Here is a 110,931-nt window from a genome sequence, read left to right on the forward strand (position 1 = left end):
GTCCCACGGCTGGTCGATACGGGTCGACCCCGACCACGACGGAGCCCGCTTCGTCGTCAGCGACGCGGTCACGAGCGTCGGGCCAGCAGAGGCTTCGGTGGCCTGGAATAAGCAGTGAACAACATTATTGGAGCCGGGCCGCCGTCTGTCATGAGCCTGCTCACCGTCCTCCCGCTGGCGGTCGTCATGGTCGCGGGTCCGCAGTTTCTCAGCGCCATCTTCCTCGCGACGAGCGACCAGTGGCGGCGCAACTCGGCGGCCTACGTCACTGGCGCGGCCCTCGCTATCAGCCTCGTCGTGGCGGCAGCGTACTTCCTCGCGACCGGGACGCGGTCGGCCGGGGCCTCGAACACGTCGCTTACCTGGGTGGTCCTCGTCGTGCTCCTCGTCGTGGCTGTCAACGTCTACCGTACCCGAGAGACCGCCGAACCACCCGCGTGGATGGGGAAGTTGACCGGGGCGAACCCACGGTTCTCCTTCCGGCTTGGCTTCCTGCTGTTGGGGTTCTTTCCCACGGACCTTCTCACGTCTATCGCCGTCGGCACGAGCCTCTCCAGTGAGGGCGCACCGCTGGTCGACGCGGCAGGCTTTCTGTTCGTGACACTCGGTCTACTCGCGCTCCCCTCACTGACGGTGCTGGCGCTGGGCGAGCGCGCCGAGCGGTTCCTCCCGAAAGCGCGAGACTGGATGACCGACAACGCGTGGGTGGTCAACGAGTTCGTCATCGGTATCTTCATCGTCCTCACGCTGACGTGACTACTGCGCGGTGTACCCCCCGTCGACGACGAGGTTGTGGCCGGTGACGTACGACGACTCGTCGCTGGCGAGGAAGAGTGCGGCGTCGGCCACGTCGCCGGGCTGGCCGTCCCGGCGAAGCGGTATCCCTTCCTCCATCGTCCCAGCAATCACCTCGTCTTCCGTCGTCATCGCCGTCTCGATTACCCCGGGGTTGATAGCGTTGACACGGATGCCGTCGGGCCCGAGTTCGAGCGCGAGTTCCCGTGTGAGGTTCGTGATACCGCCCTTCGAGGCGCAGTAGGTCGACGCGCCAGGGTAGCCCACGAGCCCCGCGACCGAGGAGAGGTTGACGATGCTGCCACCGCCATCGTCGCGCATTACGTCAGCAGCGAGTTTGCTCCCGAAGTACACCCCCTTCAGGTTGATATCCATGAGCCAGTCGTAGTCCGCCTCGTCGACCGTCTCGATTGGCGCACTGGCCGTGAACACGCCCGCGTTGTTGACCATCACGTCGAGCCCCCCGAACACGTCGGTCGCAGTCGCCACGGCAACTTCTATGTCCCCGACGACGGAGACGTCAGTCTCGACAAACGCGGCTCGCTGGTCGGTCTCTGTCTCGATACGCTCGTGGGTCGGGTCACCGCCCTCGCGGGGGTCCTCGCGGATGTCCGCGACGACGATGTCCGCGCCCGCCTCCGCGAACCGCAACGCGATTGCCCGGCCGATGCCGGACGACGCCCCCGTTATCAGTGCCGTTCGGTCGCCCAATCTGTCAGTCATGTGACTTCACGTCGGGCGGTACCAGTCGGGGTGGCAAAACAGTTAGCGATGGTGAGGCCTTGTAATTCAGGTACGTACCACCACGGAGCGTCCGTACCACACCGTAGAATCGCCAGGTTTCCGATTGAGAGTGGTTCACGCACCATTGGTTCCAGTATTTTGTTCGGCTAAATATCAATAATATAAAATGTCTTTGGTGGTACAACTCTCCGTCCACCCGCATGGTCGATTTGACTCGACGGAATCTGCTTGCATCGTCGGTGGCAGCGGCACTGGGGGCCAGCGCGGTCGGGCTGGCCAGCGGTGACGAAGTCCCTGAGAGCGACACGCCGGGCGCGCCCAGCGTCCAGGGGTCACTGAAACGGTTCCTGACGACCGCCTACGGGGCCGAGGTGACGGGCCCGTTCGTCTTCGAGGATGGCGGGCTGCTGTACAGCCTCCAGCACCCCAGCGAGGAGAACCCCGAGCCCTACGGTCGGGCGTCGGTCGGCTACTTCAGCGGCTTCCAGTTCGAGTTCGACGGGAGCAACGACGATTTCACCGAAGTGGGCATCCCGGACACAGAGGAGAAACAGCGGGAGGTTCGCTCCGAGAGCGGCGACTACGAGACACTGTTCCAGGGCCGCGAGCCCATCGGCGACGGGAGCGAGCGCCTCGGCGTCGTCCAGACGCCCGACGGAACCGATATCACCATGGACAACTTCGCCGGAACCCAGTACGGCGGCCCGGCCACCAACCCGGACTGCAACCAGTTCGTCCCGACGAACGACGCGGGGACGGAGGGGTACCTGTTCACCAACTGGGAGAACAGCCCCGGCAACGTCACGCGGGTGTTCATCAGCCAGGACGGGGCGGGCGAGTGGCACGCCGACCTCGACGACGCGATGAACCTCGCGAACACCGACTCCCTGCGGGAGCTGGGCGGGACCCGAATCAACTGCTACGGCGACCTGAGCCCGTGGGGGACGATGATATCCTCCGAGGAGAACTATGCCCACGCACGCGTCTCGCTGACGGCGACAGTCAGCGATATCGTGGAGGCAGAGAGCGGGAAGGGTCTCATCGGTGGCTGCCAGTTCTGGAACCGACCGAACCCGACCGAGATTCAGAGCGCCGCCGAGGAGTACTTCGACGACGCCGGGTTCATCCAGGGGTACTGGGCGCTCGACGGCGTCGAGTTCCTCGCCTACTACCTCGGCGCAGACCGGGTCGATCAGGCCGACGACAACGGGACCAACACGACGAACCCCATCGGCGACGTCTACCCGAACCCCTACCGGTACGGCTACCACGTCGACTTCCGCGACCCGGCGGCCGACGAGCCCGAAGCGGTCAAATACTACGTGATGGGGCGGGCCTCGTGGGAGGCGCCGGACATCCAGGGCGACGAGCAGACCGTCTACGGCTGTTCCGACGGCGACAGCAAGGGTATCTACAAGTTCGTCGCCGACGAGCCCATCCCGAGCTACGACGACACCGACGACATCGCGGGCACGCTGTACGCACCCAAGATAACGAACGATGCGGCCAACGCCTCGGAGGCCGGCGAGCGAAACTCCCCGGCCCAGACACCGCTGGAAGTCGAGTGGCTGGAACTCGGCCACGCCACGAACGGCGAGATAGAATCGTGGATTGCCGAGTACGACGATATCACCCAGGAAGACTATCTCGATACCCACGCCGAGACCGACTGGACCGAAGACCTCGCAACGGCCCTCGAAGAGGCCGACAGGGCGGTCATAGCGAACGGTAACCAGAACTACGTCACGAACGAGGAGATAGTCGAGTGGGCCCGGCAGTACGAGGCCGACGGCCCCGACAGCGTCGACGAGGAGCTCCGCCGCGTTCCCTTCATCGAGACCCGCGCCGCCGCGAAGGAGATCGGCGCCTCCGTCGAGTTCAACAAGGCCGAAGGCGTCGACTCTGTCGACGACTCCGAGCCCGGCGACTTCGTCTACTTCGGCATCTCTGAGTTCAACGACGACCTTGCGAACGACGAGGGCGACATCCAGCTGGACCGCGTCGACGGCGGCGTCGTCTACCGCGCGGAGCTCGAACGGGACTACAACGTCTCGACGCTCGAACCGGTCATCACCGGGCCGGACTTCACCGACAGCCCCGCCGACGCCGACGACGCCCTGCGCAACATCGACAACGTCTACACGATGCGTGACGGCCGCGTCATCTGCTGTGAGGACGGCTTTGGCGGCCCCGCCCGCTCGTACCCCAACGACGGGCTCTACGTCTTCCAGCCCGACGTGCTGGTCGACGTCGACGCCGTCGCAGTCGGCAACGGCGCGACGGGGACCGCGGCGCTCTCGGCCTCCGCGCTCCCGTCGGGCTTTTCGGGTGCCCGCATCACCGTCTCGGTGAGTGACCCCGACGTGGCAACGATAACCGGGGTGTCGTTCCCTGAGGCACTCGGGCTCACCGAAGCAACCGTCAGCGACGACGGCGACAGCGCGACCATCCGCGTCACGGACACCGAGGACGAAATTGGCGCAGGTGGCCTCGACGTCATCCTCGCGACACTGACAGTGCGTGGCGATGGCACCGGAACGACGGATATCACCGTCGAGGTCGACCAGATGGACGACGACGCCGGCTCGGCGATAGACGCCGAGGCCCGCGAGGGCGTGCTGGTCACCGGCCCGCCGCCGGTCGATGGCGACGCCACCCCCACTGACCCCGACGACGACGGGCGCTACGAGGACCTCAACGGCAACGGGCGACTGGACTACGCGGACATCCAGCTCCTGTTCGAGAACTTCGACCGCGACAGCGTCCGCCTGAACAAGACCGCCTACGACTTCAACGAGAACGGTCGGCTGGACTTCGACGACGTCGTCGACCTCTACGAGGACGTCAACTGAGAGGGCCACAGACAGTTGGACCGGCGTCTGAACATCACTATTTGTTCCAACCCCACATGACACATCGACAGCCGATACCGACCCTCACAGCCGTGCTCGTCGCCGTTGTGGTTCTCGCGGCAGTGTCGGGCGCCGGCGCTGCGGCACAGACCGACGACCCCGGAGTCAGAGTCACCGACGGGACGACGACTTCCGGCGGAAACACTACAGTCGGCGTGGTACTCACGTCGGCCCCGAACGGCCTCTCGGGCTACTATCTCGACCTCACGGTACAGTCGCCAGAGGGGGCTCGCGTGGTCAACGCCAGCTACCCCGACCAGTTCGGACTGACAACGGCACCGGCGTACAGCGAGGACGGCACCACCGTCACAGTCGAAGCGGCCGACGTGAACGACGTCGTCGAGCCCGGTGCGGCCGACATACAGCTCGCGACGGTCGAGATAGCCGGCGGGACCCCCGGCGACCTGGCGGTTGGCGTCGAGCCGCGGCAGTTCGACGACGACGATGGAGAGTCGTTCCAGCCCGCCCAGGTGAGCGACGAGACCCCGACGACCGAACCAGATACGCCGACCACCAGCACTGGTCCCGAGCCCACCGACGGACAGGGAGCCGCGAACGGCTCGGCGACGGCCTCCGGCGGAAGCGGCCCGCTCTCACCGGCGCTGGTCGTGGGCGCGGTCGCCCTGCTGGTCGGTGTCTGGTTTCGGCGGAGCGAGGCGTAGCACACAGACCGACCCACACGCAGACAATGTCACGAAGCCACCACCAGACTGACGGCACAGACGGCACCGAATCGATGTATCGAACGCACATCCTCGACGTGCGAATCGTCGAGGCGAGCGGCTCCGACGGCGAGACAGTCTACCGGTTCGAGGCTCCCCACCACCGGGGTATCGAGTTCGAGGACCCCGACAGCGCGTCGCTGTACGCCGACGTCTACTTCGACGTCAACGGGTTTCAGGAGGACGGTACTGGCCATCGGGGTGTCCCGCCGAAAATCATCCAGGCCGGCCGGGACACACTGGTCGCGTACTTCATGACCCAGCCCGACATCGACGAGAACTGGGTGGCGTCGTACTACGGGGAGAAACCGGAGAAGGTGACCCGGTACGTCACCCGGGTGCGCAAGCGCGCGAGGAGGATACGTGAGGGCGTCAGAGAACGGGGCCACGAGTAGCCGCTAACTCGACTCCACGAGCGCGGCAGCGACGGCTTCGAGTTGCGCTTTGCGGAAGGCGGTCTGTGTCTGCTCGGGGTCGTCGGTCTCCAGTTCGCCGATAGCCGAAAGGATGCCGGCCCGCATCTGGGGTTTCGACGGGAACCTGTCCGTGTGGATATCGTAGCCCACGGCCCCACAGATTGCGGCCAGGGACTCCTTGGTGAACGCCGTCGACTCGGGGCGCTCGAACCGGCCGACCGCGGTCCTGATTTCGTTTCGTAGTTCGTCGACAGTCGGTGACATGCGTTGACGACCGTCTGGGTCAGTGGTGTGGCTTGTGGTTTCCTCTCGCGGGGCGTCCCCTGGAGGTCAGGGCAGTATGGTCGCCCAACTGACCTGTAACGAGAGGTTTCACGCCGTCCCACGTGGTCGATAGGGGCAAATTCCGGGACACCTCTAGACTCACTAACCAGAAATATCTCATGTGAGAAGCGAGTGGTCACCGCAAGGCCCAAGACACTCCTAATCGCAGAGATACATATATGCATCACCCTGGACCGCCACGGTTCGTGGCCGCCGGTGACGAGATAGAACTCGCACCGCGTGACCCCGACCCATCGGCGACCTACAGGTGGCAGCTCGTACAGACTCCCGAGGACTCCGACGCGACCGTCGGCGACGAGCCCGTCGAGCAGCTGGTCCCGGACGTGCCGGGCACCTACGTCGCCGAGCTCACTGCGCCCGACGGCCGGCACCGCCTCACCGTGCGGGCGTTCCCCAGCGCGCTCTCCCCTGCCGGTGTTGGGGGGGCCTCGGGCTCCGGGTTCTCCGGTCGCCGGAGCGGACAGGTCAGTGGCGGCGTCTCCGGTGGCGTCAGCGGCGGCCGGAGCGGCTCGGGCAGCTACGGCGAACTCGCCACGCGCGAGAAAGGCGAGGGCGGCCGCCCACGCCTGACGCTGACGCCGGTCGTCGAGGGCGACGACGCCGTCGTCGAGGCCGACCCCCAGCCCCACCCGAACGCGACGGAGACGGCCGACGACCTGGCGGTCGAGTTCCTGGTAGACGACCGCGACGACGTCGACCCGAGCGCCGTGACAGTCGGCGACCGCGAACTGCGGGTACCACTTTCGGCCGTCGGCGACCGACTGCGCGTCCACGCGGTCGCAATCGGCGAGGACGGGTACAGTGTCGCAGATGCCGCGGAGTTCGAGCGAGACGAAGAAGAGCTCGCGACCGACGGCGGCACCGCCGTCCAGACGGGCCAGACCGTCACCACGAACCAGCCATACCACCCGCCCGAGTGGGCCGAGGAGTCGGTCATCTACGAGATTTACATCCGCACCTTCGGCGGCGAGGAGGGCGAGGCGTTCGACGCTATCGTCGACCGCCTCGACTACATCGACTCTCTCGGGGTGGACACCATCTGGCTCACGCCGGTGCTCCAGAACGACCACGCGCCCCACGGCTACAACATCGTGGACTTCCTCTCAATCGCGGACGACCTGGGCACGCGAGAGGACTACGAGCGGTTCATCGACGCGGCCCACGAGCGGGGCATCAACGTCCTGTTCGACCTGGTCTGTAACCACTCCGCGCGCACCCACCCGCACTTCCAGGCCGCCGTCAACGACAAGGAAAGCGAGTATCGGGAGTGGTACGAGTGGCGCGGCGACACCGAGCCCGAGACGTACTTCGAGTGGGAGCATATCGCGAACTTCAACTTCTCGCACCTGCCGGTGCGCCGATACCTGCTGGACGCCGTCGAGAAGTGGCAGCCACTGGTCGATGGCTTCCGCTGTGACATGGCGTGGGCGGTCCCGAACAACTTCTGGCGGGAGATCCACGACAGCTGCAACGACGCCGACGACGACTTCCTGCTGCTGGACGAGACCATCCCGTACATCGCGGACTTCCAGGCCGGCCTGTTCGACATGCACTTCGACTCGACGCTGTACTTCTCCTTGCGCCAGGTCGGGGGCGGCCAGGACGCCGAACTGGTCCTCGACGCCATCGACGAGCGTACCGAGGCCGGCTTCCCGGACCACGCCTCGTTCATGGTGTACGCCGAGAACCACGACGAGACGCGTTACATCGTGGACTACGGCAAGGAAGCGGCCGAGGCGGCCGCGGCCGCGACGTTCACGCTGCCCGGCGCACCGATGGTCTACGCCGGCCAGGAGTTCGGCCAGCGAGGCCGTCGCGACGACCTGGCGTGGGACCACGCCGACGACGAGATGCGCGAGTTCTTCAGTTCGCTCGCCGACGTGCGCAAACAGACCCCGGCGCTGTCGGCCGACGGGGAGCTCTACCGCGTCGACTACGCGGTCGAGGAGGGCTGGGACGACCGCGTCGTCGCCTACGCCCGTGCGACCGAGGAAGAAGCCGCCGTCGTCGTGCTGAACTTCGGCGAGGAGCCGGCGACGGTGGCGGTCCCCGAGGAGGCGTCCAACCACGACATCGTCGCCGACGAGGACGTCGGTGCCGATGGGGCGGCCGTCACGGTCGACAGTGCCGTCGTGCTGCCGGCAGACAGCCTCGTATAGTGACCGAATCGCGACGCGAGTAAGCGATTGGGACGGGGTGTTCAGACCCCTGCCCCCGCCAGCAGATCGGGCTGCAGCATTGTACGAAATCGCAGGGATTTATTGAGAGCGTTGTCTTGTGGTAGCTATGCGACTTACGACAGCGCTCAACGAGTACAAAAAAGCTCGTGGTGAGCGCTTCCCCGAGGAGAGCAAGACGGTCGGCGGCTCGTTCTCGGGGCATGGGGACCGCCTGGTACATATCGGGGAGCACGGTTCGTTGCGGGATTACTCCGATTCGCTATCCGGACTGTATGGTATCGACCGCTCGCAGCTGGGCATCCAGATCGGCGACGAGACACGCTGGTTCAGCGACCTGGACACTATCAGGCAACACTACTACCGAGACACCCGCCTGGTGGAGACCGAGTACGACGCTGGCAGTTTCACCGTCCACCAGTACGACCTGACACTCGGGCGCGCCCACGCGACACACGTTGAAGTGCGCGGGACCGTCCCGCAGGGCGCGAAACTCGTCGCCTTCGCGACGATGGCACCGGAGGGGAAAGACACCGGTGTCGGCGCGCTCATCCACGAGGACGGCGGCCCCGATAACTCGCGTGTGCTGGAGGTCTACCACCGCCAGGAACACGACTACATCACCGCTTCGACGGGACTGGACGAGGTCCACGGGCAGCGGCCCGAGCGACTGGGCGAGATACTCGACGACGACCCCATCTACTTCCCGCGCCGACGGGGGACCGAACGGCGTGACCAGACCCGCCTGACCGGTGACTTCGTCGTGACGGCCCCACTGGAAGCGGTCGGACGCTCCAACAGCACGACGCTTATCACACAGCTGTCGGACCACACGGAGGTCGACCGCCAGCAGGCGATGGCCGACGTGAGCATCTGTGCACAGTCACATTCGACGGCGTCGGACCTGCGGGAGTCGGCCCGCGAGCGGACCCGCATCGAGGTGCCCGACTCGCTGCCCCGCGCCGACAGCCTCCGGACGGACCTTCGGGTGATGGACCTGCTGTCGTCGCCGTCGGGCGGGCACATCGCCGCCCCCGAGTTCGACCCGTTCTACGAGAACTCCGGCGGGTACGGATTCGTCTGGTTCCGTGACGACGCCTCGGTCTCGCGACACCTGCTGGAGGCAAGCGACCGGCTCGATATCGAGACCGACGACATCCTCGAAGAGAGCGCGCAGTTCCTCTGTGAGCGCCAGCTCGCCGACGGCACCTGGCCCCACCGCGTGTGGGCCACTGACGGGTCGCTCGCGCCCGGATGGGCGAACGCGAACGTCGAGCACAACGACGAGTCGCCGGAGTATCAGGGGGACCAGACCGCGACGGTGACGGCGTTCCTCGCGAACCTGCTCAGCACCCGGCACGGTCGGCTGAGCGACTCGCTAACCGTCCAGATTCGGGACACCATCGTCGAAGCGGTCGACGCGCTCACTCGCGACGTGGCCGACAACGGGCTGCCCTCCGAGTGTCAGAACGTCTGGGAGGACTCCGTCGGGCAGTTCGCCCACACGGCAGCGGCCTACATCGAGGCCTTCGCGGCGGTCGCGCAGGCCCCCATGACCAACCAGATCAAAGAGCGCAGCCTCCACGGCGCCGACCGCGTCATGGACGGGCTGGAGGAGCTCTGGGACGAGGAGATGGGCGTGTACGTGATGCGCCTGACCGACGGCGACGTCGACCACCGAATCGACGCCGCGGCGCTGAAGCTCACGGACGCCTTCCGCGCGTACGACGCCGTCGAGGACACCGAACTGACTGACGAGCACGTCCAGCGGCTCGCCAACCACGTCAGCACGACGCTCGACACCCTGTTCCGGAACCCGCCCCATAGCCAGCTGGCGGGGCTCATCCGCTACGAGGGCGACCGCTGGCGGATGCAAGAGCAGGACGGCGAGAAGATATGGTCGGTGACGACCGGTATCGGAGCGGTTTCGGCCGCCCAGGTCGGCGTCATGCTGAACGAGCGCGGCGAGAACGGCGACGCCTACCTCAACCGGAGCAGCGACCTCTACGAACTCATCGCCGACGACGGTCCGATGGCGACCGACGCGGGCTATCTGGCCGAGCAGGCCTTCGACTCGGGCGAGCTCGACAGCGCGACGCCGCTTGGCTGGTCACACGCCATCCGGCTCCACGCGACCGCCCTGCTCGACGACCTCAACTCCCTGCCGACCACCTCCTCCACGACAGAGGCACCCGACGAGATGCCGACCTGGACGACCGGGGAGAAGTTCGGCATCGGCACCGTCGCCGACCACGCCGAACAGGACCCATCGCGCGTCTGGTTCACCCTCACCGAGGGCGCTCTGACCGAGGCTCGGTTCCCACAGGTCGACCTCCTGAACCTTCGGACGCTGGATTTCATCATCCGGTGTAACGACGAGTCCGACTACGCGGTCCGGACCCACAAGGAGGACCGGCGCAACACCGACACCATCGAGCGCCGCGTCGAACCCGCCGAGGACGACGCCTTGCTCTTCCGTCACATCTTCACGGAGACGGGGGACGGCCAGGGCCACGCCTGGGAGCTGACCGTCGACTACGCGACGGACCCCGAACACGACGCAATCCTCGCGAACGTCGAGTTCACCGCGGAGGACGACCACAGCTACGACGTCTTCTCGGCCGCAAACATCGCGCTGACGAGTACGAACAGCGTCGACCGCGGGCTCCGGTACGGGGAGGAAGGGAAGTTCCACCTCGTCGCCCGCAACCCGGAGGCCTACACGGCCGAGACCCACAACGAGTTGCTGGTCGACGAGAACGGCGACGCCCTCTCGGTCGCGATGGCGATGGCTGCCGAGGGCCGCTTCGACTGGGCGACGGTCGGCGCGGCCGGCAGCGAACGACTGGACGCCCTCTACACGCAGGGTGAACTGCCCGAGCCGACAGAGTCTGTCGACGGGGAGAACATCGTCCTCATCGGGCGTCTGGGCACCGGCGAGACTGCCGAGGAGACGGTCGCGCTCGGCTTCGCCCGGCAGGCCGACACCGCGGCCGCGCTCGGTGAGGCCGACGGGGCCCTCGACCGCGGCTTCGAGACGGTCAGAGGGGCCTACGCGGCCAGCTGGGGGGAGTACCTCGCGGACAAGGAGCTGCCCGACTCGGTCGAGGGCCATCCGAACCTTGCCAACCAGTACCGCACCGCCATCATGACGCTGATGGCGGTCGAGGACAAGACCTACCACGGCGCCTCCATCGCCTCGCCGTCGGTGCCGTGGGGCGACGCGGTGTACGCCGGCGAACCGAAGAACTACGGCTACAACTTCGTCTGGTCGCGTGACCTCTACCAGGTCTTTACCGCGTTCGACACCGTCGGGGCACTCGACATCGCGGCCCAGCAACTGGAGTACATCTACGAGTTCCAGCAGGACGAGGCCGGCTTCATCCCGCAGAACACCTACGTGAACGGGACCACCCGCTGGGGCGGCGAGCAGATGGACAACATCTCCTACCCACAGGTGATGGCCTACCACCTCGCCGAGGACGGCATCACCTTCGACGACGTCAGTTACAGCTACGAGAACCTCCGGCGGTCGGCCGACTACGTCGCGCGCAACGGGCCACAGACGGCCCAGGAGCGCTGGGAAGAGGAGGCCGGCTTCTCGCCGTCCTCTATCGCCGCCGAGATATCCGGGCTGGCCTGTGCGGCCAAGCTCGCGCTGGACGAGGGCAACGAAGCAGACGCCCTGGTATGGCTCGCGCTGGCCGACCACTGGGCGAACAACGTCGAGGACTGGACGGCCACGGAGACGGGGACCGACCAGCACCAGAACACGCCCTACTACACCCGCATCACGCGGGACGGCAACCCCGAGGCCGGCCACCTGCGGACGCTGGCCAACAACGGGCCGACGCTGGACGAGCGCAACATCATCGACCACGGCTTCCTCGACCTGGTCCGACTCGGTATCAAACCGGCGGACGACGAGGTAATGGCAAACAGCGTCGTCGAGGTCGACGACACCATCCGCGTCGACGTCGAGGACGCCCCGGGCTTTTACCGCTACAACGGCGACGGCTACGGTGAGCGAGGACGCGAGGACCCCGGCGCGCCGTGGTCCGTCGAGCACAAGGGGAAAGGCCGGCTGTGGCCCCTCCTGACCGGTGAACGCGGCGAGTACGAGCTCAGGCTCGACGAGCCGACCCTCGAGCCGACGGTCGCGCTGCGGGCGATGGAGCAGTTTGCCAACTCCGGCCGGATGATTCCCGAGCAGGTGTGGGACCGCGAGCACGAGACCGACTACAACTGGGAGTTCGGCCAGGGGACCGGCGGGGCGACCCCGCTGGCCTGGGCGATGGCCCAGTACATCCGACTCGCACACTGTGTCAGCGCGGGCACCCCAGTGGAGACCCCGGAGTTCGTCCACGAGCGCTACCGCGAACAGGCGCTCAACGAGCCCGACCGCAGTCCCGCGCTGCGCGTCGACACCCAGTTCCGCGGTAACGACATCGTCGTCTCCGGCGAGACGACCGGCGTGAAAGTCGTCATCAAGACGCCCGTCGAGCGGGTCATCGCCGACGTCGACGACGGGGAGTTCGAGGAGGCGCTCGGTGTCGAACCCGGCGAGAACCAGATAATCGTCGCCGCCGCCGACAAGGCCGACCTGGCCTCGGCCGGGACGACCGTCTGGCGGATGAGCCTCTAGACCGGCGACACCCTCGGTGTGGTTTTTTACACAGTCGACCCGCGGGGAGCAACTGCGCCGGAGAACGGCTGAACTGTGACAGGCGTCGGTGAGCTCCGGTCCGCGTCCCGGAACCGGCAGACCTGCTCTCCCAGTTACAGGTATTCGGTTCCGATGGTAAGGCGTTCCTACGGTCCAGTATTGACTATTTCCCCGGACATGTTACGTATATATCACTTATCGAAAATCGAAACAACCGGTACGTAACTGAAGAGTCATCTCCGGGTGGTGGAAAGGAGACGTGGCCAAACTGTATCGTTCCGGCGCCAAATGGTCAGAAATACTATTTGTATAGCTCTGTCCTACCGCGATATGGCACGAGATGATACCGGTGGCGACGCGGGTAAGGCACACCATACCAGTCGACGGGCGGTCCTTCGGGCGGCGGGTGCCGCGAGCCTGGCACTCGGTGCGGGTGGCGTGGCGTCGGCTCAGTCGAACACCGAGACGGTCGTCGACCTCGGTAACGAGGGATTAACCGACGGTGACTCCATCGACTCGTATCTGGAGACCCACCTCGCCGACGGCGTCGAGGTCCAGATTCCGGCGGGGACCTACAGCTACACCGGCGCCGGGCTGGGTGGGGAGTACGCGAACGCTGCGCTCGTCGGGTCGGCCGACGGCGTCGAGTTCCAGCGGCCCGAGGACGCCGAGACGACGGTCACGCCGACCATCACCGCGACTGGCGGCACCGTCCGAATCGAGAACATCACCGTCACGGGCGCAAGCGGGCAGGCCCAGTCACGCTGGGAAGTGGGCGCCGTCGCCGACGCGAGCGTCCACCTGCTGAACGTGAACTTCCCCGACGGCTCCGTCGAATCCTCGGAGTCGATGGGCGTGTACGCCCAGGAGAGTCACGCGGGGCTGCTGTGGGTCAAGAGCTGTCATTTCGCCGCCTTCGCGAACGTGGCGCTGGACGTCTCCGACCCAGCCGGGTCCGGTAACGGCCGCGCCGTCGTCGAGGACTGCAGTTTCGTCAACACCGGCACGGCCGCCGTCAGGGTCGGCCCGGACAACAGCGCGGTACAGGGCTCGTACTTCGAGGCGACCGCGGCTGCACCGGCCGGCACCGACGGGACCAGCCAGCACGGCGTGCAGGTCCCGGTCTCGGGCGGGAACCTGACCCTCTCGGACTGTGAGTTCAACTGGGCCGGCCCAGGGACGAGCGTCGTCGACTTCGCCGGCGGCGGCGAGGGGGGCTCCGGCACACTGCAGAATCTGCGCGTGGGTTACGGCGACCAGGAGACCCTCTTTACCACGGGCTGGGACATCGAAGCGGGCTGGACAGGCGAGTCGATCAACGTGAGCGAGGCCTAACACAATGCCATCTATTCCATCCGACCGACCCGGCAGCGAACTGGTAGAACTGGACGTCAGCAGCGGCGACGACCTCCCCAGCGCCATCCAGAGCGAGCTGGGCGACGGTGTGCAGGTGTACATCCCACCGGGCGAGTACACCGGCAGCCACTCCGACCTCGACTTTCAGGCCGACGACGCGACCATCTACGGCGACCCCGCCGGCGTCTCCATCGACTGTGATATGGACTCGAACGCCACGATGGACACGAGCGGGACGCTGCGCATCGAGAACATCGACGTCCTCGGCAAGAAACCCGAGGAACAGGTCAAGATAGACGTCGACCTCAGCGGTGGCCGCCTGGAGTGGGTGAACTTCAACTTCCCCGACGGGACGGCGAACCCGACCGACGCCTACGTCGCACGCTGTGACAGCGGGACTGGTGAGCAACTCGTAGAGAACTGTTACTACGGTCCCCACGGGAACTCCGCGTTCTACTACTCCGAGCGGGACACCGAGGAGATGCCGGTGACGTTCCGCGGCTGTGCGTTCCACAACTGTGCCGGCCCGATTCGTGCCGGCGGTGTTACCGTCGAGGACTGTATCTACCTCGCCGACGGCACCGTCCCGAACTTCAAGGAGGAGGGCAGCGGCTCCGAGGACCGCGGCACCCCGCGGATGTTCAAGTTCGAGGGTGGCGGCGAGACGGTCATCGAGAACTGCGACGCACTAGTCACCGAAGACGCCGGGCCGGCCGATGGTCCGTGTCTCGACTGGGGTGGCGACGCGACCGACTCGAACACCATCGAGGTGTCGAACTCGCGGTTCGGGAACTTCGCCGGCCGTGAAATCTTCGACACGGCGAGCGCCCCCGGCGGTGTGGCCGGTGACTCTTCGCTGTCGAACGTCAGCGTCGTCAGCGACCAGCTGTTCTCGGGCGAGGAGATACCCGGCGACATCACGGACGGCGACGAGCCGCGGACGGATATCGAATCCCGGCGCTGGAACCCCCTGGAGGGGAGCACCGGTGGGTCCGACGACGGCGGCGAGACGTTCGGTCTGCCCAGCTCCTTCGACGTCGTGACCGGCAGCGAGGCCACGGCGCCGAAGACCGACTACACGGTCTGGACGCCAGTCAAGAACCCAGAACCGCCCGAGCCGGTCACCGACGGCGGTGACACGGGAAACGGAAGCGGCGGTCCGAGTGAACTGGTCGTTCGCGCGAGCCCCGACAACCCCGACGCGAACTGTGACGTCTCGGTGACGGCCGACGGCGAAATCCAGTTCGGCGAAGAGGCCGAGGAAGGGACTGACACCATCGTCCAGAACGACGACGGCACCTTCACCGCCACTAGCGTCGAGATGAACCCCGACGCCGTCGACTCCTATCTGGTGGCCGGTGCCATCACCGCTGTCTCCATCACCGACGGCTACGACGCGACGCTGACGCTCGACGGCGAGGAACTGGCCCTCGACGAGTTCGATGAGGGCGACAGTGGTGGGGCCAGCGAGCTGGTGCTGCGGGCCAGCCCGGACAACCCGGACACGAACTGCGACGCGACGGTGACCGCCGACGGCCCAATCGAGTTCGGCGACGAGGCCGAACCCGGCACGGACACCATCGTCCAGAACGACGACGGCACCTTCACCGCCACCAGCGTCGAGATGAACCCCGACGCCGTCGACTCCTATCAGGTGTCGGGCACCATCACCGAGTTCGTCGTCACCGACGGCTACGAGGTCTCGGTGACACTCGACGGGGACGAAGTCTCCATCGCCGAGCTCGTCGGCGACGGCGAGGACACCTCGACCGCCGGGGGCGAGACCAGCGGCGGAAAGGACAGCGATAACGCAAACGGTGGCAATAGCGGCGGAAACAGCGGCAATGGCGGCGCCGGCGACGCAGACAGCGCGTCGCCGAAGGTGCTCGTCATCGACAGCAGCGCGACGCCGGAGGAGGCCATCGAGTACGAGTTCAGCGTCACCGGCAAGCTATCCCGGGACACGGAACGCTCGGTGGCGGCCAACGAGGCACTGACAGAGGGGCTGACGGCCGACAGCATCGACGGCGGCCGAGCCGTCGGGGCCGTCGCCGACGGTCGGGATGCATTCCGCTTTACCGGGAAGGTCCAGTCGCTCTCCCTGAGCGGGGCGGGTGTCGTCGAAGTGCACGACGAGTGAATCGATTCGGTCGGCAGTCCGACTAGGGCCGCCGTGGCCTCAGACGGCTCCGACCAGCTGTCGGACGCGGTTGCGATTATTTTTGAAGAGGTAGGCCATCACGGCACCACCCTGTGGAAGCGTCTGTAGCTTCCCGGTCTCCGCCGGTTCGGCCGGTGAAAAGGTCGGGTCGGTGAGCCGGTCGACGCTCTCGACCAGGAGTCCCCTGGCCCGCTCGACACAGCGTTTTCTGATACACTGCCAGGTGTCGGTGTCGGCGACGTCGACGTGTTCGAGCACGACGATACGGCCGCCGTCGAGGGTCTCCGAGAGCTGCTGGACGGTCACACCGACGTGGTCCTCGTCGGCGAGGAACTCCCAGAAGCCACCGGGCCGACCGCGGTACCGTCGGATGTCCCCGAAGTGGTAGCTCAGGACCCCGTGGGTCGGTGCCCCGAGGACGGCGCCCTTGAGGATACCGAAGCCAAAGCGGACGGCGACGTCCGCCTCGGCGGCGACGCGGTCGACCACGTCCTGGGGAAGCTCGTTACCGAGCCCGTCGGCCGGCACCGGCTGGCAGTGTATCCACTCTGCACTGGCGACGCCGGATATCGTCGTGATAGGGACCTGCCGCTTGTGGGTCGGGTCAGGAGTCACCGTGCGGGCGATGCCAACCAGCGACCAGAGCGGATACTCGCTGAACCGGTTCCTGGCGTCACGGAGGAAATCGGTGACCCCGTCCTCCCGGGACACCTGGTCGCGAAGGACGACTTGCGTTATCTCGGCGTCGGTCTCGGTCACCATCCGCTGGAGCGCGTCGCGTTGCCACCGGGGGAGCGTAGCGCTGTTGACAAGCAGTGTCGTGGTCAGCGTCGGTCTGTCAGTCATCGACGTGTGGCCTCCGCTGGGGTTCGGTCCCTCGCGAACCAACCAGCCGACGGCTCGGAGTGGGTGACCAAGTTGGCATCATCTGTACCTGGCCGGTCAGTCGAGCAAAGTAAAAACCCAGTTAGCGCCGTCACGTGGAGGTATGTCGCGGTTACCGACGCCCGTTCGAAACGATCCGGTGTCCGTCCTCGATAGGTGGCTACCGAATCGTCCGGTCGGTGACCAGCATTAGCTCCGTGGCGATGTCGGAGTCGAATCCCGCCGACGTGACCCGCCACCGCCAGTTCCCTGTCGCCGTGCCGGGCGTGTTGAACCGGGCGTCGCTGTCGAGGCCGAGCAGGTCCTGCATCGTCGTCATCGCGATGACGGCGTTGGAGTTCCAGACGGCCTCTATCATGTCCCACTCGATACCGTCGCCGTCAGTCCCGAGGTTGTGCTTGAGACAGTCACGCTGGCGGTCGCCGAGTTCGCGCCAGTAGCCCACGAGCGTGTCGGTGTCGTGCGTGCTCGTGTAGCCGACAGACTGCTCGGGGTAGTGCATCGGCTGGTACATGTGGCCCTGCTCACACCAGTCTGCGTACTGGGGCACCCGCATCCCGGGGAAGTCGTAGTGGTCCCGCAGGGACGCGATGCGCTCGTCGAGGAACCCGAGGTCCTCGACGAGGAAGGGGAGCTCGCCGAGGTGGTCCCGCATCCGGTCGAAGAACTCCCGACCGGGGCCCTCGCGCCACTGCCCGGCGGCCGGGGTATCGGCCTCCTCCGGGATGGCCCAGAACTCGTCGAACCCCTTGAAGTGGTCGATGCGAGCGATGTCGACCTGGTCGAACAGACGGTCGAAGCGCTGGCGCCACCACGCAAAGTCGTTCGCACGGCAGGTGTCCCAGTCGTAGACGGGGTTCCCCCAGCGCTGGCCGTCGTCGCCGGGGTTGGGCGGGACGCCGGCCACCTCGGTGGGCTGGTTGTGCTCGTCCAGCCGGAAGACCTCCGGCGCGGACCAGACGTCGGCCGAATCGAGGGCGACGTATATCGGCAGGTCACCGACCAGCTCGACGCCCTTCTCGGCCGCGTAGTCGGCCATCGCCTGCCACTGCTCGTCGAACACCCACTGGACGAACTTGTGGTACTGTATCTCGTCGGCGAGCTGCTCGCGCCGCTCGGCGAGGGCCTCCGGGTCCCGCGTGACTATCTCCTCGGGCCACTCGGTCCAGAGCTGGCCGTCGAACTCGGCTTTCAGCGAGATGAACAGCGCGTAGTCGTCCAGCCACTCGGATTCGGCCTCACAGAACGCCTCGAAAGCCGCTTTGTCGTCCCCGTTCGGGTCACGCTGGAACGACTCGAAGGCCGACTGGAGTTTCGACTGTTTGAACTCGGTGACGCGGTCGTAGCGGACCTCGTGGGGCGAGGCGGCCTCGGGTGGGTCGAGGTCGCCCTCCTCGAGGTAGCCCCGCTCGGCGAGGTCCCGGAGGTCGACCAGTATCGGGTTCCCGGCGAAAGCCGAGTACGCCTGGTACGGGGAGTTGCCGTGGGCGCCCGAGGTGGGCCCGAGCGGGCAGAACTGCCACAGCGACTGGTCGGCCTCTGCGAGGAAGTCGATGAACTCCCGTGCCCCGTCGCCGAGGTCGCCGACGCCGTGCGGGCCGGGGAGCGATGTGAGATGGAGAAATACGCCACTTTGTCGTTCGAAACGCATACAGTCGGCTTCCAAGCACAGCTATTTCAAGCTTTGTCCGGAGTGGAACCGTCGAGGCCGGTAACGCGGGCAGCGGTCGCTGTTTAGCTGTCGAGTTCCCGTTCGATCAATTTGTAGTTCCACTGGTTGGCCTTCCAGAGCGCGTCGAACACCGACCCGAGTATCGGGACCGAGCCGATGACGGCGTCGACGGCCACCAGCGAGACCATCCCCAGAAGCGTCAGATTGGGCACCCCGAGTCGATATGCCTCCACGATGGGATACAGCGAGAGAACCGCACCGACGGCGTCGCCTGCGACCGGGAGGATGCTCAGGATTGGGTCGAGCCCGATACGGAAGTCGGTGCCCGGTATCCGGACCGCCTCGTCGAGCAGCCGCGTAACTGTACGGACACGCTCCAGGGCGGCCGCTTCGTCCGTCGACAGTGACGACTGGGACACCGCCATGTTCTGTCTCATAGACAGGATACACGTGCCGAGGGGATAGGTGTGTTTCCCGTCGGTGTCGTTTCTGATTCCCGGCGGCATCGGTTTAACCAACAGGCCGTCGGTTCAGGTCGTAATGTTGGTTAGCACCGGGCGCTGGGTACCCCGTTCCGTCTGCCCGAGTGTGATGCCAAACCTCCAGCGCTTCCCGACCATCACAAACGTATTTACCGTATTGACTTGATTTACGAATACGGGTTACTGATATGCCACCGAAAGTTTTGATGCTCGGCTGGGGGTTCCCGCCGAACATCACCGGCGGACTCGACACAGTCGTGGGCGAACTGTACGAGCAACTCGAACCGCGCGACGACATCCAGTTCGAGCTGGTGTTGCCGGACGAGTACGCCCCGGAAGACAGGGAGGGCATCCACGGGGTACCGACCGGTCAGGGCGACATCATCACGCGAATCGGCCGACTCGCCGGTGATTTCGCCGACATCGCGTCCGAGTTCGACATCATCCACACGAACGACTGGTTCGGCTACAACCCCGGCACTCGGGCCGCCTCGACGGCCGACCTCGAATGGGTGACGTCGTTCCACTCGCTCTCCCAGGACCGGAACGTCAACCCACCGGAACGGGAGGTCCAGACAGAACAGCGTGTGGCGAACCGGTCGGACCACCTCGTCGCCGTCAGCGATTTCACCCGGCGCAGAATCAAGGAGTTCTACGACGCCGACGCACGGGTCATCCACAACGGCTTCTCTTCGGTCGAACCAACGGGCGAGGACATCAAGGCCAAGTACGATATCGACGGGAAGATGCTGTTTTTCGTCGGCCGACACACCGACCAGAAGGGCCTGTCCTATCTCCTGTACGGCCTCTCGAAGCTCCGCCGTGACGACCTGACACTGGTACTGGGCGGGACTGGCCACCTGACCGACCAGCTCAAGCGCTTTACCGAGTTGCTCGGTATCGAGGACCAGGTCATCTTCGCCGGCTTCCTCGCCCAGGAAGAACTCGGGGACTACTACGCGAGTGCGGACCTGTTTGTCTCCCCGTCGCTGGCCGAACCGTTCGGCATCACCATCGTCGAATCGCTGTCCGTCGGGACCCGCGTCGTCGCCTGCGAGAGCGGCGCCGCGGAACTACTCCCCGAGGACTGTGTCATCGAGGTCGAGCCGGATTCGGACTCCATCGCCGACGGCATCGAGCACGCGCTGTCCCTGGAGACGCCCATCGAGTACGAGGAGCGGACCTGGGAAGACGTGGCCAACGAACACGTGGAGTTCTACAACGAGATTCTGGAGTAGTCCGACGGCGAAATTTCGACCGTCAGTTCGATACCACGACGACAGGGAACGGGCCGCTATCTGAGAAAGCGGATGTCAGTTATCGGCTCCGGGTGGACGATGAAGTAGCCGCCGGCCGTCGGCTCCATTCCGGTGACCGACGAGGCGTCTGGATGGGTCGAGTACGGACTCTCCTGAGCTCCGCTCCGTGGTTCGTAGGGGCTGTCGTAGGCGCCACCGCCCGGTTGGGCCTCGCGATCGAAGTCCTCCGGCGGGAGGTATATCTTCTCGCCCGACTCCGACCGGACGATGACAGCCGTGTCACGGTCACCCGAGACACGGATTTCGGTCCGGCCGTTACCGATGTCCATGTCGAAACCGACCGATTCGAGCGGCGTGTCTTCGTTCCCCGAACTCTCGCTCATGGCGGGAGAATGGAGGGTCATTTACTTAGTCCTTCGCCACAGCCTCGCTGCCGACCGTCGTCACTCCGCCACGGTGACCCAGAGGTGCAGTTCCCTGTAGGCGTTCTCGGCCGTCGGATTCGACGGTGCCGACCCTCTGTACAGCAGAAACGCGACTCTGAGGTTCTCACCGCTCATCGTGGGCTGAATCTGATAGCTGTCCCGCCAGCTCTCGTTCGCACCGACACGGGTCCGGAGACGGTCGAGTTGCGCCCGTTCGACCACGTCGGTCTCCGTCTCGTTCGCTGTCGGCTGGACCCGTTGCAGCTGGACCACCACCGTGTACGCCGCCGATTCGCCTTCGTGGTTGTCGATGGCGAGAACAACTGACTGTTGCTCGCCCGCGGCGAACTCGGTGGGGTACCCGTCGGCGACGAGCTCGCCGTCGTCGGTCTCGGTGAGCGCGTAAAAACTGGTGAACTGCTCACCGCCCTGTGGCGCGAGAACCGCGAAACCGAGCGTACCGACCGCGAACAACACTGCGACGGCGAGGGCGACGTTCAGGACGGTGACGTTCCGGGAACCTGGGCCCGTTATGAACCCCGTCCCGTCCGCGACCCACTCCCGGACGGGCACGCTGAATCGACTGTGCTCGGGAACCTGCAAGCGACGTCTCGCCGCGACTGCAGTACCGGTGACCGTCGCGGCGCTGAGCAGAAGCGTCGTCGGGACGACAGCGTATGGAAGCGGCGTGAGTGCGGTCCCGATAACGAGCACGGCGACGACGGCGATACTGAGCGCAACGGAGAGCGCGAGCCGTTCGGGACCGTCTATTCGTCCGGCGATTCGCTCGCGACCAGAGCGGAGGAGGCCGGTGGGGGTCGGTTCCCCAGTGCTCTGGTCTAGCGAGCGGGGCCGTCCGGCTTCCGGAAACAGCGCCGAGACCAGCACGTACCCCGGAACGAAGAGGACGAACACGAGCCCCAGAACCGCCCGGACGAGTGACTCCTCGAAGATGGGCAGCAGTATCACGAGGTCGGTCAGCCCGACGAACGAGAGGACAGCCAGCAAATCGGCGGGTACCGAACGGACGATGCGTCTCCACGACAGCGGTGGCTTGCCCCGGTTCATACTCCGACATCCGAGCGACGCGGTGCGTTCGGGTGCGTATCCATTGCTCGTCACTCATCGGGACGGCAGTCCAACAGGTAAGTATATAATACATATCGTGGGCAATATGCCAGTAAGCGGTAGCTGAGCGGGTTTGCACTGCATACTTGACGTATGTGTCCCCGTCCCAGCGGGTGAGGACAGGTGGCGCTGATTCTGCAGGGACTCCCGAACTGGGACGTGTCTGGCTGTTTCGGATTAAGAGACGGATACTTATTCGAAATCGTATAGAGATAGCGTCCAGGCAGGTATGAACACAGTCAGACAGTCGCGTCCGGGCGAGTCGCGAGTATGAAACCGGCCATTCTGCTCAACGATTTCAACGGCGGCGGGGCTGAACGCCTGGTCAAGGACCTGTCGATAGCGCTGGACCGACGTGACGACGTCGACCCGGTCGTCGTCGCATCTGAGAGCCGGGGCGAACTGGAAGCTGCGTTCAGGTCGAGTCCTGTCGAACTCCGCGTCCTCGGGGCCGAGGTCACGATGGGAGGCGTGGCCGGGGGTGTCACCGAACTGGTTAGCTGTCTGCGAGAGCGGGAGGTCGACGTAGTCCACTCGCATCTCGCCTTCTCGGACCTCATCGGTCGGCTCGCCTGCGCTCGGCTCTCCTTGCCCCACGTCTCCACGTACCACAACGTAGAGGAGAAACGACCCGCCTTGAAACAGGTCGTGGAACACGCGACCCGACGGCTGTCCGACCGGATACTCTGTGTGTCGGAGGGGGTTCGTCAGTCGTACGGGAACCATCCGCGAATGTCGGTCGTCTACAACGCCATCGACGTGGCGGGGTTCGCCCGTCGCGTCGAACAGGCCAATCAGGACGCGGTGCCCCCAGCGGTTCGCGAAGCGGAGACGGTGTTTCTCAACGTCGGTCGGTGTGTCGAGGTGAAACGTCAGTGGGACCTCATCACCGCCGTCGAACAGCTGGATGCGAGCGACTGTCACCTCGTTATCGTCGGCGATGGGCCACAGCGACCGGAGCTCGAAGCGCTCGTCGCGGAGAGAGGTCTGTCAGAACAGGTGACAGTGACCGGGTTCGTCGAGTCTGTCGAACCGTACTACGCCGTCGCGGACGCGTTCGTTTCCGCCTCCGGCAAAGAAGGACTGCCGACGACACACATCGAGGCGATGGCAGCGGCGTTGCCCGTCGTCTCGACGGATATCCCCGGCGTCCGGGAGCTCGTCGCTGACGGGACGACTGGCTACCTCTCGCCCGTGGGCGAGCCAGGGACACTCGCCGACCTGCTAGAACGTGTCCACAGACGTGGCTGCCAGACGCTCGGGCGGCGAGGGTATCAGGCAGCCGAGTCGACGTTCGCCATCGAGCAGATAGCGGCCGAACACGCCTCGCTGTACCGCGAGGTCACCACGGAGTAGACAACCATCCGAGCATCGACTACCACAGCGACGAACAGCGGGCTGTGGACACATCACCAAATTCCGAGGAGCTGGTGAGCGAGTTGCCCGTAACGAATAGCCACGCCGGCATATGTGGTTGCCAGGCTGGGTCCACCGAGAAATAACTGCTTACCAGCATACACAGAGATTAACTAATCATCTCGATAGCCGAGTGGATAGCGTTGCATGTCTGAACTGCGTGTGCGGGCGTTACTGGTACTCGGGTACGCGCTGACGGGAATTGGGACCGCGAGCGCCTATCTCAACCCCGCGACCGGATACGAGCTATCTATCTACGCCGGCACCCCGGCGTTGTTCTGGGTCGGGAGCACGGTTGCGTTGCTCGTTTCGATACTTGTCGTCTTCTCCCCCTCGACTCGAGGTCCGCGGATGCTCGGTGCAGTACTGGGCGGTGTGGGGATGCTGTCCATAGTATCGCTCCCCATCATCCGTGGCTACTACTACGTCGGAGAGGCGGACGCGCTGTCCCACCTCGGCACGGCGATGGAGATGCACGCAGGGGTAAGGGGTTTCACAGAGAACCGGTATCCAGTCGTCCACACGGTCGGGGTCGTGCTACACGACGTGACCGGTCTCCCGCTGCGCCATACGATGTTGTTGCTCATCGTCGTCTTCATCGCCTGCTTTTTCGTCTTCGTCCCGCTGGTGGTCCGGGAACTCACGGACGACCTGACGGCGACCTACGTCGGGCTCTTCTCGGGCTTTCTCTTGTTGCCTATCAACCATCTCGCGCCGTCGTACCGTGTTCACCCCACGAGTCAGGCGATTCTGTTCGCACCGGTGTTCCTGTTCGCATTTTTGCTCCTATACAAGAACCGGACGTGGCCCCGCTCGGTCATGTTTCTCCTGCTCGCGCCGACGTTCGTGTTGTTACACCCTCAGCAGGCGGCGAGTCTCGTCGCGTTCTTCGGCGTGATAGCGGTGATACAGGTCCTCTACGACGTTCGGAGCGGGCGAGCGGGCGCGCAGATGCGTTCGTGGGTGTTGCCGGAAGTGGCGGCCTACGCCGTCACCTTCTGGCTCTGGGTCCAGCAACTCCCGGTGTTCCAGCAAAACACCGAGCAGGTGATCGAGGCGCTGGCCGGCGAAATACAGTTCGCCGAGAGCACGGCCAGACGAACCGGGTCGCTGGATTCTGTCGGTGGGAGCCTCCCCGAGGTCTTTATGAAGCTGTTTTTCGTCTCCACCGCCTACATTCTGCTGACTGGCGTCGTCCTCGCCGTCGTCGTCGCGAGCGTCAGGCCATATCGGTCCAACGCGCCGGTGGACAGCATCGCCTCGGACGGGGGGAAAGAACAGATACTACTGTTGTCTCTCTTCGGCGGGCTGGTGCCGGTGGGACTCCTGTTCGTAATCTATCTCGTCGGTGGCCTCTCCGACCAGTACTTCAGGCATCTCGGATTGCTCATGATGTTTGGGACCGTACTCGGTGCTATCGGCATCGGACTGGTGGTTCGGTACGTTCGACAACAGCGCTCGGCGACGACTGCCCGAGGACTCGTCGTGGTCGCACTCGTTGTCGTGACCGCGCTCTCGCTTCCAGTGGTGTTCAGCTCGCCCTATATATACGACTCGTCGCACCACGTCACGGAAGCGCAGGTGAACGGGTACGAGACGACGTTCGAATATCGAGCAGAATCGATAGTCTTCGACGATGTCCGCTCACCGGTGTTCAGATACGGACGAACGCTGGCTGACAGTTCCGCGTCCGAGACGGACTTCTACTACCAGGGCTGCCCGGATGGCATCCCGGACCACTTCAACAATCAGTCGTTGCGGGCCTACTACGAGGAGCCGGTGTATGTCCCCGTTACTGGCGCCGACAAGGTTCGTGACCCGGAGCTCTGGGATGGGTTCAGATTTAATCACAGCGACTTCGACTATCTCAGAACAGAACCGGGTATCGACAGAGTCCAAGCCAATGGAGAGTACGCCTTGTACCGTGTTGAGCCACGTAACAGCCAACAGACCAGCCAGGTTCGACAGTGCTTCCCAGGCTAAGCTTGCAGCGGGGGCTCGACACTCTTCGACTGGCTGGACAGCGACGAGAGACACGTTCCGAACGAAAGAGCAGGGAAATCAGGTCACGAACCCGACCAGCGACCTCGGTTGCAGGAGACCCGTTGCAACCGACATCACACCCCAGACGAGGACGCCGACGGTGACCACGAGCGCGAGGGTAAGCCAGCCGGATACATGGTCCATGAGCCCGAACACGACTGTCGACATCGCTATCGTACTGGCTGCTATCAATCCGAGCTTTCTGAGGAGAAACCCTGGTCGGAGGTCGAGTTCGCTCGTGATGATGACCAGGTTAGCCACAGTGTAGAGGCCCCGTGTAAACACGGTCGCGATTGCGGCCCCCACGACACCGATAGCTGGAATCAGCAGGATATTCAGCCCGACGTTCATCAGGGCTGTCGTGAGTCTGGCGATTGCCCGCTCGCGGGCGCGTCCGAGATAGTCGAGCCCGTTGTCGGAGATCTGGACGACTGCACTCAGCACAATGTAGAGCCCGAGTACCCGGACGACCGCCACTGCACCGCTGTAATCAGGTCCGAACACCAGATTGATCATCGGGTCAGCGACGAGGATGATGCCGGCACCGGCAGGGAAGTAGAGGAGCAGAGCGTTGACCAGCGTCTTCTCGTAGATTCTGGACACTCGGTCGACGTTCCCGGCGGCTTTCTGGGCACCGAAAGTCGGGGAGATAGTGAAGCTGAGGGCGGCGATTGGTGCGAGTGCGAGACTGACAATTTTCCCCCCGACGACGTAGTAGCTCACGGAGACTGGAGAGAGGAAGAATCCGACCAGCAGTGTATCGATGCGTTTGTCGAGCACCAGCGAGGCGTTCGTCGCCATGACGGGGAGCGCGTATTTCGCTATTCTGCGGCGCAGCCCGGATTCTACCTCGCTCGCGTCCGCACCGTACTCACGAACTGTGGTGTAGAGGTAGACCCCGCCGATGACCGTCGCGAGTAGCAAGCTGAGGACATACCCCCACAGCGCGCCGATCGCTCCGAAGCCGGCGATGACGAGTCCAAGCGCCAGAAAGAGCCTGCTGAGCCGGCCACAAGAGCGCAGGATTGCAGCGAAGGTGATCGCCTCGAAACCCTGGATGACGTGTTCTGTGTACTCGACCAACGCCCCGAAAACGACGAACAGGCACCCCAGAAGCAAGAAGGGGACCAGCGCAGGTTGATTGAGCCTGGCGGCGATGGAGCGGTGACTAGCGACGAACAGTATGACGACCGCGAGAATCGAACCAACGTTCAGTAGCAGTGACGTCCGTATTATGTAGGGAATCTGTGCGCCGTCTGTTTCCTTGTACTCGGCGACATACCGACCTGCAGACCGCGCGATTCCGAATCGGGCGGCGAACATGAAGATGCTAGATATAGCCAGCGCGAGAGAGAAGACGCCATAACCGTTGGGTTCGAGCAATCGGGCTAGCCCGACCGTGAGAGCGCCCCCGGTGACGGCAGTGACGAGTTTGCTCCCGAGTTGGGCTCTGAAGCGCGACGCGAGTTTGTCCCGCAAACTCATCGTCGTACGAGAGTAGTTACGGGGCCCTGACTGAGGTGGCCGTCGGGGACAGAACAGTACTTCCCGGGGAGGGAAGCCGTCCCCAGTGTTACACAGTGCACAGTGAATCAAACGAAACCATCAGCCTATTGCTATATACTACGTACTGTAATTGCTGCTTTTTTCGACGCCTCAACTGGCTGTCTTCTTCGGTTGTAGTTGCTTCTTGCCAGTTCATCGTGCGGTAAAGGGGCCCCAGATTGGGAGTCGGACGTCCTCTGTATCCGGCCGACTAGAATCGCATATCGCTACGCTCCCAGACTGAAAACAGTAGTGGCGCGAGATCTGTACCGAACAGTTTGAGGAGCGCTAATTTTCTGAGGTGTTCGGACCTAAACGGCTTATGCTTCCCCGAAGAGAACGCCTAAAACGAACGTTGGAACGCGGGCCAGGAGTGACAATAAATTGACCCGACTGCATATCACAACAGAGTTCCAGACATTATTATAAACAAGCCGATATAACAGAGTGGTAGCGATTTACGATTCGACTGACTGGTTCGACGTCTTCTGATTAAGTGGTAAATATATCGTCCCCTATTCTACCCTATCTAGCAGTAAAACTGTCATAATCTCTATATCAGTAAGCCCGAACTAACCAGACGTAGTCTACGATGACACTACAGCTGCACTGGGTACCGAATTCATATTGGTTCACGGGAGTGCATACGCGTGACTTCCGTGAGAATTCATTCAGTGTTTCTGTCGAGACCGGAGTCGAAGCTGACAGCGACCGAGGAACGAGCAGTGAATTAGTTGCTGATATCGGGGGCTGTCGACGTGTGACGCGAGCTGCCAACGAAAAGACCGAGACCGGTCGGAACGGCGGACCAACTGTCGAGACTCCCCTACAGTCCACCAGCGGTTACGCCACATCGGCGTGACCAGAGGTTGGTCGGACTTGGTTTAAAATATATGACACCTGACAAAACAGAGAACCGCGATTACAACCTTCCGCAAGAGAATAGTACAGACTGGCATATCCCCCTCAACGAGAACTGGGAGAAGATCGACGCAGACGTGCAGGCCGCTCTAGATATGGCACAGCAGGCCCTGGACGCGGCCACAGGGACGGACACTGAAGAACCGACCACCGGGGAAACGGGCTTCTCGTGGGACCAGACCCACGTCGATACCTCGTGGTTGACTGAAGCGGACTCGAACGACAATCTGAACGTCGAAACAGTTACATCCCTCGACCTGACCGGGCCGGGTTCGATAACGGAAGCCGTCGAGAACGGTGGTGACCAGCCAACTGTCGTCGTGTTCGAAGTGGGTGGTGTCATCGACATCGGCGGTGGACCGTACTGGCGAATCCAGAATCCAAACACCTATATTGCCGGTCAAACCGCTCCCTACCCCGGTATCTCGATGATCCGTGGTGGGCCGCGTGTCCAGGCTCTGAACGTCATTGTCGAACACGTCGGGTTCTACTGTGGCGACGACGTAAACGACCCGTACAAGGCCGGAGCTATCACGATGGACGAACCCGGGAACACGCTGTTCAATCACTGTACCGCAGCGTGGGCGCCGGATACGAATATCCGTGTCCCGCAAGGTGGCGGACCCGGCGCCTTCATCAACGGTATCAACGCCGAGGCCCTGAACAACTCCAGTCACCCGGAGGCACCACACGGATACGCGTTCAACGCCCGGTTCGAAGGGTCCTGGGACCTGCTGGGTAACCTCTGGTCCCAGAACTGGAAGCGGAACCCACGCGGTCCGCACGACGAAATCAACCTCGTGTTCGCGAACAACTACGTCTGGAACTGGGGTCGCCGGCTCTACCACGGGTCGAAGGACGGCGGCCCGGAGTTCGACTGGATATCCTGTGTCGCAGAAGCGGGCCCGGACACCGTTATAGAACAGGGCGACAGGGGTGGACTCTTCGACAACCGCACCGTCGACTGCTTCTTCGACGACGTCACGTTCCCGTCGGGAATGGACAGAGAGGACGCGAACACGACGTACGTGGACGCACCCCAGAACCTCCCTTCGGGGCTATCACTGTCGGACCTGAAGTCGGCCTCGGAACTGGAGAGTTTCCTCTCTCCGATGGTCGGCCCCCGTCCAGCACACCGTGCGCCCCACGAACAGCGCATGATAAACGACTTCGTCAACCGTAGCGGTCGGATAATCGACGACCACACCGACGTCGGTGGATACCCCGACTACGATTCGAACACTCGGAGTCTCTCGCTGCCGACGACGGACGTGCTGAACTGGGTTCAGCAGTATACAGACGAAGTAGAGCAGGGCTCATAACCCGGCTACACAGGGCCGTACTTCGGCGCAGTTCCTGGCCTTCACGGCCACTTCTGCTGGTGCATCCACGACCGATGGACTGGAGCAGTTGAGAACCCGACTAACCGCGTCGGGACAGATGGTAGTACTCCCCGCTGGCGGTACCAGTAACGAGCGTAGTGTGCTACCGTCCTACGCTCTCAGTGTAGCCGACGGCTAGTGAATTGAACGCACGCCGGCATATAACTGGGATGCCAGATGCCGTGAGCGGTACTTATGCCGGGTTCAGCACGGATAGCGGTAGATAAGTTGTGAATATCTATACAGGTATAAGCGTTTGCTACGGCCATGCGAGTGCTCGAAGCAGGGTCGAAGAAATACCGTTCAGTATCAGCGACGTCATGAGTGACGAGCAGCGGTCCGACAGAGGGGGGAAATTGGCAGACCTGGCCACGGGCAACCGTCGGCAATTTCTGAAATACGCCGGGGCAGGAACGCTGGGCTGTGTGACGATTCTCGGGCTTGATACCATCCTCGACGATACTCGACAATCGGACGGGACGCTGCCCGAACAACTGATCGGCAGTACAGAAACTGCCGACGTTGTCGTCCAGGAACGGGAACAGGGATACGAAGGAATCGAGACAAACGGCGATACCATCGACTCCGGAGCGGACGGCTGGACCGTACTGGAAAACAGTATCGATGCCGTCCCAGACGGTGGGTCGATAGTCGTCAGTGGGAGATACCAGAGTGAATCGGTAATAGATGTCTCGAAGTCGATCAATATGTACGGTCCCGAGGCACTCATCGAACAACAACAGCCCGGGGATTTTGCACTCCGGTTTCACGGCGCAGAGCGCCATCAAACAGCTCTCACGGAGGCGGCCTCCAGCGGTGATACGGTCCTACCACTGGCCGACATCTCAGGGGTCCAGCAGGGAGATATTGTCCTTCTCAAAGACGTGGGAGCGGAGCCGATACTCGGTCGGGGACACGTCCCGAGTGAGCCACACAGCGTCATCGGAGTCGACGGGGACACTGTCACCCTGGCGGATTCAATCGTCTGGCGAGATGGGTACGACCAGGACACGCTCGTGTACGTCCTCGATCCAGTGGAGATACACGTCTCCGGACTCGAAATGAGAGCGCCTGCAAAGGACGAAAGTTACTACGGAGTAGCGGCGCAGATATGTCGAGATTCGTCCATCGAGAACTTGCACATGGAAAAGTTCGGCAGCCGAGCCATACGGTTAGGTCCCAGTGCTAATTCTCGCGTTCGGGACTGTACCGTGCTGCAAAGCGCTGATATCGAAGCGGCGGACGGATACGGGATTCAGGTGTGGTCGGGCTCGCATGATATCGTCGTGGAGGGGTGCACAGCGAAAGAATGTCGGCATCCACTGTCCGTTACAGCAGGCGGTGATCTGCAGGTCGCCTCGAGAGCAATCACGTTCCGTGATTGTTTCGTCACCGGCAACGGTGCTGGCGCGCTAAACTGTCACGGCGGGTCGGCACACGATGTCCGATTCGAGGACTGTACCGTCCACACGGTGGGCGACCCAGGGCTGACGACTGGAGCCCAAGAGACGAACGTGGCGGGGTGTGAGTTCAGGATGGACGGCCACAACGCCGTCGACACACGTGACGATACACAGGAAGCTGTCATCACCGTCACTGATACAGACGTATACGGGGCGAAAAACGGTGTCAAACTCAGCCGGGAAGAGAATTTGAATTTTGCTCCGTTGTGGAAGTTCGTCCACATCGAAAATGTGCGCGCGTACGGATGCACCCATCTATTCACACTCGGTGGGGGCAGAGTGGACCGTGTTCGGGACTTAGTCATCAAAGGGTGTTACTGTGATAGCGCCGGTGAGGAGGGGATTCGACTGTTAAATCGACTTGAAAGCGGTCGTATCCAGGGGAACGAGTTTGGCGGAACTGCGGGGTCCCGCCATCTGCTCGCCCGTAGTCGCTCGGATGGGACGATTACCAACGTTCAGATCGTCGGCAATCAGTTTTCCCAACAGGATACAGCCGATGAATTCGTCAGACTCGTAGACGCCGAGGAATGTGTGGTCTCTGAAAACACGTTCACGGCCCAGTCATCTGTGAACCTGTACGTCGATGGCCCAAACTCAACGAGTAACCGAATCACAGACAACACGTATTATTCGCCCAAACCACCGGCCGATTTGATTATCGAGGATAGTGGTTCTATCGCAACCGGAAACACAGTGTACGATACTTCTCCCGGGAGTTAGCAGTAGGAGAAATCCTACTGGGTCGGCAGGTCCAATCGGTAATTGAATACTTACTGTGTGAGAGACGTCTGGAGCCAGCGGAGAGCGATGCGGTACGGTAGTCGAAGTTGGGTCGGGAATGAGAAGAAGAAACACGAAAGCACTGTAGCCGGTCGCTTCGCTAAGTACTTCTGTCTTAACAATAACGAGGTAGAGTCTACCCATAGGACGTGACTGACCGAGATAGCATCGTCTGGATAACTCTAGAAAGCATCAGGTACGACCATACATCTCTCAGTGGATACGAACGAGACACGACCCCCTCGTTGAGGAGTATCGGGAGTACACCGTCGGGCAACACGTTTCACCAGTGTATCAGCCACGGCAACTGGACTGGTACATCGTCCGCCTCCATCCTGACCGGGACGACCCCGCCAACACACGGCATCTACGGGGAGAGCGAGCTTGTTATCGCGGACGATATAGCGACAGTACCGGAACTATTGCCGGATAGCTATGAGTCGCTCAGCCTCGTTTCGAATCCGAACGCTGGCCCTGCAAGAGGGCTGGACCGTGGATTCGACGATGTGAAATATATCGTTCCCTCGAGACTACGCGAGGACGTTGGTCTTCAGACGATGGTCAAATCCGTTCCCAAGCTCTGGAAACATGGGGGCGGGTTGACGTTCGATATCGAGCGACACAAGGGACTTAGTTCGTTCATGACTGTCGACCTCGCCCGGGAGTTCGTTGCGTCGCAGGACGACCCATACTTCATGTATATACATCTGGGTAGTAGCCACCATCCGTATCTGCCACCCTCGGCCTTCGTCGACCAGTTCGTCGATGAACTGTCGGTGACTACGGACCAGGCCCTAGATATCGCCCAATCGAAGTACGAGGACATCCACGAGTTGATTGCAAGCGGTGGTCTCTCGGCCACGGAACTGGAGATAGTCGAAGCCATGTACGACGCAACCTTGGCCCACGTGGATTACTGTGTCGAACAGATTTACGACGCAGTTAGACAGCGCGACGACGAACCGACACTGGTTATTACCGCAGATCACGGCGACCTGCTCGGCGAACGTGACCTCGCCGGACACAAGTTCCTGCTAGACGACGCGCTAACTCATGTCCCGCTGGTCACGTACAACCTGGATGGAGTGGACGCTCGCACCGACGAAGTAGTTCAACACGGAGACGTTATAAAAACCGCGTTGGCCCAAGCTGGAGTGACGAGCGAACAATTAGAAGGGGTCGACCTCCGGAGCGATTCCCGAGAGTTCGCAGTAACACAGCGGTCTGGCAGCAATGCACAGCAGAATATCGAGCAGATACACAGTCACGACCCAGCGTTCGAACCGCCGGTCCGACATCCGAAGATGCTCACCGCGTTCCGGTCGATCGAACACAAACTACTGTACAGCGAAGATGAAGTCGAACTGTTCGTACTTCCCGATGAGACGACTGACATGAAAGAACAACATCCCGAAGTATGCGAGCGGATGGTGTCTCAGGCCAGAGAGTGGCTCGATGAACATGAGACGAGACCTGCCGCCGAGCGAGACCATGAACTGGATTCGAGTATCAAGCAGCACCTCTCGGATATGGGGTACATCGTTTAGTCCAGCAATGAGTGGGGCCGTATCTCTCACCGAACCGAGCGAGCGCAAGCTGAAACAGCGTCACTGTGAACCGTCCGACTCAAAGAGGAGGCAGAAAGACACCGCAGGGACCGATAAAATGGGCGAATATGTACTCAATTAACCAACTCTGGACCGGCGTGAAAAATCCGGAGCTGGCACTCTCGAAACTCAACGGCACAATCAATCACTGGCGAGTCGGGTCGGAGTACTACCCCAGGGGGGTCGACGTGTTCGAGGAGGACTGGGACAATCTAGTTATTCTGGATGCTTGCCGGTACGATTTCTTCGACGAGCAGGTGTGGTTCGAGGGAACGACGGAAAAGCGACTCTCGCGAGGGTCGACGAGCCGGGAATTCATTCGCGGAAATTTCACCGACAGAACCGCCAAAGATACGGTCTACGTCTCCGCCAATCCGTGGTATCTGAGATTACACGACACCATCGGCGGTGAAGTTCACGACTACATGAACCTCCATAGCGACGAGAAACGCGATGCTGTTGGCGGGCTTACGACGAGACCGGAGACGGTGACGAAACATGCCCTGGAAGCCAACGAGGCGTATCCGAACAAACGGATTATTTTCCACTATCTCCAACCGCACCAGCCGTATCTGACCGACTTCGGTCGCGAGATTGTTGATTATCAGCGGGATATGATGTTGTCGATAAAGCAGAGCGATGCCGACAGGGCAGAAATCGTCAAAGCGTATCGCGAGAACCTCGACCTCGTCCTCGACGAAGTTGATACGCTCATCGAGTCACTCACCGGGAAGACAGTCATCACAGCCGATCACGGCGAGCTGTTGGGTGAGCGTGAACGGCCAATTCCCGTTCGGCGGTTCGGACATCCGGGAGGAGTCTACGTCGACGAGCTGCTCGAGGTCCCGTGGCACGTGATTGACACCGGTGAACGAAAAGAGATAGTCGCAGAAGAGCCTGTCGAGCGGTCAGTGAGCGAGAGCGATCAAGAAGCGGTCGAACAGCAGTTGGCTGACCTTGGATACCGCGTGTAGTTTACAATCCAGCAGTCCACGCCGTCCGACTGTCACCTCCAGTCAGCCGAGGACATCGGGAAGCATCGGTCGTCTTCACGTTCACTGGACCGGTGACAGTGTGGCACCACCGTCGGGAGCTGCAGTGACGAACTGGGGAGCGTATCGCTATGGTCGGTATGAAGCCCTCGAGTGGATGATACGTATCTGAAGAGCGATGGAGGAAAATCTGAAACGACTAAGAATATCACCCAGACACGAGCAGGTTCGAGCGAAAGCGTGGTAGTTTCAGTCCAATGATTGATACGACACAGATACAGATAGCTGCCGTCGTGTTCCCGATTATCGTTCTTATTACGAACTTCGCTATCAACTCCGTAACGGACGAGGACGACAGACGCTATCGGATTTTCGTCGGTGGTATGGGAATACTGGGGCTGCTCACAGCGATGATCGCAGCCATGCTCCTGTTTATCGGCGGGTTTCTCGAACTGCAGTTCGTAGTCGCCTACCGCTTTCTGGTGGTATCGGTGGTAGTGATATTCTTCCTCTCACTGGGAATCATGGTCCACGAGCTGTCGCGAGGTCTCGACGCAGACGCCGACAGGGTGTACGTCTTCGTCGGAATCGGCGTGTTCGTCAGCCTCTCGGTCGTTCTCCTTCGCGTGCTGTAATAGCTGACGAGAGTGACTAGTGTGAAGGAGGGAACGCTGGCCCGGATGAAACTATTAACCAACAAGGCCCGGTCTTACGAGGCAATTGTTGGTTAAGAGTGTGTCCGCCCAGCATTCCGATCTGCTGGGACGAGACTGGTCCTCGAAATATCAGGGAATAGAGAAGAGGCATGATTTGTGAGGGGACACACCCACCCCACTGGTTCCGCTGTTAGCGGAGAGAAGACGGCACCACCCCCATGGGAGGGGGTGGTTTGTCATCCAGTGAAGAACGGTATACGGATTTGGTTAGCAAGCCATATACTTAAACTTATTTGCTAGCGCTATAACTTAACTTTTCAGTATCCTTAGAACAGTGTAACAGCGTACAGATACCGCTTACAGCTACTACTCTCCGCGAACAGCTACTATACACTGCTAGCAGCGTTTAGACAGCATACTAGACGAGGACTCAGCTGTTATGAAGCTACAGCACGGGTGGTGGTTACAGCTCACTAGTTCCCCATCGAGTCAGTCCGGAATTTAGAGTCCCCCCTTCTCCCTCATCGCTAACAGCGGAACCAGTGGGGTGGGTGTCTTCCGCAACTACATCCAGATTTGACGTATCTGACGCTAACAGCGGAACCGGTGGAGTGGAGAGTATATAAATAATCGGGAACAGCGGAAGCAGCGGAAGCAAAGGAACCAAAGGTTAAGTCCCTCCCGCTCCCACACCGACTCGAATGAGTGACCTCTCGTTTACGCCGACGTCGTCGATATTCGAGAAGCGTGAGGCGCTGCTGGAGGAGTGGACGCCCGAGGAACTCGTGGGACGTGACAACGAACTCCAGCGGTATCACGCCGCATTGCAACCGGTGATCAACAACGAGAGTCCTTCCAACATCTTCCTCTATGGCAAGAGCGGCGTCGGAAAGACAGCCGCGACCCGGTATCTCCTCAACGCGCTCAAACGAGACGCCGCGGACGTTCCGGAACTCGACCTCCACACCATCGAGATAAACTGTGACGGGCTCAACTCGAGCTACCAGGCTGCAGTTGCGCTGGTCAACGAACTTCGTGACCCAGCAAAACAGATCTCGAACACCGGCTATCCCCAGGCGTCGGTGTACCAGTTTCTCTTCGAGGAACTCAACGACGCTGGCGGCACAGTGCTCATCGTCCTAGACGAAGTCGACCACATCCAGGATGACTCGCTCCTGTACAAGCTCCCACGGGCCCGTTCGAACGGCGACGTGACAGAGGCGAAACTCGGCGTCATCGGCATCTCTAATGACCTCGATTTCCGGAACCAACTCTCCTCGAAAGTCCGCTCCAGCCTCTGTGAGAAAGAGGTCTCCTTCTCTGCCTACGACGCTCAGGAACTCCAGCTCGTCCTCCAGCAGCGTGATTCGGTGGCGTTCAAAGATGGGGTCCTCGACGACGGTGTCGTCCAGATGTGTGCTGCATACGGCGCCAAGGACTCGGGGGACGCCCGGCAAGCCCTCGACCTCCTGCTCGAAGCAGGTGACCTCGCGCGGGAGTACAACGACGACCTCGTCACCGAGGCCCACGTTCGCGAGGCTCGGCAGCGCCTCCAGACTGATCAGGTCGTCGAAGGCATCAGGAACTACTCCGACCACGGCCAGCTCGTCCTGTACGCGTTGACGTTGCTGGCCGAGCGTGACGAAACGCCGGCCCGGACGAAGGACATCCTGGCGGCCTACCAGCAGGTGGCAAACGAGAACGGGATGGATCCGGTCTCTCTGCGTTCTGTTCGGGACTATCTCGGCGAACTGGACCAGCTGGGTATCATCTCCTCGACGGAGTTCAACCGCGGCAAAGGCGGCGGCAAGTACAAAGAACACGAGTTAGAGCAGTCGGTTTCGTCCGTGAAGACAGGACTGTCCGAGATTCTCGACGCGACGCCCTGACCCCACCGCTTCCGCTGTTACTCGTGCTGGTTGTCGCCTGCCAGTCCCAGATGGCCAGGTACCACTCAAACACCATTGGTTCCGCTGTTAGCGACGCCCGTGTAACTGTTTTCACTCCAGGGGGTCTGTGAGCAACGTACAAAAGAAACGCTGGCAGCCCCCGGGACAACGAACGGTACACGTGCTAACTATCTACAAGAGTAATACTCGCTTTCGCGAGCGTTGTGGCCGGTAAGCTATTTCATCCGATGGCACCACACCACCAGTTCCGCTGTTAGCGCTCCTGTCGGAACGTACCCCACCGCTTCCGCTGTTAGCGCTGTGCAGGCCAGTCACAACTACTCGCCCAGTTCCGAACCTCAGCTTCCGCTGTTACGACCTGTCTACCCCACCGCTTCCGCTGTTAGCACTGGTGGATACCCCCACTGCTTCCGCTGTTAGAGGAACGTTCGAAACTCCAACGCCGTCGCCGTTTGGTCTGTCTCGTCTCCCTCCCGATACCAATCGCGCTGGGACACCATCAGTTCCGCTGTTAGTCGATTGGGGGTCAGGGTACCCCACCGGTTCCGCTGTTAGCGGGCCAGCAGGTCCCTTCGCCGCAGTTGGATGGTCTCAGTGAACAATCTTACACTGGTGATTCCCGGCCTGGTTCGTCGCCCGTACGGGCCCGGTCGGTGAGGACCTCGATAAGCAGTGTTAACCAACATTCCGGAGACTGTGGAGGAACGTTGGTTAAAGAACGAGCCAACTGAATCCAGGAGGGGCTCTTTTCCACGCGGAGTGTCAACGTGGTGTATGGAAATCCGCGAGGCGACGCCGGCAGACAGCGACCGCATCGGGCGTATCGCCGAGAGTTCGTTCAACTCGTCGTTCGCGCTCAGCCCGGAGGAGATTGCAACGCTCGTCGAGGAGCAGTTCTCAGAATCGGCCCTGGAGGAGCGACTGTCGGATTCGGACGGCTGGTTCCTGGCAGCGCAAGCGGAGCTCGATGGCGAGACTATTCTGGGCGGGTTTCTGGACGGGACAGCAGCTGGACGCATCCGCTGGCTCCACGTCGACCCGGAGGCTCGCGGGCAAGGCATCGCGACGGCGCTGGTCGAACACCTCCGAGCGGAGCACGGGGACCGCCCACTCGCCTGGGAGGTCCTCGACGACGCCGTCGAGGGCGTCGGCTTTTGCGAGCAGTTCGGACTCACCGAACAGGGGCGGGATTCACTCGAAATCGGCGGACACGAGTACGGTGTGACCCTCTATGCCGAGGACGAACGGGCCGAGGAATCAAACGAGCCAGCGGTCCCGATTCCGGCGTCGGTAAGCGTCGAGGGCGAGGACCGCCCGCTCGACCGCGACGACCCGATTCCCGGCCGGGAGGCCCCGTTCTTTCGGACCTTCGTGTCGGGAGACCGCGAGTCGGCGTACGGCTACGTCTGTTCGCAGTGTGGAAGCACCAACGTGACTGCTGATGGGCTCGACCGGCTGGAGTGTGGCGACTGTGGCAACGTCCACCTGGCCGACGAGTGGGACGGTGCGTACCTCTGATGCGGTGAGTCCCACAACTGCCGTCCAGAAGTCCAATGCCTGGGGCTTTCGAGCGCCGCCGGCTCGGTGCGCTACAGGCGCGGCGACTGAGACTGGACGGTGTCGGAGACCTCGCTGACGACGCCGCCAAGTAGGACCAGCGCGTCGTCGAGGGTGACGATACCACGGAGCGCGCCGTTGTCGTCGACGATCGGGAGCCGCCGGATTCCCTCGTCGCTCATGACCTGGATAGCATCGAAGATGTTCATCGATGGGTCGGCCGTGAACACGTCGCCGTGGAGCAGCTCCTCGGCCGTCCGCTGGGCGATGTCGGGCGTCTCCTCCAGCGCGAGGGCGACCTTCCGGTCGGTGATGATACCAATCGGGCGGTCATCTTCGACGACGACGACAGAGCCGACGTCGTTCTCGGCCATCTTTGCAACGACCGTTCGAACTGGCGTGTCTCGCTCCGCGGTGACGACGTCGTCGGTGATGATTTCGTTGACTCGGATGGGTTTCAGCAGCGGTCGCTGGGGGCCGCGCCCCTGGGGCTGACGTTGTGGCTGGGCCCCGGACGGCTGTCCGACCTGTGGCTGCCCGCCGGCGGCCCCCTGTGTGGGCTGTGCAGCCTGCATCTGCTGCTGTCCCATCGCCTGGGGCGGCTGTTGCTGGGACTGCTGGGGCGGCTGTGGTTGCTGGGCGAACTGTTGTGGCGGGGAGGCCCGCCCCTGCTGCATCGACTGTGGTTGGGGCTGTCCCTGTTGTGATGTCTGTCCTTGCTGGGCCCTCTGTGGTGTGGGTTGGCCCTGTCCCGTCGACGATGGTTGGGCCTGTTGCATCGACTGCGGTTGGCCCCGTCCTTGCTGGGCTGTCTGACCTTGCTGCGGTGTTGCTTGACCCTGTTGCATCGACTGGGGTGTTCCCTGTCCCTGTGCCGGCTGCTGGTATTGCTGTAGCGGCTGCTGGCCGGTCGGCTGGTACGGTGTCGACTGTTCTCTCTCACGGTCATCTGCCGGTGTGTAATCGTGGTTTGGTGTCATAGTGATGTCTGCGCCCCGCTGCTAACTGCCAGCTGAACAGTTCACTCCAGTGTCAAATAAACCTTGTCGAGAGTCGGCTTCCGACGTCGCTCTTACCGAGAGCCAGTCCATATCAGTCCGATAACCCTTCGACCATACTTTACCGTCAGCGGCCCGTACTAGCTCGAAAAGGCAGTCCTACTCCCGGTAGCCGGGTGAAAACAGACGAATCGTCGAGCGATTTTATGTAATTCCGCCGGAAGCTACGACCACAGGACCGGCGGGAGGACAGTATGACATCTGACGACACTGACACAGGAGAGGGGAACGACGCTAACGCTGAGCGGACGGGGTCCAGTGAGCAAGAGTCGAGCGGCCCGCTGCGAGACCCGGAAACTGGAGAGTTCCTCTCGAAAGACGAACGACCGGACGAGGAATCGGAACCGACGACTGAAATGCGAGAAACGGAACCCGAATCAATGGACGACGAGCACGACCAGGAGTCCGAATCGATGGACGAAGCACACGGATCGGACAGCGAACCACGCACAGGGGAAGTGGAAGACGAGGAAGTGGAAGACGAACCACAGATTGAGAGCACGGACGAGGCCGAACCGACAGATGCGTCAGAGAGCGAGCGGGAGACAGCGGATTCTGAAGCCACACCGGGTATGCAAGCGACTGGGGCGTCGGCGAAGACGTCGGCAGCCGGCCCAGAGCAAGATCACGAACTGTCGACAGCCGGTAGTGCCGCCACCGCTCAGCAGTCGTCGCCAGGGACCGTCTTCGTCCCGAACCCGAACGGGTATCCGCGACTGCCAGCGACGTACCTGCCGACACTTCCGTGGCTCCGGCTCCCGTCCCGGGCCCCAGCATACGAAACGGTCTCGGTGTAACGGTCACGTCCTGCCGCCGGATTTTGGCCAGGGTGACACTGACAGCGACTCCCGGCACCGCAGCGCGGCCGAACGTAACAGGTAACCCACTGTGAAATAACGCTATCGAGGACGGAAATCCGACGGTCAGGGAGATGTCACTCGCCGAACCTATGTGACAATACACTAACCTTTTACAGGGGTGCGCTCGTACTCCGGAACGAAGAGCCAGTATGAGCCAGTCCCAACAGTCCATCCAGCAACAGCCGTCGACAGCGTCCAGGCCCACCGGCGCCGGGCAGTCACAGCCACCCAGCACGATGGGCGGCCAGCAGTTCCCAGTCCGGAGTAACCTCCCGGACGAGGTCCGGGCGACCAGCATCGACCTCCTGAATCAGACGCTGGCCGACCTCTCGGCGGTAACCATGCAGCTGAAACACGCCCACTGGAACGTGAAGGGAATCGAGTTCTACCAGCTCCACGAGCTGTTCGAGGACCTCTACGAGGACTTCGAGCCACATATCGACGCTGTCGCAGAGCGGGCCAGCGCCCTGGGGGGTCGGCCGATTGGTACTGCCGGCGCCGTCGCCCAGCAGACGACTATTCCCCCGTTGTCACACGACCGCGTCGACGGCCAATCGATGCTCCGGGAGGTCGCCGACAGACTGGCAGTCCTCGATGCCAACCTCTACCAGCATATCGAGACCGCCAATCAGCAGGGGGACCTCGACACTGCCGACCTCCTCAACGAGGTGTCCCGTGACGTGACCAAAGCCCAGTGGTTCGTCGAATCACATCTCCAGGTGCCACAGTCACAGGGTGGCCAACAGCGGGGTGCGCCACAGCAGGGTGCTCCCGCCCAGCAGCGGTAACAACTACTCGTGGGTGGCTGCCGGCGGTCGCCACCCAGCCTTCTGACCGACTCGTCCCCGAACCAAAATTGTCAAACAAACAGAGTTTTGGCGGCCCGGCCCGAATCAGGGGTATGACTGGACGAGGCGAGCAACCCGAGCACGAAGCGGATGCGAAAGCGACCGAGAAGGCGACGGCGCTGTCGTTCGGCCAGGTCCTGTACGACGATGCGGGCCAGCCCGTCGGGAGCGTCCGAGGAATGGAGGCCGGCGGCATCTTTCTGACGACCCGGGACGGCGTCGAGTCGTTCAGTGTCGAGCACGTTCGCTCGGGCCACTCCTTCGGTCAGGCGGAGCTCATGTGGCGCTGTCTCGACTGCGGCGAGATGGGCGATATCGGCGATAGCCTCCCGGAGGCGTGCCCGAACTGCGGCGTCGAGCGGGAACAACTGATGTACTGGACGGAGGACTGAACGGCCAGCTTCGCTGTTTTTGTCGAACTAGAGAGTCCGAGTAATCGATTACCGGTGGCCGAGGATAGAGACCTTCACCACCCAATAGTCGACAACACCACACCGCCGTCCCGCTGGTCGCTGGACGGCGGAGCAAACGAGCGCCAGTCAGTCGAGTCCGGTTCAGCGGCCGTGCTGACCGGGGCCGCGGGGTGGTTGTTGCATCTGCTGTTGCTGTGCGAGTCCGCCTCCCTGCTGTGGCGGCGCTCCCTGTGGCGGCCCGCCGGCGCGACCCTGCTCTGGGGCGCCGGTGGGCTGGGGGGCCTGCTGGACCATCTCGTCGGGGAGGACGAAGTGAAGTTCTGTGATGGGAACGAAGCCGTCGGCCTTTCGCTCCTCCTCTTCTTCTTCCTCTTCTTCCTCGCCGCCTTCAGCCGCTTGCTCCATTGCCCCCTGGAAGAACAGGACGCCGGAGTCGGTGGCCTGGAAGTCCTCACACTGTATCGTGGTTCCGTCTTTACAGATGATTTGCACGGTGAAACACCATCTACATTTTCATATGGCTGACAGATAAGTACTACCGAGCTAGTCCCGGTATCACCCGATTACTTCCGGACGGGACGGCGATACCGGGGAACGGGACCGTCCTCAGGCCTCGTCGACGGGGGCCTCTTCGCTGTCCGGCTCCTCCTCCTCGGAAACGTCACTCTTGATCGCTATCTGGCGTCGGGACTGCTGGGGCTCGTGATACGGAGCCGGCTGGGCCTGCTGTGCCGGCGGCTGCTGAATCTGCTGACCCGGGGGCTGCTGAGACTGTTGCGTCGGTGGCTCCTGCATTTGCTGACCTGGGGGCTGCTGAGACTGTTGCGTCGGTGGCTCCTGCATCTGCTGACCCGGGGGCTGCTGAGACTGTTGCGTCGGTGGCTCCTGCATCTGCTGACCCGGGGGCTGCTGAGACTGTTGCGTCGGTGGCTCCTGCATCTGCTGACCCGGGGGCTGCTGGGGCGGCTGTCCCGGCGGCTGCTGGGACTGTTGCGTCGGTGGCTGCTGGGGCGGCTGTCCCGGCGGCTGCTGGGACTGCTGTGTCGGTGGCTGCTGTGGCGGCTGTCCCGGCGGCTGCTGGGATTGTTGCGTCGGAGGCTGCTGGGGCGGCTGTCCCGGCGGCTGCTGGGACTGCTGTGTTGGTGGCTGCTGGGGCGGCTGCTGGGACTGCTGTGTCGGTGGCTGTTGGGGCGGCTGTCCCGGCGGTTGCTGGCCCTGCTGTGTCGGCGGTTGCTGGCCCTGCTGTGTCGGTGGCTGCTGGCCCTGCTGTGTCGGAGGCTGCTGGGGCGGTTGCTGGCCCTGCTGTGTCGGAGGCTGCTGGGACTGCTGTCCCGGTGGCTGTTGTATCGGCGCCTGCGACTGCGGGCCAGCGGGTGGCTGCTGGCCGGCCGCTCCCTGCTGGCCCTGGACGCTGTTTCCGGGCGGGAACTGCTGTTGCCCCACCTGGAGCTGTTGTTGCCCGATGTCGCCGGCCTGCTGGAGTCCCTGCTCAGTCATCTGGGTGGCCTGCTCGATGCCCTGCTCGGTCATCTGGGCAGCGTTTTCGGCGGCACTGTCGACCGTCTGGAAATACGTGTCCAGGGCCTCCCGTGTGAGCTCGGTGCTGCGGTTACCGAGCCAGCTGCTCATCTCCAGCCCGTTGAGGAATAGCTTCCCGGCGCTCTTCTGGAACTCGATGGACTGTTTCAGCGGGATTTCGACGGCCTGGTCCATGGCCTCCTGGCCGATCTCGAGGGCGTTTTGCTGCATCTCGATTGCGTTGCTCATCAGCTGATTTGTCTGTTGCATATCGGATTGACTCATAGTGTATTGTGAGGCGTAGTCGACGCTCGCTGTGCACACAGGTCGGGCCGCGCCCGAGGGCGGATCGAGACCGTGGCCGTCCGTGGTTCACCGGCCAGTACCCGGCGACGCGCTACACCTCGGTAGTGTGCATCGGGGAGGATGGCGGTGGCAGTAATAAACCGAAGACACTGTTCAGGCAGTAAGCGTCAATCCCCACCACGATGGCAGCGCAGATACTGAGGTTCGGGCCATATACTTCTGACATTGCTATCGCTGACGGTCACCAGGTGAGTTGACGGAAGAATCCCCTTACGGCCGTCTCACCGGGTCGGTCGGGTGGGCTGCTGTGGCGGCACGATAGCTATCTGCCCGTCGCTGTAGACGGTCACCGTGTGATTCCAGACAGTGAACGTGAGGTTTCCGTTGAAACGCCGCTCGGCGTCCGCTGCGGGTTTGAATAGGGCATCGAGCGCGTCGGGGTCGATGTAGTCATACAGTGTAAAGCCCGTATCGGTGACGTCGACGCCGCTGATGTCCGATAGCGCGTGAGCGAGCGTCGTCGTGAGTTCCGCAGGTCCGTCGAAATCGTGTTTGATGTAGTACGTCCCTGAATTTTGGACCGTGTGCTGCTGGGGAGTTTGTTTCGCGTGTGCCTCGTTACGATACATTGGTTGTGACACTCTCACATTGCCTTCGGGGTAATAAAAGCTTTCCCCTCAGCTTACCCCTTTGTTCCGGGCAAAAAACGCAAGACAACGGCCGAACCGATTCGGCCAAGACGGCGTCACTACGACCGCTCCGTCACGGGTAATACAGACCTATGCCGATTTGAACCGGTAAACGCCGGGGTCCACCTGGCTCACAGTCGCATCCTTACTCGGACTCGGGGCCCATTCGTAGGACGACCTGGTCGTCTTCGACGCGTTCGATGTGGTCGGTGTCCAGCAGGTAGCTGTCCTCGTCGTCGTGGTCGCTCCATCCCAGCACCGTCCTGATGCGGTCGGTTATCGACGGGTGTGGGTTGACGTGCATCTGCCCGTTATCGACGTCGACGACCATCCCGACCTCCTCGCCGTCGGGATTGACGACCGTCTTCCCCTCGTCTTCCTCCTGTGGCGTGACCCTGACAGCTTCGTCAGCTGCCGTCGGTTCGGCCATCTCGTCGTCCTCGGTCACCGAACCGCCAGCTGCCGGTTCCCCGGCAGCTGGTTCTGTGTCGGTCTCTGCCGCGGCGACGGTCGCCGCGAGGTCGACGTCGTACTCGTCCTGTTCGACGATTTCGCTACCGACGACGGTGTGGGAGATGGCGTCGGTGCTGACTGTCTCGGCATCGGAGACCTCTCCGAGTATCCGCTTGTCGACCCGCATCTCCTCGTCGATGGTCTGGCGCCGCAGCAGGTTCGTCTCGATGACGTCGTCCTCACGGAACTGGCTCTCGACGCGGCCGTGTTCGACTGCCTGGGCTGCCGTCTCCGGTGACTCGACGAGTTCACCTTTCAGTACAGTTTCCGTGACGCCATCGATGTCGACCGTGTCACGCATCGTATCGCTCTCGACGGTCTCTGTCTCCTCGACGTCGGTCTCGACAACCTGGCTCTCGATGGTGATGCGCTCGACGACGTCCCGGGTGACCTCCCACAGCTCGTCGACGTCTATCTCCACCTCGTATGGGTCGGACAGATTCGTCCCCGGCTGGAACCACGACAGGTCTGTGGTCGACTCGTCCGGCGGCTCGGCCCGTGTCACAGAGCACTGTTCCACGTCTGTCGACAGCAGGGCCACGTCGACGATGTCGCTCTGGATAATCTCGCGACCCGCAATTTCGCTCTGGACGGTCGCCTCCTCGACGACGACGTGCTCGACGACGCGCCGTTCGGTTATCTCGCTCTCGACGGTCTCGCCCTCCATCAGCGCCTCCTCGACGGCCTCGCTCTCGACAGTGGCGCGGCCGATGACCTCCGAGCGGTCGACCACGTCGATGTCTGTCGTCGAGTCACCGCCCCGAACAACGATCAATCCCTGGTCTCGGAGCTCGCGTTCGAACTCCGTCCAGTCCATCTCCTCGTGGTCCGTGTGCATCTCGTCCTCGGGCACGACATCCAGCCGGGGGTCTTCCCCGCCTTCCCGACGGACCGGCACCAGTTTCTGTGTCCCAGCCCACGATTGAATCGTCTCCGCGTCTGCGGATACCTGACTCTCAGAGTGTGTGTTGCTATCTCGTGACATCGAAACACTCTTCGGTCTTCTGACGTTTAAGCCCCCGGACACATTCTCTCGGTAATAGGCGTATTAACGACGTTGGAGCCCGATATGGACGGTCTTACTGAGAGTCGGACTCCCAGTCGAGTGTCGGAACTGGTCGATGTTGTCTCGCGCGACCGAGAGCTTCCGCTGGACGACACTGTCGGCGTGGTCGCCGAGTTTCACGAGCTGGTGTTCCAGCTGTTTGAGGCGGTCGCCCTCCCGAATATCATCGTCGAGGGTCTCCTCGCCGCGAGTCCGGAACGCGCATGGACGATGAACTGGCACTGCTCGTGGACGGTCGGGTCGTCGGGCCGCTCGCTGGCTGTCTGGACCGCATCGCGGGCGATAGCGAGCCGTGATGCCATCCGAACTGTAGGCGGTCCGGACGGAAACAGATGAGGGTCCACCCCCGGACTGGAGGTATGTGGGTGGAGCCCTGCCCGGGAGAATCCTGATTCGGGAAATTAACACCAACATTATTGTGAAGCGCAGCGAGCTTCCGATTCACTCGGTGGGTCGGAGGAACGTCTCGCGTGTGTCCGGAGAGCGACGACACGGGGGCCAGCGCAGAGTGGTGGGCCCTGCCTCTCAGTCGTCGTCCGCTGTCGCCCCATCCCCGGTCTCGTCGTCCGGCACTTCCCGCATCTCGTCGAGCGTGTTCACCACCAGTGCGGCGGAGATACCGTGCACCAGGAGTGAGGCGAGGACGATAAAACCCAGGAGCGCCCACAGTTCCTCCGCGGCCACGATGAGTTCGTACTCCCTGAGCGACGCCGAATTGAGCGCGTAAGCGAGGTAAAAAAACGACCCGATACCCCTGATCCCGAACGCTGCGATGACGGCTCGCTCGGCGAACAACTGGTCGGTCCCGACACTCGCGAGCAGGCCCGCGATAGGCCTGACAACGAGGAGTATCACGAGCCCGACGGCCACGTAGGCCGGCGTCAGCGGCGCGAGCAACCCCTGTACCAGCACGCCGCCGAATAACACGAGCACGGTCGCCATCAGCAATCGCTCCACCAGCACTGCGAAGTCGTGGAGCTTCTCGTAGTAGGCGTGCTCCCACTCGTAATGTCGCAGTGTCAGGGCGGCGACGAACACCGCGATGAACCCGTAGCCGGCGACCAGTTCCGTGGCCGCGTACGCGAACAGGGTCGCGGCCAGCGCCTCCGCGCCCTCCATCACGCGGGAGAGCTGGCTGCTCGATGGCCGACCGAAGATGAACCGCGCGATGAGGTAGCCGACCACGGCCCCGCCGATGATACCGACGCCGATCTTGTAGATGACGTAGAACCCGATCCACTCGACCAGCCACCCGCTCCGCGAGAGGTCCAGACTCTCGCCGGCCATCAGGATAGCAAGGTACGTAAAGGGGAAGGCGAGTCCGTCGTTCAACCCCGCTTCGGAGGTGAGCGCGAACCGAATCTCACCCTCCTGGTCTGTGGGGTCTATCTCTTCGTCGACGCTGGAGGCTGGCGGCGTGGCTTCGACCGAGGACGCAAGCACCGGGTCAGTGGGTGAGACCACGGCCCCCAGCAGGACCGCGACCGGGAGGCTGAGGCCGAGGACGCCCCACCCGAGCACGCTGACGGCGAGGATAGTCAGCGGCATGGTGAGGGCGAGCAACCGCCAGGTCGGCGACCAGCCCTGCCAGTCGAAGGGTCGGTCGAGCTTCAGCCCGGCTCCCATCAGCGAGATGATGATGACGAACTCCGTCAGCCGCCTTGTCGCGTTCGGCTGCGAGACCGGGTCTGGGACTGTGACGCCGGTCGGCAGCGCGAAGACGAGCGCTCCGAGACCGACGTAGAGCAGGGGGAACGACATCGGTTTGTCCGCCAGCACTCGCGGTAACACGACGGCACCCAGTATCGCGATACTCGTCACCAAGAGCGCGATCTCGTAGGCCGCCATGGCTAGAGTACCGCGCCCCGTCGGAAGGTAGTTGTGCCGCTGTGAGGCGATTGTGGGTTACGATTCAGGTTCAACCCCACCGTGGCGCAACTGGCCCTCCTCGCTTCCGGAGTCCGACCCGGGCTCTGCCTCCCAGCTCTCCGGGTCGATGTCCAGGTCTGTCTCCACGACGCCCCGGTCGGTCCCGGAGCCGATGGTGAAGGGCCCGGCGGCGAGTGTTCGCAGCGTGCTGGGCGCCGCCCACCCGAACTCGCCCGCCTCGCTCGTCTGTGTCACTAGCAGGTCGCTCATCGTGTCCCGCCATTCGTCGAGTGGGCGTGAGAACCCACTGCCAGCAGTTGCAAGGGCCGCTGCGGGCAGAGCTGCCGAGACAGCCAGCGCCCCTGCCGTTGCCAGCAGCAGCTTGAATCCACGCCGGCGCGTCTACTCGCTGCTTCTCACACCATGGACGACTCCCTCTCGCCTCCCGACCTACCCGAAGGGAGGCACGAATCCGTCTGGTTCCCGACGTCGGACCGGACCGACTACGACCCGCTCGACGGCGACCGTTCTGTCGATACCGCCGTCGTTGGCGGCGGTATCGCGGGTATCACGACCGCCGCCAAACTCGATGCGGCCGGCCAGACCGTCGCCATCCTGGAGCGGGACCGCATCCTCGACGGCACGACCGGACACACGACGGCGAAGGTCACGTCCCTCCACGGCCTCGTCTACGACACACTCATCGAGAATTTCGGCGCCGAGAACGCCCGGCAGTACGCCGCGGCCAACCAGGCGGCCGTCGACGACATCGCCGCAACGGTCGACCGCCGGGATATCGACTGTGGCTTCGGTCGGGCACCGGCCTACACCTACGCGAAAAGCGACGAGGATCGCTCCAAGGTACGGTCGGAGGTCAACGCCGCCCGGCGACTCGGCCTCCCGGCGTCGTACGTCGAGGAGACCGAGCTGCCCTACGAGGTCGACTCGGCGGTGCGGTTCGACGAGCAGGCGTATTTCCATCCGCGCCAGTACCTGCTGGAACTCGCCAGCGACGTCGCGGCGGGTGACGGCGCCGTCTTCGAGGAGACGACCGTCGAAGGCGTCGAGGACGGCACGCCCTGTCGCGTCGAGACCGACCGCGGGACCGTCAGGGCCGACGACGTCGTCGTCGCCTCCCACTTTCCCGTCGCGGACGACGCGCTGTACTTCTCGCGGCTCCGCCCGAAACGCTCGTACGTGGTCGCGGCCCGCCTCGATGGGGAGCCTCCCGACGGCCTCTACTACCACGCCGGCGAGCCCTACTTCTCGGTGCGGCCCCACGCCACGAACGACGCACTGGTCCTGCTGGGCGGACAGAACCACCGCACCGGACACGGGGACAGCACCGAAGAGCGCTACCGGCGTCTCGAACAGCAGGTCCGCGAGCGCTTCGACGTGGCGTCCATCGCGTACCGCTGGGCGACCCAGGACTACGTCTCGGTGGACCAGGTTCCGTTCGTCGGGAAAGCGGCGCCACAGGTCTCGAACGTCTACGTGGCCACCGGGTTCGGCGGCTGGGGGATGACAAACGGGACGGCCGCAGGGCGGCTGCTGGCCGACGAGATTCTGGGCCGACCGTCGGCCACACGCGACGTTTTCGACCCCAACCGGTTCAAGCCCCTCGCCTCGAAGTCCGAGCTTCTCTCCCACAACACCGAGACGGTGAGACACTACATCGAGGACTATCTGGGGAGCCAGCCGTCCCTCGATACCGTCGACCTCGACCCTGGCGATGCCGGCGTCTACGAGGTCGACGACGACCCGCTCGCGGTGTATCGCGACGACGACGGCGAGATTCACGCCCGCTCGGCCGTCTGTCCACACAAGGGCTGTCTCGTTGCCTGGAACGACGGCGAGCGGTCCTGGGACTGCCCGTGTCACGGGTCCCGCTTCGGGGTCGACGGCGAGGTACTCGATACACCGGCCGTTCACGGCCTCGACGACGTCTCGCTCCAGGACGGCCCCGATTCCTGACTGCGGCAGCCGGAGTCGCAGTGTATCCCTGACCGATAGCACGCAAAAAGTGCGGGCACGTCACCCGCCCCTCGCAGGCTCCGCGTGGAATCGAGGCGGCCCTCGCTGTCGGCTACGTCCCGTCCGCCCACCGGTACCCACATGGCGAGGGCGGCCGGGTCGATGGGTCGAAAGTGAACCGCTCAGTACTGCTCGGACTGCTCAGACTGCTGCTCCTGAGGTCGCTGCTGGAGCTGGAGTGCGCCCTGCTGCTGCTGGGGCTGCTGGGTCGGTGACTGCTGTTGGCCGAACTGCTGTCCTGGCTGCTGGCTTTGCTGCTGGGGCTGCTGCTGGTACTGCTGACTCTGTGGCTGCTGCTGGAACTGCTGGGAGGGGAGCTGACTCTGTGGCTGCTGTTGGCGTCCCTGCTGGGGCTGTTGCTGGAGCTGCTGGGATGGCTGTTGTTGTCCGAACTGCTGGGAGGGTTGTTGGCCAGTCTGTTGCTGGGGCTGCTGGCCCTGGGGTTGCCTTGAGGACTGCTGGCCCATCTGCTGGGACGGCTGTCGGCTCTGTGACTGCTGCTGCCCTGGCTGCTGGCTCGGTGACTGCTGTTGCCCGAACTGCTGTCTCTGCTGCTGGGGCTGCTGTTGGTGCTGGCTCTGGGGCTGCTGGCTCTGTGGTTGCTGTTGACTCTGCTGTTGCTGGGGCTGCTGCTGCTGGAACTGCTGTGTGGGGAGCTGACTCTGTGGCTGCTGTTGACGACCCTGCTGGGGCTGGCGCTGCTGTTGTCCCAGCTGCTGGGAGGGCTGCTGACTCTGTTGTTGCTGGGGCTGACGCTGTGGCTGTTGGGACTTCTGACCGAACTGTCCGCTCTGCCCGCCAAAGAGGGAGCTCTCTCCGAAACTGTGCTCCCCTGTGAGACCGTGACTCTGCTGACCGTACTGCGGTGTGTTCTGCTGACCCTGCTGTTGCTGCCCTTGCTGCTGATTTTCTTGATATGTCATGGTTCAATGGGTGGGTGCGGCGTTGACGACCCGACGGGGCCGTCCCGAGTAACCCGATTGCCTCGCCGGATTGTGCGACGCTGTGAGAGGGGCCGGTCCCGTCGACGTCTCGCCGCTGCTCCCGTCAGAGGGATTGACCGGCCCTGATAAACCCGTTGCGACAGTTCAGGTGCGTATACGGCCACTACCGGCTGCAAGAAGGCGCTACTCGGCGGTTTTCGGTTTTACAGATTTCGTCTCTCTGCTCGGCGTTTGCCCATCCCTCGGCACCGGCCGTTCTGGGTCCGTTCTCGACCACGGTGACGACCAGCGGCCGACTGCGTGGGCGTGGCCTTCTGGAAAAAAATCGGACGTTCCCGGAGTAGTGTTGGCGGTGTCTGGACACTCCGCGACCGTACGGGAGCTTACTGCGAGAACTGTTGGGTCTGCCCGCCGCCGAACTGCTGGCCCTGGCTACCCTGCCCGGAGAGCTGACGGGCGAACTGGGCCGACTGTGGCAACACGGCGGCACACTCCTGACAGTGTGAGTGCTGGTGCTTTCCACACTCCTGTGCACAGGCCTGTGCGGCACGCTCGAAAGTCTGGACGAGCTCCGATGTGAACCGAGAGGAGCGGGGTCCGAGTGCGAGGACAGTCTCGCCGATCTCTACGACGTCCTCACACAGCTTGATGCACTCTGTCATGTTCGGGTCCGCCTCCTCGATGCACTTGTCGGCACACCAGCCACACACCTCGACGGCCTGTGCGACCGCGCCGAGGCTCTGTCTGTACTGCTGTGGGAGCCGTCCGGCGTCCTGTTGCTGGGCGCCGCCCTGCTGTTGCTGGTGGTGCTGTGGCTGCTGGGCTGTCTGACCGCTGGGGTACTGTGATTCCTGAGACATCGCAGACGCCAGTTGACTGAAGGACTGAATATAAACAGCCGATTGTTCATGGTTCTACCGTGGTGTTACCGTCGATAGCCCCAGAGTGTCGGGTTACAGGGGCACTATAGTAATACACAGGTTCGATGACGGCCGACCCGTCCCGTCGCTTGCTTGTGAATCTGACTCTCCAGTAATCAGCACCGCTCCGGTTACAGGAGGGCGGGGACCAGTGCGTCGAAAACGTGTTTCTCCGCCTTGCGGAGATGCTGATGGAAGGTGGGGGGAGCGATGTCCAGCGAGTCGGCCACGTCCTCGCCGGAGACCGTCCGGGGCCACTCGAAGAACCCCGCGCGGTAGGCCGCCCGGAGGACTGCCGACTGACGGTCGGTTAGCTCGTCACTGATATCGAGGGCGGACGACGGCGCCTGTACCGCTTCCCGAGTGGTCTGGCGCCGGGTCAGCATCTCCGCGGTGGGGTACACCGCCTGGACTGTGTCGATGACGCTGCGGACCCCCCCGCCGGGTGGGAGTTGCAGCGTCATGTGGTAGTTCCCCTCGTCGATACCGGCTTCGACGACCCCGCCGCCCGCGTTCGCGAGGGCAGAGAGCACTGGCGGGTCCCGGAGCCGCGCCTCGAAACTCGTCACGTCGTCGCTCTCCCAGTCGTGTATCTCGACGCCCTCCCAGTACTCCATCCGGTCGACGATGGTCTCCAGCAGGTCGGCGCCGTCCCTGGTCACCGACCCATAGACCAGATATTTGCCGTCGCTCACCGGAATCGTCTCGTCGAACGTCACCGTGCCACTGACGTCGTCGATGTCGAGCATGGCGCCCATATCCCCGACGTGAAAACCCAGTTCGGTCACCGAGTCGGACATCAGCGCGCGCTTGCGCTCGACGGCCGCGATGGCGTGGCCGACGATTTCGCCCAGCTGCGTAATGACGGTGCGTTCACGGCCGCTGATTCCCTCTGGTCGGTCGGCGTAGACGTTCAGAACACCGTAGACGGTCCCTTCGTGGGAGATGGGGATTGCGGCCGAGGACTGGTAGCCATAGGCCCGGGCGCGGTCACGCCACGGTTCGTACGTCGGGTCAGCCCGGATGTTGTGGCAGGTCTGTGTCTCGCCCGTCCGAAGCGCCCGGCCCGTCGGCCCGTCACTGGATCGGTCGTTCGGGTCGACAGAGATGGTGATATCGTCGAGGTAGTTCTCGACGCTGGCTTCGGCCCGCATCCGGACCGTCTGTGACCGGTGGTCGACGTCGCCGATCCAGGCGAACTCGTAGGAGTCGGTCGCGGCCAGGTGCTCACAGACGACCGACTCGATCTCGCTCCGGGTGGACTGGTCGATGACCGCGTCAGTCGTCACGCGGACGACCTCCTGGAGATTGGTCAGCGCGACGAGTCGCGCTCGCTGGCTGACCAGTCGCTCCTCGTCGGCTCGCCGGGTTATCGCCGAAGCGAGGATGTTCGCCACTGACTGGACGAATTTCACGTCGTGTGTGTCGAACACTTTCGGGCCGGTGTCGTGCGTGCCGAGGATACCCCACGGCTCGTCGGTGGTGCCGATGATGACGCTGATGCCGCTGCGTACGTCGTGGTTGGTCAGCAGATCGGGACCGCTGAACCGCCGCTCGGTTTGCAGGTCCTCGACGACGATGGGCTCGTCCGTGGCCAGGGTGTGGGCCGCCTGCGAGTCGTCGTCTGTCGCCGACACCGTGGCCGTGCCGACGATGCCGTCCCGCCAGCCCACGCCGGCGCGCAACAGCAGTTCCTCGCCGTCCTCGTCCAGGTCCAGGACCTTGCAGTAGTCCGTATCGAGCGTCTCGGCGACGCCGTCACAGGCCAGCTCCAGGACCGACTCGATGTCGCGGTCCGCCAGCGCGTACTGGCCCAGTTCCGTTACGATTTCCTGCTGCCGGACGCGCCGTTCGAGGTCGCCCGTCGTCCCGCTGTCACGCCACCAGATACGTGCTTTTGCCCCCACCTTCTTGGTCTGGAGGAGCCCCTGGTCGGACAGCTGACTGAGCCGCTCGTAGGTCGTACGCCGGGATACCGAGAGCTCGCCTGCGACTTCGCTCGTCGTCAGCGGCGCACCCGTGCGGGCCCGGTCGAACACTGTCAGCGTTTCCTGTAGCTGGGGGGACACCCCCTGGAAATTCATACCGGTTGTCACGTACGCCAGGGTGATGAACGTTCCGTTGTCGGGGACTGTCCAGCACGGCTGCAGCGGTTCGGATTTCGGCATTTGGCCCCGACTGCTAGACGGGACCGCGACCGACGACGACGCCGTGGGCCGCGACCGGACCTATCCGATTAGGCCGAGTACATTACTCCATACTGCCACTTGAGAGAGGTATCGGACGGCCCGAGAGCGAACCCATGAACCTAGAAACTGTCCCAGACATCGACGAAACGACTCAGCACCGACTGCTCGCCGACGAGCAGCGACGATTCGTCATCACGTCGCTCCAGACGGCCCGTAGTGGTGTTGATATGACGCTCGACGAAATCACAGCCCATCTGGAACGGGCGGCCGAGCGGACCAGGAGCGAGCACATCGGTAGCCGCCGGGACCTCCGCTGCCGTCTCCATCACGTGCATCTGCCGATGCTGGCAGATGCCGGGCTCCTCGACTACGACGCCGAAAAGAAGCGCGTCCGCCTCGGAGCGCCGTGGGCGGTCACCGCGTCCGCCGAGGCGCCCTGAGGTTCGCCCCTGTCCGTCTGGCACTGCCGACGGAACTGAGAGGGTGACCCCGATGGTTCTCAGTCGTCGACGTCGGTGCCGCCGTCGGACTGGACGTCCGAGGTACCGTGTCGCTCACTCGACGAGCGACCGCCGTCAGCCTCTTGTCGCTGCGGATTCGGGGTCGCCTCCGAGACGTTGCCCATCCACTGGTTGATGTTGTTCGAGACGTAGGTGTGGGCGCCCCAGCCGAAGGCGATGCCCGCGCCGAGTGCGATGGCCGCGGCCAGTCCCCAGGCCAGCGCCCTGGCGAACAGGTAGAGGATGCCGACGTCTATCCCCATGGTGTCCAGACCGATGACGATGGCCGTGAAGTACAGGAACATCCGGGTCCCCGTCGCGAACCACGACGTGTACTCCGTCTGTGTTGCCGCGCGGGTTCGCGTGATAGCGTCGCCGATGAAGTCGGCGACCACGAACCCACCGATGATGACCGCCAGGCCGGCGATGAAGGCCGGGATGTACGAGACGACGGTCTGTATCCAGGCCGAGAGTGTCGCGATGGCGAGGACGTTCGCGGCCGCGAGGATGGCGATTGCGTAGACGAACCACTTGGTGATAGCGCCAAACGTTTTCGAGACAGCGTCCTCGGAGCCGCCCATCAGGCGGCCAAGCGGTGTCTCTAACACCATGCGGTCGAGTTCGATGCGGTCAGTGAGTCCCTTCACGGCCTTGGCTGCCGCGATGCCGACGACCCAGCCGATGAGCAGGACGACGATCGCCGCTGCCAACCGCGGTAAGAAGGCGACTATCTGTGCGACGGTCTGTTCCAGGAACTCGGGTATCTGCAACTGAAGCGATTGTATCAGTGACATTATTTGCTACACTCCGTATTGTAGCGCAGGCGGCTAAAGGGGCGAGATTGCGACTGCAAGCAGCTGCCCGCATCCAGGAGTTTCAGCCGGTCAGCTTCCCTGTTCAGCGCTCGCGATAGCTCGCGCGGAGACGTACGTCAGCAGGGCCAGCAGGACAAAGGGGAACACGGTCAGGAAGTGCATGAGTACGAACATCCCTGGGTCCCACTCCCAGGGTCGGAACAGGGTAAACAGCACGACGAAAAACAGCAAAATTCCCATCGGGATGAGGTTCACCGTCACGTCGAGGAGGGTATCGAGGTTGGCCCAGTCCTGCTGGTCGCCGGCCGCTGTCCGGACGGGTTCGTCAGCCATACTCGAGCTACGCACCGGCCACCGAAAAGCATTGTCTATACAACATATCACTGGCAAATGCTTTTCGGGCGGCCGGTCGATTCCTCAGTATGGAGGTCCCCCCACTGGCGAGCACCGAAGGCGCATACTGGTATCTCATCGCACTAATTCTCCTGTTGGCGCTCGCCTCGACGCTCTACATCGTGGGCGTTATGGTCGGCTCGCTCCCGGACCCATCGGGCCTCTTCTAGCTGGTTCCCGGCGGCCTCTCGTGGGTCACAGCGACTGGTCGCTCTCTGACTCCCCCTCCTCTGTCTCGTCCTGTAGAGACTCGCCGCGGTCGCTGTAATCCGTCCGACCGACGGCCCGGTCCCCGACCATGTTGAGGACGGCCTGCTGGATCTCGTCGGGAGATTCGTACTCGATGGTGTCTTGCTCGTCGGCCACTTCACGCTCGGCGAGGACGCTCGAAAGCGTCTCCTCGCCCTCGGCCAGGTCGAGTTCCTCGTCGCCGTACTCCGCTATGAGTTGCTCCTGTGTCGTCGGATAGTCGTGGTTCTCGAGGGCCGTCATCAGCCCACCGAACTCGACGCCCTGTTGGCGCGATTCGCTCCCGGATTCCTCGTCAGAACTGTCGTTCGACATACACCACCTTCCGCCACCAGCCACAAGGATGTTGCGCTGTTGACACGACTGACAGGAAAATGTAACACTGATACTGCTGTTATTCTGCTGGTTGCACTCGGTTCCTGGCTTCTCACACTGGGAGGCCGTCCGACACCCCTGGAGTACCATTTCACGCCCCTCAGTTCGGGTAAGACGTTCCTACCGGCGATAAGCCCCGATATCTCGACCATCTGGGGTCGGCACAACCCTTAAATAGGCATTACTGACAATCTATTGGTGTGAAACGCAGTCGAATCGCACACGACCAGGCCACCGCTGTCACCCGGTATGACTGACGGCAATCGGATGGCTGTCACCGGGGAGGCGAGCTGTGCGTGCAAGATCGGTCGAACGGCCGAGACGTACGGGATTGACGATATCGACGGACTGCTTCGCGACCGGCGGGCAGAGGGCGCGAGTCTCCGCCGTCTGGAGACCGTCGTGAACGAGGCCGTCCTTCGGGCGGCCCTCGAAGAAACTGGCACCCACGTGCCAGGGGATGTCACAGATATCTACCGGACCCTGACCGACGGGGAGACGAGCGCGGGCGTGCGGACGGAGACACGGGCGTGGTTATCACGGGTCGGTGTCGACCCAGACGACCTCGAGGGCGACTTCGTCTCCTATCAGACCGTTCGCACCCATCTCCGGGAGTGTCTCGACGTCGACACCACCCGTGAGAGCACACTGTCAGTCGACGACGCAGTGGGGACCATCGAGTGGGCACGCTCCCGGAGCGAAGGTATCGTTCGCCGGACCGTCGAACGACTCGACGAAACTGATGGGTTCCACACCGGCACCGTGGACGTGACACACGTCGTCCGGGTCTCCTGTGGGGACTGTGGGGCCAGCTATCCAGTCGAGCGGTTTCTCGACCGGGGCGGGTGCGACTGTGGCGGCGCTGACCAGTGAGGCGACCAACAACGAGTTATGTGCTCGGTTTGAGGAGCTAAATAATGGCTGACAGACACGAACCACCGCGGGTAGTCGTCGAGAATATCGGCGGCATCGACGCCGCGCAGGTCGGGCTGTCCGACGGCGTCTCCGTACTGACTGGCAGGAACGCGACGAACCGGACCTCGCTGCTGCGGGCGCTCGGTGCCGCGCTGGGCGGGGGGACGGGCGCCCTGAAAGCTGACGCCGACCGTGGGTCGGTGACGCTGTCTTTCGACGGGACCGACTACACCAGGACCTTCGAGCGCGACGGCGACTCGGTCACTGTCGGTGGTGACCCGTACACCACGGATACGACGCTCGTCGACCAGTACTGCAGTTTGCTGGCCGATAACCCCGCCCGTCAGGCAGTGGCCCGGGGGGACGCCGATGCGCTTCGGTCGTTCATCATGGCCCCCGTGGACACGGACGCCCTGGAGGCGAAGATTCGACGGACACGGCAGGCTATCGACTCGCTCGAGACGGACCGCGAGGAGACGAAACAGACGATAGCGAGGCGGGAGTCACTGGAGCGACAGCTGGCCGACCACCGCGAGGAACTGGCCGAGGTCATCGAGGAACTCGACGCTGTCCGGGCGGCCGTCGACGAGTTCGAGACAGACCTCGAGGCCGTCGAGCGCGCCGAAGACGTGGTCGCGGAACTCACAGAGGCCCGAGAGGAATACGAGCGGGTCCGGAACCGACTGGAGACCCAGCGGGCGGCCGTCGCGTCGCTCCGTGAGGAACGAGCGGACGTCCGTACCGAGCTGTCGGAGCTATCGGTCCCGGACGTGGACAGAGACCAGCTCGAAGCCGAGATAGAGCGGCTCCAGCGACGCAAGCGTGACCTCGAAACCACGATATCCAGCCTCCTCTCTGTCGTGGAGTTCAACGAGCAGTTGACCGGTGATGGGGACGGCCCAGTGCTGGGTGACGCCGTCGCGGACCCCACGACGGGGACAGTCGAGTGCTGGACCTGCGGGACCTCCGTTGAACGGGCGGCTATCGACGACCATCTCGAGGACCTCCGTACGGTCATCGACGAGAAGCGGGCCGAACGAAACGAGATTCGCTCCACACTGGAAGAGCGGCGTGGCGACCTGTCCGACCACCGCGAGGTGGCCGACAGACGCGGGTCGCTGGAGGCCGAAATCGCCGACATCGAAGCGGAGATAGCGGACCGCGAGGCGGCCATCGAGGAGCTGGCAGACCAGACAGCACAACTCAACAGTCGCATCGAGGAGCTGGAGTCGGCCGCCGAGAACTCCGAGGAACTCGGAGAGAGCGCCATCCTTGAGCAGTATCGCCGCCGTTCGGAGCTCGCGTACGAACGAGACCAGCTCGAAGAGCAGATCGCATCCGTGGAAGCCGAGCTCGCGACAGTCAGCGACGCGGAGTCCCGGCTCGAGGATATCGAGGACCGCCTCGAGGACCGCGAGGCGGAACTCGAACGCGCGCGGACCCGTATCGAGGAACTGGAGCGGTCGGCCGTCGAGACGTTCAACGACCACATGGAGACCGTCCGTTCGCAACTGGGCTACGAGAACATCGAACGGGTGTGGATCGAACGTATCGTGGCCGAGGACGCCGAAACCGACTTTGCCCTCCACGTGGTCCGGTCGAGGGCCGACGGCGCCGTATACGAGGACACGGTTTCCCATCTCTCGGAGTCCGAACGGGAGGTCATCGGGCTGGTCGTCGCGCTGGCGGGCTATCTCGTCCACGACGTCTACGAGACGGTCCCGGTGTTGCTGCTCGACTCGCTCGAGGCCATCGACGCCGACCGCATCGCCGCGCTGGTCGAGTACTTCGCCGACTACGCCGACCACCTCGTCGTCGCATTGTTGCACGAGGACGCACAGGCGCTCCCTGACGAATACGAGCGCATCGAGATGGGTGAGGCGCCGGCCTGACTCGCAAGCGACTGGTCTGGTGCCCGTGGCTGGTCTGCCGACCGTGGCTACCTATCGCAACAGACTACGGCGTGCTGGTTAGTGCCTCTAAATATAAACAAAACCGGTATAATAAAAATCTGACACTAAAACACTCTTCTCCCGCCCCATCGACTGTGCCAGCCAGACGAGATGACCGGTTTTGCAGAACCGACCCTGGCTGTGCCGATACGCGCACCTACCGAGACCGACGTCGTCCTGGCGCTCTCGTCGGCTTCGTCAGCGCCAGTACCACAGTTTCAAATGCGTGGCTGTGAAACTGTGTGTGTGAATACCGAGCAGATTACTGCCGACGACATCATCGACTGGAACTCGCTCGGCGATATCGTGGCGTCCTTCGAAAAACGCGGGCTGGAACCGCGACAGCGGATGGGCGCCCAGAACGAGCGGTTGCTCGGTATCGGCAACGACGAGTATATCGTCGTCATCGAGGCGTACCCGGACGAATCAGCGGACGATTACGTTCCCGAGAGCACGTCCCGACACACGAACATCGTCGCCTCGAACGATTTCGAGCGGTTCACGTTCATCTCACGCATCCGGAGCTGGCAGGAACAAAAGCGTGGGAACGTCCAGTACCAGAAATTCGCCTTCGAGAAAGAGGCGTTTCGCCAGGGGCTGGACAACGAGGCCCAGATCCTCCAGAACATCAATGCAATCCAGTACCAGTCCTCGACGCCGCCTATCGAACGGTTCCGGCAGGGGTCGAAACGGGCACTCACGTACGTCCGGAATCTAATCTAATCGTATTAGCGAACGTACTACTGGGCGAACGTACTAGTTTCCAATCAAGAAATCTCCCCCCGCTCACCCGACCCGCTATCACCGCCCGACCCGACAGCGTGCTCGTCCGCGTAGACGGTCACGTCGCCGTCCTCCGTCAGGCCGACGGTAACCTCCGCTGTCAGCTGGTTCGCGTCCGTGACGTCCGCGAGCAGCCCGTACAGGTGGGCGTACAGCTCCGGCCGGCAGTAGGCTATCTTCACGCCGGCCTCGTCGCCGTGGTCGTAGACGGCGGTGACGAGGTCGTCGAACGACGCCCCCGCCGCGACCGTGAACTGGACCGGGGCACGGAGCGCCCGAACGAGTTCGAGCGTCCGGCGTGCCTTCTCGACGTTCGCCTCGGCCGCCCGCTCGATAGCGCTGACGTTGGACGCTGTCGTCCCCAGTTCCTCGGCGACTGCCCGCTGTGTCGCGCCACTCTCGCGCCGTTCGAGCACCTCCAGTTGCCGCTCGGTGAGAATCGTCCCGTCTGTCTCCACCATAGCGATTCAAACAGAACTGTTTGGGATAAGCTTATTGGAGGAACAGAGTAAATTGAACACATGCGTGATGAGTCGGGGGTCAGCCGACGCGCGGTCCTGGCAGCGCTGCCTGCCGTCGGGCTCGCGGGCTGTTCGGGCGTGGTGGGCGGGGGCGAGGCGGTGTCGATGCTCGTCGCCGGCAGTCTCAGCAACGCCGTCGAGAACGGCCTCCGGCCGGCAGTCGATGCCCGGCTCCAGCCGGAGGCACACGGCTCTGCGGCGGCGGCGAGGCTGGTCGCCGACGGCGGGAAAGACCCCGATATCGTCTCCCTGGCGGACGTGACCCTGTTCGACGCTTTGCTCTCGGTCGACTGGCTCGCCGAGTTCGCCACGAACGCGCTGGTCGTCGCTTACGACCCCGACACTGGGGCCGGTCGACGGCTCTCCGGGGGCCGTGACCCCTGGTACGAGGTGCTGCTTGCCGAGGACACCTCGCTGGGCCGGACCGACCCGGACCTGGACCCGCTTGGCTACCGGACGCTGTTCTGCCTGGAACTGGCGACTGGCTACTACGGGACCGACCGGGACCTCCGCAAAGCGGTCCCGGAGCCCGACCAACGGTACCCCGAGACCCAGCTCCTCAGCCAGTTCGAGACCGGCGCCATCGACGCCGCCGTCGTCTATCGCAACATGGCCGAACAACGGGACTACGACTACGTCGACCTCCCGGCCGAAATCGACCTGAGCGACCCCGCTCTCGCCGAGCGCTACGGGACGACAAGCTACGAACTCGCCGACGAGACCGTCGTCTCGGGCGACGTTATCAGCTACGGCTCGACGCTCCGTAACGAGTCCGAGCGGACCCGCGACGTCTTCGAGACCCACATCACGGGCGAGTACCTGACCGACTTCGGGTTCACTGTCCCCGACGACTATCCACGCTACACAGGCAATGTCCCGGAATCGCTCACGGACTGAGTCCGTCGTCGGCCGGCTCGACTGGCTCTCGGCGGCGTTCGTCCTCGGTGGCTTGCTTCTGTGTTACTACCTCGTGCCGCTGGTATCGCTGGTGCTCAGCCAGCCACCGGGTGCAGTCCTCCGTAGCCTGCAGTCGCCTATCGTCGTCTCGGCCACGGCGACGTCGCTGACGGCAGCGCTGCTCAGCACAGCGATTGCCACAGTGTTCGGGCTCGGACTGGCGTACTGGCTGGCTCACGCGGAGGGTCCGCTGGCGACGCTTGTCACCTCGCTTGTCGTCCTTCCGCTAGTCTTGCCACCTGTGGTCAGTGGCTTGTTGTTGCTGACGGTGGTCGGTCGGGGCACGCTGGTGGGGCAGCTGGCGGCCGCGAACGGACTGGCGCTGACCCGCTCGTTTGTCGGCGTCGTCCTCGCACAGACGTTCGTCGCCTCGCCGTTCGTCGTCATCACCGCCAAAGCCGCCTTCGAGAGCGTCGACCGGAGTCTGGAAGACGCTGCACGCACCCTCGGTCAGGGTCGCTTTGGGACCTTCCGTCGGGTGACGCTCCCGCTGGCCTGGCCCGGAGTTCTTGCGGGTATCACGCTCGCGTTCGCCCGCGCCATCGGGGAGTTCGGGGCGACGGTCATGCTCGCGTACTACCCACGGACGATGCCGGTCCAGATATGGGTCTCGTTCAGGAACCAGGGCCTGGAAACCGCCTTTCCGGTCGCGCTCATCCTCGTCGGCGTCGCCGTGGCGACGATACTCGTGCTCAACGTCCTCGGAACGAACCCGCTGGAGTGAGTTAGCAGACCTGTGGCTGGTCGACCACACAGTTGCCACAGCGGGGACACAGCAGGCGGCGTCGGTCGACCCGGTCGTCGCCGATCCAGTCCCCGCCGAGCGGGCTCTCGTGGTCGCAGGTCGAACAGAACAGTCGGGTCTTGGCGGGCCGAAGCTTGCGTCTGTGTTCGAGGCTCATCTGGCGGGGGTGTAGGTGTGACCGATGGCGGCACAGCAGGCGTTCAGGACGACGAGACCGACGAACACCATCGGCGTGGCCGTCGCGGTGCCTGACAGCAACACGGCGACGATGACGAGGGGCAGCGGGATACTCGCCCAGAAGGCCGCGCCGCTGACGGCTCTCCGGAGCGTGCCGACGAGGGCGCCGACGTCGGGGGTTCGAGCGGGCAGTCCTGGGGTGGAGGGGTCGAGCGTGGACATTGGGCGTCGTCTATCTCCACCATCGACCCATACCTGCATATAAACACCAGACCCCTAGCGTGGATTCAGGATTCTTTACCGTATTACCCTTTTTTCAGCCCATTTTACTACGTAACTGCTGACGATAAAACGCCGCCAAAGGGGGCCAGATATTTTATACGACGATCTGCGTCCGTTATACCGCTCTTCGCTGAGGTCGACCCTGGCGGTGGGCCAGGTCGACGCTTCCCACCCGGTCACAGACGGTGCCGTGTGTCCCGGGGCCGACCGTCCCAGCGTCTACGAGCCGCCTCGATGTGGCTGTCGATTCAGTCTTCTCCGCTGGTTGTGCACCACGTTACGAACCACCTTACGCCCGTTTCGCAAATTTTGAGAGTTATTAACTAACAGGTGGGCAGCTATTTTAACGGTAACTACTACCCATATGACGTCCGCTTTTGTCCCGACCAATCACTACCCAGTGACACCACCACAGGTCCGCGATGATTGAGACGCTGCGGTCGCTTTTCTCGCGGGGACAGACCGTCGTCCACGAGTGTCGCCAGTGTGGCCACACCGTCGATGGAGACACCGGCCGCTGTCCGGTCTGTGGGACCGAAAGCATCGCGCGATACCCGGTCGAGTGACTGCGCCGGGAGTCCGCCGTCGGCGTCGTTCCTGCGACGTATCGGATGGATTTATTTCGGGTGACCCGGAACAGGACCCCATGTCAGGGCGACAGACGCGGCGACGGTACCTCGCGACACTGGGGGTGGCTGGGGCGGCCGCGTTGGCTGGCTGTTCCAACGACTCCGACGACCGAACTCCGACCGGTGGCCCCTCTATCCCCGAAAGCGTCGGTCGCTGGCCCTCGTTCGGCTACGACACCGCCAACACGGGGGCGGCGGCCGACGAGACCGGGCCGACGGCGAACGTCATCGTCCAGTGGGGGTATCCCACTGGAAAGCAGGTGTTCAGCTCGCCCGCTGTCGTCGACGGCAGTCTCTACGTCGGGAGCAACGACGGCCACGTCTACTGTCTCTCGGCCGTCAACGGCGCCCGGCAGTGGCGACTTCCCACAGAGGGGCTGGTCCGTTCGTCGCCGGCCGTCTCGGACGGGACCGTCTTCGTCGGCAGTTACGACGGGTACCTCTACGCCCTCGCGGCCGGTACTGGGGAGGTTACGTGGCGCTACGAGGCGGGTGCCTCGGACAACCCGCTGGTAGACCGTGCCCCCGTCCGGGCATCGCCGACGGTCGCGGACGGGACGGTGTACGTCGGTAGCGATAGCGACCGAGTCAGCGCCGTCTCGACGTCGGACGGGAGCGAACAGTGGACCGCCGGAACCGATGGGTCGGTCCAGACAACACCCGCAGTGACCGGCGGTAGCGTTTACGTCGGGGACAACGGCGGCGCTGTTACCGCGCTGTCGGCCGCGGACGGCAGCCAACAGTGGAAATCCGACGTCGTCGACGGCGTCACGGGTTCGCCGGCTGTCGCGGACGGGCGCGTCTACGTCGGCACTGACGGCGGCGACGTCGTGGCGCTGTCGACGTCGGACGGCAGCGAGCAGTGGCGATATGGGACGGACGGGCCGGTCCACTCCTCGCCGGCCGTCTCCGAGGGGACCGTCTACGTCGGGAGCGACGACAGCAGTGTCACCGCACTCTCGGCCTCGGGCGGTGAAAAGCAGTGGTCCTTCGAGACCAACGACGCGGTTCGGTCGGCGCCGTCGGTCGTGGGCGGCAACGTCTACGTCGGCAGCGACGACAGCCAGCTGTACATCCTCTCGGCGGGTGACGGGACCGTCCAGTGGGAGCTATCGACCGGCGGTCCGGTGTCGTCCTCACCGGCAGTGGTGGACAACGTCGTCTTCGTCGGCAGCGGCAACGGCAACGTCTACGCCATGACGGCGCCCTAGCTGTTCGAGACCGGCTGGACGCCGCTTTCATCGGCTTCGGGCAGCGGCGGCACGTCGGTCCCCGGCGTCGAGACCGCTGCGGTGGCGGCGACGACGCCGGTGTGCAGGGCGACAGCGTCGTCGGCGCCGGCGTCCCTTGCCGCAAGCACGCCCGAAAGCAAGGCGTCGCCAGCGCCGACCGTATCGACGACCTCGCAGTCGATGGCGGGCTCGTGGACGACGTCGTCCGCTGTGACGAGAACGGCACCGTCTGCGCCAAGCGAGGCGATGACACAGTCAAAGCCCGTCTCTCGGAGGGAGCTGGCGGCCGCGACGGCCGATTCGCGGTCGTCGACGGACCTGTCCGTCGCCGCTTCGAGCTCCGGGGCGTTGGGTTTGCAGATGGCGTAGTGCGCGTCGAGCTCTCGCAGTAGCGCGCCTTCGACGTCGACAGCGGTCTCCCAGGGGCCGGCCCGGGCGAGGCGGTCGATTGCGCCGGTATCGAGGCCCGATGGGAGGCTGCCCGCGACGACCACGATATCGGGCGACAGCGACGTGAGCCGCTCGACGATGGCCCCAACCTCGGCGTCGGAGACTACCGGGCCGCGCTGGTTGAGCTTGTACTCGCCGTCGGTGGCGAGGACGGTCGAGTTCAGCCGCGTCGTCCCGTCGATATCGACGAACCGGGACTCGATACCCTGGGCCGCCAGCCGTTCGGTGACGAACCGGCCGAGAAACCCACCGACGACACCGGTAGCCACCGTCTCGGTCCCCATCTCGCTGAGGTACTTCGAGACGTTGATACCCTTCCCGCCGGCGTCAAACTGGGCGTCGTCGACCCGGATGACCTCACCGGGCGAGAGCGGCTGCTCGGTGGTGACCGTCTGGTCCACCGCCGGATTGAGCGTGACGGTGGCTATCATCACTGGAGCACTCGCTTGGTTCGGGTCAGCCGCGTCAGGGCCTCGTGCACTCGCCGGCCGTCGAGACTGCCCAGACGGTCCTCGGGCACATCGCCGCCCCCGTGGACGCTGATGCTACCCGCGTCCACGGCCTCCGCCACGTCCATCGCCAGGCTGTGGCGGGCGGTGAACACGCTCACGGACTGTGACGGGCGCCCGGCCGCTGCCAGGTCCAGGGCGTCCGCGTCGGATGTAAACGGTGTCACCGGGACGATGGGTGTGGACTGGCGGTCTTCAAGGAGCGCCGCGTCGGCCGGTACGTCCGAGAGGACGGTCGGCCGGAACTGGCGGCCGTCGGCACTGCCGCCGCGGACCAGCGTCGCCCCCTTCGTCGTCGCGTCGTCGACGAAGTACGCCAGGCGGTCGGCCCCGGCGGCGTCTCGCTGTGGCGCGACCGTCGTGGTCTCGTCGAACAGGTCGCCGCCGGTCCAGTCGGCGATGTGGCCGTCGAGGCGCTCGACCAGCTCGTCCTGTATCGACGCGTGGACGAGGACGTGACAGGTCCCCGCGAGGCGGCGCTCGACGGCACTGGGCCCCCCGTCGGCGATGGCGGCGGCTGCCGCGTCGAGGTCGGCGTCCGGGAAGACCAGCGTCGTCGTCCCGCCGCCGAGGCGCTGCTGGAACCGCGTCACACCGGCGCGCCCGGCCGCAACCGCGGCGTCGAGGACCGCGTCGGGCCCCCCACGACCGGTCAGTGCGTGTTCGGCGTCGGCCGCGAGCGGGACGAATCCGACCGCGGCTTCGGGGACGTGTTCGCGGACGAGCTCGGTCAGTATGGACACGGCGACCGGTGTCGCTGCCGGGGCCGTCACCACGACGCCATTGCCGGCGCCGAGGGACGGGGCGAGCTGCAGGGCCGCCGTCGCCAGCGGCGCTCGAACGGACGGGCGACACTGCACGACCCCGAGTGGGACCGCGGCGACGAGTGAGTTGTCGCCGGCTTCTGTGGCCGTCGTCCAGGTGCGATACGGTCCGGTGAGCGAACGGAGCACGTCGGCGACGCTGTCGAACTGCGCCGCGGCCGTCGCCGCTTCCTCGCGCGCGCTTGCTATCGGGACGCCGGCCTCGCGGACTAGAGCGTCCGTGAGTTCGTCGCTCCGGTTCCTGATGCCAGCCGTGATTGCTTCACACCAGGTCGCACGCTGGATGACGGCCGTCTCCAGAGCCGTCGGGACCGCCCCGCTCGCGGCGGACACCGCGTCGGCGACCGTCGTCTGGTCGCCGGTGGCGACAGTCGCGAACACCTCGTCGGTCGTCTGGTCGGGGACGTCGGCCGACCCGCTCCCGTCGACTTCTTCGCCGGCGACGACCGGTCGAACCCGCCGTTCGGTCTGTGCAACGTCCATCGATTACCCCTCCAGCACGTCGTCGGCCGTCGCCTCCTCGAAGACGACAGATTCGAGCTTGTCGAGGATAGCCTGGGGGTCTTCGCGCTGCCAGACGTTGCGGCCGACGGCCAGCCCGGAGACGCCGACGTCCATGCAGCCGGCGACGAGTTCGAGGAAGTCGCGGTCGGAGGTCTTCGACCCGCCAGACAGCAGGACGCGATTGTCCGCGGCGGCGCGGACCGCGTGGGCCATCGCGTCCTTGCTTCGGGGGTACTTCACCTTCGTGAAGTCCGCGCCCAGTTCCAGCCCGAGCCGTGCGGCGTAGGCGATGATGGACTCGCTACGATGTGACTTGACGGCCTGCCCGCGCGGGTACGACCACATCGCGATTGGGAGGTCGTGGTCGCGGGCGGCCTCCTGGACCGGGCGGAAGTCCTCGAACATATCGGGCTCGCGGTTGACGCCGGGGTAGATGGTGTAGCCGATGGCGTCGGCGCCCAGCTCGGCGGCGTAGTCGACGGTCCAGTTCTTCGGCGAGTAGGGGTCGCCCATCCAGAGGTCGGAGCTGCCGTTGAGTTTGGCCAGGAGATTGACGTCGTCCTCGTAGCTGGGATAGTAGGTCTCGGCCAGTCCCTTCCCTACTGCCAGTGCCGTGACGGCGTCGTGGGTCGCCATCTCGAACACTTCTCTGGGGTCGAGGCGCTCCTCGACGCCGCTGAACTGTTTGGGGCCGTGTTCCAGGCCGTGGTCGTGAGCGAGTACCAGTGTCTTGTCGTTGCGAACGAGTGGTGAGTCGGTGAAATCGTACATGTGTCTCTGTTGGGGTGTCTGCGTGCGTTCTGCGGTCGGGTGTCGGTGCGTGGCCGCGGGTCGGCGCGTCGACGACGACTCGTCGTCGGGCGACTGTCGGCGACGATATCAGCTCAGCAGGCGCTTGAGCCGGGCGACGAGGCTCTTCGAGCGGTCGCCGCCGCGGCGAACGTCCGGCGAGCCGCTGTCGTGGTCGGTATCGTCGGCCTCGTCGGTGGCGACTTCGCGTTCGGTGTCGGGGTCGCCCTCGGCGGCCTCCTCGGCTTCGTCCATGAGGGCCTCGACGTCGTTGACAGCGGCCTTGATGGTTCCTGTGACCAGCGGGACGTCCTCGAAACGGTCACGATTGACCGAGGTGTCTGCGGCGATGATAGCGGCGTCGGCGGTTTCGATGTCCTCGGCCGAGAGCTCGTTCTCGGCGCCCATCGCGCCCTGTATCTCGACTTCGATGTCGTGACCGCGTCTTTCGGCTTCCTGTTCTAGGTTCTCGGCGCCCATCTGACTGTGTGCGATGCCGGTCGGACAGGCGGTGACTGCGACGAATTTCATTGGATTGTCTCGTGGAGTTCGCTGCGTGTTGCGACACGACGAGCGCTGTCGGCACGCTCGCGTGCGGCGCTGTACTCGGTCTCGCTGACGGCGACTTTCACGTCGGGGACGGTGACGGCGCTCATGCTGAGCTCGTCCAGTCCCAGCCCGACCAGGAGTTCGGTGACGTCGGGGTTGCCGGCCATCTCGCCGCACATCCCGACCCAGGCGTCGTTGGCATGGGCCTGCTCGACCGTGCGGCCGATGGCCCGGACCACGCCCGGATGCGTCGGGTCGTGGAGGTCACCGACGCGCTCGTTCTCCCGATCGGCCGCCATCACGTACTGCGTGAGGTCGTTCGTCCCGATAGAGAGGAAGTCAACCCGCCGGGCGAACTCGTCGGCCATGAAGACGGCGCTCGGTGTCTCGACCATCACGCCCAGCGACGGGCGCTCGTGGTCGACGCCACGGTCCGCGAGGTCGGCGGCGGCGTCGTCGACAGCCTCGATGGCCGCTTCGAGCTCCTCGACGGTCGCCACGAGGGGGAACATCACGTTCAGCTCCCCCGCGCCGTCGGCGGCCGCCCGAAGCAGCGCTCGCAGCTGCGTGCGGAACAGCTCGGCGTCGGGGTCCAGCGAGCGCCGGATGCCCCGCTCGCCCAGGAACGGGTTCTCCTCTTCGGGGAGGTCGAGATACGGAATCTGCTTGTCCCCGCCGATGTCCAGCGTCCTGACGACCACGCGGCCGTCGGGGAAGGTATCCAGCGCGTCCCGGACGGTCTCGTACTGCTCGTCCTCGTCGGGCGGGGACTGGCGGTCGAGGAAGAGGAACTCCGTGCGGTAGAGCCCCACGCCGTCGGCGCCGCGGGCCGCCGCCGGCTCCAGTTCCGCAGGGCGGCCGACGTTGGCGGCGACCTCTATCTCGCGGCCGTCGCTCGTCTCGACCGACTCCTCGACGACGTCTGCACCCTCCTCGGCACGCGCGGCCTCGCGCTCGGCTTCGTCGGGCCCGACGAGTAGCTCGCCGGCGTCACCGTCGACGACGACCTCGGTGCCTTCGGACACGTCGTTCAGCGCTTCGCCGAGGCCGACGACGGCCGGCAGCGCCAGCGACCGGGCGAAGATGGCGGCGTGTGAGGTCCGGCCTCCCGTTACCGTGGCAAAGCCCGCCACCGTCTCCGGGTCGAGCTGGGCCGTGTCGCTCGGGGTGAGCCGCTCGGCGAGGACGACGCTGCCCTCGGGCAGGTCGGCCAGGTTCACCCGGTCGCCCCCGGTGAGCAGGCGCAGCAGGCGGTCCCGTACGTCACGGAGGTCGTCGGCGCGCTCGGCCATGCGGCCCTCCATCCCCTCGAACTGCTCGATGTGCACGCCGAAGGCGTCGTCGACGGCGTGGGCCGCCGGGCGACCCTCCTCGATGCTCGCCACTACTGCCTCCTCGATGGTCGGGTCCTCGAGGAACTGGATGTGAGCGTCGAAGATGGCGGCTTCGTCCTCGCCGACGCGCTCTGCGGTGGCGTCGCGCTCGCGCTCCAGTTCGGCGCGGGCGGTGTCGACGGCGTCGGCAAAGCGGTCGCGCTCGGCCTCGACGTCGACCGACTCGTCCGCGTCCGGGAGCGTGATTTCGGGGTCGTACCAGACGACGGTACCGAGTCCCGAGCGGGGCGTCGCGCCGGTGCCGGTGAGTGTGCTGGCTGCCATGACTATGCCTCTAGTTCGTCCTCGGGGGTCGTCAGTATTCGCTCCAGTTCGTCGAGCACTGCCTCGGCCTCGGGCCCGTCGGCGACGAGGCGGAGTTCGTCACCCTCGCCCACGCCGAGGCTGGTGACGGCAATCATGCTCTGGGCGGGCACGAGATCGCCCTCGGGCGGGCCGGCCTCGACTTCGGCCTCGTGGTCGTTGACGGCCTCGACGAACAGCGCCGCCGGGCGGGCGTGCAGCCCCGCCTCCGGGACGATTTCGACGGTACGCTCTTCGCTCATGCAATCGCCTCCCGGAGCGTCGCCTGCACCTCGCTCTCGTCTGTGGCCCCGTGCAGGCGCTCGCGGACGTCGTCGTGCATCAGGGCCCGCGACAGCGAACTCAGTATCTGCAGGTGGTCTTCGCCGCCCTCCTCGGGGACGAGTATCAGGAAGATGAGCGTCGCCGGCTCGTCGTCCATGCTCCCGAAGTCGACGCCCGCCTCCGAGCGGACAAAGGCCAGCGAGGGCCGGTTGACGGCCTCGGTCTTCGCGTGGGGAATGCCGATACCCATTCCGACGCCGGTGGTCGTCTCTTCCTCGCGAGCGAGCAAGGCGTCGAGGGCCGCCTGCCGGTCCTCGATGCGGCCCGACTCGACGACGAGGTCGAGCAGATACTCGATGGTCGCCTCCTTCCCTTCGGGTGGTTCGGACAGCGAGATGTGGCTCGCCGGAATCAGTTCGTCGATGTCGTCTGTAATCTGGTCTGTCATTGTGGGTTAGTCGTCGCTCGGCTGTGCCGTGCCTGCGCTCGACTCGGTGCCGGCCTCGACGCGGTCCTCGAAGTCGGGCTTGAGGAGGAGCGCCACGGCCGCAGTGACGAACGAGCCCAGGACGATACAGCCCAGGAAGATGAACGGTTTGTTCGACAGCGGAATGACGAAGATACCGCCGTGGGGCGCGGGCATCGTGACGTTCAGCGCCATAGATGCGGCGCCGCCGGCGGCGCTGCCGGCGACGACGGCGGGGATGACCCGCAGGGGGTCGGCCGCGGCGTAGGGAATCGCGCCCTCCGTGATGAACGAAAGGCCAAGCACGACGCCGCTCTTTGCGTTCTCGTACATCTCGGCCGCGTACTTATGTGGGGAGATGAAGTTCGAGATGGCCAGCCCGATAGGCGGGACCATCCCGCCGATCATCACGGCCGCCATGGGGGCGTAGATGCCCTCGGTGATGAGCCCCGTCGAGAAGACGTAGGCCACCTTGTTCACCGGACCGCCCATGTCGAAGGCCATCATCCCGCCGAGGATGAGCCCGACGAACATCGCCTGCCCGCCCTGCATCCCTTCCAGAAACCCGGTCAGACTCGCGTTAGCGAGCGCGACCGGAACGCCCAGCACGAACAGCATGATAGGCGTGAGGACCGCCATCGTCGCGACGGGAATGATGAGGACGGGCATCATCGGGACGAGGAACTCCGGGACGTCCAGGCCTTTGAACCAGCGCGCGACGTAGCCGGCCAGCAGCCCGGCGACGATGGCGCCGAGGTAGCCGGCGCCGGCCTCGCCGCCGGAGACGCCGATGACGGCGGCGGCTTCGGAGACGACGACTCCATCCTGGATGATGAACGACAGCAGGAATCCGGGTGCAAGTCCTGGACGGTCCGCGATGGCGTAGGCGATGTAGGCCCCGAGGATGGGGACCATGATGGTGAGGCCGGCCGTGCCGACCTGGGCGAGGAACCAGCCCGGTGAGCCGGTGTTATCGAAGACTGCCTGGGTATCCCCCACAGCGTACGCGAGTGCGAGGAAGATACCGCCAATCGTGACGAACGGAATCATGAACGACACGCCGGTCATCAGGTCCTCCTTGACGGAGGTCACGTGCGACCGGAGCAGTCGTTCGAATTTGGGGCTCTCTGACATTGGTGCGACACCTGCGGCTACGTCCACTATCTACCATAAACGTTAGCGTTTTTGAACGAATTCGATTGATATTGTGCATTATGGGGATTCGGGTGACTGTATCTGTTTGGAATGAGGGGTGGGTCACAACTGACCTAACAGCCATATGCTTGTTATTCTGTCCTACTGAAACCGACCAATTTCGGCACCCCGGTCACCGCGCGCGCCCCAGAATTTAAGAGCGCGACCGGCAGACGTAGGGGTATGCACCCGGCGACGACCGCCGATGCGGACGCGACCGTTACGGTCGAGAACATCGGTGGCATCGACTCGGCGGCGGTGGAGCTGTCGCCGGGCGTCACCGTCCTCGCCGGCCGGAACGCGACCAACCGGACATCGTTCCTGAAGGCGATGATGGCCGCGCTGGGTAGCGACTGGACCGCGGTGAAAGGGGACGCAAAGCAGGGCGAGGTCTCGCTCACGCTGGGCGAGCAAACGTACGAACGCCAGCTCACGCGGGCCGAGGACGGCATCGTCAGCTCCGGCGACGGACTGCTCGCGGACCCGACGCTCGCTAACCTCTTTGCGTTCCTGCTGGAGGACAACGAGGCGCGCCAGGCGGTCGTCCGGGGGGAGGACCCCAGGGACATCATCATGCGGCCGGTTGACACCTCGGAGCTGCGACGGGAGATTCACGAGGCCGAACGGCGCAAGGCCGATATCGACGACGAACTTGACGACATCGCCGACCTCAAACAGCGGCTCCCAGACCTGGAACAGCGCCGCGCACAGAAGGAAGCTGAGATAGCCGACGTCCGCGAGGAGCTGGCCGCGGTCGAGGACCGCCTCGACGAGCGGGACCTCACGGTCGACCTGACCCAGACCAACACGGAGGTACTGGAGACCAAACTCGACGAACTGCGTGCGACCCGGGAGGAGCTGCGGCGTGTCCGGGGCGACATCACGACCGAACAGGAGAGCCTCTCGGCGCTGCGGGACGAACGCGGCCGGCTCGCCGCCGAACTGGCCGGCCTCCCCGACGCGCCGGCCGACCGGCTGGCGGAGCTGGAGGCCCGGCTCTCGGCCCGCCGCGAGCGCAAGCGCGAGCTATCGACCTACACCTCCCGTCTCCAGACCATCATCGGGTTCAACGAGGAGTTCGTCGACGGCGAGCACGACCGCATCGCGGAGGCCCTCGGCCGGAAACCCGAGAGTGTCGGGGACATCACCGACCAGCTCTATCGGGGCTCGAAGACGACCTGCTGGACCTGTGGCTCGACTGTCAAGCCAGTGCGTTTCGAGCGCACTCTCGATAGTCTTCGCGAGCACCGAACGGAGACATTCGCGGAGATAGACGACCTGGAAGCTGAAATCGACGACCTGTCCGAAGAAGTCACCCGGATAACGGAGACGGTAGACCGTCGCGACGAGCTCACCGACACTATCGAGGAGGTGGACACGGAGATTACGCGGCGCCAGGGGACGCTGTCGGACCTGCGAGAGCGTCGTGATAACCTCTCGGCCAGGGTCGGCGACCTCGAGAGCGAGGTGACGGAGCTGCGCTCGGCCGAGGTCGACGAGGTACTGGACCTCCACAGCGAGGCCAACGAACTGGAGTTCGAACTCGAATCCCTGGAGTCGACGCTCGAAGAGATCGAATCGGAGATAGCGACGGCCGAGGCGGAGATTCGGCGGGACGAGGCACTCGTCGAGCGCCGTGAGTCCGTGGTCGAGGAGCTCATCGACCTGCGGACCCGCATCGACACGCTGGAGACGGAGGCGACGACGGCGTTCAACGAGCGGATGGCCGACCTGCTGGACATCCTTGATTACGAGAACGTCGAGCGCATCTGGCTCGAACGGCTCGGCGGCCCCGCCGACTCCGTGGCCACCGTCGACGCCGAGTCGGTCATCGAGGGCTCGGAGTTCGAACTCCACGTGGTTCGCAGCTCCGACGGCGGGACCGTCTACGAGGACACGGTTTCTCACCTCTCGGAATCCGAACGAGCCGTCACCGGGCTCGTGTTCGCGCTGGCGGGCTATCTCGTCCACGACGTGGCCGAGCAGGTGCCGTTCATGCTGCTTGACTCGCTCGAGGCCATCGACGCCGAGCGCATCGCCGCGCTGGTCGAGTACTTCGCCAGCGAGGTGCCGTATCTGGTCGTCGCCCTGCTGCCGGAGGATGCCGCGGCCCTGCCCGACAGCTACGAGCGGGTCCGGCAGATTGGTCAGGGCGACTCGCAGTCGCAGTGACCGCGGTCCAGCAGCTCCCCGACGGTGTACTGGCCACCACAGTCCTCACAGAGCACGTCGACGCTGACGAGGATGCGGTACTCGCCCACCGAGAGCCGACCGGCCGTGCGCAGTCGGTCGATTGTGTCCCGGACCACCCGCTCGACCCGGCTCTGGAGCCGGTCGATGACGGACCGTTCGCGCTCGACCCCTGATGACGCCTCGTCGCGTTCGTAGCTGGCGTCGCGGACCTCGGTCAGATAGTGGCGTATCGACTGGTAGCTGACGAAGTTCTCCCGCAGCGCGTCGACGTCGACGCCTGCGGCGTCGAGCCGGTTCTCCGCCTCCACTCGGCGACCGGCGCTCACCGAATCCTCGGTGAGGAGCCGGTAGTAGTTCTGTGCCTCCCCGTCGACGACGTCCATGCCGGCGTCCCGGACCGCCGCCAGCAACAGCGCCCGGTTGAACCGGTCGGCGAGGTCGCGCAGGCTCTGTCGCTCGCCCGCCTCGCCCAGCCAGGCGGCTTCCAGGTCCGCCCCGAGCGGGGCCAGATCGTACGCCTCGATGAGCCGCGCGACTTTCGAGCGCGGCTCGGATCTGTCCGGACTCATTGGCCTATCGACGGGAGCGCTGGCCAAAGGCGTTCTGTCACGGCAGTCATACGGCTTCGGTCCGGAACCGTTCGATATCGACCGCCACCGGCAGCGAATCGAAGTCGTCGTCGGCGCCCACGATGAGCGTCGCGTCGCGTTCCGCCGCGAGGGCGACGGCAGCGGCGTCGGCCAGCGAGATATCCCCGTCGGCTTTTATCTCACCGATTTGTCGCCAGTCGGCCCGGGCGAGTGTCAGTCCGTTCCGCGTGAGCGTCCGGAGATCCCGGTCCGCGGTCCGGAGCGAGGCCGCTGTCGGTTCCTCGTCGGCTGTGCCCTCGAAGCGAGCGACGAGATAGTACACTTCGCTGGCATTGGCTTCGGAGAGATATCCCTCCCTGTCAGTTGCCGCCAGTTCTTCGAGCAGTGCCCCGACCCGTTCGTGGCCAGGCTCGTTGTACAGAAAGGCGATGATAGCTTCCGTATCGAAGACGTAGGCGTCACTCATCTGTCGCTCGGCCGCAGGTCGTCAGCGCGGTCTGCCTCGCGTCGCTTCTCGGCCTCCTTCTCGGCGCGAACCTTGGCCAGAACCTCGCCCGGTTCGCCCTCGCTCGCGTGAATGCCGTGTAGCTCGGTGAGTCCCGGGACCGGCTCGATGACGATTCGGCCCTCCTCCTCGTAAATAAACACCTCTCCGGGGCTCTCGATACCGAACTTCTCCCGCAGCGGCTTCGGAATCGTCGCCTGTCCCTTCTGTGAGACGCGGACTACCTCCGGCTCACTCGTACTACTCGCCATAGCTAGTTGTACCATCGTTGCTACGTATTACTAAAGCTGTCGCCGGACGCGGTAGCGTTCTGACTGTCTGAACCCTCCGCCGTACCAACTGTTTTGTTCACCCGCCGGGACGCCAACCTGTGACCCACGACGACGCCGACGCTATGCTCGCCGCTACCCCACCGATGGGCTGGAACTCCTGGAACGCCCACAGCTGTACAGTCACGGAGAAGGACATCCGTGCGGCGGCGGACGCGCTGGTCGAGACTGGACTGCGCGACGCCGGCTACGAGTACGTCGTCGTCGACGACTGCTGGATGGCCGACGAGACCGACGACGCGGGTCGACTGGTGGCCGACGCAGAGGACTTCCCGAGTGGCATGGCCGCACTCGCCGAGTACGTCCACGAGCGGGGGCTCAAGTTCGGCATCTATTCGTCTGCGGGCAGCCACACCTGCCAGGGGTATCCCGCAACCCTGGGACTGGAGCGACTGCACGCCGAACAGTTCGCCGACTGGGGCGTCGACTACCTGAAGTACGACAACTGCGGGGACCACCGCGGGCGCGACGCCGTGGACCGGTACGGAGCGATGGGCGAGGCGCTAGGGGCGGTCGACCGCGATATCGTCTACAGTATCTGTGAGTGGGGGCAATCGAACCCCTGGGAGTGGGGTCGGAACGTGGGCGGGCACTGCTGGCGGGTGACCGACGACGCCGTCGCGAAGTGGCAGACACACGAGGGTGAGTTCGGCCTCGGTATCGCCGACATAGTCGACCGCGTGGCGGCCCTGGACATCGCGGCGGCTCAAGGTCCCGGGGGGTACAACGACCCCGACATGCTTCAGGTCGGCAACGGGCCCGACTCGGCCCAGTCACAGCACGAACCGACCGATATCGAGCGCCGGCTCTCGGCCGTGGAGAACCGGACCCACTTCGCCTTCTGGTGTCTGCTCGGCGCGCCGCTGTTCGTCGGGACGGACCTCACAGCCGCCTCGCCGGACCTGCTCGACCTGCTCACCAACGAATACCTGCTCGCCATCGACCAGGACCCGCTGGGCATGCAGGGGACCCCCGACCGCCGCGACCCGACCTGCGAGGTCTGGAGCAAGCGCCTCTCCGACGGCGCTGCGGTGGCGCTGTGGAACCGCGGTGAGGAGCGGACGGAGATACGGACCCACGTCGACGAGACGTCGGTCCCGACGGCCGGGAGACGCTACGCCGTCCTCGATTGCTGGACCGGGGAGGGGTGGGAGACACTGGGCGAGCTGTCGGCGACTGTCGAGTCACGCGAGGCGGCCGTGTTCCGGGTGACACCGGCCTGACGGGCTTACTCGGCGGCGTCGAGCACTTCGTAGCCGATGTTCGCACCGGCCAGCGCGTCGGTGTGGGTCGAGAGCTGGTCGGCACTGGCGAGCAGGAGTACGTCCTGGCCCTTCGTGGCGGCCTCCTCGACGGCGGCAACGCTGCCATAGCGGATGTCGACCGCGACGTCGGCGGCCCGTGCGGCGGCCAGGGCCTCGACGCCCGCGACGGCGACGAGGTCGTGGTCCGTCGCCAGGCCGGCGATGCGGTCGGCGTCGGCGGCCCCGCTCCCGTCGTTTTGCACCCTGGGAATCGACACTGCGGTCACGTCGCCGAGGTCGTACTCGACGACGCCCTCGACGTTGGTGATGCCCAGGTCCGTCCCGGCGGCGGCGTCGGTCACCGCAACTGCGGTTGCGTTACCGGTGTCGCCCGCGACGGCGCGCAACACGCCCTCGCGCATCGTCACGGAGACGGTCTCGCCTTCCGCTATGTCACTCGTCGCGAGCACCGTCTCGATGTCGACCTGGCCGATGATATCCTCGGAGACGTGGCCGACGAAGCTCCGGAGGGCGTCGGTCTGTGAGATGAGCCAGTCGACGCCTTCCTTGGTGACCTCGTAGCGCCCGCGGCCGTGCTTTGTGACGTGCCCTTCCTCCGAGAGCCCCTGGAGGTAGTCGCTGACGGCCTGTGAGGTGATGCCGATGGCGTCGGCTATCTCCTGCTGGCTGACCGCCGGCTGGCGCTCCGCGATTTCGACCATGATCTGGTATCGAGTGGCGGTCCGCTTGCTCCGGAGGACGCCGAACTCCTCGCTCCCGTCCGAACGCTGTGCCATTACCGTATCTCCGGCCTACGGGATAAAGTAGCTTTTCGTTACCGAAGGCCTGATTGGTCCCAGTGGGCCAAAATCGGCGATAAGACAATATAGATTGGAGTAGTACAAGCACAATTGTTTTATGCGTCACACGAGATTGTACTTGCCATGGCACACGTCTCGTTGCCCCACGACGCGAAGGCCGGGCCGACGAAGCCGGAGGTTCGGGCCGTCCTCGCGAGCAAACTCGACCTCGGGCCGACCGACCACTTCGTCGAAGTCGGCTCCTGTACCGGCGCGGTCACCATCGACGCGGCCCGGCGCGCCGGTGCGGTCACTGCGCTCGAACGCAAACCGGAGCGACTGGAAGTGACGGAGCAGAACCTCGCCGCGAACGACACCGACGCCGAGGTACGGCTTCGCGAGGCCGAAGCGCCCGAGGGGCTGCCCGACGACGCCGACGCGCTGTTCCTGGGCGGGAGCCGCAACTACGAGGCCGTTCTCGACCACGCCGTCGAGACCGGTATCGACCGCGTAGTGATGAACGTCTCCCGACTGGAGGTCGCCGGCGCGGCCACCGAGGCGTTCCGCGAGCGAGACCTGCTGGCGGAGGTCATCCAGTTCCAGGTAAGCCACGGCTACGAGCTGGCCGGGGCGACGAGCTTCGATTCGGAGAACCCCGTCTACATGCTCGTCGGCAGTGCGAGCGACGACGTGGCGGCCGACGGTGGCAGTGTCGCTGGGGCTACTGACAGTGGCGCCGCGGACGACGGAGGCGACCGATGACCCTCTACGGCGTCGGCCTCGGCCCCGGACAGGCCGACCTCGTGACGGTGCGGGGCAAGCGCGCACTGGAGAACGCCGACGTGGTCTACTCGCCCGGCCGGCTCTCCCGGACGGTGGCGACGAAACACGTCCCACAAGAGCGTATCGGCGACCTCGACTTCCCGATGACCCGCGACGAGGAGAAGCTCCGTTCGGCCTGGAAGACTGCGGCGGCCGAAATCGCCCCGCAGGCCCGCGACGGCGACGCTGCCTTCGTCACGCTGGGTGACCCGAACGTCTACTCAACCTTCGGCCATCTCCGGCGAACACTTGCTGCGTTCCACCCCGAGGTAGACCTCGAAGTGGTGCCCGGCGTCAGCGCGGTCACCGCCTTCGCGACGGCGCTGGGCGTCGAGATTACCGCGGGGTCGAGTCTGGCGCTTCGGGAGGCCGACGGCGGGGTCTCGCCGACCGGCCCCGACCGGATGATATTGTTCAAAGTGACTGATGCCCCGGCGACCCACGAGGGGCTCGTCGAGGCGGGCTACGACGTGACCTACGGCCGCCGACTGTTCATGCAGCAGGGCGAGACGCTCGTGACCGACGACCCCCACGATATCGACGAACGGGACTACTACACGCTCGCCTACGCCGAACGGCCCGACGCTCGGGTCGAGCAGGCTACCGACGCCTTCCTCGAAGGGGTCGACGAAGCGGGCGTGGTCTCTGACGGCGGGGAGGCCAGCATCGCCCGCCAGGAACGCTCTGAGGGAGAACTCGGCGGCGACGAGGTGGCCGAATGACTGACGACAGCGACGCCGAGACCGACCCACAGGACGCCATCGACGCCGTCGCGACCGACCGCGACGACCGCGTCTACGACCACAGCGCGGGTGACGAGCAGAAGGGCATTCCCTTCGTCGGTGCCGGCCCGGGCGACCCGAAGCTGTTGACCGTCGCCGGCCGGGACCTGCTGGCCGACGCCGACCTCGTGGTCCACGCCGGTTCGCTGGTCAACAGCGAACTGCTGGACGAGTACTGTGCGGACGCCGAGACCGTCTCCTCCATCGGGAAGGACCTGGAGGAGCTGATTCCGCTGATGCGGGACGCGTACGAGGCCGGCGACACGGTGGTCCGGCTCCACAGCGGCGACCCGGCGATCTACGGCGCGGCACTGGAGCAGATGGACGCCCTGGAACACGAGGGCGTTCCCACGTACATCGTCCCGGGCGTCACGTCGGCCTTCGCCGCGAGTGCGACGATGCGGACCCAGCTCACGCTGAACGAGGTCGCGAACCACGTCGCCTTCACCCGCCCGCAGGGCAAGACGCTGACCGAGGAGGAAGACCACATCTCGGAGTTCGTCGGTATGGGCGACGTGACGACGTGTATCTATCTGGGGACGCATGCTGTGGCTGAGACGATGGAGCGGCTGCTCGAGGACGGCCACGACCCCGAGACGCCGGTGGCGGCCGTCTATCACGCGTCCTGGCCCGACGAGGACGTCATCGAGGGCACCATTGGGACCATCGGTGAGAAGGTAGAGGAGGCGGGCTATCGGGCCTCGGCGATGGTCATCATCGGCGATGCGGTGGGGGGCGAGGACTACGAACGCTCGTTCCTCTACGGCGAGTGGGCCTCAGGTGGGTCTTCGGACGGTTCGCAGGAGGCCGACGACTAGGATGGTTCGCCGCCTTCGAGTACAGCCAGAAAGCCCCAGGCCGCTCGCGGCCGCTCGACGGCATCCCGCTACGCGGGAGCCCTGCCGCCGAGCGACCGCGACCGACCTGCCCCTTTCAGTCCACCCCGGTGCGATACACCGCAAGCCACAGTCCTCCCCAGCCGATTCGCTCGCTACGCTCGCTCATCCCTCGCACAGTTCCGGCGCGCCACGGGGGCGCGCCAGCGCGCGCCGACCGCACCGTATTACAGCCGAGTACACTGAACACGCGCGACCGTTCGGCCGGCAGTCGCGTGCGGACCGTTCGCCGGCCACCAGTTTCCAATGAGTACTGACAGCGATTCAGATTCGAGCTCGAACAGTTGCAAAGCGCCCGACTCCGACGGGGAAGTCGCGGAAGAGATAGCCATCGTCGCCTTCGAGCGCAAGATGGACACCGCCCAGGACATCGTCGACGGCATCGGCGACCGCTACGAATCCATCGACATCCTCGAATATCACGGCGACATCTTCGAGGAGCACTGGGGCGAGTACGACTGCTTTATCGGGCTGATGGCAAGCGGCATCGCGATGCGGAAGACGGCCCACCTGCTCGACGACAAGTGGGACGACCCCGCAATCTGTGTGGTCGACGAGGAGCTGACCTGGGCAATCCCCATCACCGGCGGCCACCACGGCGCGAACCAGGTGGCCGACGACCTGGCGAGCATGGGCGCGGTGCCGGCGATGACGACTGCCAGCGAGGCCGCGGGCAAGCAGGGTGTCGAGAAGCAGGCCAAGGCCCTGGACGCCCACGTCGTCAACGGGGATTCGACGGTCGCGACGAACCTCGCGGTCCTGGACGACGAACTCGGCCCTATCGAACGGCTCGACGGGCCGAAAGCCGTCCTCGTCGACGACGACGTGAGCGTGCTCAAGCGCAACAGCGACGACGGCGTCGTGCTGGGCTGTGGCAGCGTCGCTGGCGCCGACCTAGAGCAGTTCCACGCGGCGTGGGACGCAGCTCTGGAGGAGGCCGGCCTCGACCGGTCGGACGTGGAATTCGTCGCCACCGGCACGCGGAAAGCCGACGAGGAGGGGATGCTCGAAGCCGCCGAGGAGTGGGGGCTGGGCGTCGTCGCCTTCGAGAAGGAAACTCTCGAAGGGTTCGAGGGCCCGACGCCGTCCCGCTCGAAGGAGCTCATCGGCTGGCCGGGTATCGCCGAGGCGAGCGCTATCGCCGCCGGTCGGGACCACGACCTGCTGGCCGAGAAGACCCGCTACGACGAGGCCGTGACGGTCGCTATCGGTCAGTAAACCAGAGGCACTCGATTCTCACGCCGCCGGCGCTCAGTTCGTTTTGTCGCGCCCGCATACTCGGCTACCAGTACCGGGACGGTCCGGAATCAGCGTCCGGCGTCGCGTCGGCCACCTCGGATGTCGGGCTGTCGTCTCTCGGTGACTGTGGCCGCTCTTCCGTCGCTTCGTCGTCTCCGTCTTGTCCGTCCGACTTCGGAGCGTTCGCCACCCTCGTCACGACCGTCCGTGCGAGCAAATCGCCCATCGTCTGGCCGCGGCTGGTGGAGTTGACGACGAGGGCGCTGCCGAGATACAGCGTGGCCATCCCCAGTGGACGGAGGGCGTTCCGGACGAGCGCGGTCCGCGCGTCGAGTTCCGAACCGTCGGTGCCTGAGACGACGAGTCCGGCGAAGCGCTTGCCGATTGTCTGCCCCCAGACCGTTTCCAGTACCACGTGATAGCCGACGGCAAGGAGGCAGAAGCTACCGACAGCTGTCCACAAGGCGACCGACGTGGTGGCGTCTGTAACCACCACGAGGGGCAGCAACGCCACGAAATTGCAGATGACCCAGACGATGCCCACGGCGACGTAGTCGATGCCGGCTGCGAGGGCCCGGTGAAGCCGTGTTTCAGTATCGTTCCGCATGCCAGTTGTTTCGAGGCCGTTGCTGCCAGCACCAAACTCGATTTCTGGGAGGGCTGCGGGTTCGATATCGGTCACCGTCTCACCGTCGTCGCGCCAGAACGAGACGAGGATTCGGGGGACCGTCAGTCCGCGGTCGGCAGCCTTCCGGGCGAGCCCGCCGAGATGTCCCTTCCCCGTAACGAGGACCGCCTCGTCGTACCCCTCCTCGCCTGCGATACCCGCTACACGGTCGAGCATCACCTCGTTTCGGTGGTCGATGCCGTAGACCATGTAGACGAGTATCGACAGCGCTCCGATAACTGGGAGAAGCAGGGAGAACGGTCCAGTGACGGCGATGGCGACGATGCCCACCAGCCCCAGCGCGAACAGCGTCGGGCCGAGGCGTCGGTAGCCCTGTCCTCTGAGGAAGAACGGGGCCAGTATACCGGCCACCGCGGCGGCGACCGTCACGGCCGCGGCGACCGGTTCGAAGACGAGCACGGGCAGGAGTATCGCCCAGTTCAGCGCAGCGAGTTTCGGCCCTGCGGTCGCGGCCGCCTCGACCGGATTCTCGTCGACCCCGTGAATCGGGAGGTCCCGGTCCGCGGCGACTCGACGGACCGCGACGAGTTCTGAGGGTAACAGATCGCGAGACACCAGGAGCAACACCAGACCCTGGAAAATGGACATAAAGTAGAGCAAGCCGACGAAGATAGCCGGCGTCCGGAGCGCGGCAGACAGCCACACCCAGGGAGATACCCCTCCATCGGGGAACTCGATGAACAGCGCCTCCGCGTCGCCGGCGAACTCGTGCAGTTCTGCCGTCACCTTCGTCGGGTCGTCCATGTGGATGACGCCGAACAGCCCCAGCCGTTGTAACCCCACCATCGGTTGATATTTCTGGCGTCATATCGGAAAAAACCGGCGGGGCCGTGTGAACGCTTCACCTGTTATTGGACGGCACAGCACTCACGGGCCGACCCCGCTGAGCTGTTCCGTGGAGTGGCCCACGCACGCGCTCGGACCCAGAATATTAAGTCTGGGTCAGTCTCACTACGGGTAGATGAAGGGGAACTCGGCCTTTTCGTTCGTGCTGTCGTCGTCAGTTCGGGTCGACATCGTCGGCATCCTCGCCACGGAACCGATGACGACCGACGAGTTGCTCGACCGACTCGACGCGAGCCAGTCGGCTGTCTACACTGCGGTCTCGGACCTGGAGCAGCGACAGGTCCTGTTCGAGGGCGAGGCGGGGTGGGAGCTGACCGGTCGCGGGCGGCTGATACTGGACATCGTCGAGCAGTGGGAATCGGTCGAGTCGTTCGTCGACGCGGACGCCGGAACAGCCCGAACCCAAGGAGCCGGCGTCGCCGACGGCAGTTACCAGGTCGTTCTACACCACTCTGTACGGCGAGGACGACATCGAGGGGACGAACGCCCTCTACCACCCGGAGAGTCCGGCCCCCGAGATTACGTCCTCGAACTTCGAGGACTTCGGTGGTCTCGAGACCATCCATACCAGTATTCAATCGGTGACACTCGCCTCGAAGAGCGATGGACGGGCGACCGTCCACGCGACCGTCGAGTACACGTTCCCGAACAGGACACCGACGAATACGGACTACATGTACCTCCGTCAGTCGGGCGAAGAGTGGCGCATCAACCGCTGGTTCCCCGAGGCCCTCCGTCGACGGTTCGCCAGCAAGACGGTACGGGAGTTCTTCGACACGCTCTACAACGATAACGACATCGGGGCCGCCAATGCGATGTACTACTCCGACGACGGCGGCCCGCTCGAAGCCTCCAGCTTCGACTCGTACGGTGGCCTCGAGAACATCACGACGATGGTCAAATCGACGGAGGTGGTCTCCGAAGGCGACGGGCAGGCTGAGGTCCACGCAGACGTCGAGTACGATACGCCCAACGGGACGAACACGAGGACCGACTACGTCTACCTCAAACTGCATCAGGGGAGCTGGACAATCGATAGCTGGCTGCCCGAAGCCATACGGGAGTCCGAGACAGAGACGGGGTAGCCGCCCGCCTCGTTCGGGCGGTCCCCCCCAGGCGGGGCGCTACGCCCCGAGCATGTGGACCACGAGCGGCGCGGCGTAGACAGCGATGAGCAGGAGGAACAGCGACGTGAGCATCGTGTGGCCGACGACGTAGTAGACGCCGTCGGGCCAGTCCTCGTGGTCGTAGTAGAAGAAGTCGACCAGGACACGAACCGTCCAGAACAGCACGATGAGTCCGGCGAGCCCGAGTGCCACCGGGGTCCCCGCCGCGAGCTGCTCGTGAAACAGCGCTGTCATGACGCCGAAGGAGACTATCATCATCACGATGTAGCCGCCGTAGGTCCACATCACCTTCCTGTTCAGCGGCTTCAGCTGTGCGAGGTCGGTCTCCCAGTCGAGCTCTTCAGGGACCTGGAAGCTCGCGCCGAGTATCATGAAGTGTCCCACGGCGCCGACCCACAGCCCGGCGCTGACGTACGCCTCCAGCGGGTAAGCCAGGAGGAGCGCCCGTCCGGTCTCTAGCAGCGGCGCGATGAACGTCATCCGGAAGGGGCCGTGGAACAACAGCGGGACCGGGCCGACGACGGCGATGGCAGTCCAGGCCCGACGGAGCATGGAGTTGCTGTCCGCCGGCGCCGGGAAGAACTCCTGCTCGACGGTGTAGAGCACGGCCTGGACCACGAAGTAGAGGAACGGTAACCCCCACCCGGCGCCCGCGGGGAAGCTGATGGCGAGTTCGTGGATGAGCCCGGAGACGAGGAAGGCCAGCCCGGCGGCGACCTTGATGCCGACGCGGCTCGCAAGCGGTCCGGTGAGGAACAGTCTGTTCATCCCGATGAACGGTTTGTTCCAGCGGTCGCTCCAGAAGTCCGCGACGCCCTGGCTCTGCATCGGCGAGTTAAACAGCGGCTCGACGGGGTAGCCGAGCCATCGCAGTCCGAAGGGAAGGATACGGCCCAGTCCCTGGTGGACGGCCGCCAGGAAGCCGGCGACGAGCAGCCACGTGCTCCCGGCGAGCCCGATATAGGGCACCGCGAGCAGCGACGCCAGCCCGAGGAGGCCACCGGCGAGCAGGTACGCGTAGCCCACGACGAACATCGCGCTGTCGGGCTCGCTGTACTCCTCGGGCTGGAGGAACTTATCGGGCCGGACGCCCGGCCAGACGGTCCAGTACAGCAGCGTCTCCCGGCGGGACAGCGAGAGCGCCCTGGAGCCGCCGAGGAGCACCCAGCTCCCCACTTTGATGGTCACCAGGAGGACGACCGTCCCGCCGAACAGCCGGGCCCACGACGAGAGCACGGGGGCCGCGGCCAGTAACACCGCGACACACGCTAGCGGGAGTCCGTAGCCGATGGCCGTCCGAGCGGTGGTGTTTCCGGCGTCGATACCCGTCCGAGTGTTGGAATTGGTCATACCGTATTCAGCGGTGACGCGTGCAGTCGCTACGCTGTGCCCGGCCGGAGGTGGAGTAGCCTGACCTAATTAAATATAATTACTGGGAGGATATATTAATTTTGGACAGTATTTACAATTATAAATATCGCTCGGGAACGATTTCCCGGTGATGCAGGCGGCCGACTGCGGCAGGACCTCACCGGGCGGAGCCAATCGGATTTCGACCGCGTCGATTGCCCTGCTCCCGCGGACTGCGCTCGAGGCTGTCGCTACTGGTCGCTGGTATCCTCGGCCGCGCCCTCGATGTAGACGATTCGCTCTCTGGGTATCCGTCGTTCGACCTCGTCGCCCTCGCCCAGGCGGAGCGACCACAGTTCCGTCGCCTCGTCGTACTCGTACTCCGCCGGATGATATGTCGTGATGCCACCGGTCCGCTGTGGGTCCTCGACGACGAATTCCATATCTACACGAGCAGATGCGGGACAAAATCAGTTCCCCCAGCTACCGGCGGTGCCAACGGCTGGGTCGATCGAGTGGCTCCTGCTGGACCACGTCCGGACCGACGGCTCGCGACAGCGGGCCGAAGCAAAGCAGGCTTGCAGTAGAACAAGCAAAATTGTTTTATGCGAAAGCGCCGTTGTACTCGTCATGCCACCGAGCACTGTTTCCGCACCGTTCGCCGACCCCGACGGTGCGCGATGAGCAGCGAGAATCGCGGGAGGGCGGGGATGAAATCCGACGTCACGACGGCCCCGCCCGACGACTACGGCACGCTCTACGTCGTCGGCATCGGGCCCGGGTTGCCACACGACATGACCCAGCGGGCCAGCGACGTCATCCGGTCGGCCGACACCGTCATCGCGTCGAACCTCTACCAAGAGTTCCTCCGGAAGGACGGGACCTTGCCGCCGAAATCGGCCGCCCTCGAGGATGTCTCGGACGACAGCGACGTGGCCGACGAAGCGGGAACCGTCCTGGAGCGACCCGACGGCTCCCGGCAGACCCTGATTCGCTCGTCGATGGGCAAGCAGGTCGAACTGGCGCGGGCCGCGTTCGAGCGGGTCCGGGACGGCGAGGACGTGGCGCACGTCTCCGGAGGCGACCCGAACGTCTACGGGAAATCCGACCTCATGTTCACGATGGCCGAGGCCGACGACGCCGACGACGTCCCCATCGAGATCGTCCCCGGCGTGACGGCCGCCCTCTCGGGAGCCGCGAATCTCGGCGCGCCGCTGTCGAACGACTTCTGTACGATTTCGCTGTCGGACAAGTGGCGCGGCTGGGACGAGATCGAAGAGAAGCTCCGTGCAGCGGCCATCTCGGGGTTCGTCGTCGTCCTGTACAACTGCTGGCGGGATTACGAGCGGGCCGTCGAGGTCCTCCGCGAGGAACGGGCCGACGACGTGCCCGCCGCCATCGTCAACGATGCTGGCCGGGGTGCAGCCGGCCGGAATCTCGACGACGAGACGGAGACAATCACGACGCTGGGCGAGCTGCCCGCACACAGCGAGGAGGTCGGCGGGATGGGGTCGTCCATCGTCGTCGGCACACACGAGACCGAGGTCTGGGGCAACGACTATCGCGACTATCTGGTCACCCCGCGAGGCGGGCGTGACGTGGAGGATTTCTGAATCATGAGTACCGACAACACCACAGAGGCGAGTACGGACACCGAATCGAAGTGCGGAGCATCGACCGAGGACGCCGAGGCAGAAAGGAGTACAGAGACGTCTTCGAAGTGTGGCGCTTCATCGTCGTCCGCATCATCATCCAGTAGTAGCTCCTGTGGCGCGTCCAGCGACGACAGCGACGAGGAAGAGGAGGTCGGTGCCACCGTCGACGACTTCGACGCGGACCCGGGACAACTCATTGCAGTGGGGCTCGGTCCCGGCCAGCCCGATGGGATGACCGCCAAGGCCCGGTCGGCGCTCCTCGACGCGGAACACATCGTCGGCTATACAACCTACGTTGAACTGCTCCCCGACGAGGTCGTCGAGGGGGCCGACGACATCTACAACACGCCGATGTGTGGCGAGGTGTCCCGCACAGAGGAGGCTATCGACCGGGCCCTTGCCGGCAACGACGTCGCCATCATCGGCAGCGGCGACCCGAACGTCTATGCCCTGGCCGGGCTCGCACTCGAAATCATCGAGTCGAAGGGTGCGACGGCGTCGATGCTGGAGTTCGACGTGGTGCCGGGCGTCCCGGCGGCCCAGTCCTGTGCCGCACGTGTCGGCGCGCCGCTGGTCAACGACACCGTCTCCATCTCGCTGTCGGACCACCTCACCGATATGCCGACCATCGAGTCGCGGCTCCACGCCGCCGCCAAGGAGGGCTTTACCATCTCCATCTACAATCCGTGGAGCCGCAAGCGCCGCGAGAACTACGCGAAGTGCTGTGAGATACTCCTGGAGCACCGCGACCCCGAGACGCCCGTCGGTGTCGTCCACGCCGCCGGCCGCGAGGACGAACAGGTCGAAATCGTCGAGTTGCAGGAGCTCCCGGAGCTGGGCGAGACGGACCTCGTGGACATGACGACCACACTACTCGTGGGCAACGAGGACACCTACGTCTGGGACGACCGCATGGTCACGCCCCGCGGGTACGAGACGAAATACGATTACTGACAATGTATACGATAACAATCGACCGAGAGGCCTGCGACGGTATCTTCGCCTGTCTGGTCCGAGACGACCGGTTCGCGGAGAGCGCGGACGGACTCGCAGCTATCGAGGTGGACGACGAGCACGCCATCGCGGCTACGTTCGACGACGACCGGCGCGAGTCGGCCGAGCAGGCCGCCGCGGCCTGTCCGCTGGACGCCATCACCGTCGAGGACGCCGAGACCGACGCGCCGCCCCAGACGCTCGAACCGACGGAGGCCGGACGATGAGCATCGAGACCGGCCCGCCCGGCGACATGCTGGCGGCCCACCCCGAGACGGCCTACTTCTGGGGCCGTGTCGCCGGCGACGGCGAGTGTGGCGAGAACTGTGTCACGGTCCGGACCACTGACGAGACGGCCGCCCGCCGGCTCGGGAGTATCGCCGGCGCCGAACGGACAGACCAGCGCATCGTCGAGCGCCCGTACGCCCACGATACGTCGATTACCCGCCAGGAAGAGCAGTATACGGTTCAGGTCGTCGGACCGCTGGCAGAGCGGGCCAGCGGGGCGCTGGGGCTGCCCTTCGAGGGCGAGTCCGGCGGCTACCGGCTGGACCCGCTTTCCGACTACGACCGGCAGCTCCTCCGCGGGCTCGTCGAGGGCTGTGGGACCGTCTGTTTCAAATCGGGTGACGCCGGGGCGAACGACGCCGTCGGGCTCTCCTTTGTCCACGAGAGCCGGGGTCTCCTCCGGACGATCCAGTCGCTGCTGGACGACGTTCCGGTCGCGGCTCCCTACGACGACTGCAGCGACGCCTCCTCGGGCTACTGGTTCGGGGTCGACGACGACGCCGTCCCCGCCGTCGGCGAGTGGCTCTACGAGGGTAGCGAAGCGAGCGGGCTGTTCGCGCCGACCCGTCGGCGCAAGCTCCGTCAGAGCATCGAGCGAGTCCGATGAGCGAAGCAGTAAGTAAAGGGCTGGACGACGAGGCCATACTGCTTGCCGGCCACGGCTCCCGGCGGGAGAAATCCAACGAGCAGGTCCGCGAGCTGGCCGCCGATCTGGAGGGGCGACTGGGGATTCCCGTCGACGCTGCGTTCCTCGAACTCGCCGAGCCGGCCATCGACGACGCTATCGCCGGGCTCGCAGCGACCGTCTCGCAGGTGACGGTCGTCCACCTCTCCCTGTTCGCGGCCAGCCACGTCAAAAACGACGTCCCTCTGGCGGTGACACAGGCCCGCGAGCGCCACCCGGAGCTGACCATCAACAACGGGGCGCATCTGGGCGTCCACCCCGCCTTGCTCTCGCTGCTGGACGACCGGGCGGCGGCCGTCGAGGCCGAACTCGGCGTCGACCGCGAGGACGACGATGTCGCCGTGGTCCTCTGTGCGCGGGGCTCCTCGGACCCCGACGCGAACGCCGACGTCCATAAGCTAGCCCGGCTGCTGTACGAAGGACGGGCCTTCGATCGCTGTGCGGCCTCCTTCATCGGCGTCACCGAACCGCTGTTAGAGGAGACGCTCCACGACGTGGCCAAGACCCGCCCCGACGCTGTCGTCGTCCTGCCGTACATGCTGGGCGACGGCGTCCTGACGGGTCGCATCAAGGAGGGTGCCCGGGAGTTCGACGAGGAGTACCCATACGTCGACGCCGGCTTCGGCGAACCGCTGGGGACAGACCACAGGCTGCTTGACGTGCTGGGCGACCGCTGGCAGGAAGCCAGGACGGGCAGCGTCGAGATGTCCTGTGACACCTGCAAGTACAAGGTCGAACTCGACGGCTACGAGGACGACACCGGCGGTGCCCGGGCGATGTTGCGGGCGCTGACCCACCAGGCCGAACACGACGACCGAGAGGACGTCGACGACGACCCGCACGTCCACGACGCGCCCGAGAAACACGTCGCCGTCTGCACGAACCAGACCTGTGCCGCCGACGGCGCGCCGGCAGTTCTAGAGCGGCTGCGCCAGGCCGCCCGCGACAGCGACCACTGCGACGCCCGTATCACTCGGTCGTCCTGTCTGGGTCGCTGTGGCGAGGGGCCGATGGTCGCGGTCTACCCAGACGGGGTCTGGTACGGCGACGTCGGCGAGGACGACGCCGAACGCCTCGTCGCCGACCATCTGGACCGGGACCGCATCGCGAGCGAACTGGTCGACCAGACGCTGTAAGTGATTCAACAACGACACGATACCAATGAGCTGCTACGAAATCGAGGCCCTTCGACTGGGTCTCATGAACGTTCTCGGTACCGAAGACGACCACGCGCGCCAGCACGCGAAAGCAGAGCTGGAGGGCCACATGACCGGCCCGATCGAGGCACTCGCGAACGCGGAGACCCTCTCGGCCATCGAGCGCCACCTCGACGCCGCGCTCGTCGACCTGGAGGAGGAGATCGCCCGCACGGACAGCGACAGCCCGGAGTACGACTATATGCGTGGCCGGCTGGTGGCGGTGCGGGACGCCGAACGCGCCGTGAGCCGCATCACCGCCCAGGGCGAGAGCGTCCTCGACGGCCTGGGCGAGGCCCACGACGTGCTCCACGAGGCGTTCCCAGTCGATGAGTGAGCAGGCGTCGGCGGCACCGCTGGGCGAGATTCCGCCGGCTCGCTCCAGGCAGCAGGGCCGCCGGTCGGCCGTGACGCTCTCCGACGGGCTGGCCGTCGTCGGGACCGCTACTGGTGACCGACTCGGTTTCGAGACGACCAGTTCGGGACCGCCGGTCCGGCGGTGGTCTCACGAGTCCGACGGGACGCCGAGTGTCGTCGCCGCGACGCCGTTCGACGGGAGCGTCCACTCCGGCGGCGGTCGACGCTCCGCGTCTCGGGCCGCCGGAGGCGTGGTCGTCGGGGAGCGCAGTGCCCGCGGGGCGGTATGCTGTCACGACCACGACGGCTCCGTGCGGTGGCAGTACGAGACGAGCCGCGAGGTCGGCGACCCCCAGTCGGACACTCGCTTTCTCAGGCCGTTCGTCGCCAGTCTCGCTACCGACGGCGACCGTCTGTACGCGGCGGCCAGACGGTACGAGCGCCGGCCCGACCAGGCGACCGAGCGCCACTTCGAGAGCGTCGTCTACGCGTTTGCGGCCGACGGAACGGTCGACTGGACCTACCACACCGATGCCTCGCCGATTTCGCTGTCGGTCCGAGAGGACCGCCTCGCCGTCGCGTACAACCGGTGTCCCGGTGACCACCAGCACGGGCTCGTCGTTCTCGACACCGCGGACGGGACGCCGCGGTGGATGTGGGACCCGGGCACTGCGGGTCAGCGCCGTGTCGGCGACGTCGCCCTCCTCGAGGACGGCGCGATACTCACGAGCCACGGCGACTACTGTGGCTACCGGCTCGGAGCGGACGGCGCGCAGCGGTGGCGCGTCCCCCTGGCGACGCCCCGAGCCGTCGATGGGGAACGGGTCTACGCCTACCCGAATCACGTCCACGCCACCCAGTCGGGCGCGGTGTTCGTCACCGGCAACACCTACCCCGAGGACGGTCGCGAGACGGCGGTTCGACACCCCCTCGAACACACCGCCGTCGGCATCTCGCTCGACGGCGACCGGCGATGGTCGGCCGACGTGGGCGGCTTCGCCAGCGGCCTGGGCGCCGACGGTGACCTGCTGGCGGTGCCGGGCGCCCAGCACTTCCGCGACCGGGACGCCGATACCCACGGACTCCGGCTGTTCGACGTCGAGTCGGGTCAGGTCCAGTCGGTCGAGACTGATGGTATCATCACCGCGGCAGCGGTCGACGACCGTTCTGTCGTCACCGTCGAGGAGCCGGTCGTCTACCACGACGAGGGTCGCGAGCGGGGCGCCTACAGACTCCACCGCTTTCCACGCTCGGGCTGAGTGACGCCGGCGGGACACCCCTCTCGTTGAGGGTGCGGAGCCCACCGTTGGACACAGTAATGTATCAGTGGACAGAATATTACCGCATGGTCCAGCACACCGATGGCGTGGCCCGTATCCCCGTCGACGGCGTAGAACTCGAGGCCACGTTCGATGTGCCCCAGGGCGCATCGGGGGTGGTGGTCTTCGCCCACGGGAGCGGCTCCAGTCGCAAGAGCCCGCGTAACAACTACGTTGCCGAGGTCATCCGCGAGCGCGGCCTGGGAACGCTCCTGTTCGACCTCCTCACGGAAGCCGAAGACCAGCAGCGACAGAACCGCTTCGACATCTCACTGCTGACCGACCGGCTCGTCTGGGTTACCGAGTGGGTGTGGAAACAGGACCCCGAGCTGTCGGTCGGCTACTTCGGGTCGAGCACGGGCGCCGCCACGGCGCTGCGCGGGGCGGCGCGGTACGGCGAGGACGTCGACGGCGTGGTCTCTCGGGGCGGACGTGTGGACATGGCCGCGGACTCGTTGAGCGATGTCACGGCTCCCACGCTGTTTGTCGTCGGCGGCGCCGATAGCGAGGTGCTCGCTCTCAACAGGGAGGCGTACGAACGGCTCACCTGTGACCGCTCGCTGCACGTCGTGGCGGGTGCCGGGCACCTCTTCGAGGCCGAAGACGAGCTCCGGGAGGTCGCCACGGTGGCCGCGGACTGGTTCGAATCGAAGCTGCGGTGACCTACTCGGTGCTCCGATACCACCAGCCGACACCGAGCATCGACCCGAGGACGCCGGCTACCAGGTCGGCTCGTTCCGGGACACGCCCGGGCACGTACTGCTGGAGATACCCGACGGCAAGGCCAAGTAGAACCGAGCCACAGAGGGCTCCGCCACCGGAGATGGGATTTGCCGTCCCGTCGGCGGCGAACGCGTCAGCCAGTGTTACCGCGAAGGCGACGTGACCGACGAAGTGGAGCCACTTGTCCGGGCCGTACGTGTCGAAGGCTTCGTGGCGGTCGAACGGTGAGGGGACCAGCGACCCGACCAGCAGGACGACCCCGACGGTCAGGACCCGTCGCCAGCGCGCGTCGGCTGTAGCTTCCTGAGATGGCACTGGCGAAGGTTGGGACGGACGACAGATTAAGAGCCGTGACAGTTCTCAGTCGGCTGTCGTCGGGAACTCGGTCTCGTCGGCGACCAGTGCCGGCTCGCCCAGCCAGCTGTGGACGGCGGCGATAATGGCCCACAGTCCGGCCTGACCGAAGACGACCGTCCACCGGTAGGCGGCCGCGAGCGTCACCGGGACGGGACCACTGACGGCGTTTGCTGGGGCCAGCGCGACCGGGACAGAAAGCACCACGAGCGGGAGCCCAGTCGCCAGTGCTCTGATGGCCGGGTGCCGATGTGCTGTCTGTCGGTACGCCACCACGCACGCGGCCGCGACGAGCGCCCCGACGGCCATCATCCCGGCGTAGAGGGCCATGCGCGTGTCGGTCGCGAGCGCCTGCTCGACACCCGGCGGCTGAGGCGGCAGGACGAGCCACGGCGCGCCCGAGACGGTGAGAAAGCCCGCGGCCGCGAGTGTCAGCCGCTGCGTGACAGCACGCCCCGGCAGCACCGGTTCGAGGAAGTAGTAGCCGACACCGAAGACGGCGATACCGAAGAGGAGACCCCAGAGGACGCCGCCGCCGACGCTGACGGCTGCCGTCGTGAGCCCGTCCACGACCGGGCCGCCGCTGTGGCTGTGCCCGGATTCGAACGTCTCCAGCCCGGCCGTGAAGCTGTTCCCGACAGTCGCCTGGAACAGGCCGTATCCGAGCCCGCCGACGAGCCCTGCGAGCGCTCCGCGTTCGAGGTAGTCGGTCGCCATCAGTGGCAGGTGATACCGGCACCGTGGCGGAAGTTGTGCATGGCGTCGTGGACCATCGGGTCCTGGACGAACAGCAGCGTGAATCCGAGGGCTGCGATCAGTGCGACTCCGATAGCGACCTGGGCCGGCGTGAGCGTCGTTTTCGCGCGTTCGTACCGTTCCTGGACGCTGTCGTCGTTGTCCAGCTCTGAACTGTCCTGCATTGAAATTCTACTTGTATATATAACAACTGAGCTTGTAAAACTTCCGACCCTCACCTGGCCGCGGCGTCGATGCGCTCGGCGGTCAGGGCCGACAGTGGGACCACGTTGGCGTCGGTCGCGTCCGCGAGGGTGTCGGTCAGGGCCGCCCGCCCCTCGGTGCCGGCGTCGACGACGATGGTCCGGTCGGCGACCGCGCCCAGCCGACCGGCTGCGTCGCGAGTCGCCTGGACCGGGCTCCCGTCGGCCGTGTTGGCCCGGCCGTCCGTGACGATAACGGCGACCGCGGCATCTGGCTCCGCCGCGGTCAGTACCTTGGTCGCGGTGGCGAGTCCCGCCGGCAACGGCGTGCGGTCGCCGGTGGGCAGGTCCTTGAGGTGTCTGGCCGCGAGTGAGACGCTGTCGGTCGGCGGGAGCACCACGTCGGCGTCCTCGCCCGCGAAGGTGACGACGCTGACCGCATCGCGGGCCTGATAGGCGTCTTTCAGTAGTTCGAGCACGCAGCCTTTCGCGGCTCGCATCGCCGGGCGCATCGACGCGCTGGCGTCGACGGCGAAGACGACAAGCGTCTCCGCGTCGCCGGCCCGCACCGACTGGCGGAGGTCCCGCGACTCGACGCCGTCGCCGCCCCGCCGGGCGGCGGCTCTGACCGACGCGGCCGCGTCGACCGAGCTGTCGGAATTTGCGCGCTCAGTCCTGACGGTCGCGCCGCGGTCGGTGTCGGTCGCGTTCGCTCGACCGCTCGCTCCGGCCCCGTCGGTATCGACAGCCGGCGCGTCGACCTCGGGAGTCGTGCTGTCGCCGATGTCGGCCCGCGACTGACCGGGCAACAGCGGTGTCGCCGGACCGGCAGTTTCCTCGTCGGCCTCGTCTGATTGGCTACTGTCTCGGTCGTCTGTGTCGGCGGGCTCGTCGTCTCCCCCGTCGCTGGCGTCCGCTTCGGACGGTGTCCCGTCGCTGCCGGCGTCGTCGCCGTCCGCTGGCTGTTCTCCGGATTCGCCCTCGTCACTGTCGCTCCCGTCCGAATCGTCTCCGTCGCCGTCGGTATCGGGCTGGTCTGGGGACCCGTCGCCATCCCCCGCTGTTCTCTCTCCGTCTTTCTCCTCGCCGTCTCCGTCGGTAGCGTCCCCGTCACCACTGTCAGATTGGTCTCCAGCCTCGTCTTCAGCGTCCTCGTCGCTGCCGTCGTCACCGCTCTCGTCGTCGAACTGGTCGTCGAGTACGTCATCGACGGTCGGTGCGTCCTCGAACGGGGTCGATTTGAGCCGGTGGGGGAGCGCGAAGCGCGCAGCGCGTTCGACGTCCGGTTCGAGGACGGTGGTTCGGTCGTCGAGCGCCGCGAAGGTCCGGGCGGCGCGGGCGGTCGCGATGTCCCCCCGGTGCCCGTCGACTCCCGCCTCCAGACAGAGGTCGGCTATCTGTTCGCGGAACTCCACGGGCAAGTCTACGTCCGGAAGTCGCTCGCGGGCGGTCTGGAGCCGCAGGGCTGCCGAGCGGGTTCCGTCGGCGGCCCCACCGCCGTCGGTCACAGCGCTGTCGCCCAGCGCCCGGTCGATGATGGCCACGCGGTCCTCGATATCGTCGCATGCGGTGACCTCGGTCTGGAGCGCGAACCGGTCTCGCAGCTGCGGGCGGAGGTCCCCCTCCTCGGGGTTCATCGTCCCGACGAGCGTGAAATCTGCGGGATGCGAGACCGTGACGCCGTCGCGCTCGACCCGGTTGACGCCGCTTGCGGCGACGTCGAGGACGACGTCGACGAGGTGGTCCTCCAGCAGGTTCACTTCGTCGACGTACAGGAGGCCGCGGTTGGCCCGCGCGAGCAGCCCCGGGTCGAATTCCGCCTCACCGGCGAGTGCGTCCTCGACGGAGAGGGTCCCGACCACCCGGTCACGGGTCGCTCCGAGTGGGAGCGTCACCAGTGGAGTGGGCCGGCGCTCGACGGGCGGGTCCGTTCGCTCGCGACAGTCCGAACACTGCCGTTCGGGCTCGTCGGGCGGACAGCTGTACGGGCAGTCCGCGACGGCTCGCTGCTCGGGTAACAGCTCGGCCAGCGCACGCACCGTCGTGGACTTGGCAGTCCCCTTCTCGCCGCGGATGAGCAGCCCGTCTAGCCCTTCGTCGGCCGCGACGGCGAGCAGTCCGTCTTTCAGGTCCCGCTGGCCGACCACGGCATCGAAGGAAGGCGCCCCCGAAGCCTTTTTGTCCGCAGCGAAATCAACCATACTTGTACTAGTCACAACGGAGTTTTAATAACGTTATGCCACAGCTCGGACTCTACACCGCGACGGAGAACGAACTCGGGGCCGTCCAGCGGGCCGCGGGCCAAGTCGAGACCGACCTCGTCGTCCGCTCGGAGAGCGACCTGGACGACGAACCCGCCGTCGATTCGTTCATCGAGGAACTGACAGACGCGACCGCCGTAATCCTCTGGCTCCACGGGGCCGAGGACAGTATGCCAGGCTACGAGCGGGCGGTCGAGCGGCTACGGGAAGCGGGGGTTCCGCTCGTCGTGAAGGCCACTGGCGACGCCTTCGCCTACGACGATACGTCGGTGCCGGACAGCCACCGGGAGACCGTCTACGACTATCTGGAGAAGGGTGGCGCGAGCAACGTCGCGAACTGCCTGCGCTACCTCGTCAACGAGTACGGGGAGGCCGACCCCGCCTACGACGACCCCGTTTCGCTCCCGACCGAGGGCGTCTACCATCCCGATTACCCGGGTGCGAGCTACGACGAGCTGCTTTCGACGTTCGACGCCGGGAAACCGACGGTCGCGGTCTGGTTCTACGAGTCCCACTGGACACACGAGAACACGCGCTACGTGGACGCGCAGGTCCGAGCTATCGAGGCCCAGGGCGCGAACGCACTGCCCATCTTCTGTGAACCAGCCACCGACGCCGAGGGGCAGTGGAACGCCGAACGGGTGACCGAGGAGTGGCTCGTCGACGCCGACGGAAATCCGACCGTGGACGCCGTCTGCTCGTCGTTCATGTTCTCGCTGTCGATGGACGAGCGCGGCCGCGACGCAAAGGACGAGGGGGAGTCCGCCGAGGAGGTCTTCCTCGATAAACTGGGCGTGCCCGTCGTCCAGACCGTGACGACGATGCGCTCGCGCTCGCGCTACGACAGCAGCGACACCGGCGTGATGGGGTTCGAACTCGCCCTCTCCGTCGCCCTGCCGGAGTTCGACGGCAACGTTATCACCCATCCGATTTCGGGCAAGGAACGCACCGAGGACGCGGCCGACATCGGCAGCGCCCCCAAGCAACACTTCCCCATCGAGGACCGCATCGACCACGTGGCCAGACTGGCCGTCAACTGGGCCGAACTGCGCCACACGCCCAACGACGAGAAGCAGGTGGCCGTCGTGTTGCACAACTACCCGCCCAGCGACGACGGCATCGGGACGGCGTTCGGGCTGGACTCGCCGGAGAGCACGGTCAACCTGCTCGAAGAACTGGATGCTCGTGGCTACAGTACGGGGCCCACGATGCCCGAGAGCGGTCAGTCCCTCGTCGAGCGCCTGACCGCCCAGCTCACACTGGAGGACCGCTGGGTCGCCCCCGATGACGTCCGGGAACTGAGCGTCGATACGGTCTCACCCGACCAGTACCGCGAGTGGTTCGACGCGCTAGACGACGGGTTCTGCGAGAACGTCCTCGAGGAGTGGGGTGAGCCACCGGAGCGTCCCTTCGCCATCCCGGGCGTCGAGTTCGGCAAGGTCCTCGTCACCGTCCAGCCCCCACGTGGCTTCGGTATGGACCCCTCGAAAGTGTACCACGATTCGGACCTGCAGCCGCCACACGACTACGTCGCCTTCTACCGCTGGCTCCGCAACAGCTACGAGGCCGACGCGGTGGTCCACCTGGGCACGCACGGCAGCCTGGAGTGGCTGCCCGGCAAGACCGTCGGGCTGGACGGCGAGAGCGCGCCCGACCAGCTCGTCGACGACATCCCGAACGTCTACCCCTACATCGTCAACAACCCCGGCGAGGGAACCCAGGCCAAGCGACGGTCTTACGCCGCCATCGTCGACTACCTCACGCCAGTGATGGCCAACGCCGGGACCTACGACGACCTCGCGGACCTTGAGGAACTGGCTGACCGGTATCGGGAGGCCGGGATGGAGGACGCCCGGACTGACGACGGCGAGCATCTCGAACAGCGAATCCGCGAAGTCGTCGACGAGATGGACCTGGCCGTCGAGCTGGGCATCGCCGGCGAGATAGACGAGAAAGCCGACGTTCGTGGGCCTGACGAGGCTGGAAGCTCTCTCGCCGAGGGTTCCGTTGACGGAGACGAGGTCGCTGTCGACGAGCTGGTCGAGCGGGTCCACGCGTATCTGACGGATGTGAAGACCACCCAGATTCGCAAAGGCCTCCACACGATGGGCGAGCCGCCGGCCGACGACCGGCTCGTGGACTACCTCGTCGCGCTTACCCGCCTGGAGAATCCCGGTGCGCCCTCGCTCCGGGAGAGCGTCGCGGGCGTGCTCGGCGTCGACTACGACAAACTTCGCAACGCCCCGGGCGAGTACGACGAGGCGCTGGGGATGACCTACGCCGAGGCTGCCGACCACGTCCACGAGACGAGCCTCGAACTGGTCGAGACGCTGGCAGCCAACGAGTTCGACGTGCCCGAGAGCGAACTCGAAGACAGCAGCTCGGAGGTGAACATGAACCTGCTCGTGGTGGATATCGACCCGCTCGGGGACGCGCGGGCAGTCTCGGGCGCGCACGACCAGTTGCGCGAGGCGCTGGCGTACATCTGTGAGGAAGCAGCGCCGCGGGTCGCCGGTGCGGCCGACGAGATTCCCCGTACTGCAGAGGCGCTCAACGGCGAGTACGTCCCGCCGGGGGGCTCCGGCGCGCCCACCAGAGGCGGCGTGGACCTCCTCCCGACGGCGCGGAACTTCTACACGCTGGACCCGCGGAAGGTCCCAGCCAAGACCGCGTGGGACGTTGGTAGCGAGGTGGCCGACGGTGTGCTGGAGCGGCATATGGAAGATGATGGGAGCTATCCCGAGGAAATCGGCGTCGTCGTGTGGGGAACCCCGACCGTCCGGACCCGGGGAGAAACCATCGCACAGGTACTCGCGCTGATGGGCGTGGAACCGGTCTGGAGCGACGCCGGCCGCGTCGAGGACGTCGAGCCGATTCCCCTAGAGGAACTCGACCGCCCCCGAATCGACGTCACGACCCGAGTCTCGGGTCTGTTCCGTGACGCCTTCCCGGCGGCGGCCAGCGTCGTCCACGACGCTGTCGACGCCGTCGTCGAGCTGGACGAACCCCACGAGATGAACTACGTCAAAAAGCACGTCGAGCGGGAGGTCGAAGACCTCCAGGAAGACGGCATGGACGAGAGCGACGCCGAGAGCGCGGCGAAAGCCCGCGTCTTCACCACCCGGCCCGGCGGCTACGGCGCGGGCACCAACAAGGCCGTCGACGAGGGCAACTGGGAGGACCGCTCGGACCTCGCGGACGTGTACGTCCAGTGGGGCGGCTACGCGATGGGCTCCCGTGGGCGGGTCAGCGAGGCCCACGACGCCTTCGAGCGGCGCCTCGGGAGTGTCGAAGCCACCGTCAAGATAGAGGACACCGCCGAGCAAGACGAGTTCGACAGCTCGGACTGGTACGCGTTCCACGGCGGGTTCATCAGTGCCGTCTCGGAGATCGCAGGCGAGGAACCGGCCTCATACGTCGGCGATTCCTCGGACCCCGACAACGTGGACGTCTACACCAACGAGGAGAAGGTCCGCAAGGCGATGCGGGCCCGCGTGCTGAATCCCAGCTGGCTCGACTCGATGGAGGAACACGACTACAAGGGCGCCGGCGACCTCTCGACGACGGTCGACGTGGTGCTGGGCTGGGACGCGACCACCGGCGTCGTCAGTGATACGCTCTGGGCAGACGTGGCCGAGAAGTACGCGCTGGACGAGGACCGCCAGGAGTGGCTCAAAGACGTGAACCCGTGGGCCCTGGAGAGCATCACCGAGACACTGCTGGAGGCCATCGACCGCGGGCTCTGGGACGCGAGCGACGAGATGACAGACCGGCTCCGCGATGTCAATCTCGACGTGGACGGCGACCTGGAGGCGCGTGCCGGTGCCGCCGACGCCGAGGGGGTGACCAGCGATGACGATTGACGGGGACAGTGAGTCGGCCGAGGAGACGGAGTTCGAGGAGTACGCCGACCTCGGCGCGACGACCGGTGACGCGATGGACATCGCCGAGACCAGCATGGACCGCGTGCGCGAGCTCGTCCCCGACGAGACGCTCGGTGACCGCATCCGACAGAAAGCCGTCCACGCGACCGGCGACCCGGAGTTCCAGCATCTGGTCCGCTTCTCCGGGGCCGAGGAATCGGCGGTCGTCCGGGAAGGCGCCCGCGCCGTGCTCGAGGAGCGACCAATCGTCACGGATATCACGATGGTCAAATCGGGTGTCACGGGACGGGGCCACAGCTGTGACTTGCGAAAGGCCATCGGGAACGGGGCCGAACTGGCCGCCGAGACGGGGATGACGCGGACCGCGGCCTCTGTCCTGGAACTCGACAAACAGGGCGTTTACGACGAAGCCATCGCAGTCGTCGGCAACGCGCCGACCGCCGCGCTTGCGCTGGCCGACTGCATTGAGGACGGTACTCGGCCGGCCGCTATCGTCGCCACACCCGTCGGCTTCGTGAAAGCGGCCACGAGCCGCGAACGTGTCCGCGAGGTCGCCGAGGAGTACGGCGTCCCAGCCATCACGACGGTCGGTCGCCGCGGCGGCAGCGGGCTCGCGGCGGGCCTGACGAACGAACTCGTCCACGTCGCGAGCGACGCCCGCGAGGGGACTGTCGACGTCGAGACGGACGCGACACCGGCGGGTGCGGACTGATGGGCGAGGAGTACGACCTCGAGGCGGGCCCAGACCCGGCGACACTCGCTGCGTCGGCACCGGAGCGGCCGGCCCAGAGGGGGACCGACCCCGTCTACGCCGTCGGCATCGGGCCCGGAAACTCCGAGTATCTGACCGGACGCGCGAGGCGCGCCCTGGGGGAGGCCGACGTCGTCGTGGGCTTCGAGACCGTCGTCGAGTTCGTCAGCGAGGCGACCGACGCCGACCTGCTCACCTGTGGCTATCGGGACGAGGCCGAGGCACTCTCTGCCTTCGCCGACCGGGTCGCGGCTGGAGAGACCGGCGTGGCGGTGTTGATGGGCGACCCGAACCATTCGGGCTATCAGTTCGTCGGGAAGGTCCAGCGAGCGGTCGACGCGCCCGTCCGGGTCGTTCCTGGCATCTCCTCGCTGCAGGTGGCCGCCAGCCACGCGCGCACCCCGATGGAGGACACGGAGTTCGTGACGCTGCACAAGAGTGGTCCCATCGAGTCCGATCTCGCCCGGCTCAGAGACCACGTCGGCCAGCGGCATCTCCTCGTCCTCCCCCGGCCGTTCGACTGGATGCCCGGAGATATCGCCGCCGACCTGCTGGAGGCCGGTGCCGACCCGTCGCTGTCGGCGCTCGTCCTCGAACGGCTGACTCACGACGACGAGGCCGTCACGCGGACCACGCTGGGAGAGCTTGCTTCGTCGGCCGGCGGCGACAGCCGTGAGGAGACGCCCTACTCCGACCTCTCGGTACTCGCGGTGCGGGCTGAAGACGACGCAGACTGAGCGCAGTTCCGGCGTTCGATGGCTCATGGGGAGTTTCTGCCGGCTTCGTCGCCCGTCTCCGTCCGGTTCCAGGGCCCACAGTGCTCGGCGAGAGCCCCCTCACCACAACCTATTTTATGGACCCCGTCATCGTCTAGCCCAAGAGAGATTGGGGTAGAACAAATGAGATTGTACAAAACCCGGGCGACATGACGAGCGAAACGATACTCCTCATCGGTCGTGACACTGACGGACTGGCGGCGTTGCTGGAGACCCACGCCAGCCGACTGCGAGAGCGCACAGACGTCGAGTCCGTCACGGTCGCGACGTACGAGGACGAGCCCGTTCGCGAACTTACGCCGCAACTGGATTCGGTCACAGCTGAGACGGTGTACGCAGTGCCGATGGTCGCCGCCCACACGCGGGACACGACGACCGAGATTCCGGCCGCACTTTCGGCGGTTTCGGGGACAGTCCACTACTGTGAACCGCTCGGGCAGAGTCCGGCGATAACTGACGTGCTCGCACAGCGGGCCGCGACGGAAGTCACGCCCGGCGAGGACGCGTCGCTCGTCCTGGTCAGTTTCGGCAGTAGCTCGAAACCCTACCAGCGCCAGACGACTGACTACCACGCGAGCCGGCTGGAGGCCCAATCGGCGTACGACTCGGTGTTGACCTGCTACCTGCTCCAGAACCCGGCCGTCGAGTGTGTCCGCTACAACGTCCCGACCAGCGACGCGGTCGCCGTCCCGCTGTTCCTGGGTCGAAGCGAGGTGACCGAACGCCGGATTCCGGCGGCCCTGGAACTCGACCGCGGCGGCATCGCCTACGCGGACCCACTGCTGGACCACTCAGGCGTCACCGACGCTATCGCCGCCGAGATAGAGAAACAGCGCACGCTCGCCGGTTCAGCGGAGCCGGTATCGTCGTTCGAGGCGACGCTCACGGAGACCCAGCGACCGGTTGCGACAGACGGCGACGGCCGGTTCCGATAGACAGACCATTTATCTTGACGCCGCCGCGAGCGCTGCTATGGACGTGTTCGTCTACGGAACACTCACCGAACCGTCGACCGCCGAGCGTTTGCTGGACCGCTACGAGTTCGACGGGCGGGCAGTACTCCGTGGACTCTACCGCGTAGATGGGTCGTATCCGACCCTCGCGCCTGGCGGGCGCTGTGAGGGGCGTCTCCTCTCGACGTCCGAGGTAGCGACGCTCGACCGGTACGAGGGCGTCGACAGTGGACTCTACGTCCGTCGGTCTCTCCCCGCCGACGACGGCTCCACTGTGGAGTGTTACATCGGCGACCCAGCACAACTCGGCGTCGCCGTTACGTGGCCCGGAACAGGGCCCTTCGCCGACCGCGTCGATCGATATCTCGACACCAGTGACGTCGGTGTCACTATTCGGTAATCCCGCAATTTTCGCTCACCGCAGACAGTTACTATCTCATTCGGTACAGTCGTCTGTAACAGACGACTGTTACAACGAGTGACCGTCGCCACAGTTCGGGCAGTACAATATCCCGTCCTTGATGAGCAACAGCGACTTCTCGCATTTGCTGCAGCGGCTGGAGAGTGATACGCCGTCGATCTCGTCGGTTACGGCGGCCAGCGTCGTCTCCATACAGTCGAGGCGCTGCTCCGCTCTGAGGACGCGCTTCGCGAGTTCTTGTTCCGACAGCGACTCGGCCATTGTCTGTCCATCCATGGAGACGTGTACACTCTTCCAACAGATAGACCCAGTACCTTATCTTTGCACATGGTAACTATACGGAGCGCTCACGTGGGAATATGATGACACCGATGGATAAACAGTCGGTAAAATGACAGTGACAACGGTCTGGATGCTCGGAGTGGCGGGTCTGGTCAGGCGGGTACTCCTGACCTCGGCCGTCCGTACTGGGCGGGTTAGTCGAGTTTCCGTTCTGCCTCGTCCACCGTCGTCGCTGTTTTACCCTCGTATCCTGCCTGCCGGGACCGCCGCTGGAACGCGTTCTCGGTGACTGCGCTGGTCTCCTCAGCGACGACCCGGACCACATCGGCGACACCCATCTCCTTCAGCCTGACCTGGGCTTCTTGAATGGGCTTTGCGGCCTCGGGCGAGGGCGGCGTGAACTCGGAGATATCGTTGATGATGCGAAAGCCGTCCTCGAGGCTCTCGGCAGCGTCGATGGTCTCGTCGGCGGCGGTCTGCATCTCATCTGCTGTCAGTGTGCCGCTGAACTCCAGATACAGCGTGTTGGCGTTCGTATCCGGACGGATTTCGTAGCTCGCGTCGGCGTTTTGGCCCGACTTGGAGATTGTCGACATTGAACTATGAATATTCATGGGGCGAGACCTTATAATGGTCATACCTACACGGGGCAGTGGCCAGATTGTAACGGCCGGGTAGACCGGTGCTATCACCGCAGACGAGTTGTGACCGTCACTCCCGATGGGGAGCGTCGACGGCCAGCTCCTCGTCGACTGACAGCGTGGGGCCGGCCGAAACCGACAGCGACCCCACGAGGTCGAGCCGGCGGGACTGACAGACGACGGCGACGACGAGTCTGAGCACCTGGTCGGCCAGTCGCGCGCCGAGACAGTAGCGCTGCCCGCCCCCGTAGGGGACGTAAGCGTATTCGGGGCCCGTTCGGTCGGCGCGGCCGCCTTCGCTATCGAGCCACCGCCCGGGGCGAAACGCCGACGGGTCGTCCCAGAATCGTTCGTCTCGGTGGAGGACCCACGGCGGCAGGACGACGATGGTCCCCGGGTCGACACGGTACCCGCCCAGTGTGACGGCAGTCCTCGGCTCACGGAAGAGCAGGTACTGGGGCGGATACAGCCGCAGGCTCTCGCGGACGATACCATCGAGGGTGGGCAACTCCTGGAGGTCCGCCGGCGTCGGCGTTCGCCCGTCCAGCTGGGTGTCCAGTTCCCGGTGGAGACGCGCCTGGACGTCGGGGTGCTCGGCCAGGAGGCCGAGCGTACACGCGAGGGCTGTCGCCGTCGAATCGAACCCCGCAAAGAGGAAGGCAATGAGTTCGTCACGGACCGTCTCCGGCGGGAGGTCGGCCGCGAGCATCGTCGCGAGGAGGTCCGTCCCGGGCTGGTCGGCAGCTGCCCGCCGGGCGACGGTCTCGTCGAGCCGGTCGTGAAGCGTCGCGACGGCCCGCCGGAACCGTCGGTTCGTCGGTGTCGGGACCCACTCCGGCAGGTACGTCGAGACGGACTGCATATCCATCCGCGAGAGGATATCGTCGGCAGCCTCGTGGATCGGCGTGTCCTGGCCCCGGAGGTCCAGGCCGAACAGCGCTCTGGCGAGGAGTGCGAGTGAGAGGTCTCTCGCGTGCTCCGCCAGCGCCACGGGTCGGTCAGTCGGCCAGGAGTCGACCATCTCGGTCGCGTACTCGGTGGTGTGTGACCCCATCGCCGCGACGTGCTCGCTCGTGAATCCGGTCTGTAGCAGTTGCCGGCGCTCACGCCAGGCATCCCCTTCTAAGAGAACGAGGCTGCCGCCCTGCAGCGTGCCCAGCCGCTCACGGACGATTTCCGCTTTACGGTAGTCGGCGGCGTCGGTGGCGAGCACCCGCTGGACGGCGCTGGGGTCGGTGACCAGACAGACGCTGCGACCGGCGATACGGAGCCGGACTATCGGTTCCTCGGCCTGTCCCCACCCATCCAGCGAACCCAGTGGGTCACGGAGGAAGTCGATGCTGTGGCCGACGACCGGGCGGGCGCCGGGGGCCAGGGGCGGCCGCGAAGCGCTGGTCACGTCCGGTTCCCCGGACGCTGGTCACCTGACAGTTCCGGTCGCCGTTCTGACTGGCGACCGGGGGGTCCAGTCCCCGACTGCCAAGACCGTTGGCCCCGCTGGGAAAAAAGTTTCATCTGACCAACTCTTATGCTGTTGCAAGATGCACTCCCCACGTCTGTGTCATGTGAGAGCCGCGAATCTGCCGGTAGAAATCGGGCGAGACCCGTTGAGAGGTATGGTTCTGCGCTGATGGTAAGCCCCGTTCGCGTTGACGCAGCGGTCGATTTGGCCTACGGCGCACTCATACTGCTCGCGATAGTCCTCATCGCCACCGTCGAGTTCGGCATCGGCATCGCGTTCGGCGTCGGTGTGTTCTCGGCGTACGTCCTCCACGTCGTCTGGAAGATGGCCCGCTTCGATCCGGACTGGATGCGGAGCGCCGTCGAGGACGCCGTCGACGACTCCGTCGAGCGGGTGATGGACGAGCAGGTCGGCGAACAGGTCGAGGACTCCATGGAACAGGTGGTGGACGGCACTGTCGAGCAAGTGGTCGACGAACGTGTCGGTCAGCAGGTCGACGAGACCATCGGCGACCAGCTCGATTCCGTCGAGGCGCGGGTCGAGGCGGTCGACGAGCGTCTCGACAGCGTCGGGTCTGATTCGGAGGTGACCGGGCCCGCCGACGAACGCCGGGACCGGTGAGCCCTGCGACGGTCAGCGAACGATAGTTACCGGCACCGAGGCGCGTCGGACCACGGTTCCCGCGACGTTACCGACCAGGAACCGGTGGCTCGCCCGGTTCCAGTCGGCGCCGTGGCTCCCCAGTACCACGGTGTCGTAGTTGTCGGCGCGGTCGAGGATGTTCCGGGCCGGGTGACCCACGCCGACGACTGTGTCGACCTCGCGGTCGTGGTCGGCCGCACGTTTTCTGACGCGTTCGAAGACTGGCTCGGCCCGCTCCCGAGCGGCGTCGTCCAGGTCGTCCTCTAGGGCGAGCCCGGCGGCCTGTCCCATCAGCATCGAGGGGACGCCGACGACGTGCAACACGGTGACCTCCGCGTCTGGAAAGTTCTCGAGCGCGTACGCGAGCGCTTTCCCGGCCGGCTCCGAATCGTCCATCGGGACGAGTATCCGCGAGAGCATATCTGGGGTATGGCTCGTAGATATAAATTTACTGTCACGCGACGCCGGGGACCACCAGAAAGAACACGTACGCCAGCGCTGTCGACATCGTCGGTCCGATGACCCACATGGAGACGTACTTGATGACGGCCCGGGGGTTGAACAGTTCTCTGGCGTCGAGCACTGGCTGTGGCTCGGGCTCGCCGATGGGCGCCGCGGCCTTCCCGGGCGCGGTATCGGCCGTGATGGCTCCCGGCGCGATTTCGTGGTCGGCTGTGTCGCGGGTGACGGCGCCACGGACGGTGATCGGTCGGGTGGCCCGCCCCCAGCCGATTCCGACGATTGTCATCACCGTCGCCATCACGAGGCTGATGGGGATGCCGATCCAGGAGAGCAGCGTGGTGATTGTCGAAGCGGTCACCATGACGAAAAGGGCTGCGAGCAGCGGAATCTCGCTCAGCTCGCCGCCGACGGAGGTCATCGTCCGTCGCGCGATGGTGAACCCGCCCAGCCCGATGGCCACCGTCGCGATGAGGATGCCGACATCTATCTCGAGACTGCCACCACTGACCAGCGGTGCGGCCGCGTTGGGCACGTTGCTCGCGCCGGCACTGAAGGCCATGTAACACCCGATGGTGAGGACGACGAGTGTCGTCACCAGTTCTCGGACGGTCGTGTTCGGACCGAGTGCGGGTCGGGGCAGCCTCCCCTCGCGGTCGAGGACGAGCAACGGTCCGCGGGACTTCTCGATTTGGACGCGACGGTCGATGACTGGGTAGACGTATCGGCCGACCGTCACGCCGATCCAGAATCCGAGGACCGGTGTCACGACCCACCACGAGATTATCTCGACGATGGTCCGGTAGTTCAGCGTGTCGGTCGCCAGTCCCAGCCCGGCGATGGCACCGACGGTAGTCATCGACGTCGGCACCGGCACCCCGAAGATGTTGGCGACGAGGATGCCAAGCCCGATGAAAAAGAGGACCGCTACACCCGCCGACAGCGAGAGCTCCATCGTGATGATGCCCTCGCTGAGCGTCGTCATAACGTTCCGGCCCACGGTCCAGCCGCCGAGGAAAACGAACACCGTCATCACCGCCGCAGCTGTCGATTTGCGCACGATTCCTGCGCCAACCGAGGGCCCCCACGTTATCCCCGTGGAAGAGCCCCCGATGTTGAAACCGACGAACACCGCGGCGACGACACCGATTGCCAGGAGGTACTCGACCATCTGTCAGACTAGGCGGTGCGGGACGGGATAAAATATAGCACAGCTGACTAGTTACTCGGGCGGATTCGATATCGCGGTCAAACGGTCCGGGGACACTGTGGGGCCTGGTCCCGTGCGACGGGTGGCGTCACGGAGAACACATGGCTTGTCCCGTCGTGGGACCGTTGCCCTTGTCGTCCCTGGGAAAGCGGTGGTGATAATCCTGCTTCTGTCGGGTACGTACCAGCTGCTCGGGCTGCCTAATGTCGGTGATGGCTCCCGGGTCCCGGCAATCGCCTCCGGCCACAGGCGGCAGTGTTTTGCGCCACGGGCACCGACGGACGAGCGTGACTGGACTGCGATTTCTGGCCTGTGACCGATGTGGGACGGTCCACGCGGAGCCGCTCCTCCCGAGCCGGTGTCGCCACTGTCGTGCCGACGGGCTTGTCGATATCACCGACCGCGTGCAGGACGACCGATACTTTACCCGACCGAAACGGTCCTGATGCCGGCCGTCTCCGTATGCAGGGCTCTTGTAGACGTCTCGGGGGCCAAACAGCCCGAAACACTGCGTGATAGCGGAACGGTCGGACCGGTTCGTGACCCCATAGAACACACAGGGAACGGGTCCCACAGGTGCCAGACACAGTGGTGAGGTCCAGTTCCCGTACCAAACGCAGCACTGTACGATTATGTCTCTTCTGGGGCCGCTACTGCCGCTCCTGGCGGTTTGATGAAATGAGTGGCTGGCAACGGTTGCCAGCCGAGTAGGGTGCCTCTGACAGCCTGCTTTGTACGGCGGTTATTTTCAGGCCTATAGACACATAAACGTTCCAGTAACCCACGTGTCACTTTATAATTCAGGACTCAACATCGTGAGCGACTCTCTTTAGGTGTCCCAGACTGGTAGCCTTGGTCTTCCGCGGATGGGGCGAGCGTGACCAGTGCCCGCCCCGAGACGACGGGCCCGGCCCATCCGTATAGAGTTAGCAGACACTTTGGACGATACTGTGGGCGATGAACCCGGGCCCGTCAGGGGGAAAGGTTCCCGAGAGTATGATGGTTTTGCCTGTATTATCATGCTATTTGGCTTCAGGGACGACCCGCTGTCGCGGCCAGCTAACCAACACTTCGAAGGTGTACCGCTCCGTTGGTTAGCGTATGACCGACCGCTCACAGGCATCCCAGGCCCGTGACCACCTGGAACGGATCGACGTCGGCGGCGACGCGGAACTGGCAGCGCTTCGAGCGACAGCCGTAGACGCCGTGGACGAACTCATCGACCATATCGAGGCGAGTAGCGAGGACCCGGCGTCCGTCGAACCGGATACGCCGGAGTCGTGGGAGGAACGGGAGTGGGAGGACTCGGTCGAGTCCGCCCGTGAGAAAGCCGGCATCGCCGCGTCGAAGGGGACACTTACAACGAAGACGATCAACGGCCGCGACTACTACTATCTCCAGTGGCGCGACGGGGACAAAGTCAGGAGTCAGTACGTCGCGCCGGTCGATCCCGCCTGACGGCCGGGTGGTACAGGCACGACGGGCCCCGTGACGGCATCTCACCCACCGTAGCCGTCTCAAAATTCTTGTAGCTGTCTGTATAACGATAGCATATGACAGGCCAACTGGTCGCTGACGTGATGACCAGCCCAGTGTTGACTGTCTCGGCCACCGACCCGACCAGCGACGTCGCCAGAGCCATGGCTCGCGAGGACATCAAGTCGGTCGTCGTCATCACCGAGGACTGCAGCGTCGAGGGTATCTTCACCGCGACCGATTACATGGAGCTCGGCGTCGCCGCTTCGCACCCCGAATCGACGACTATCGGCGACTGCATGACGACCAGCGTCGTGACCGTATCGCCGTCGGACAGCGTGACCGCGGCGGCCGACCAGATGGTCGACCACGACATCAGCCATCTCCCCGTCGTCGGGTCGGACGACCAGGTCACTGGTATTGTCTCCAGCACCGATCTGACGGTCTGTCTCGCGCCGTAGGCAACCCTCGCGAGCTCGAACAGGGAGGCCACGCCGCCCTCACTCTCCGGGTTGTCGTCTTCAGGAGCGCCGACAACGGTGGTGGTGCCGCCACTGCCCCGCCGCCCTTCAGCCGCCGCTGGTTCTCCCCGTTCACGGCAGCGAGTTTCGCCCGCTGGTCCCGGCTGGAGTTTGAAGGCCAGCGACAGACCTGTCGCCACGACCGGGAGATAGGACCATATACACTGCCCTGGAGGGGACTGGATATGGGTCACAGTGGTGTGCCAGCACCTTCACAGGGTCGGACTGGGTCGTCAAGCGAGCCGCCAGGGAGCTGCTCCCGATGACGGACACACATTGACCATACCGGAACGTTCGGTTCCTTCTGGAACTCGACGACATCTCGATAGCAGGGTTCGCCACGTGCCGAATTCCGGAGAGCACGACCGACACGCCCAGCGGCCGCCTTCTGAAACGGATCGATCGGGCCTAGCGGTTGGGTGGCCAGTTACAGCGGCTACAGCGGTTCCCCTCGCTCCGGTCGATACGATCGCGGAGTGTCGCCCACGTTCCCTCGACAGTGTCTCCGTCAGGGTCGGCGCCACAGCCACGGCTGCCGAGGAGATGCCAGGTGCCTGAGGACTCGGTCTGGGCCGCGTGCATGGGTAGTCGGTCTCAGGTGGACGGTATAGTTGTGGCGAGGCCGCGACGTAGGGTCGAGTCAGTTCAACTGGACTGTTGGAATATCACCGCTGCCGGCCCGGCAGACGCCCGGGACGACAGGGGAGTGCCTGTCGCCCACGCCCTTTACCACCCGTGGACGTATAGCTCGGGGTGTGAAGCAGTGTCCTGAGGCACCGACGCTTGCTGAGACGGGCGAGTTCTCCGGGCACGTCTGGGTGCAGGAACTCCCGACCGGCGGACAGTTCCGGTTCACAGTCGCCCCCTCCGGGTTCGTGACGTTCGCGACACCCGATGGGTCCTTCGACGCGGCGGCTTCGGTACCAGCGGCGTTCCGACGTGCGGCCCACCAGATAGCGGCCCAACTGGACCGAGACGCATTGGAGGCTGCAACGGATGCCCCGGACGACATCACGTTCTGTGGCATCGCCACCCGGAACGAGGGTGTCGATTACGACTGGGCGGCAGTACCGCCCTTCGTCGGGACAGACGTGTGGTCCGGGCGGTCGGAAGCGTTCCTGTCACCGGACGCGGCGACCGGCGTCTTCGACCGATTGGGGTTGCCAACACTCCCGGCGGTCGAGAAGGAACAGCCGGCCGCACATATCGACCTGGCCCGGTTCGACGAGTCGGCCGGGTTCCCACCATCGGCGTGGCGTGACGGTCCGGCGGCCGGCGTCTTGATTCGGGATAAGGCCGGGAATCGAGCCGCGGCGTGGTGTGTCGAACCCGGTGACCCACCGTCGGATGCAGAGCGCCACTCGGCCGCGGAGTTGGCAGCGGCGTACGCGACCACCGACCGTATCGAGCAGACCGTTACGGCGATGTCTGGCGATGGGACCTCCGTGACGGTGGACGGAATTCGTGACCGGCTCGTCGCAGACGTTGCTCGCGAGGCGTATGCGGAGCTTTTCGCGGACGGGGCGTTCATCGCCTCACTCACTGCCTTCGAGTCGGCCGTGGCCGAACGGGTCCAGCGCCACCAGTCTCCCGCCGACTAGGCTCTTCATCCGTGGCGGCCCGTTACTCCCTGAACTCTGCGGGCAGGTCGGTACCGGGATTCGGTGTCGTCGTCGTCTTGAACTCCGTGAGAAAGCGCTCGCCCCACTGGCTCGCCCCGTCGAGACACTCCCTGCAGTAGCTCGGTATCGGGGCGATGTCGTGGGCTACTTTCGTGCCCGTCGTCACGAGTGTCAGGTCCTGCTCATCGAGCGGCGGTTTCGTCTTCTCTACTGGGGCCTCCACATCGTTTGCT

General features: G+C 64.8%; 110 protein-coding genes and 1 pseudogene (2 of these 111 only partly in view). 62 read left to right on the forward strand and 49 right to left on the reverse strand.

Going from position 1 to position 110,931, the window contains the following annotated elements:
• Positions 1-118 carry the final stretch of a histidine kinase N-terminal 7TM domain-containing protein gene (locus EGD98_RS19605; protein ID WP_220590050.1) on the forward strand. 1,715 nt of this gene lie to the left of the window's left edge, so only the last 118 of its 1,833 coding nucleotides appear in the window; its start codon lies off the left edge, out of view; it ends in the stop codon at positions 116-118.
• Positions 119-150: 32 nt separating this feature from the next.
• On the forward strand, positions 151-756 hold the full coding sequence (locus tag EGD98_RS19610) for a GAP family protein (RefSeq protein WP_220590051.1): 606 nt from the start codon (positions 151-153) through the stop codon (positions 754-756).
• Here EGD98_RS19610 and EGD98_RS19615 read toward each other — a convergent pair whose 3' ends face one another.
• A complete protein-coding gene (locus tag EGD98_RS19615; RefSeq protein ID WP_220590052.1) occupies positions 757-1,518 on the reverse strand; it encodes an SDR family oxidoreductase in 762 nt (253 codons plus the stop codon).
• A 221-nt stretch (positions 1,519-1,739) separates the two neighbouring features.
• On the opposite strand from EGD98_RS19615, the gene EGD98_RS19620 reads away from it, so the two are divergent.
• From EGD98_RS19620 to EGD98_RS19630, 3 genes are read left to right on the forward strand one after another with little or no spacing between them, the layout of a single operon-like run.
• On the forward strand, positions 1,740-4,391 hold the full coding sequence (locus tag EGD98_RS19620) for an alkaline phosphatase PhoX (RefSeq protein WP_220590053.1): 2,652 nt from the start codon (positions 1,740-1,742) through the stop codon (positions 4,389-4,391).
• A gap of 56 nt (positions 4,392-4,447) precedes the next feature.
• Positions 4,448-5,113 carry a cell surface protein gene (locus EGD98_RS19625; protein ID WP_220590054.1) on the forward strand — a complete coding sequence of 222 codons (666 nt, stop codon included), beginning with the start codon at positions 4,448-4,450 and terminating at the stop codon, positions 5,111-5,113.
• 26 nt (positions 5,114-5,139) lie between these two features.
• The gene (locus EGD98_RS19630; protein ID WP_236039677.1) at positions 5,140-5,568 is read left to right on the forward strand and encodes a hypothetical protein; all 429 of its coding nucleotides are present in this window, start codon (positions 5,140-5,142) and stop codon (positions 5,566-5,568) included.
• 3 nt (positions 5,569-5,571) lie between these two features.
• Here EGD98_RS19630 and EGD98_RS19635 read toward each other — a convergent pair whose 3' ends face one another.
• Positions 5,572-5,853, reverse strand: coding sequence for a hypothetical protein (locus EGD98_RS19635; protein WP_220590055.1), 282 nt, complete (start codon positions 5,851-5,853; stop codon positions 5,572-5,574).
• Between the two features lie 239 nt (positions 5,854-6,092).
• Here EGD98_RS19635 and malA point away from each other — a divergent pair, with 239 nt between their 5' ends.
• From malA to EGD98_RS19655, 4 genes are all read left to right on the forward strand, one after another.
• Positions 6,093-8,093 carry an alpha-amylase MalA gene (gene malA / locus EGD98_RS19640; RefSeq protein WP_220590056.1) on the forward strand — a complete coding sequence of 667 codons (2,001 nt, stop codon included), beginning with the start codon at positions 6,093-6,095 and terminating at the stop codon, positions 8,091-8,093.
• 127 nt (positions 8,094-8,220) lie between these two features.
• Complete coding sequence (locus tag EGD98_RS19645; RefSeq protein WP_220590057.1) at positions 8,221-12,756, forward strand: DUF7997 domain-containing protein; 4,536 nt, start codon at positions 8,221-8,223, stop codon at positions 12,754-12,756.
• A 351-nt stretch (positions 12,757-13,107) separates the two neighbouring features.
• Entirely contained in the window at positions 13,108-14,112 is a 1,005-nt protein-coding gene (locus EGD98_RS19650; RefSeq protein ID WP_220590058.1) for a hypothetical protein, read from the forward strand.
• Between the two features lie 4 nt (positions 14,113-14,116).
• Entirely contained in the window at positions 14,117-16,273 is a 2,157-nt protein-coding gene (locus EGD98_RS19655) for a hypothetical protein (protein ID WP_220590059.1), read from the forward strand.
• 39 nt (positions 16,274-16,312) lie between these two features.
• On the opposite strand, the gene EGD98_RS19660 is transcribed toward EGD98_RS19655, so the two are convergent.
• The 3 genes from EGD98_RS19660 to EGD98_RS19670 form a co-directional block, all read right to left on the reverse strand.
• Positions 16,313-17,140, reverse strand: a complete 828-nt coding sequence (locus EGD98_RS19660) for a formyltransferase family protein (RefSeq protein WP_220590060.1) — start codon at positions 17,138-17,140, stop codon at positions 16,313-16,315.
• A 199-nt stretch (positions 17,141-17,339) separates the two neighbouring features.
• The gene (gene malQ / locus EGD98_RS19665) at positions 17,340-18,830 is read right to left on the reverse strand and encodes a 4-alpha-glucanotransferase (RefSeq protein WP_220590061.1); all 1,491 of its coding nucleotides are present in this window, start codon (positions 18,828-18,830) and stop codon (positions 17,340-17,342) included.
• 83 nt (positions 18,831-18,913) lie between these two features.
• Positions 18,914-19,288 (reverse strand): DUF4112 domain-containing protein, encoded by a 375-nt coding sequence (locus EGD98_RS19670; protein WP_236039678.1) that lies wholly within the window; start codon positions 19,286-19,288, stop codon positions 18,914-18,916.
• A 233-nt stretch (positions 19,289-19,521) separates the two neighbouring features.
• On the opposite strand from EGD98_RS19670, the gene EGD98_RS19675 reads away from it, so the two are divergent.
• Positions 19,522-20,571, forward strand: a complete 1,050-nt coding sequence (locus EGD98_RS19675; RefSeq protein WP_220590062.1) for a glycosyltransferase family 4 protein — start codon at positions 19,522-19,524, stop codon at positions 20,569-20,571.
• Positions 20,572-20,627: 56 nt separating this feature from the next.
• Here EGD98_RS19675 and EGD98_RS19680 read toward each other — a convergent pair whose 3' ends face one another.
• Complete coding sequence (locus EGD98_RS19680; protein WP_220590063.1) at positions 20,628-20,975, reverse strand: DUF7510 family protein; 348 nt, start codon at positions 20,973-20,975, stop codon at positions 20,628-20,630.
• Between the two features lie 60 nt (positions 20,976-21,035).
• A complete protein-coding gene (locus tag EGD98_RS19685) occupies positions 21,036-22,085 on the reverse strand; it encodes a DUF1616 domain-containing protein (protein ID WP_220590064.1) in 1,050 nt (349 codons plus the stop codon).
• A gap of 330 nt (positions 22,086-22,415) precedes the next feature.
• Here EGD98_RS19685 and EGD98_RS19690 point away from each other — a divergent pair, with 330 nt between their 5' ends.
• Positions 22,416-23,501 (forward strand): glycosyltransferase, encoded by a 1,086-nt coding sequence (locus tag EGD98_RS19690; protein WP_220590065.1) that lies wholly within the window; start codon positions 22,416-22,418, stop codon positions 23,499-23,501.
• Between the two features lie 207 nt (positions 23,502-23,708).
• On the forward strand, positions 23,709-25,544 hold the full coding sequence (locus EGD98_RS19695) for a hypothetical protein (RefSeq protein ID WP_220590066.1): 1,836 nt from the start codon (positions 23,709-23,711) through the stop codon (positions 25,542-25,544).
• Positions 25,545-25,622: 78 nt separating this feature from the next.
• Here EGD98_RS19695 and EGD98_RS19700 read toward each other — a convergent pair whose 3' ends face one another.
• Complete coding sequence (locus EGD98_RS19700) at positions 25,623-27,089, reverse strand: flippase (protein WP_220590067.1); 1,467 nt, start codon at positions 27,087-27,089, stop codon at positions 25,623-25,625.
• Between the two features lie 953 nt (positions 27,090-28,042).
• Here EGD98_RS19700 and EGD98_RS19705 point away from each other — a divergent pair.
• The 7 genes from EGD98_RS19705 (at position 28,043) to EGD98_RS19735 (ending at position 38,381) form a co-directional block, all read left to right on the forward strand.
• Complete coding sequence (locus EGD98_RS19705; protein WP_220590068.1) at positions 28,043-29,392, forward strand: hypothetical protein; 1,350 nt, start codon at positions 28,043-28,045, stop codon at positions 29,390-29,392.
• Positions 29,393-29,772: 380 nt separating this feature from the next.
• The gene (locus EGD98_RS19710) at positions 29,773-31,638 is read left to right on the forward strand and encodes a right-handed parallel beta-helix repeat-containing protein (RefSeq protein WP_220590069.1); all 1,866 of its coding nucleotides are present in this window, start codon (positions 29,773-29,775) and stop codon (positions 31,636-31,638) included.
• A 209-nt stretch (positions 31,639-31,847) separates the two neighbouring features.
• Complete coding sequence (locus EGD98_RS19715) at positions 31,848-33,245, forward strand: sulfatase-like hydrolase/transferase (RefSeq protein ID WP_220590070.1); 1,398 nt, start codon at positions 31,848-31,850, stop codon at positions 33,243-33,245.
• A gap of 65 nt (positions 33,246-33,310) precedes the next feature.
• On the forward strand, positions 33,311-34,279 hold the full coding sequence (locus EGD98_RS19720; protein ID WP_328763387.1) for an alkaline phosphatase family protein: 969 nt from the start codon (positions 33,311-33,313) through the stop codon (positions 34,277-34,279).
• 275 nt (positions 34,280-34,554) lie between these two features.
• Complete coding sequence (locus EGD98_RS19725) at positions 34,555-34,932, forward strand: hypothetical protein (protein WP_220590071.1); 378 nt, start codon at positions 34,555-34,557, stop codon at positions 34,930-34,932.
• A 722-nt stretch (positions 34,933-35,654) separates the two neighbouring features.
• On the forward strand, positions 35,655-36,842 hold the full coding sequence (locus tag EGD98_RS19730) for an orc1/cdc6 family replication initiation protein (protein WP_220590072.1): 1,188 nt from the start codon (positions 35,655-35,657) through the stop codon (positions 36,840-36,842).
• 795 nt (positions 36,843-37,637) lie between these two features.
• Complete coding sequence (locus EGD98_RS19735) at positions 37,638-38,381, forward strand: GNAT family N-acetyltransferase (RefSeq protein ID WP_220590073.1); 744 nt, start codon at positions 37,638-37,640, stop codon at positions 38,379-38,381.
• A 71-nt stretch (positions 38,382-38,452) separates the two neighbouring features.
• Here EGD98_RS19735 and EGD98_RS19740 read toward each other — a convergent pair whose 3' ends face one another.
• Positions 38,453-39,097: a CBS domain-containing protein gene (locus tag EGD98_RS19740; protein WP_220590074.1), complete on the reverse strand. Its 645-nt coding sequence runs from the start codon at positions 39,095-39,097 to the stop codon at positions 38,453-38,455.
• 575 nt (positions 39,098-39,672) lie between these two features.
• Between EGD98_RS19740 and EGD98_RS19745 the strand changes: the two genes are divergently transcribed.
• The 3 genes from EGD98_RS19745 (at position 39,673) to EGD98_RS19755 (ending at position 41,578) form a co-directional block, all read left to right on the forward strand.
• On the forward strand, positions 39,673-40,275 hold the full coding sequence (locus EGD98_RS19745; protein WP_220590075.1) for a hypothetical protein: 603 nt from the start codon (positions 39,673-39,675) through the stop codon (positions 40,273-40,275).
• A gap of 212 nt (positions 40,276-40,487) precedes the next feature.
• Positions 40,488-41,126: a DNA starvation/stationary phase protection protein Dps gene (gene dps / locus EGD98_RS19750; protein WP_220590076.1), complete on the forward strand. Its 639-nt coding sequence runs from the start codon at positions 40,488-40,490 to the stop codon at positions 41,124-41,126.
• Between the two features lie 113 nt (positions 41,127-41,239).
• On the forward strand, positions 41,240-41,578 hold the full coding sequence (locus EGD98_RS19755) for a DUF7130 family rubredoxin-like protein (RefSeq protein ID WP_236039680.1): 339 nt from the start codon (positions 41,240-41,242) through the stop codon (positions 41,576-41,578).
• 162 nt (positions 41,579-41,740) lie between these two features.
• On the opposite strand, the gene EGD98_RS19760 is transcribed toward EGD98_RS19755, so the two are convergent.
• On the reverse strand, positions 41,741-42,091 hold the full coding sequence (locus EGD98_RS19760; protein ID WP_220590077.1) for a hypothetical protein: 351 nt from the start codon (positions 42,089-42,091) through the stop codon (positions 41,741-41,743).
• A gap of 114 nt (positions 42,092-42,205) precedes the next feature.
• Positions 42,206-42,394 carry a hypothetical protein gene (locus EGD98_RS19765; RefSeq protein WP_220590078.1) on the reverse strand — a complete coding sequence of 63 codons (189 nt, stop codon included), beginning with the start codon at positions 42,392-42,394 and terminating at the stop codon, positions 42,206-42,208.
• On the opposite strand from EGD98_RS19765, the gene EGD98_RS19770 reads away from it, so the two are divergent.
• Positions 42,395-43,249, forward strand: coding sequence for a hypothetical protein (locus EGD98_RS19770; protein WP_220590079.1), 855 nt, complete (start codon positions 42,395-42,397; stop codon positions 43,247-43,249).
• A 455-nt stretch (positions 43,250-43,704) separates the two neighbouring features.
• Here EGD98_RS19770 and EGD98_RS19775 read toward each other — a convergent pair whose 3' ends face one another.
• Together EGD98_RS19775 and EGD98_RS20925 are read right to left on the reverse strand one after the other, a co-directional pair.
• Positions 43,705-44,052, reverse strand: a complete 348-nt coding sequence (locus tag EGD98_RS19775) for a HalOD1 output domain-containing protein (protein WP_220590080.1) — start codon at positions 44,050-44,052, stop codon at positions 43,705-43,707.
• A gap of 205 nt (positions 44,053-44,257) precedes the next feature.
• Positions 44,258-45,610 (reverse strand): hypothetical protein, encoded by a 1,353-nt coding sequence (locus EGD98_RS20925; RefSeq protein ID WP_236039681.1) that lies wholly within the window; start codon positions 45,608-45,610, stop codon positions 44,258-44,260.
• A gap of 84 nt (positions 45,611-45,694) precedes the next feature.
• On the opposite strand from EGD98_RS20925, the gene EGD98_RS19785 reads away from it, so the two are divergent.
• Positions 45,695-46,027 carry a hypothetical protein gene (locus tag EGD98_RS19785; protein WP_220590081.1) on the forward strand — a complete coding sequence of 111 codons (333 nt, stop codon included), beginning with the start codon at positions 45,695-45,697 and terminating at the stop codon, positions 46,025-46,027.
• 189 nt (positions 46,028-46,216) lie between these two features.
• Here EGD98_RS19785 and EGD98_RS19790 read toward each other — a convergent pair whose 3' ends face one another.
• On the reverse strand, positions 46,217-47,539 hold the full coding sequence (locus EGD98_RS19790; protein WP_220590082.1) for a cation:proton antiporter: 1,323 nt from the start codon (positions 47,537-47,539) through the stop codon (positions 46,217-46,219).
• Positions 47,540-47,596: 57 nt separating this feature from the next.
• Positions 47,597-47,830 carry a hypothetical protein gene (locus EGD98_RS19795; protein WP_220590083.1) on the reverse strand — a complete coding sequence of 78 codons (234 nt, stop codon included), beginning with the start codon at positions 47,828-47,830 and terminating at the stop codon, positions 47,597-47,599.
• A 153-nt stretch (positions 47,831-47,983) separates the two neighbouring features.
• On the opposite strand from EGD98_RS19795, the gene EGD98_RS19800 reads away from it, so the two are divergent.
• The 3 genes from EGD98_RS19800 to EGD98_RS19810 all read left to right on the forward strand — a co-directional run bounded on the left by EGD98_RS19800 (position 47,984) and on the right by EGD98_RS19810 (position 50,664).
• Positions 47,984-49,534: an FAD-dependent oxidoreductase gene (locus EGD98_RS19800; protein ID WP_220590084.1), complete on the forward strand. Its 1,551-nt coding sequence runs from the start codon at positions 47,984-47,986 to the stop codon at positions 49,532-49,534.
• Positions 49,535-49,815: 281 nt separating this feature from the next.
• Positions 49,816-50,046, forward strand: a complete 231-nt coding sequence (locus tag EGD98_RS19805) for a hypothetical protein (protein WP_220590085.1) — start codon at positions 49,816-49,818, stop codon at positions 50,044-50,046.
• A gap of 78 nt (positions 50,047-50,124) precedes the next feature.
• Positions 50,125-50,664 (forward strand): hypothetical protein, encoded by a 540-nt coding sequence (locus EGD98_RS19810; RefSeq protein ID WP_220590086.1) that lies wholly within the window; start codon positions 50,125-50,127, stop codon positions 50,662-50,664.
• A 257-nt stretch (positions 50,665-50,921) separates the two neighbouring features.
• Here EGD98_RS19810 and EGD98_RS19815 read toward each other — a convergent pair whose 3' ends face one another.
• A complete protein-coding gene (locus EGD98_RS19815; protein WP_220590087.1) occupies positions 50,922-51,398 on the reverse strand; it encodes a four-helix bundle copper-binding protein in 477 nt (158 codons plus the stop codon).
• 191 nt (positions 51,399-51,589) lie between these two features.
• Entirely contained in the window at positions 51,590-53,542 is a 1,953-nt protein-coding gene (locus EGD98_RS19820) for a GAF domain-containing protein (protein WP_220590088.1), read from the reverse strand.
• A gap of 218 nt (positions 53,543-53,760) precedes the next feature.
• Between EGD98_RS19820 and EGD98_RS19825 the strand changes: the two genes are divergently transcribed.
• A complete protein-coding gene (locus tag EGD98_RS19825; RefSeq protein ID WP_220590089.1) occupies positions 53,761-54,087 on the forward strand; it encodes a DUF7344 domain-containing protein in 327 nt (108 codons plus the stop codon).
• A 59-nt stretch (positions 54,088-54,146) separates the two neighbouring features.
• Here the strand turns inward: EGD98_RS19825 and EGD98_RS19830 are convergent, their stop codons facing one another.
• Together EGD98_RS19830 and EGD98_RS19835 are read right to left on the reverse strand one after the other, a co-directional pair.
• The gene (locus tag EGD98_RS19830; RefSeq protein WP_220590090.1) at positions 54,147-54,941 is read right to left on the reverse strand and encodes a mechanosensitive ion channel family protein; all 795 of its coding nucleotides are present in this window, start codon (positions 54,939-54,941) and stop codon (positions 54,147-54,149) included.
• A 90-nt stretch (positions 54,942-55,031) separates the two neighbouring features.
• On the reverse strand, positions 55,032-55,295 hold the full coding sequence (locus tag EGD98_RS19835; RefSeq protein ID WP_220590091.1) for a DUF6684 family protein: 264 nt from the start codon (positions 55,293-55,295) through the stop codon (positions 55,032-55,034).
• Positions 55,296-55,384: 89 nt separating this feature from the next.
• On the opposite strand from EGD98_RS19835, the gene EGD98_RS19840 reads away from it, so the two are divergent.
• Positions 55,385-55,525 (forward strand): hypothetical protein, encoded by a 141-nt coding sequence (locus tag EGD98_RS19840; protein WP_220590092.1) that lies wholly within the window; start codon positions 55,385-55,387, stop codon positions 55,523-55,525.
• A gap of 25 nt (positions 55,526-55,550) precedes the next feature.
• Here the strand turns inward: EGD98_RS19840 and EGD98_RS19845 are convergent, their stop codons facing one another.
• Entirely contained in the window at positions 55,551-55,919 is a 369-nt protein-coding gene (locus EGD98_RS19845) for a DUF5789 family protein (RefSeq protein WP_220590093.1), read from the reverse strand.
• A gap of 309 nt (positions 55,920-56,228) precedes the next feature.
• On the opposite strand from EGD98_RS19845, the gene rdfA (EGD98_RS19850) reads away from it, so the two are divergent.
• The 3 genes from rdfA (EGD98_RS19850) to EGD98_RS19860 all read left to right on the forward strand — a co-directional run bounded on the left by rdfA (EGD98_RS19850) (position 56,229) and on the right by EGD98_RS19860 (position 59,569).
• Positions 56,229-56,852 carry a rod-determining factor RdfA gene (rdfA, locus tag EGD98_RS19850; protein WP_220590094.1) on the forward strand — a complete coding sequence of 208 codons (624 nt, stop codon included), beginning with the start codon at positions 56,229-56,231 and terminating at the stop codon, positions 56,850-56,852.
• A gap of 44 nt (positions 56,853-56,896) precedes the next feature.
• A complete protein-coding gene (locus EGD98_RS19855; protein WP_220590095.1) occupies positions 56,897-58,786 on the forward strand; it encodes an archaea-specific SMC-related protein in 1,890 nt (629 codons plus the stop codon).
• Between the two features lie 306 nt (positions 58,787-59,092).
• Positions 59,093-59,569 carry a hypothetical protein gene (locus EGD98_RS19860; RefSeq protein ID WP_220590096.1) on the forward strand — a complete coding sequence of 159 codons (477 nt, stop codon included), beginning with the start codon at positions 59,093-59,095 and terminating at the stop codon, positions 59,567-59,569.
• A 44-nt stretch (positions 59,570-59,613) separates the two neighbouring features.
• On the opposite strand, the gene EGD98_RS19865 is transcribed toward EGD98_RS19860, so the two are convergent.
• Positions 59,614-60,090 (reverse strand): Tfx family DNA-binding protein, encoded by a 477-nt coding sequence (locus tag EGD98_RS19865; protein WP_220590097.1) that lies wholly within the window; start codon positions 60,088-60,090, stop codon positions 59,614-59,616.
• A gap of 60 nt (positions 60,091-60,150) precedes the next feature.
• Between EGD98_RS19865 and EGD98_RS19870 the strand changes: the two genes are divergently transcribed.
• Positions 60,151-61,047 (forward strand): extracellular solute-binding protein, encoded by an 897-nt coding sequence (locus tag EGD98_RS19870; RefSeq protein ID WP_236039682.1) that lies wholly within the window; start codon positions 60,151-60,153, stop codon positions 61,045-61,047.
• Positions 61,022-61,831, forward strand: coding sequence for an ABC transporter permease (locus tag EGD98_RS19875; RefSeq protein WP_220590098.1), 810 nt, complete (start codon positions 61,022-61,024; stop codon positions 61,829-61,831). The genes EGD98_RS19870 and EGD98_RS19875 overlap by 26 nt, the downstream gene beginning before the upstream one ends.
• A 1-nt stretch (position 61,832) precedes the next feature.
• On the opposite strand, the gene EGD98_RS19880 is transcribed toward EGD98_RS19875, so the two are convergent.
• Both EGD98_RS19880 and EGD98_RS19885 read right to left on the reverse strand, forming a co-directional pair.
• Positions 61,833-62,009 carry a DUF8106 domain-containing protein gene (locus tag EGD98_RS19880; RefSeq protein WP_220590099.1) on the reverse strand — a complete coding sequence of 59 codons (177 nt, stop codon included), beginning with the start codon at positions 62,007-62,009 and terminating at the stop codon, positions 61,833-61,835.
• Complete coding sequence (locus EGD98_RS19885; RefSeq protein WP_220590100.1) at positions 62,006-62,251, reverse strand: DUF8028 family protein; 246 nt, start codon at positions 62,249-62,251, stop codon at positions 62,006-62,008. Before EGD98_RS19885 ends, EGD98_RS19880 begins: the two co-directional genes overlap by 4 nt.
• Before the next feature lie 482 nt (positions 62,252-62,733).
• On the opposite strand from EGD98_RS19885, the gene EGD98_RS19890 reads away from it, so the two are divergent.
• Both EGD98_RS19890 and EGD98_RS19895 read left to right on the forward strand, forming a co-directional pair.
• Positions 62,734-62,877, forward strand: coding sequence for a hypothetical protein (locus tag EGD98_RS19890; RefSeq protein ID WP_220590101.1), 144 nt, complete (start codon positions 62,734-62,736; stop codon positions 62,875-62,877).
• Between the two features lie 80 nt (positions 62,878-62,957).
• Positions 62,958-64,151 (forward strand): outer membrane protein assembly factor BamB family protein, encoded by a 1,194-nt coding sequence (locus tag EGD98_RS19895; protein WP_220590102.1) that lies wholly within the window; start codon positions 62,958-62,960, stop codon positions 64,149-64,151.
• Here EGD98_RS19895 and pfkB read toward each other — a convergent pair.
• The 8 genes from pfkB to EGD98_RS19935 form a co-directional block, all read right to left on the reverse strand.
• Positions 64,148-65,053, reverse strand: a complete 906-nt coding sequence (gene pfkB, locus EGD98_RS19900) for a 1-phosphofructokinase (RefSeq protein ID WP_220590103.1) — start codon at positions 65,051-65,053, stop codon at positions 64,148-64,150. The genes EGD98_RS19895 and pfkB overlap by 4 nt on opposite strands.
• Entirely contained in the window at positions 65,053-66,438 is a 1,386-nt protein-coding gene (locus EGD98_RS19905; protein ID WP_220590104.1) for an aldehyde dehydrogenase family protein, read from the reverse strand. Before EGD98_RS19905 ends, pfkB begins: the two co-directional genes overlap by 1 nt.
• A 3-nt stretch (positions 66,439-66,441) precedes the next feature.
• Entirely contained in the window at positions 66,442-67,230 is a 789-nt protein-coding gene (locus tag EGD98_RS19910) for a class I fructose-bisphosphate aldolase (protein WP_220590105.1), read from the reverse strand.
• Between the two features lie 108 nt (positions 67,231-67,338).
• Positions 67,339-67,779, reverse strand: coding sequence for a PTS fructose transporter subunit IIB (locus EGD98_RS19915; protein WP_220590106.1), 441 nt, complete (start codon positions 67,777-67,779; stop codon positions 67,339-67,341).
• Entirely contained in the window at positions 67,776-69,455 is a 1,680-nt protein-coding gene (ptsP, locus tag EGD98_RS19920; RefSeq protein WP_220590107.1) for a phosphoenolpyruvate--protein phosphotransferase, read from the reverse strand. Before ptsP ends, EGD98_RS19915 begins: the two co-directional genes overlap by 4 nt.
• A gap of 2 nt (positions 69,456-69,457) precedes the next feature.
• A complete protein-coding gene (locus EGD98_RS19925; protein WP_220590108.1) occupies positions 69,458-69,736 on the reverse strand; it encodes an HPr family phosphocarrier protein in 279 nt (92 codons plus the stop codon).
• The gene (locus EGD98_RS19930; protein ID WP_220590109.1) at positions 69,733-70,206 is read right to left on the reverse strand and encodes a PTS sugar transporter subunit IIA; all 474 of its coding nucleotides are present in this window, start codon (positions 70,204-70,206) and stop codon (positions 69,733-69,735) included. Before EGD98_RS19930 ends, EGD98_RS19925 begins: the two co-directional genes overlap by 4 nt.
• Before the next feature lie 6 nt (positions 70,207-70,212).
• Entirely contained in the window at positions 70,213-71,358 is a 1,146-nt protein-coding gene (locus tag EGD98_RS19935; RefSeq protein ID WP_220590110.1) for a PTS fructose transporter subunit IIC, read from the reverse strand.
• Positions 71,359-71,601: 243 nt separating this feature from the next.
• Between EGD98_RS19935 and EGD98_RS19940 the strand changes: the two genes are divergently transcribed.
• Positions 71,602-73,590, forward strand: coding sequence for an archaea-specific SMC-related protein (locus EGD98_RS19940; protein WP_220590111.1), 1,989 nt, complete (start codon positions 71,602-71,604; stop codon positions 73,588-73,590).
• Here the strand turns inward: EGD98_RS19940 and rdfA (EGD98_RS19945) are convergent.
• From rdfA (EGD98_RS19945) to EGD98_RS19955, 3 genes are read right to left on the reverse strand one after another with little or no spacing between them, the layout of a single operon-like run.
• Positions 73,566-74,180 carry a rod-determining factor RdfA gene (rdfA, locus tag EGD98_RS19945; protein ID WP_220590112.1) on the reverse strand — a complete coding sequence of 205 codons (615 nt, stop codon included), beginning with the start codon at positions 74,178-74,180 and terminating at the stop codon, positions 73,566-73,568. The two genes, EGD98_RS19940 and rdfA (EGD98_RS19945), sit on opposite strands and share 25 nt — an antisense overlap.
• A 46-nt stretch (positions 74,181-74,226) precedes the next feature.
• Positions 74,227-74,667, reverse strand: coding sequence for a PIN domain-containing protein (locus EGD98_RS19950; RefSeq protein WP_220590113.1), 441 nt, complete (start codon positions 74,665-74,667; stop codon positions 74,227-74,229).
• The gene (locus EGD98_RS19955; RefSeq protein ID WP_220590114.1) at positions 74,664-74,957 is read right to left on the reverse strand and encodes an AbrB/MazE/SpoVT family DNA-binding domain-containing protein; all 294 of its coding nucleotides are present in this window, start codon (positions 74,955-74,957) and stop codon (positions 74,664-74,666) included. The genes EGD98_RS19950 and EGD98_RS19955 overlap by 4 nt, the downstream gene beginning before the upstream one ends.
• A gap of 119 nt (positions 74,958-75,076) precedes the next feature.
• Here EGD98_RS19955 and EGD98_RS19960 point away from each other — a divergent pair, with 119 nt between their 5' ends.
• The gene (locus EGD98_RS19960; protein ID WP_220590115.1) at positions 75,077-76,258 is read left to right on the forward strand and encodes a glycoside hydrolase family 27 protein; all 1,182 of its coding nucleotides are present in this window, start codon (positions 75,077-75,079) and stop codon (positions 76,256-76,258) included.
• A gap of 5 nt (positions 76,259-76,263) precedes the next feature.
• Here EGD98_RS19960 and EGD98_RS19965 read toward each other — a convergent pair whose 3' ends face one another.
• Entirely contained in the window at positions 76,264-77,076 is an 813-nt protein-coding gene (locus tag EGD98_RS19965; protein WP_220590116.1) for a DUF7839 domain-containing protein, read from the reverse strand.
• Positions 77,077-77,223: 147 nt separating this feature from the next.
• Between EGD98_RS19965 and cbiT the strand changes: the two genes are divergently transcribed.
• From cbiT to cbiG, 4 genes are all read left to right on the forward strand, one after another.
• Positions 77,224-77,841: a precorrin-6Y C5,15-methyltransferase (decarboxylating) subunit CbiT gene (gene cbiT, locus EGD98_RS19970; RefSeq protein WP_220590117.1), complete on the forward strand. Its 618-nt coding sequence runs from the start codon at positions 77,224-77,226 to the stop codon at positions 77,839-77,841.
• Entirely contained in the window at positions 77,838-78,623 is a 786-nt protein-coding gene (locus tag EGD98_RS19975; RefSeq protein ID WP_220590118.1) for a cobalt-factor II C(20)-methyltransferase, read from the forward strand. Before cbiT ends, EGD98_RS19975 begins: the two co-directional genes overlap by 4 nt.
• Positions 78,620-79,501, forward strand: coding sequence for a cobalt-precorrin-4/precorrin-4 C(11)-methyltransferase (locus EGD98_RS19980; protein WP_220590119.1), 882 nt, complete (start codon positions 78,620-78,622; stop codon positions 79,499-79,501). Before EGD98_RS19975 ends, EGD98_RS19980 begins: the two co-directional genes overlap by 4 nt.
• A 324-nt stretch (positions 79,502-79,825) precedes the next feature.
• A complete protein-coding gene (gene cbiG / locus EGD98_RS19985) occupies positions 79,826-80,797 on the forward strand; it encodes a cobalt-precorrin 5A hydrolase (protein WP_220590120.1) in 972 nt (323 codons plus the stop codon).
• A gap of 64 nt (positions 80,798-80,861) precedes the next feature.
• Here cbiG and EGD98_RS19990 read toward each other — a convergent pair whose 3' ends face one another.
• On the reverse strand, positions 80,862-82,292 hold the full coding sequence (locus EGD98_RS19990; RefSeq protein ID WP_220590121.1) for an RDD family protein: 1,431 nt from the start codon (positions 82,290-82,292) through the stop codon (positions 80,862-80,864).
• Positions 82,293-82,467: 175 nt separating this feature from the next.
• Here EGD98_RS19990 and EGD98_RS21410 point away from each other — a divergent pair.
• Together EGD98_RS21410 and EGD98_RS20000 are read left to right on the forward strand one after the other, a co-directional pair.
• Positions 82,468-82,659, forward strand: a pseudogene (locus EGD98_RS21410) (ArsR family transcriptional regulator); the annotation flags it as partial.
• A 274-nt stretch (positions 82,660-82,933) separates the two neighbouring features.
• The gene (locus tag EGD98_RS20000; RefSeq protein ID WP_220590123.1) at positions 82,934-83,437 is read left to right on the forward strand and encodes a hypothetical protein; all 504 of its coding nucleotides are present in this window, start codon (positions 82,934-82,936) and stop codon (positions 83,435-83,437) included.
• Positions 83,438-83,476: 39 nt separating this feature from the next.
• Here EGD98_RS20000 and EGD98_RS20005 read toward each other — a convergent pair whose 3' ends face one another.
• Positions 83,477-84,829 (reverse strand): wax synthase family protein, encoded by a 1,353-nt coding sequence (locus EGD98_RS20005; protein ID WP_220590124.1) that lies wholly within the window; start codon positions 84,827-84,829, stop codon positions 83,477-83,479.
• A gap of 251 nt (positions 84,830-85,080) precedes the next feature.
• A complete protein-coding gene (locus EGD98_RS20010) occupies positions 85,081-85,272 on the reverse strand; it encodes a hypothetical protein (RefSeq protein WP_220590125.1) in 192 nt (63 codons plus the stop codon).
• A gap of 237 nt (positions 85,273-85,509) precedes the next feature.
• On the opposite strand from EGD98_RS20010, the gene EGD98_RS20015 reads away from it, so the two are divergent.
• The 8 genes from EGD98_RS20015 (at position 85,510) to EGD98_RS20050 (ending at position 91,984) form a co-directional block, all read left to right on the forward strand.
• Positions 85,510-86,442 carry a precorrin-3B C(17)-methyltransferase gene (locus EGD98_RS20015; protein WP_425433357.1) on the forward strand — a complete coding sequence of 311 codons (933 nt, stop codon included), beginning with the start codon at positions 85,510-85,512 and terminating at the stop codon, positions 86,440-86,442.
• Positions 86,443-86,445: 3 nt separating this feature from the next.
• Positions 86,446-87,438: a precorrin-3B C(17)-methyltransferase gene (gene cobJ / locus EGD98_RS20020; protein ID WP_220590127.1), complete on the forward strand. Its 993-nt coding sequence runs from the start codon at positions 86,446-86,448 to the stop codon at positions 87,436-87,438.
• Positions 87,439-87,440: 2 nt separating this feature from the next.
• The gene (locus EGD98_RS20025; protein ID WP_220590128.1) at positions 87,441-87,704 is read left to right on the forward strand and encodes a ferredoxin; all 264 of its coding nucleotides are present in this window, start codon (positions 87,441-87,443) and stop codon (positions 87,702-87,704) included.
• Complete coding sequence (locus EGD98_RS20030; RefSeq protein ID WP_220590129.1) at positions 87,701-88,372, forward strand: cobalamin biosynthesis protein; 672 nt, start codon at positions 87,701-87,703, stop codon at positions 88,370-88,372. The genes EGD98_RS20025 and EGD98_RS20030 overlap by 4 nt, the downstream gene beginning before the upstream one ends.
• A complete protein-coding gene (locus tag EGD98_RS20035; protein ID WP_220590130.1) occupies positions 88,369-89,586 on the forward strand; it encodes a CbiX/SirB N-terminal domain-containing protein in 1,218 nt (405 codons plus the stop codon). Before EGD98_RS20030 ends, EGD98_RS20035 begins: the two co-directional genes overlap by 4 nt.
• 25 nt (positions 89,587-89,611) lie before the next feature.
• Positions 89,612-89,983: a DUF3209 family protein gene (locus tag EGD98_RS20040; RefSeq protein ID WP_220590131.1), complete on the forward strand. Its 372-nt coding sequence runs from the start codon at positions 89,612-89,614 to the stop codon at positions 89,981-89,983.
• On the forward strand, positions 89,976-91,262 hold the full coding sequence (locus EGD98_RS20045; RefSeq protein ID WP_220590132.1) for an outer membrane protein assembly factor BamB family protein: 1,287 nt from the start codon (positions 89,976-89,978) through the stop codon (positions 91,260-91,262). Before EGD98_RS20040 ends, EGD98_RS20045 begins: the two co-directional genes overlap by 8 nt.
• 86 nt (positions 91,263-91,348) lie before the next feature.
• Positions 91,349-91,984: a dienelactone hydrolase family protein gene (locus EGD98_RS20050; RefSeq protein WP_220590133.1), complete on the forward strand. Its 636-nt coding sequence runs from the start codon at positions 91,349-91,351 to the stop codon at positions 91,982-91,984.
• 1 nt (position 91,985) lies between these two features.
• On the opposite strand, the gene EGD98_RS20930 is transcribed toward EGD98_RS20050, so the two are convergent.
• Genes EGD98_RS20930 through EGD98_RS20070 form a run of 4 tightly spaced genes read right to left on the reverse strand, consistent with a single transcriptional unit; the run spans position 91,986 to position 95,538 of the window.
• Positions 91,986-92,360, reverse strand: coding sequence for a VanZ family protein (locus tag EGD98_RS20930; RefSeq protein WP_220590134.1), 375 nt, complete (start codon positions 92,358-92,360; stop codon positions 91,986-91,988).
• A 45-nt stretch (positions 92,361-92,405) separates the two neighbouring features.
• Positions 92,406-93,116 (reverse strand): CbtA family protein, encoded by a 711-nt coding sequence (locus EGD98_RS20060; RefSeq protein ID WP_220590135.1) that lies wholly within the window; start codon positions 93,114-93,116, stop codon positions 92,406-92,408.
• Positions 93,116-93,319, reverse strand: coding sequence for a CbtB domain-containing protein (locus EGD98_RS20065; RefSeq protein ID WP_220590136.1), 204 nt, complete (start codon positions 93,317-93,319; stop codon positions 93,116-93,118). Before EGD98_RS20065 ends, EGD98_RS20060 begins: the two co-directional genes overlap by 1 nt.
• 50 nt (positions 93,320-93,369) lie before the next feature.
• On the reverse strand, positions 93,370-95,538 hold the full coding sequence (locus EGD98_RS20070) for a VWA domain-containing protein (RefSeq protein ID WP_220590137.1): 2,169 nt from the start codon (positions 95,536-95,538) through the stop codon (positions 93,370-93,372).
• Between the two features lie 35 nt (positions 95,539-95,573).
• On the opposite strand from EGD98_RS20070, the gene cobN reads away from it, so the two are divergent.
• The 5 genes from cobN (at position 95,574) to EGD98_RS20095 (ending at position 102,362) form a co-directional block, all read left to right on the forward strand.
• Complete coding sequence (gene cobN / locus EGD98_RS20075; protein ID WP_220590138.1) at positions 95,574-99,461, forward strand: cobaltochelatase subunit CobN; 3,888 nt, start codon at positions 95,574-95,576, stop codon at positions 99,459-99,461.
• On the forward strand, positions 99,451-100,194 hold the full coding sequence (locus EGD98_RS20080) for a precorrin-8X methylmutase (RefSeq protein WP_220590139.1): 744 nt from the start codon (positions 99,451-99,453) through the stop codon (positions 100,192-100,194). The genes cobN and EGD98_RS20080 overlap by 11 nt, the downstream gene beginning before the upstream one ends.
• Positions 100,194-100,970 carry a cobalt-precorrin-7 (C(5))-methyltransferase gene (locus EGD98_RS20085; protein WP_220590140.1) on the forward strand — a complete coding sequence of 259 codons (777 nt, stop codon included), beginning with the start codon at positions 100,194-100,196 and terminating at the stop codon, positions 100,968-100,970. Before EGD98_RS20080 ends, EGD98_RS20085 begins: the two co-directional genes overlap by 1 nt.
• A 188-nt stretch (positions 100,971-101,158) precedes the next feature.
• Positions 101,159-101,944, forward strand: coding sequence for a CbiX/SirB N-terminal domain-containing protein (locus EGD98_RS20090; protein WP_220590141.1), 786 nt, complete (start codon positions 101,159-101,161; stop codon positions 101,942-101,944).
• 37 nt (positions 101,945-101,981) lie between these two features.
• On the forward strand, positions 101,982-102,362 hold the full coding sequence (locus tag EGD98_RS20095; protein ID WP_220590142.1) for a gamma-glutamylcyclotransferase family protein: 381 nt from the start codon (positions 101,982-101,984) through the stop codon (positions 102,360-102,362).
• A 69-nt stretch (positions 102,363-102,431) separates the two neighbouring features.
• Here the strand turns inward: EGD98_RS20095 and EGD98_RS20100 are convergent, their stop codons facing one another.
• From EGD98_RS20100 to EGD98_RS20110, 3 genes are all read right to left on the reverse strand, one after another.
• Positions 102,432-102,659: a hypothetical protein gene (locus EGD98_RS20100; RefSeq protein ID WP_220590143.1), complete on the reverse strand. Its 228-nt coding sequence runs from the start codon at positions 102,657-102,659 to the stop codon at positions 102,432-102,434.
• A gap of 200 nt (positions 102,660-102,859) precedes the next feature.
• Positions 102,860-103,261 (reverse strand): hypothetical protein, encoded by a 402-nt coding sequence (locus EGD98_RS20105; RefSeq protein WP_220590144.1) that lies wholly within the window; start codon positions 103,259-103,261, stop codon positions 102,860-102,862.
• Positions 103,262-103,376: 115 nt separating this feature from the next.
• Positions 103,377-104,705: a cytochrome P450 gene (locus EGD98_RS20110; RefSeq protein WP_220590145.1), complete on the reverse strand. Its 1,329-nt coding sequence runs from the start codon at positions 104,703-104,705 to the stop codon at positions 103,377-103,379.
• Between the two features lie 231 nt (positions 104,706-104,936).
• Between EGD98_RS20110 and EGD98_RS20115 the strand changes: the two genes are divergently transcribed.
• Positions 104,937-105,389 carry a hypothetical protein gene (locus EGD98_RS20115; protein WP_220590146.1) on the forward strand — a complete coding sequence of 151 codons (453 nt, stop codon included), beginning with the start codon at positions 104,937-104,939 and terminating at the stop codon, positions 105,387-105,389.
• A gap of 12 nt (positions 105,390-105,401) precedes the next feature.
• Here EGD98_RS20115 and EGD98_RS20120 read toward each other — a convergent pair whose 3' ends face one another.
• Positions 105,402-105,830 carry a universal stress protein gene (locus tag EGD98_RS20120; RefSeq protein ID WP_220590147.1) on the reverse strand — a complete coding sequence of 143 codons (429 nt, stop codon included), beginning with the start codon at positions 105,828-105,830 and terminating at the stop codon, positions 105,402-105,404.
• Positions 105,831-105,864: 34 nt separating this feature from the next.
• A complete protein-coding gene (locus EGD98_RS20125; protein ID WP_220590148.1) occupies positions 105,865-107,040 on the reverse strand; it encodes an inorganic phosphate transporter in 1,176 nt (391 codons plus the stop codon).
• A gap of 326 nt (positions 107,041-107,366) precedes the next feature.
• Here EGD98_RS20125 and EGD98_RS20130 point away from each other — a divergent pair, with 326 nt between their 5' ends.
• The 3 genes from EGD98_RS20130 to EGD98_RS20140 all read left to right on the forward strand — a co-directional run bounded on the left by EGD98_RS20130 (position 107,367) and on the right by EGD98_RS20140 (position 109,016).
• Complete coding sequence (locus tag EGD98_RS20130; RefSeq protein ID WP_220590149.1) at positions 107,367-107,525, forward strand: hypothetical protein; 159 nt, start codon at positions 107,367-107,369, stop codon at positions 107,523-107,525.
• Between the two features lie 655 nt (positions 107,526-108,180).
• Complete coding sequence (locus tag EGD98_RS20135) at positions 108,181-108,537, forward strand: DUF6788 family protein (RefSeq protein WP_220590150.1); 357 nt, start codon at positions 108,181-108,183, stop codon at positions 108,535-108,537.
• Positions 108,538-108,632: 95 nt separating this feature from the next.
• Entirely contained in the window at positions 108,633-109,016 is a 384-nt protein-coding gene (locus EGD98_RS20140) for a CBS domain-containing protein (protein ID WP_220590151.1), read from the forward strand.
• A gap of 468 nt (positions 109,017-109,484) precedes the next feature.
• Here EGD98_RS20140 and EGD98_RS20145 read toward each other — a convergent pair whose 3' ends face one another.
• On the reverse strand, positions 109,485-109,658 hold the full coding sequence (locus EGD98_RS20145) for a hypothetical protein (protein ID WP_220590152.1): 174 nt from the start codon (positions 109,656-109,658) through the stop codon (positions 109,485-109,487).
• A gap of 173 nt (positions 109,659-109,831) precedes the next feature.
• On the opposite strand from EGD98_RS20145, the gene EGD98_RS20150 reads away from it, so the two are divergent.
• On the forward strand, positions 109,832-110,677 hold the full coding sequence (locus EGD98_RS20150) for a hypothetical protein (RefSeq protein ID WP_220590153.1): 846 nt from the start codon (positions 109,832-109,834) through the stop codon (positions 110,675-110,677).
• Between the two features lie 22 nt (positions 110,678-110,699).
• On the opposite strand, the gene EGD98_RS20155 is transcribed toward EGD98_RS20150, so the two are convergent.
• Positions 110,700-110,931, reverse strand: partial view of a hypothetical protein gene (locus EGD98_RS20155; protein WP_220590154.1) — the 3' portion only. 323 nt of this gene lie beyond the right edge of the window; only the last 232 of its 555 coding nucleotides appear in the window; the start codon falls outside the window, past its right edge; the stop codon is at positions 110,700-110,702.

This window comes from Haloarcula salinisoli (genome assembly GCF_019599405.1).
GTDB lineage: Archaea > Halobacteriota > Halobacteria > Halobacteriales > Haloarculaceae > Haloarcula > Haloarcula salinisoli.

What these genes read in the sequence shown, in the direction of transcription:
- EGD98_RS19610 (WP_220590051.1), top strand. Translation starts at nt 151, where the DNA reads ATGAGCCTGCTCACCGTCCTCCCGCTGGCGGTCGTCATGGTCGCGGGT.
- EGD98_RS19615 (WP_220590052.1), bottom strand. Translation starts at nt 1,518, where the DNA reads ATGACTGACAGATTGGGCGACCGAACGGCACTGATAACGGGGGCGTCG.
- EGD98_RS19620 (WP_220590053.1), top strand. Translation starts at nt 1,740, where the DNA reads ATGGTCGATTTGACTCGACGGAATCTGCTTGCATCGTCGGTGGCAGCG.
- EGD98_RS19625 (WP_220590054.1), top strand. Translation starts at nt 4,448, where the DNA reads ATGACACATCGACAGCCGATACCGACCCTCACAGCCGTGCTCGTCGCC.
- EGD98_RS19630 (WP_236039677.1), top strand. Translation starts at nt 5,140, where the DNA reads ATGTCACGAAGCCACCACCAGACTGACGGCACAGACGGCACCGAATCG.
- EGD98_RS19635 (WP_220590055.1), bottom strand. Translation starts at nt 5,853, where the DNA reads ATGTCACCGACTGTCGACGAACTACGAAACGAAATCAGGACCGCGGTC.
- malA (WP_220590056.1), top strand. Translation starts at nt 6,093, where the DNA reads ATGCATCACCCTGGACCGCCACGGTTCGTGGCCGCCGGTGACGAGATA.
- EGD98_RS19645 (WP_220590057.1), top strand. Translation starts at nt 8,221, where the DNA reads ATGCGACTTACGACAGCGCTCAACGAGTACAAAAAAGCTCGTGGTGAG.
- EGD98_RS19650 (WP_220590058.1), top strand. Translation starts at nt 13,108, where the DNA reads ATGGCACGAGATGATACCGGTGGCGACGCGGGTAAGGCACACCATACC.
- EGD98_RS19655 (WP_220590059.1), top strand. Translation starts at nt 14,117, where the DNA reads ATGCCATCTATTCCATCCGACCGACCCGGCAGCGAACTGGTAGAACTG.
- EGD98_RS19660 (WP_220590060.1), bottom strand. Translation starts at nt 17,140, where the DNA reads ATGACTGACAGACCGACGCTGACCACGACACTGCTTGTCAACAGCGCT.
- malQ (WP_220590061.1), bottom strand. Translation starts at nt 18,830, where the DNA reads ATGCGTTTCGAACGACAAAGTGGCGTATTTCTCCATCTCACATCGCTC.
- EGD98_RS19670 (WP_236039678.1), bottom strand. Translation starts at nt 19,288, where the DNA reads ATGAGACAGAACATGGCGGTGTCCCAGTCGTCACTGTCGACGGACGAA.
- EGD98_RS19675 (WP_220590062.1), top strand. Translation starts at nt 19,522, where the DNA reads ATGCCACCGAAAGTTTTGATGCTCGGCTGGGGGTTCCCGCCGAACATC.
- EGD98_RS19680 (WP_220590063.1), bottom strand. Translation starts at nt 20,975, where the DNA reads ATGAGCGAGAGTTCGGGGAACGAAGACACGCCGCTCGAATCGGTCGGT.
- EGD98_RS19685 (WP_220590064.1), bottom strand. Translation starts at nt 22,085, where the DNA reads ATGAACCGGGGCAAGCCACCGCTGTCGTGGAGACGCATCGTCCGTTCG.
- EGD98_RS19690 (WP_220590065.1), top strand. Translation starts at nt 22,416, where the DNA reads ATGAAACCGGCCATTCTGCTCAACGATTTCAACGGCGGCGGGGCTGAA.
- EGD98_RS19695 (WP_220590066.1), top strand. Translation starts at nt 23,709, where the DNA reads ATGTCTGAACTGCGTGTGCGGGCGTTACTGGTACTCGGGTACGCGCTG.
- EGD98_RS19700 (WP_220590067.1), bottom strand. Translation starts at nt 27,089, where the DNA reads ATGAGTTTGCGGGACAAACTCGCGTCGCGCTTCAGAGCCCAACTCGGG.
- EGD98_RS19705 (WP_220590068.1), top strand. Translation starts at nt 28,043, where the DNA reads ATGACACCTGACAAAACAGAGAACCGCGATTACAACCTTCCGCAAGAG.
- EGD98_RS19710 (WP_220590069.1), top strand. Translation starts at nt 29,773, where the DNA reads ATGAGTGACGAGCAGCGGTCCGACAGAGGGGGGAAATTGGCAGACCTG.
- EGD98_RS19725 (WP_220590071.1), top strand. Translation starts at nt 34,555, where the DNA reads ATGATTGATACGACACAGATACAGATAGCTGCCGTCGTGTTCCCGATT.
- EGD98_RS19730 (WP_220590072.1), top strand. Translation starts at nt 35,655, where the DNA reads ATGAGTGACCTCTCGTTTACGCCGACGTCGTCGATATTCGAGAAGCGT.
- EGD98_RS19735 (WP_220590073.1), top strand. Translation starts at nt 37,638, where the DNA reads ATGGAAATCCGCGAGGCGACGCCGGCAGACAGCGACCGCATCGGGCGT.
- EGD98_RS19740 (WP_220590074.1), bottom strand. Translation starts at nt 39,097, where the DNA reads ATGCAGCAGGGGCGGGCCTCCCCGCCACAACAGTTCGCCCAGCAACCA.
- EGD98_RS19745 (WP_220590075.1), top strand. Translation starts at nt 39,673, where the DNA reads ATGACATCTGACGACACTGACACAGGAGAGGGGAACGACGCTAACGCT.
- dps (WP_220590076.1), top strand. Translation starts at nt 40,488, where the DNA reads ATGAGCCAGTCCCAACAGTCCATCCAGCAACAGCCGTCGACAGCGTCC.
- EGD98_RS19755 (WP_236039680.1), top strand. Translation starts at nt 41,240, where the DNA reads ATGACTGGACGAGGCGAGCAACCCGAGCACGAAGCGGATGCGAAAGCG.
- EGD98_RS19765 (WP_220590078.1), bottom strand. Translation starts at nt 42,394, where the DNA reads ATGCAGGAGCCACCGACGCAACAGTCTCAGCAGCCCCCGGGTCAGCAG.
- EGD98_RS19775 (WP_220590080.1), bottom strand. Translation starts at nt 44,052, where the DNA reads ATGTATCGTAACGAGGCACACGCGAAACAAACTCCCCAGCAGCACACG.
- EGD98_RS20925 (WP_236039681.1), bottom strand. Translation starts at nt 45,610, where the DNA reads ATGTCACGAGATAGCAACACACACTCTGAGAGTCAGGTATCCGCAGAC.
- EGD98_RS19785 (WP_220590081.1), top strand. Translation starts at nt 45,695, where the DNA reads ATGGACGGTCTTACTGAGAGTCGGACTCCCAGTCGAGTGTCGGAACTG.
- EGD98_RS19790 (WP_220590082.1), bottom strand. Translation starts at nt 47,539, where the DNA reads ATGGCGGCCTACGAGATCGCGCTCTTGGTGACGAGTATCGCGATACTG.
- EGD98_RS19795 (WP_220590083.1), bottom strand. Translation starts at nt 47,830, where the DNA reads ATGAGCGACCTGCTAGTGACACAGACGAGCGAGGCGGGCGAGTTCGGG.
- EGD98_RS19800 (WP_220590084.1), top strand. Translation starts at nt 47,984, where the DNA reads ATGGACGACTCCCTCTCGCCTCCCGACCTACCCGAAGGGAGGCACGAA.
- EGD98_RS19815 (WP_220590087.1), bottom strand. Translation starts at nt 51,398, where the DNA reads ATGTCTCAGGAATCACAGTACCCCAGCGGTCAGACAGCCCAGCAGCCA.
- EGD98_RS19820 (WP_220590088.1), bottom strand. Translation starts at nt 53,542, where the DNA reads ATGAATTTCCAGGGGGTGTCCCCCCAGCTACAGGAAACGCTGACAGTG.
- EGD98_RS19825 (WP_220590089.1), top strand. Translation starts at nt 53,761, where the DNA reads ATGAACCTAGAAACTGTCCCAGACATCGACGAAACGACTCAGCACCGA.
- EGD98_RS19830 (WP_220590090.1), bottom strand. Translation starts at nt 54,941, where the DNA reads ATGTCACTGATACAATCGCTTCAGTTGCAGATACCCGAGTTCCTGGAA.
- EGD98_RS19835 (WP_220590091.1), bottom strand. Translation starts at nt 55,295, where the DNA reads ATGGCTGACGAACCCGTCCGGACAGCGGCCGGCGACCAGCAGGACTGG.
- EGD98_RS19840 (WP_220590092.1), top strand. Translation starts at nt 55,385, where the DNA reads ATGGAGGTCCCCCCACTGGCGAGCACCGAAGGCGCATACTGGTATCTC.
- EGD98_RS19845 (WP_220590093.1), bottom strand. Translation starts at nt 55,919, where the DNA reads ATGTCGAACGACAGTTCTGACGAGGAATCCGGGAGCGAATCGCGCCAA.
- rdfA (WP_220590094.1), top strand. Translation starts at nt 56,229, where the DNA reads ATGACTGACGGCAATCGGATGGCTGTCACCGGGGAGGCGAGCTGTGCG.
- EGD98_RS19855 (WP_220590095.1), top strand. Translation starts at nt 56,897, where the DNA reads ATGGCTGACAGACACGAACCACCGCGGGTAGTCGTCGAGAATATCGGC.
- EGD98_RS19865 (WP_220590097.1), bottom strand. Translation starts at nt 60,090, where the DNA reads ATGGTGGAGACAGACGGGACGATTCTCACCGAGCGGCAACTGGAGGTG.
- EGD98_RS19870 (WP_236039682.1), top strand. Translation starts at nt 60,151, where the DNA reads ATGCGTGATGAGTCGGGGGTCAGCCGACGCGCGGTCCTGGCAGCGCTG.
- EGD98_RS19875 (WP_220590098.1), top strand. Translation starts at nt 61,022, where the DNA reads ATGTCCCGGAATCGCTCACGGACTGAGTCCGTCGTCGGCCGGCTCGAC.
- EGD98_RS19880 (WP_220590099.1), bottom strand. Translation starts at nt 62,009, where the DNA reads ATGAGCCTCGAACACAGACGCAAGCTTCGGCCCGCCAAGACCCGACTG.
- EGD98_RS19885 (WP_220590100.1), bottom strand. Translation starts at nt 62,251, where the DNA reads ATGTCCACGCTCGACCCCTCCACCCCAGGACTGCCCGCTCGAACCCCC.
- EGD98_RS19890 (WP_220590101.1), top strand. Translation starts at nt 62,734, where the DNA reads ATGATTGAGACGCTGCGGTCGCTTTTCTCGCGGGGACAGACCGTCGTC.
- EGD98_RS19895 (WP_220590102.1), top strand. Translation starts at nt 62,958, where the DNA reads ATGTCAGGGCGACAGACGCGGCGACGGTACCTCGCGACACTGGGGGTG.
- pfkB (WP_220590103.1), bottom strand. Translation starts at nt 65,053, where the DNA reads ATGATAGCCACCGTCACGCTCAATCCGGCGGTGGACCAGACGGTCACC.
- EGD98_RS19905 (WP_220590104.1), bottom strand. Translation starts at nt 66,438, where the DNA reads ATGGACGTTGCACAGACCGAACGGCGGGTTCGACCGGTCGTCGCCGGC.
- EGD98_RS19910 (WP_220590105.1), bottom strand. Translation starts at nt 67,230, where the DNA reads ATGTACGATTTCACCGACTCACCACTCGTTCGCAACGACAAGACACTG.
- EGD98_RS19915 (WP_220590106.1), bottom strand. Translation starts at nt 67,779, where the DNA reads ATGAAATTCGTCGCAGTCACCGCCTGTCCGACCGGCATCGCACACAGT.
- ptsP (WP_220590107.1), bottom strand. Translation starts at nt 69,455, where the DNA reads ATGGCAGCCAGCACACTCACCGGCACCGGCGCGACGCCCCGCTCGGGA.
- EGD98_RS19925 (WP_220590108.1), bottom strand. Translation starts at nt 69,736, where the DNA reads ATGAGCGAAGAGCGTACCGTCGAAATCGTCCCGGAGGCGGGGCTGCAC.
- EGD98_RS19930 (WP_220590109.1), bottom strand. Translation starts at nt 70,206, where the DNA reads ATGACAGACCAGATTACAGACGACATCGACGAACTGATTCCGGCGAGC.
- EGD98_RS19935 (WP_220590110.1), bottom strand. Translation starts at nt 71,358, where the DNA reads ATGTCAGAGAGCCCCAAATTCGAACGACTGCTCCGGTCGCACGTGACC.
- EGD98_RS19940 (WP_220590111.1), top strand. Translation starts at nt 71,602, where the DNA reads ATGCACCCGGCGACGACCGCCGATGCGGACGCGACCGTTACGGTCGAG.
- rdfA (WP_220590112.1), bottom strand. Translation starts at nt 74,180, where the DNA reads ATGAGTCCGGACAGATCCGAGCCGCGCTCGAAAGTCGCGCGGCTCATC.
- EGD98_RS19950 (WP_220590113.1), bottom strand. Translation starts at nt 74,667, where the DNA reads ATGAGTGACGCCTACGTCTTCGATACGGAAGCTATCATCGCCTTTCTG.
- EGD98_RS19955 (WP_220590114.1), bottom strand. Translation starts at nt 74,957, where the DNA reads ATGGCGAGTAGTACGAGTGAGCCGGAGGTAGTCCGCGTCTCACAGAAG.
- EGD98_RS19965 (WP_220590116.1), bottom strand. Translation starts at nt 77,076, where the DNA reads ATGGCACAGCGTTCGGACGGGAGCGAGGAGTTCGGCGTCCTCCGGAGC.
- cbiT (WP_220590117.1), top strand. Translation starts at nt 77,224, where the DNA reads ATGGCACACGTCTCGTTGCCCCACGACGCGAAGGCCGGGCCGACGAAG.
- EGD98_RS19975 (WP_220590118.1), top strand. Translation starts at nt 77,838, where the DNA reads ATGACCCTCTACGGCGTCGGCCTCGGCCCCGGACAGGCCGACCTCGTG.
- EGD98_RS19980 (WP_220590119.1), top strand. Translation starts at nt 78,620, where the DNA reads ATGACTGACGACAGCGACGCCGAGACCGACCCACAGGACGCCATCGAC.
- cbiG (WP_220590120.1), top strand. Translation starts at nt 79,826, where the DNA reads ATGAGTACTGACAGCGATTCAGATTCGAGCTCGAACAGTTGCAAAGCG.
- EGD98_RS19990 (WP_220590121.1), bottom strand. Translation starts at nt 82,292, where the DNA reads ATGGTGGGGTTACAACGGCTGGGGCTGTTCGGCGTCATCCACATGGAC.
- EGD98_RS20005 (WP_220590124.1), bottom strand. Translation starts at nt 84,829, where the DNA reads ATGACCAATTCCAACACTCGGACGGGTATCGACGCCGGAAACACCACC.
- EGD98_RS20010 (WP_220590125.1), bottom strand. Translation starts at nt 85,272, where the DNA reads ATGGAATTCGTCGTCGAGGACCCACAGCGGACCGGTGGCATCACGACA.
- EGD98_RS20015 (WP_425433357.1), top strand. Translation starts at nt 85,510, where the DNA reads ATGAGCAGCGAGAATCGCGGGAGGGCGGGGATGAAATCCGACGTCACG.
- cobJ (WP_220590127.1), top strand. Translation starts at nt 86,446, where the DNA reads ATGAGTACCGACAACACCACAGAGGCGAGTACGGACACCGAATCGAAG.
- EGD98_RS20025 (WP_220590128.1), top strand. Translation starts at nt 87,441, where the DNA reads ATGTATACGATAACAATCGACCGAGAGGCCTGCGACGGTATCTTCGCC.
- EGD98_RS20030 (WP_220590129.1), top strand. Translation starts at nt 87,701, where the DNA reads ATGAGCATCGAGACCGGCCCGCCCGGCGACATGCTGGCGGCCCACCCC.
- EGD98_RS20035 (WP_220590130.1), top strand. Translation starts at nt 88,369, where the DNA reads ATGAGCGAAGCAGTAAGTAAAGGGCTGGACGACGAGGCCATACTGCTT.
- EGD98_RS20040 (WP_220590131.1), top strand. Translation starts at nt 89,612, where the DNA reads ATGAGCTGCTACGAAATCGAGGCCCTTCGACTGGGTCTCATGAACGTT.
- EGD98_RS20045 (WP_220590132.1), top strand. Translation starts at nt 89,976, where the DNA reads ATGAGTGAGCAGGCGTCGGCGGCACCGCTGGGCGAGATTCCGCCGGCT.
- EGD98_RS20050 (WP_220590133.1), top strand. Translation starts at nt 91,349, where the DNA reads ATGGTCCAGCACACCGATGGCGTGGCCCGTATCCCCGTCGACGGCGTA.
- EGD98_RS20060 (WP_220590135.1), bottom strand. Translation starts at nt 93,116, where the DNA reads ATGGCGACCGACTACCTCGAACGCGGAGCGCTCGCAGGGCTCGTCGGC.
- EGD98_RS20065 (WP_220590136.1), bottom strand. Translation starts at nt 93,319, where the DNA reads ATGCAGGACAGTTCAGAGCTGGACAACGACGACAGCGTCCAGGAACGG.
- EGD98_RS20070 (WP_220590137.1), bottom strand. Translation starts at nt 95,538, where the DNA reads ATGGTTGATTTCGCTGCGGACAAAAAGGCTTCGGGGGCGCCTTCCTTC.
- cobN (WP_220590138.1), top strand. Translation starts at nt 95,574, where the DNA reads ATGCCACAGCTCGGACTCTACACCGCGACGGAGAACGAACTCGGGGCC.
- EGD98_RS20080 (WP_220590139.1), top strand. Translation starts at nt 99,451, where the DNA reads ATGACGATTGACGGGGACAGTGAGTCGGCCGAGGAGACGGAGTTCGAG.
- EGD98_RS20085 (WP_220590140.1), top strand. Translation starts at nt 100,194, where the DNA reads ATGGGCGAGGAGTACGACCTCGAGGCGGGCCCAGACCCGGCGACACTC.
- EGD98_RS20090 (WP_220590141.1), top strand. Translation starts at nt 101,159, where the DNA reads ATGACGAGCGAAACGATACTCCTCATCGGTCGTGACACTGACGGACTG.
- EGD98_RS20095 (WP_220590142.1), top strand. Translation starts at nt 101,982, where the DNA reads ATGGACGTGTTCGTCTACGGAACACTCACCGAACCGTCGACCGCCGAG.
- EGD98_RS20100 (WP_220590143.1), bottom strand. Translation starts at nt 102,659, where the DNA reads ATGGATGGACAGACAATGGCCGAGTCGCTGTCGGAACAAGAACTCGCG.
- EGD98_RS20105 (WP_220590144.1), bottom strand. Translation starts at nt 103,261, where the DNA reads ATGTCGACAATCTCCAAGTCGGGCCAAAACGCCGACGCGAGCTACGAA.
- EGD98_RS20115 (WP_220590146.1), top strand. Translation starts at nt 104,937, where the DNA reads ATGGTAAGCCCCGTTCGCGTTGACGCAGCGGTCGATTTGGCCTACGGC.
- EGD98_RS20120 (WP_220590147.1), bottom strand. Translation starts at nt 105,830, where the DNA reads ATGCTCTCGCGGATACTCGTCCCGATGGACGATTCGGAGCCGGCCGGG.
- EGD98_RS20125 (WP_220590148.1), bottom strand. Translation starts at nt 107,040, where the DNA reads ATGGTCGAGTACCTCCTGGCAATCGGTGTCGTCGCCGCGGTGTTCGTC.
- EGD98_RS20135 (WP_220590150.1), top strand. Translation starts at nt 108,181, where the DNA reads ATGACCGACCGCTCACAGGCATCCCAGGCCCGTGACCACCTGGAACGG.
- EGD98_RS20140 (WP_220590151.1), top strand. Translation starts at nt 108,633, where the DNA reads ATGACAGGCCAACTGGTCGCTGACGTGATGACCAGCCCAGTGTTGACT.
- EGD98_RS20145 (WP_220590152.1), bottom strand. Translation starts at nt 109,658, where the DNA reads ATGCACGCGGCCCAGACCGAGTCCTCAGGCACCTGGCATCTCCTCGGC.